Below are 113,748 nucleotides of genomic sequence, written 5' to 3'. Positions count from 1 at the left end.
GGTCAGCCCGGCCCGGTCGTCGGCGGTGACGTCGAGGGAGGCGAACACGGTCGTGCGCCGCGGGGCAGCGATCGCGGACTGCTGGCGGGAGCCGTGGAAGGGCGCGACGGCGGGTATGCCGGTGGTGGCGTCGGCGGCGGTGTCCGCGCCGCCGGGGGCGGCCGCACCTCCGGCGGCCAGCCCCACACCCGCGAGGGCCGCACCGCGCAGGAACCCGCGCCGGCCCACTCCGCCGGTCTTCTCCTTCTCGCTCACGTTGTCGCTCACACCGTCCTCCGTGGATCGCACAGGGTCGCCACCGACGCCAGCCGCTCCACCAGGTCGCCGAGAACCGCGTCGACGTTCTCGCGCTGCCGGTGGCCGATCCGGTCCAGCGGGGTCCAGGCGCCGTCGTGCTCGAAGCCGTCCAAGGTCTTCCCGGCCCGGTCCAGTTCGCTCTCCAGGCCGGACAGGCCGGCGTACCGGGTGGCCAGCAGCGGATGCAGCCGGGACATGACCTCCACCGTGCCGTCCAGGTTGGCGCGGGCGGTGGCGAGGTTGCTGCCGCTGCCGTAGTCGGTGCGGCCGGTCAGTTCGAACTGCACCGTGTTCTCCAGGATCTCGTGCGCCCGCAGCCCCAACTGGGCGGGATCCATCCGGGTCTGCGCCCAGTCGTCGCGCAGCGCGGTGACCGCCTTCAGCAGACCGGCCGCCGGGCCGCGCAGGCCGTCGGCGGACTCGCCGTGCCACAGCCCGTACTCGATACGGTGGAACCCGGTGAAGTCCTTGTCGTGCACCCCGCCGGACAGCCCCGCGTCGGTGCCGTTGATCGTCCCGTCCGCGTCGCCGAAGGCGTCGTACGCCGCGCCCATCCGCTCGTACTGCAGGTGCGCGGGCAGCCAGGCGGTGCGGGCGGCGGCGAGGTCGCCGCGGTCGACCGCGTCCCGCAAAGTCGTCGTCAGCCTCACGACGTCGGACAGACCGCTGCCGATCCACTTCTGGTAGGCGAGCGCCGGCGGGATGAGGTCGTGCTCGGTGACCGGGGCGGCGGCCGGACCGCTGCGCCCCTTGCCGATGCGGACCGTGGGACCGGTGACCGCGTCGGCGTCGTCGGGCACGCACTTGAACGCGAAGGCGCCCTTGCCGAGACGGACCGTCAGCTCCCGGGTGGTACCCGGACCGATGTCCTCCACCTCGCCGTAGACGGCCTGGCTCGTCGGGTCCTCCAGGAGCACCTCGGCGGCGCCGTCGGTCGGGTTGTGCAGGTCGAAGACCTGGACACCGGGCGTCGGCGCGTTCCACCCCCTGCCACAGCGGCTGGGGGACACCTCCACGGTGGTGTGCGGCGGCCCGGCCGACTCGGCGTGTGCGGGGTGTGAGTCATGGGTGAGCGCCAGGACTCCGGCCACCAGGCATACGACGACGACTCCGACGACCGTCCAGGGACGCAACGACCTCCAGTTGAGGCCGGACAACACCATCCCGAGCTCCCGGGTTCGTACCGTTCGTGATCGCCTCATGTTAGGCAGCCCTTCGTTCTCGAACGGCCGTCCAGGGAAACCCATGACCAAGAGTTCCCTGCCGGTTCACCGGACGTGCAGCGGAGGTGACCGGTGATCGCGCGCTGCTGTGAGCGGGCATCCCGCTCGGCCGTGCCGCGCCCGAGGGCCCGTCGCCCCGGTGAGCCGGGCGCGCGACCGGCGTACCGTCGTGTGTGTGGCGCCCGGCAGTCTCCTGTCCCGTGCGGCCCGTGAGCTCGGCTTGCGCGCCCACGAGGTGATCGCCGACGTGGACCGGCGCCTGCGGCGTGAGCTTCCCGAACTGTGGGAGGACCCGAGCGTGGCCCGGCTGGCCTCCGAGAACATCGCCGAGCACGTCGCCGCCGCCCTGTACGGCCTGGAGCACGCCGTGGAGCCGAGCCGCATCGTGCAACCGCCCGCCGACGCGGACCGCGCCCGGCAGCTGGCCCGGCACGGCACGCAGCTCAGCTCGATGCTGCGCGCCTTCCGGCTGGGCGAGGAGATCGTCATCGACTGGCTGCTCGCCGAGCTGCCCCGGCTCAGCGACGATCCCCAGGAGGTCAGCGCGGCGGCCCGCAGGCTGAACGCGGTGTCCACCGTCTACGTGGACCGCACGTCGGAGCGGGGCGTCGCGGCGTTCCAGGAGGAGCGGGACCGGCGGCTGCGCTGGCGGACGGCGATCGTCAACGAGGCGGGCATGCGCATCGGGACCACCCTCGACATCGTCCGAACCACCCAGGAACTGGCCGACCTGGCCACCGAGCGGTTCGCCGACTGTGTCACCGTCGACCTCCTGGACTCCCTGCTCCAGGGCCGGGACGCCACGGGCGAGGGCCCGTTCGTACTCCGCCGGGTCGCCCTGGCGGCGGTGGACGGGACGGGGGCGGGGGCGGTGGGGGAGGCACATACCGGGAGTGGTCCGGGGGCGGCGCAGGAGCTGCGGACGGGAACCGGTCCCGGGGCGGTCGAGGAGCCGCCCACCGAAACCGGTCCCGGGGCGGTCGAGGAGCCGCCCACCGGAAGCGGTCCCGGGGCGGTGGGGGAGCCGCGCACCTGGAGCGGCTCCGGTGCGGCGCCGCAGGACCTTCACACCTGCCCCGACGGATCGTTCCAGGCGCTCGTGCTGGCCAGCGGCCGGCCCGCCCGGCACCACAGCGACGGACCCTCGGACACCGGGGAGGTCCACTCCACCCTGACGGTGCCGTTGCGTGCCCGGGGGACCACGCTCGGCGTCGCCGAGTTCGTGCGGTACCGCAACCCCCTCCGCTTCGACGACGAGGATCTGCTCCTGGCCCAGGAGATCGCGGCCAGGGCGGCCGTCGCTGTGGACAACGCCCGCCGCTACACCCACGCCCGCGCCACCGCCCTCGCCCTGCAGCGCAGCCTCCTCCCGCGGCACGCGCCCCGGCAGTCGGCAGTCGAGGTCGCCTACCGGTATCTGCCGGCCGGCCCCGAGGCCGGGGTGGGCGGCGACTGGTACGACGTGATCCCGCTGTCCGGGGCCCGGGTGGCGCTCGTGGTGGGTGACGTCGTCGGCCACGGCATCCACGCCGCCGCCACCATGGGCCGGCTGCGGACCGCCGTTCGCACCCTGGCCGACATCGACCTGCCGCCCGACGAGCTCCTCACGCATCTGGACGATGTCGTCCTGCGGCTGTCCGCCGAGGCCGCCACCGACCCGGACGCCGAGGCCGACGAGGCGGACTACATCGGCGCCACCTGCCTGTACGCGGTCTACGACCCGGTCTCCCGCTGCTGCACCCTGGCCCGCGCCGGCCATGTGCCGCCCGCCGTGGTGATCCGCGACGGGGCGGCGGACCTCCTGGAGCTGCCGCCCGGCCCGCCCCTCGGCCTCGGCGGCCTGCCCTTCGAGACGGTGGAGGTCGGCCTGCCCGAGGGCAGCCTCGTCGCCCTCTACACGGACGGCCTGATCGAGGCCCGCGACCACGACGTCGACGTGGGCCTCACCACCCTGAGGGAGCTGCTCGCGCAGCCCGCGCCCTCCCTGGACGCGGTCTGCGACACCGTGCTCGACGCACTGCTGACCGGCCATCCCGACGACGACATCGCCCTGCTCCTCGCCCGCACGCACGGCCTCGGGGCCGACCGGGTCGCCACCTGGGAGCTGGAGGCCGACCCCGCCGTCGTCGCCCGGGCCCGCTCGGACGTCTCCCGGCAGCTGAGCGACTGGGGGCTCGCGGACCTGGACTTCACCGCCGAGCTGGTGGTCAGCGAACTGGTCACCAACGCCATCCGCTACGGCACGGCCCCGATCAGCCTCTGTCTCATCCATGACCGCACGCTGCTGTGCGAGGTCTCCGACGCCAGCAGCACCACTCCGCACATGCGCCGGGCGCGGGGGTTCGACGAGGGCGGACGCGGTCTGCTGCTGGTCGCCCAGCTGGCCGACCGGTGGGGCACCCGGCACGCCCGGCACGGCAAGACGGTCTGGGCCGAGCTCGGCGAGTCCGCCGCGGTCCCGGCGGCGGCCTTCGGTTAGCCGGGGCGGGCGCGGCCTCAGTCGGTTCCGGGCTGTACGAGCCTGAAGAAGAGGCGGGCGGCGGCGCGTTGCGCGGACCGGCGCAGGCGTACCGGGAGCGGCCGGGCCGCGGCGGGCGCGGGGGCGCTGCCGGCCAGGCGGGGGAAGAGGGCTTCGGCGTTGCCGCGGTCGATCGCCGCGAGGGTGCCGGGACCGACGCCATGGTCGAGTCCGTCGGCGAAGTACTGGCCCGCGGCGGTGGGCGCGAACGGCCAGTCGCTGCCGAACAGGACGTGTCCGGGGCGGGCGAACGCGAGCAGCGTGGGCAGGGCGGCGGGGCTGGAGGAGAGCGCGGTGTCGAAGTGGAAGCCGCGGAGGTCGTCGAGGATGTCGAGGGGGCTGCGTCCGGTGTCGGCGGCGATGGCGACCGCCATGCGGTGGGAGGCGTACGGGACGAAGCCGCCGGCGTGGCTGAGGACGAACCGGATGTTCGGGTAACGGCGTACGACCCCGTTGCGGACGAGCAGGTAGGCGGCGCGGGTGGTGTCGAGGAGGAAGTCGGCGGCGAAGGGCGGGATGCCTTCGACCGCGGGGCCCGGCAGCTCGGCCGGGTGGACGAAGGCGACGGCGTGGTGCTCGTCCAGGACCCGCCACAGGGCGTCCTGGCCGCCGGTGCCGAGGTAGTCGCCGTCGTTGTTGGCGAGCAGGGTCACGCCGTCGGCGCCCAGCTCGGTAAGGGCCCGCTCCGCCTCGTGGGCGGAGGCGGCGGTGTCGGGCATGGGCAGGGTGGCGAACCAGCCGAAGCGGCCCGGGTGGCGGGCGGGGAGCGCGGCGGCGAAGTCGTTGAGGCGCCGGGCCAGTCCGGCGGCTTCACGGGGGTCGGTGAGGAAGGCGGTGCCGGGGGTGGAGACGGACAGGATCGCGGTCTCGGTGCCCAGCAGGTCCATGAGCTCCAGGGCCGCCTCGGGGCTCCACTCGGGCAGGGCACGGCCGCCCGCTCCGGTGATGCCGGACCTGGCGAGGGCGTCCCGGTAGAGGCCCGGGACGAGGTGCTGGTGGACATCGATCCGGCGGGGTGACGTGGTCATGGGGCTGGCCCTCGGCTTTCTCGGTACCGGCGACCGCCGCGACGGCCCTTGACCGTCCCTTACGGCGTGCTTACCGTAGCATCCACTCCAATTGGAGTGGACGTTACAGTAAAGAGCCGTGACAGGAACGACAGCGAGGTGGCTTGGTGACTGGGATCGGCGCCGAGAACAGGGCCCACGACAACGCCTACGACGTGGCGGTGATCGGCTACGGGCCCACAGGGGTGACCGCGGCGAACCTGCTGGGTGCGACGGGCCTGAGAGTCGTCGTGCTGGAGCGGGACGCCGAGGTCTACTCCCGGGCCCGGGCGATCTCCACGGACGAGGAGGTCATCCGGATCTGGCAGCGCATCGGCCTGGCCGACCGGCTGAAGCAGGACATGCTCGCCGAGCGCCCGCTCGACTTCGTCGACGCCCGGGGCCGTACCTTCCTCAGCGCCTCCCCGGCATCCCGCGGCCATGGTCATCCGCCGCAGATGTTCATCTACCAGCCCGCGCTGGAGAAGGTCCTCCGCGAGGGCGTCGACCGCTACCCGAACGTGGAAGTCCTGCTGCGCCACGAGTGCCTGAGACTCCGTCAGGACGCCGACGGCGTGGAGCTGACGGTGGCCGGGACCGCCGACGACTCGGTACGACGGCTGCGTGCCGCGTACGTCATCGCGGCCGACGGCGGCTCCAGCCTCACCCGCGCCCAGCTCAACGTGGGCTACGAGGGCCGGACGTACGAGGACCGCTGGGTCGTCGTCGACACCGAGATGCTGAAGCCGTGGCCGGACCACGACCGGCTGCGGTTCCGCTGCGACGCCGCCCGCCCGGCCGTGGACTGCCCGACCCCGCTGGGACATCACCGCTGGGAGTTCCCGATCCTGCCCGGCGACGACGAGAAGTACCTGACCACCGACGACGCGATCCACGCGATGGTCTCCCGGTACGGCATCGGCCGGGACCGGATCAGGATCCTGCGCGCCACCGTCTACAGCCACCATGTCCGCTTCGCCGCCCGCTTCCGGGTGGGCCGGGTCTTCCTCTCCGGGGACGCCGCGCACGCGATGCCGCCGTGGATCGGCCAGGGCATGGCCGCCGGCGTGCGGGACGCGGCCAACCTGTGCTGGAAACTCGCCGCCGTGCTGCGCGGCGAACTGCCCGAGTCGGTCCTCGACTCCTACGAGGCCGAACGCAAGCCGCACGTCAAGGAGGTCACCCGGCGGGCCGTGTTCGTCGGCCGGATCATCACCGAACGCCGGCTCCCGGTGGCCCGCGTCCGGGACACCGCGCTCCGCGCGCTCCGTCCGCTCTCGGGTCTCACCTCCAGGCTGTCGGACTCCCACTGGATCCCGGCCGCTTCCTACGCCGAGGGCCTCCAGGCCCACCCCCGCACCAAGGCCTCCGGACACCAGATCCCACAGCCCTGGGTCACCGCACCCGACGGCACCCGGGCCCGCCTGGACGACGTCCTCGCCGGCCGCTGGCTGCTGCTGCACGGCGGCCCGCCCGCCCCGCAGCCCGCGTGGGAGCGAGCCGGAGTCCCGTCGCTCGCCGTCCTGCCCGCGGGCTCGCAACCGGCCGACGGCGCCGTCGTCGACAGCGACGGTGTGCTGCTGGCCTGGCTCGCCGGGCACCGTGCCGCCACCGTCGGTTTGCGCCCGGACGCCTACGTCTACGCGGCCGCGCCCGCCGGCGCCCCGCTCCCGCCGCCCCCGGCCGGGTTCGCCTCCGTACCGACCACCGCCGCCGCACGTTAGGGACCGCCATGACCACGCACACGCCACTTCCGCCGATGCAGGAGTACCTGCTCGACGTCCCGGGCAAGACGATCTTCGTCGCGGAGACCGGCGACGGCCCGCCGGTCCTGCTCCTGCACGGCGGCGGTCCCGGCGCCTCGGGCGTCTCCAACTACAGCCGGAACATAGGCGAGTTGGCCAAGGAGTACCGGGTCATCGTCCCCGACCTGCCCGGCTACGGCCGCAGCACCAAGGGAGTTGACGGCGCCGACCCCTTCGGACACCTCGCCGACGGCATCCGCGGCCTGCTCGACGGACTCGGCCTGGCCAAGGCCCACCTGGTGGGCAACTCCTACGGCGGCGCCTGCGCCCTGCGGCTCGCCCTGGACACCCCCGACCGCGTCGACCGGATGGTCCTGATGGGCCCCGGCGGCATCGGCACCACCCGCGCCCTGCCCACCCCCGGCCTCAACAGCCTCCTCGACTACTACACCGGGGACGGCCCTTCGCGGCCGAAGCTGGAGAAGTTCATCCGCAACCACCTCGTCTTCAACGCGGCCGACGTCCCGGACTCGGTGATCGACGCCCGCTACCGGGCGAGCATCGACCCGGAAGTCGTGGCAGCCCCGCCGCTGCGCCGCCCCTCCGGCCCGAACGCGCTGCGCACCCTGTGGAGGACCGACTTCACCCGCGACGAACGGCTGTCCCGGCTGCCCGTTGCGACCTTGGTGCTCTGGGGCGCCGCCGACAAGGTCAACCGCCCTTCCGGCGGCCGGATGCTGGCCGCCCGGATGCCCGACTGCGATCTGTACGAGGTCGCCAACACCGGGCACTGGGTGCAGTTCGAACGAGCCGAACTCTTCAACCGGGTCTGCGCCGACTTCCTGGCAGGCCGTCGATGAACGCCACCTCCGTATTCGGAGCCGTCCACCTCGGCTACCTCGTCATAGAGACCGAAAGGTTCGCCGACTGGCGCCGGTTCGGCACCGACGCCATCGGCATGCACCACGACGACCTCGACACCGGCCTGATGCGGTTCCGTCTCGACGACCGGGAATGCCGCTTCCTGCTGCGCCGCGGGCCCGCCGAGGACGTCGTCGCGACGGGCTGGCACCTCGACGACCACGCCACCTTCGAGCGGATCGAGGCCCGCGTCCGCGCCCACGGAGTCCCCGTGGCCGAGGGCACCGCCGAGGAGGCGAAGCAGCGCGGCGTCGAACGCCTGCTCCGCTTCCCCGGCCCCAAGGGCATCACCCAGGAGATCTGCACCACCCCGGTGCGCTCGGCCGAACCCCTGGACATGCTCGCCTCCGGCTGGGTCACCGGCGACGCGGGCATGGGACATGTGGCGATCACCTCGACCCGGCCCGCCCTGATGCGCGGCTACTTCGACACCGTCTTCGACGCCCGCCTCACCGACTACATCGACGAGACCATCAGCGGCGTCAAGCTCAAGATCCGCTTCCTGCGCGTCAACGAACGCCACCACTCCCTGGCGATCGCCGCCGTACGCGGGCTGCCGATCGACCCCGTCCGTACCCGCGTCCAGCACCTCAACATCCAGGCCGCCTCCCTGGACGACCTGGCCCGCAGCTACCAGCGCGTGCACGAACTCGGCTTCGACATGGCCCTGTCCGTCGGACAGCACACCAACGACAGGGAACTCTCCTACTACGCCCGTACCCCCTCGGGCTTCGAGTGGGAGGTCGGCTGGAACCCGATCGTCATCGACGAGTCGACCTGGGAACCAGGCACCCACCAGGGCATCAGCGTCTGGGGCCACACCCCGGTCGGCCAGACGATCATCGACAGGCTCGACCGGTTCCGCCTCGGCGTCCGCTCCCTGGCCCGCCCGGAGCGGACCGTCCCCGCGCTCAGCGGAGCCGGCATCCCCGACGACTGAGGGCCGCCCGGCCGCTGACGTGCCGCGCCGGGCGGACCCGGGACGCTCAGCGCAGTACGGCCGCCAGCAGGTCGGGTCCCAGATCCGTCAGATCGGGCAGATTGAGGGTGTAGCGGACGTAACGGCCCTGCCGGCGGGACGTGAGCAGGCCCGCGCGGCGCAGCACGGCGAGGTGGCGGGACACCTCCGGGGGCGAGAGTTCCCAGAAGTGGGCCAGTTCGGCGGTGGTGTGCGGGCCGCGGGCCAGGGTGCGCAGCAGCCGCAGCCGTACCGGATGCGCGAGCGCCTCCAGCCGGAGGGTGACCGTCTCCAGGGAGACCGGCGCCGCCGGACCAGGCTCGGCGACGGGGTACTGCACGACCGGATGCCATCCGGGCGCATGGACCGCGACCAGGTGCGGGCGGCCGAAGACGCTGGGGATGAAGGTGACCCCCGCGCCACGGGCGGCGGTCGCCTTGTCCTGCACCTTGTCCACGATGATGCAGCCGCCGTCCGGTGCCAGGGTGACCGCGCCGGAGACCGAGGCCAGTGCCGCCCCGATGCCCTGGCGCCTGAGCAGTTCGTTCTTCAGCCGCAGATCGGTGGCGAGTCGCACCGCGACGCCCGCCCAGGCGTGGTCGAAGAACGCCTCGGCGCATGCTTCGAGGGTGTGGCGCACCCGCGCCCGCACCGCGGCCGGGTCCGCGAGCAGCCGTTCCGCGAAGGCCTCCTGCAGCGCGCCGCGGGCCTGGGCCAGGTCCAGGGCCTGCTCGCGAGCGGTCGTGTCGGTGAGCGGCGACGCCCCGCGGAAATGGACCCGGTTGCTGCCGCACGTGGTGACGAGCGCGGCGGTCACATAGGTCTCGTCGTCGATCCGGTCCACGTCGTCCAGTTCCTCGGCGAGGGTCGGCCGGGGCCGCGCCGGGATCAGGAAGTCGGCCTGTGAGGAACGCCAGAGGAACTCCGCCTCCCTGAGCCGCTCGGCCGACTCCGGCCGCAGCCCGGCCCAGACGTCCGCGGCCCAGCCGGCGAACTGCGGATGGTGACCGGGTTCGGCCAGCACATGCAGCATCGCGGTCAGCTCGGCCAGCGGGGAGGCGGCGAACCGCACCGGCTCGGACGGCAGACCGCTGATGTCGATCCTGAGCGTCATTCCCCCATCATCACTGCCAGGACACCCCGGTGACGGCGTCGATTGACGAAGGACGTCAATCGACGTGCCCCGCACCGGTTGCCGGACGCACCGTCTGACGCCATGACAACCATCACCGGAATCCGGCCCCGCGCCCTCGTCCGTGCCTCCGGAGGCCCCCGCTACACCGTCGCCCTGGCCGTGGACGCGCTCGGCACCGGCCTGCTGCGGCCGTTTCTGCTGCTCTACGGCATTACGGTGCTGAAACTGTCCGCTCCCGTCACGGGCACCGCCATGACGGCCGGCGTCGTCGCGGGTCTCGTGTGCATGCCCGCGGTGGGCCGCTGGCTGGACCGGGGCGCACGCAGCACGGTCGTGGCGGCGGCGATGCTGGTACGGGTGCTGGGCGTGGTGCTGCTGCTGGCCGCCCCGGCGGGGGACGTCCTGCTCTTCGCGACGGCGGCGCTCTTCCTCGGTATCGGCAACCAGGCCTGGCCGGCCGCCCACGCCGCTCTCGTGGCCACGGTCGCCCACGGCCGGGAACGCGACACCGCGCTCGCGGGAGCCCGCGCCCTGCGCAACGCCGCCCTGGGCGTCGGAGCACTCCTCGCCACCGCATGCCTGGCCGGCGGGACCACCGCGTTGCGGGCGCTGGCGGTCGTCACCGGGCTCGCCTACCTCGCCGCAGCCTCCTTGGCATGGTCGGTCCACGTGCACGCACAGCCGGCGCAGGCCGCACGGGCCGGGGACGGTCACGACGGGCCCGCGCCCCGGATGCGCACGCTGCTCGCCGCCAATGTGGTCTACGTCTTCTGCCTCAACGTCCCCGAGATCGCGCTCCCGTTGGTCCTGGTGACGCAGCTCCACGCGTCCCCGATGTGGTCAGCGGCCGTCTTCGTGGCCAACACGGTGCTGGTGGTCACCCTGCAGGTGCCGGTCACCGTCCTGCTGTCCCGCTACTCCCGGCGGGCCGTGCTGGCTCTCTCCGGCGTGGTGCTGGCCGTGTCCTACCTCGGCTTCCTCGCGGCCGCCTCACTGGGACACGGCTGGGCCGTCCCGGCCGTCGCCGCGGTGTCCGTGGTCTGCACGATCGGCGAGATCGTCTACGCCGGCAGCGCCACCGCGCTCGTCACCGCCCTCGCCCCGGCCCATGTCCTGGGCCGCGCCCTCGCTCGCTTCCAGCTCTCCACGGGCTTCGGCCTCGCCGTCTCCCCGGCGGTCATCACCACGCTCGCACCCCACGGTCCGGCCGCCCTCTGGGGCAGTCTCACCGCCGCGACACTCGTCTCCGCCGCCGTCGTGGCCCGCGGGCAGGAGCAACAGGGAACCCGGGGCGACCGGGAGTGATCACGGCCGCGATCGAGCCCGCGTCGGCAGCCTGGACGAGTCACCGGTTCTCGTATTGCGCCGCCCATGGATGAGGACCGTGCTTCACTCTTTCGCATGGCGACGACTCTCGGCGCACCCCGACCGGACCCTGCCGTCTACATGCTGCGAGGCGCGGCCGGCGCCGGCCGCGCCTACAAGCAGGAGTTGCTGGAACTGCTGGACGTCCGGCCGGGCCAGACCGTGCTCGACGTGGGATGCGGCCCGGGCACGGACCTGCCCGCACTGGCGGAGCGCGTCGGCGTGAGCGGCACGGTGATCGGCGTGGACCGTGACCCGGCGATGCTGGCCGAAGCCCGCCGACGCACCGGCGACCTGCCGGCCGTCGAGATCCGCGAAGCCGACGTCCACGCGCTGCCCGTCGAGCCCGGCACGGTCGACAGGGCCAAGATCGACCGGGTCCTCATGCATGTCGACGAGCCGGCCGAAGTGCTGGCGCAACTCCACGCGGCTACGCGGCAGGGATCCCGGATCGCGCTGGCGGAGCCCGACTGGGACACCCTGATCGTCGATGCGGAGGATCTGGAAACGAGCCGCGCCTTCACGCGGTACACCACCTCGGAGGCGGTCCGGCACGCCACCATCGGCCGCAGCCTCGCCCGTCACGCCCAGCGCGCGGGCTTCGTGGTCGAGACCGTGAAGGCCACCACACCCGTCTTCCTCGACTTCCCGGAAGCGGACCACACCCTGGGACTCGGCCGGAACATGCAGCGGGCCATCCAGGACGGTCACGTGGAAGAGGCCCGCGGCCGCCGGTGGTTCAGCTCGCTCTCCGAAGGGCCCTTCTTCGCCTCCTTCACCCTCGTCACCGTCATCTGCTCCCGCTGACGATCCCTGTCCGCGCCAACTCCGCCTGAACCAAAGGGAGTCGGCAGGGCCGGTGCCCCGCCCGCGGGTGCTGCGTCAGTAGATTAGGCCCATGATCGAGAAGACGACGACGCCGCGGGCGCCGCGGTCGCACGCGAAGCCCGGCAGCGGGGGCGGGCTGGCGCGTTCGTCCGCGCTGATGGCGGCGGGCACGGTGGTCTCGCGCGCCACCGGGCTGATACGGATGGTGTTACAGGCCGCCGCACTGGGGACCGGACTGTTCGCCACCACCTACAACCAGGCAAACACCGTCCCCACCAGCCTGTACTTCCTGCTGATCGGCGGTGCGCTCAACTCCGTCCTGGTGCCCCAACTGGTCCGGGCCCGCACCGAGGACCCCGACGGCGGCGCCGCCTTCGAACAGCGCCTGGTCACGCTGGTGCTGTGCGTCCTCGGCCTCGGGACCGCACTGGCCACCTGGGCCGCGCCCGAGATCATCAGCGTCTACCAGCGGGACACACCGGCCACCCACGACGCGTTCGAGCTGACCGTGGTCTTCGCCCGCTTCCTGCTCCCGCAGATCTTCTTCTACGGCGTCTTCAGCATCTTCGGTCAAGTCCTCAACGCCCGGAACCGGTTCGGCGCCATGATGTGGACACCGGTCCTCAACAACGTCGTCCTGATCACCATGTTCGGGCTCTACCTCGGCCTGCTGACCGTTCCGGAACAGGTCTCGGACATCACCGGCGCCCAGGTCAGGCTGCTCGGGATCGGCACCACCCTCGCCCTGGCCGTCCAGGCGCTCGCGTTGATCCCCTACGCCCTCGCGGCCGGGTTCCGGTTCCGCCCGCGCTTCGACTGGCGTGGCGCCGGCCTGCGCAAGAGCGTCTCCGCGGCCCGCTGGACCCTGCTGTTCGTGCTGGCCAACCTCGTGGCGAGCACGGTCGTCACCAGACTGGCCTCCGCGGCCGACGTGGCCCGGCCGCACGACGGCGTCGGCTTCACCGCGTACAGCTACGCCCAGCAGATCTGGATGCTGCCGCAGTCGATCGTCACCGTCTCCCTGGTGACCGCGCTGCTGCCGAGGATGAGCCGGGCCGTGGCCGAGGACCGGCTCGGCGATCTGCGCACGGACCTGTCCCGCGCGCTGCGGGTCAGCGGTGTCGTCATCGTCCCGGCCGCCTTCTTCTTCCTCGCCTTCGGACCCCAGATCGCCCGGCTGATCTTCGCCCACGGCACCGCCGACGCCGCCGAGACCGTCCCGCTGGGCGAAATGCTGCAGGCCTTCGGCCTCGGACTGATCCCGTTCTCCGCGCAGTACCTGCTGCTGCGCGGCTTCTACGCCTTCGAGGACACCCGCACGCCGTTCCGGATGGCCGTCTGGATCAGCGGTACCGACATCGCGCTCGCCCTGGCCTGCCATCTGCTGCTCTCCCCGCGCTGGGCGGTCACCGGGATGGCCGCCGCCTACTCCCTGTCCTACGGGATCGGCCTGCTGCTGACGGCCGTGCGGCTGCGGCGGCGCACCGAGGGACTGCTCGACGGGCGGCGGATCTGCCGTACGTACACGAAGCTGGTCGCGGCCGCCACCGCCGCCGGTGCCGCGGGCTGGTTCATCACCCGAGCCTGCGACCGGAGTTCGGTTTCGGGCTATCTCTCGCTGGCCGCGGGCGGGCTGACGATGGTGCTGCTGTTCCTGGCCTTCGCCCGGCTCCTGCGCACGACGGAACTGCGCAGCCTGCCGGGGCTGGGGTGAGTCCCGGGCGGGGCGGCGCCACCCCGCCCGGAACCGGAGGGGTCACCGGGTGAGTTCGGCCGGCTTGTCCAGCCGGGTCAGCTTCCGCGGGGCGGCGACCGCGTGGATGCGGGTGACCCGGCCGTCGGCCACCTCCACGCTCACCGCGGCCAGCCGGCCCCCGGCCTCGATCCGGCCCGCGGGTGCGCCGTTGAGCCACACCGGCGACACCGTGCGGTCCTGCTGTGCGAGCAGGCTCGCCACCGGCTCGGCCCCGTGGACCGGTGCGAGCGCGGCGTTCGCGAGTCCGCCGCCGTCGGTGACCAGGACCACGTCGGGTGCCATCACCTCCATCAGCTCCTGCACCTGCCCGGTGCGCAGCGCGGCCAGGAACCGTTCCACGACGGTCCGCTGCTCCGACGGGCTCACCCGGACCCGGGGCCGCCGGGCCGCCACATGCTCACGGGCCCGCCGGGCGATCTGCCGTACCGCGGCCGGAGATCTGTCCACCGCCTCCGCGATCTCGCCGTACGGCACGTCGAAGACCTCGCGGAGCACGAACACCGCCCGCTCGGTCGGCGCGAGCGTCTCGAGGACCGTGAGCATCGCGATCGACACGCTGTCGGCGAGTTCCACGTCCTCGGCGACGTCCGGACTGGTCAGCAGCGGTTCCGGCAGCCACTCGCCGACGTAGTCCTCGCGGCTGCGGGACAGCGTCCGCAGGCGGTTGAGCGCCTGACGGGTGACGATCCGGACGAGATACGCCCGCGGGTCCCGTACCCGCGTCCGGTCGACACCGGCCCACCGCAGCCAGGACTCCTGCAGCACGTCCTCCGCGTCGGCCGCCGACCCGAGCATCTCGTAGGCGACCGTGAACAGCAGACTGCGGTGGGAGACGAAGGGATCCTCTTCGAGCACGTCGGCCATCATGCCGTCGCCGGACGATTCGGGCGCTTCGCCAGCGGGATCTCGCAGGCGTCGGAGAAGCCCTGCGAGGTGACCCCGTTCGCCACATTGGCCCTGGTCGCCAGGTTGACGTAGGCGATCAGCGCGGTGAGCTCGACCATCGCCGGTGCGCCCAGCCGGTCCAAGAGGCCCGCGTACATCTCGTCGGTCACGGTCGGCGGGGTTTCCGTCATGGCCTCGGCGTACGCCATGACATCCCGCTCCAGCGGCGTGAACACCTCCGACTCCCGCCAGCGCGGCACCTGGCTGGCCTTGGTCAGGTCCAGGTTCTCGTTCCGCGCCTGGAAGTAACCGACGTCCAGGCACCAGCTGCAGCCGACCTGCGCCGCCACCGCCATGTGCGCGAACGACTTGAGGCTCGGGTCGGCCGCGTCCCACGCGCCCACCCTGCCGCCGAACTCCAGGCTGTCCTGCGTGACTTGGGGGCTGTGCCAGAGCACCTCGACGTTCTCGGGCACGGCCCCGAGCTGTTCGACCATGTTCTCCTTGAGCTCGGCGGGGAGTTCGGCCTTCGGAAGGCGCAGCGCCATGGTGTGCTCCTTGTGCGTCGCCGACGCGGTGTGCGCCGGCTGTTCGGCATGAAGACACCGCCCGGCACGCGCATGTGACAGGCTCCGGCCGAATTCGACCCGGGCTCCGTCCCCCGCGCGCTCAGGCGGCCACCGTCACCAGGACGCCGAAGCCGATCAGTACGACGCCCGTGGCCCGTCCCAGCGTGCGCCGGACGCCGGGCCGTTCGAGGACGTGCCGGGTCCTGGAGATCAGGAGTACGTAGCAGCCCAGCCAGACCAGCGTGAGACTGACGTGCAGGAGCACCAGGAGGGCCTTGGCCCAGGCGGCGGGCAACCGGGGCGGGGCCAGGGCGGGGAGCAGTCCGGCGTAGAAGACGGCGATCTTCGGGTTGAACAGGTTGCAGAGCAGACCGGTCCGCCAAGCGCTTGCGGCCGTCGGGCCCGGTGGGTCCGCCACCGGGGCCGACGCGCCGGGCCGGTGCTGCCGCAGCGCCTGCGCGCCCAGGAACACCAGGTAGGCCGCGCCCAGGAGCCGGACGGCCAGGTAGGCCGCGGGGGAGGCGGCCAGCACGGCCGAGAGCCCGGCCGCGGTCAGCACGCCCCAGACCAGCAGACCGGTCGTGATCCCGCCGACGGTCCGCAGCGCGTCCCGGGAACCGGCGGCGAGGGTGCGGCGGGTGACCACCACCATGTCCGGGCCGGGTACGACGGTCAGGAGTCCTAGGACGGCGACGGCGGCCGCGAGGTGCGTCAGCATGCGGCCGACCTGGGGAAGGGGGTGGGGTTCACCCCCGCAGACTCCGACGCGCACCCACGGTCGGTCCAGCGAATGTTATCGACCTATAGTCATCGGAAAACCTGATGATTCGCTTGGCTGCTGGGAGGTCGGGCCCGTGATGTTCGATCTGCACCGGCTGCGCCTGCTGCGCGAGCTCAAGCACCGGGGCACGCTCGCCGCCGTCGCCGCGGCCCTGTCGTACGCTCCTTCCTCCGTCTCCCAGCAGCTCTCCCAGCTGGAGGCCGAGGTCGGTGTCCCGCTGCTGGAGCCGGTCGGGCGGCGGGTACGCCTGACCGAGCAGGCCGAGATCCTCGTCGCCCACACCGAAGCCGTCCTCGAGCGCCTGGAACGCGCCGAGGCCGACATCGAGACCTCCCTCACCGACCTGACCGGCACCCTGCGCGTCGCCTCGTTCCAGACGGCCGCCCTGGTCCTGGTCCCCGCCGCGCTCCGGCTGCTGCGCGAGGCCCATCCGCACCTGCGCGTCCACGTCACCCACATGGAGCCGGAAAAGTCCCTCCCGGCACTTCAGGCCCGCGACTTCGACCTCGTCCTCGCCGAGGAGTACCCCGGCAACCCCCACCGTCGGCCCGCCGAACTCGAACAGCAGGACCTGCTCGACGATCCCCTCCACCTCGCCCTGCCGCCCTCGGCGGGCGGCCCGAGGACGGAACTGCGGCAACTCGCCGGCCACCCCTGGGTGATGGAACCCGAAGGAACTCCGGCACGGCACTGGTCCATGGGCGTGTGCCGCGACGCGGGCTTCGAACCGGACGTACGCTTCGAGACCACCGACCTGCTGCTGCACCTCCGCCTCGTGGAGGAGGGACTCGCGGCCGCCTTCCTTCCCGACCTGGTCCGGGACGGACAGCGGGTGACGGCCGAGCTGCGGCAACTCCCCGCCGGGCGCCGTGTCTTCACCGCCGTACGCCGCGGGCGGGGCGGGCACCCCGCCGTCGTGGCCTGCCGGGACGCACTCCGACGGGCCGTCGCGCTGCGGACCGACCGGTCGCGAGAAGATCGTCCGTGACCGACGAGTCCACCCGACCCGGAAGGAACCGACGAGAACATGCGCGTCACCGTGGCCCACGAACCGACGGAGGCGTCCGGATGAGCGACGTCCTGCTGCACACGACCGGCCGGGCCGCACACATCACCCTCGACCGGCCGAAGGCGATCAACGCGCTGTCGCACCCGATGGTGCTGCGGATCGCCGAAGCCCTGACCGCCTGGGAGCACGATCCGGCCGTCGAGACCGTCGTCATCACCGGCGCGGGGGAGCGCGGCCTGTGCGCGGGCGGTGACATCCGTGCCGTCCACGACGACGCCCGCGACGGCGACGGCACCGCCGCGGCCGCCTTCTGGTACGACGAGTACCACCTCAACGCCCGGATCGCCCGCTACCCCAAGCCGTATGTCGCGATCATGGACGGCATCGTCATGGGCGGCGGTGTCGGCGTCTCCGCGCACGGCAGCGTCCGGATCGCCACCGAACGCTCGCGGATCGCCATGCCGGAGACCGGGATCGGCTTCGTCCCCGACGTCGGCGGCACCCGCCTGCTCGCCCTCGCCCCCGGCGAACTGGGCACCCATCTCGCCCTGACCGGCGCACAGATCGGCGCCGCCGACGCCCTGCTGTGCGGACTCGCCGACCACTTCATGCCGTCCGGCTCGATCCGGCCCTTCGTCGACGACCTCGCCGAACGGCCCGTACCGGAAGCGCTTGCTCGGCATGTGCGGTCGGCGCCCGAAGGGGAGTTGGCCGGCCACCGTGCGTGGATCGACGCCTGCTACCGGGCCGACACCGTCGAGGAGATCGTCCAGCGGCTGTCGGCGCACGGCGACCCGGCCGCCAAGCAGGCGGCGGAGACCCTGCTCACCAGGTCGCCGACCTCTCTCAAGGTGACCCTGAAGTCCCTGCGCCGGGCTCGGCGACTCGGCTCGCTGGAGCAGGTGTTGGACCAGGAGTACCGGGTCTCCTGCGCAACTCTCGCCACCCATGACCTGGTCGAGGGCATCCGTGCCCAGGTCGTCGACAAGGACCGCCACCCGCACTGGTCCCCGGCCACCCTCGCCGAGGTCACCGACGCCGACGTCGACCGCTTCTTCGCGCCGCTCGGCGAGCGCGAACTGGGCCTCGCCCCGCCCGGATGAGCCGGGCCGCCGACCGCCCACCAGGCGCGAGACGAAGATCACGACCGGTGACGCGGTCTTGGCCGTACCTTCCACACGCGGTACGGTCTGTCCGATATCGACGACGGCGAGACGGAAGCCGGTGGGAATCCGGCACGGTCGCGCCACTGTATGCAAGAGCCCCCGGGCGCTTGCCAGTCAGACCCGTGGCCGTCGTCATGTGCACCACCGAGTTGGGACGCGAACTCCCAGAGGAGGTCCTGCCATGGCGCAGACCGTCGCTCCGCCGACAGCCAACACCCCCGCCGTTCCCGCCAAGCTGCCGCTGTCCGCGATAGCTCCCTGGGCGGTCTTCTTCGGCATCCTGATGCTCGTCCTGCTCTACTTCGTCGGCGCCGAGCAGGGCGCCACCTCCGTGTTCAACGGCACGGACGTCCACGAGTGGGTGCACGACGCCCGCCATCTGCTCGGTTTCCCCTGCCACTGACGCGAGGGACGCCGTACATCACATGAACTCCGCAACGGTACGGAACCTCCTGGTGCGGGGCATGCTCGCCGGCCTTGCCGCCGGCGTGCTCGCCCTGGTCGCCGCCTACCTGCTGGGTGAGCCGAACGTCGACAAGGCGATCAGCTTCGAGGACGCCCACTCGCACGAGCACGAGATGGAGGTCGTCTCCCGCTCCCTGCAGTCCACCGCGGGCCTGGCCACCGGTGTGCTGGTGTACGGGGTCGCCTTCGGCGGTATCGCCGCACTCGCCTTCTGCTTCGCCCTGGGCCGCGTCGGGCGTTTCTCGCCGCGGGCGACGGCGCTGCTGCTGTCGGGCTGCGCGCTGCTCGCCGTGTACGTGGTGCCGTTCCTGAAGTACCCGGCCAACCCGCCGTCGGTGGGCGACCCGGACACCATCGGGAAACGCACCACCCTCTACTTCCTGATGATGCTGCTCAGCGTGCTGCTGGCGGTCGCCGCGACCATCCTGGGAAAGCGGCTCCAGCCACGGCTGGGCACCTGGTGGGCGACGGTGCTCGCGGTGGTCGCGTTCGCCGTCGTCATCGGGCTGGCCTACCAGTTCCTGCCGGTCGTCAACGAGGTGCCGAAGGACTTCCCGGCCACCCTGCTGTGGCGGTTCCGGCTCTCGGCACTGGCCATCCAGCTGACCCTGTGGGGCGGATTCGGGCTGCTGTTCGGCGAGTTGGCCGAGCGCGTGCTCAACCCGAAGCCGGCGAGGGCTCCGGCCGCCGCACGGAAGATGTCCGCAGCACACTGACGGCGGATGTCCGCAGCTCACCGAACGACACGCGAGGGCCCTCCGGAACCGTCCGGGGGCCCTTTCGTGTGCGCCCGCCGGGCCCGCAGGGGCCCTGCGGCTGCTGTGAACCCGCCGTGAACCCGCCGTGTCTTCGGCGTACGGACGGTGCCGCACTCGCGTCCACCGCCGCTGACAAGGAAAGATGGGCGCCGAGCGATCGATCAACGACTGCGGAGGAAGTGGACTCATGCCGCATGAGCGAGCGGGCCGGCCGGCGGCTCCGGAGGACCTCGTCGACGTGGCCCGGCTGGTCACGGCCTACTACGCGCTGCACCCCGACCCGGCCGACCCTGCCCAGCGGGTCGCGTTCGGCACCTCGGGACACCGCGGATCGTCCCTGACGACCGCGTTCAACGAGGACCACATCGCGGCCACCAGCCAGGCCATCTGCGAGTACCGGAGCGGCCAGGGCACCGACGGCCCCCTGTTCCTGGGCGCCGACACCCATGCCCTGTCCGAGCCCGCCAAGGTCACCGCGCTTGAGGTCTTCGCCGCCAACGGCGTCACCGTCCTCGTCGACAGCGCCGACGGCTACACCCCCACCCCGGCCGTCTCGCACGCCGTCCTCACCCACAACCGGGGTCGTACGGCCGGCCTCGCGGACGGGGTGGTCGTCACCCCCTCGCACAACCCGCCCGCCGACGGCGGTTTCAAGTACAACCCGCCGAGCGGCGGCCCCGCCGCCTCCGACGCCACCTCCTGGATCCAGGACCGCGCCAACCAGATCATCGCGGGCGGGATGAAGGACGTACAGCGCATCCCGTACGAGCGTGCGCTCGCCGCGCCCACCACCGGCCGGTACGACTTCATGGGCGTCTACGTCGACGACCTGCCCAGCGTCCTCGACCTCGACGCGGTCCGGGCCTCCGGGCTGCGCATCGGCGCCGACCCGCTCGGCGGTGCCTCGGTCGCCTACTGGGGGCGGATCGCCGAACGGCACTCGCTCGACCTCACAGTGGTCAACCCCTACACCGACCCCACCTGGCGCTTCATGACGCTGGACTGGGACGGCAAGATCCGCATGGACTGCTCCTCGCCGTACGCCATGGCCTCGCTGATCGAGAAGCGCGACGAGTTCCGGGTCGCCACCGGCAACGACGCCGACGCCGACCGGCACGGCATCGTCACCCGCGACGCCGGCCTGATGAACCCCAACCACTACCTCGCCGTCGCCATCTCCTACCTCTACCGCCACCGCGAGCAGTGGGCGGCGGACGCCGGCATCGGCAAGACCCTGGTCTCCTCCTCGATGATCGACCGGGTCGCCGCCGACCTCGGCCGTCAACTCGTCGAGGTTCCCGTCGGGTTCAAGTGGTTCGTCGACGGACTGGTCAGCGGCGCGATCGGGTTCGGCGGCGAGGAGTCGGCCGGCGCCTCCTTCCTGCGCCGGGACGGCTCGGTCTGGACGACCGACAAGGACGGCATCCTGCTCGCCCTGCTCGCCTCCGAGATCACGGCCGTGACGGACAAGACCCCGTCCGAGCACTACGCCGACCTGACCGCCCGCTTCGGCGAACCCGCCTACGCCCGTATCGACGCCCCGGCCACCCGCGAGGAGAAGGCCCTCCTGGCCAAGCTCTCCCCGGCCCAGGTCACCGCCGAGACCCTGGCGGGCGAGCCGGTCACCGCCGTGCTCACCGAAGCGCCGGGCAACGGCGCGGCGATCGGCGGCATCAAGGTGACCACGGAGAACGCCTGGTTCGCGGCCCGCCCGTCCGGCACCGAGGACGTGTACAAGATCTACGCCGAGTCCTTCCAGGGCCCCGACCACCTGGCCCGGGTGCAGGAGGAGGCGAAGGCCGTGGTCGACGCGGCCCTCGGCGGCTGACACCGCCCGCGTCGCGCCCGCCCGCGCCACCGGGCGCGACGCGCCGCCTCGGACCTGCCGGACCGCCTCGGACCTGCCGGACCGCCTCGTCCGGCATCCGCCTGATGGGGCCGGCGCATTCGCCGGGCCGGGCTCGCGTATCCGCCGGATCGTTACCTCCGGCATCCGCCGGGTCGGGTCCGCGCGTCCGCCCGGTCAGGTCGCGAAGGTGCGCCTGCGCGCCCGGCTCTCGGCCAGCTCCGCGGCGGCCCGGTGGGCGCTCGCGGCGAGATGGGCCGAACCCCAGGCGTGTGCCGTGCGTTCGGCCAGTGCGTAGCCCTCGGCGGCCTCCCGGTCCTCGCCGAGCAGCCGGTGCAGATCGGCGAGGGCGTGCGCGAGCGGTCGGCTCGCATAGGCCGCGCCCGCCGCGCCGGCGAGCTGGTCCCGCACCGGCAGCAGGTGTCCGAGGAGGACGGCCGCGGCCTCGTGATCCCGGTGGAGTACGGCGAGCTGGGCGCGGAAGTCGAGTTCCAGGCCGTACAGATGGTCCCGGAGCGGATCCGGCGAGACGGGCACGGCCCGGGCCTCGTCGAGTCTGCCGAGACGGGCCAGCACCAGCGCATGGGCCACCGCGACCGAGCCGCCCGCCGACTCGTACACGGCACGGACCATTGGCTCGATCTCGGCCGCCCGGTCCTGGGCGAGCCGCATGCTGATCAGCCCGAGCGTGCGCAGCCCGGTGGCGTGGTGGGCGCCCACCCGCTGCAGCAGGGTGTCGGCCTCGGCATAACCGGCCTCCGCCGCCTCGAAACGGCCGGTCACGACGGCCAGCATCGCGGAGGTCGCGGCGCTGAGTCCCTGCGCCCACACCATGCGGTAGCGGCGCGCGAGGACCAGGCCCTGCGCGGTGTGCCGGTGCACCGCGGCGGGGTCGTTGCGGGCGGCGGCGGTCATCGCGTCGAGGTGCTCGCAGACCCAGCGGTAGGCGGGCAGGTCGTGGGTGCGGGCGAGCTCGCGCAACTCGGCGGTCAGGGGCGGTCGCACGGCGGCCCGGGTCTCGTGCGGCAGCAGCCGCGCCGAGGTCATCAACCCGGCGGCCATCAGCCGTGGTTCGCCGTCGGCACGGGCGAGCGCGAGCTGGGCGTCGGCCGCTTCCAGAGCCCGGGGCGCGTCCTCCGCGGCGACCGCGTCGACGAGGACCTGGAGGACGCGGGAGCGGGTCGGGCCGTCCAGCCCGGTATCGGAGGCGAGCCGTTCGAGGCGGGACAGCGCGGTCCGGTCGTACGGTCCTTCGAGCCGGCTGCGCCAGGGCGCGGGCTCGGTCCACGCCCCGTAGACGGCCGCGACCAGGTCGCCGCGGTCGGCCTGTTCGGCGAGTTCCACCGCCCGCTGCCGGGTGCGCCGGGCCGCGTCCGTCGCACCGGTGCGCACCTGCGCGCCCAGCAGCGGCACCAACAGCTCGATCAGCCCGTCGGGTTGGGCATCCTCGCCCATGGCCGCGGTGTGGGTGTCGATCGCCTGCCGGATGAGCGCGACGGCGACGTCATGGGCGTACCGCCGTTCGGCGGCCTCGGCGGCCCGCAGCGCGTAGTCGACGGCGAGCGGGGCGTCGGCGGCGCTGCCTGAGCGGGCGAAGTGGTGGGCCAGGGCCGCGAGTTCGCCCGGTCGGTGGTGGCGCAGCAGCCGGGCGACCCGGGCGTGCAGCCGGGAGCGCCGTACGCCGGACAGGCCGGCGTAGACGGTGTCACGGACCAGGGCGTGCACGAACCGGACGCGGCCGGGCCCGGGTTCGGCGAGCAGGTCGGCGGCCAGCGCCGCGTCCAGGCCCTCCAGCACCTGTTCCTCGTCCAGTTCGGCGGCGTCGACGAGGAGGGACACCTCGGCCTCCAGGCCCAGCACCGCGGTGAGCTGGACGACCCACCGCGCGGCGGCGGGCAGCAGCGCGAGGCGTCGGCGCAGCACGTCACGCACCCCCTGGGGGACCTCGGAGATCGCGACCAGGGCGCCCTCGTCGGCGAGGAGACGGGCGCTCTCCAGGACGTAGAACGGGTTGCCGCCGGTGCGCTCGGCCAGTGCGGTCACGGTCGCCGGATCCACGGGCGCCCCGCAGACGGCGTCGACCAGGGTGGCGGTGTCGTGCGGGGGCAGGCCGCCGAGCGCGATCCGGTGCGGGGCGGCCGGGGCGAGGTGGGCGAGGGTCTTGAGAAGGTGGTCGCCGACCTCGGCGGGGCGGTAACCGGCGACGGTGAGCAGGGGGACCCCGGTGACGGCAGCCGCCGCCTCGACCAGGGCGAGCGTCTCGGCGTCGGCGCGGTGCAGGTCGTCGAGGAGGACGGCGAGGGGCGCCCCGGACGCCGCGGTGCGCAGCCAGGCGGCGAAGGCGCGGTGCATACGGAAGCGGCCCGCGGTGGCCTCGTCGCGGGTCGGGGCGGCCGCGCTCTCCGGCTCCCGCAGCAGCACGGCCAGTTCGTCGGGCCTGTCCGGCGGGACCTCGCGGGCGAGTGAGCCGAGCGCCTCCACCCAGGCCCAGGCGGGCGGTGCGCCCTCGTACTCGGGGCAGCGGCCGATCACCACCCGCCAGCCGGCCTCCCGGAGCCGGACGGCGGCCCGGTCGAGAAACGCGGACTTGCCCGCGCCGGCCTCGCCCGTGACCAGGACGACACCGCCCGCCTGCCGTGCGTCCCGGGCGGCCGCGTCCACGGCACGCAGTTCGGCGTCCCTGCCCACGAACAGACCGCGCCCGGTGCGCGGGGGCAGGACGACGGCGGCGGGCTCGGGAACGGCCGCGCGCAGCACGTCGAGCCGCCCGTCGAGTACGGCGCGCTCCAGGTCCCGCAGCGCGGGCCCGGGATCACAGCCCAGCTCGTCGCGCAGCACGGCGGCGGCGCGGCGCAGCGAGGAGAGGGCGTCGGCCTGCCGGTCGCAGGCCCACTGGGCGAGCGCGAGCAGCCGCCAGCCCTCCTCGCGCAGGGGACCCTCCCGGACCAGCGACTCGGCGTCGGCCGCGGCCTGCGCCGCCCGGCCGGTGCGCAGCTCGGCGGCGACGGCGAGTTCGCGGGCCTCGGCGCGCAGCCCGGTCAGCCGGGCCACCTCGGCGGCGGCCCAGTCCTCGTCCGCGTGCTCGGCGAAGGCCTGCCCCCGCCACCAGCCGAGCGCCTCGGCGAGCAGCCGCCGCGCCTCCTCGGCCGGGGCGTCACGGGCGCGCCCGACCCAGGTCTCGAACCGCCAGGCGTCCACCGCGTCCTGGGCCGGCCTCAGGGCGTATCCCGGTGGCGCGGTGACCAGAACGGTGGCCGGCGCACGCGGCGGCCGCCCTGGTTCGAGCGACCGGCGCAGGTTGGACAGATAGGCGTGCAGCGACACGGTCGCCTTCGCCGGCGGCTCACCCCGCCAGAGCGCGTCCGCCATCCGGTCGACCGGTACCACCCCGCCCCGGGCCGCGATCAGCAGCGCCAGTACGGCACGCTGCCGCGGAGCACCCAACTCGACCGGTGTCCCGGTGACTTCGGCACCCAGCGGACCCAGGACTCGCAAACGCAGCACGCTGCGGGAATCTACCCGAGGACCGCTTCGATCCCGTCAACAGACGATAAACGCAGGCCACTGCGGGACGCCTGGACGGGTGTTGGGGCGAGTGCCGGGACGCGTGCGGGGCGGACGCCAAGTCGAGCGCCAAGCGGACGCCAAGTGGGGTGCGGCACGGTGAATGGTCGACGCAGACAGTCGACGCAGACATCCGATCGTTGGAGCAAGCAAGCGTGTCCCTCAACAGCAGCCATGGCGTCACGGCCACCGCCGAGCGTCCTCATACCCACGAAATGGTCGTGGTCCACCGGGTCTTCCGCCGCGAGTCGGCGCTGCTGCCCCGGCTGGTGCGCGCCGTACCCGAAGGCGACACGGCCCGCGCGGCGCGGATCGTCGGGGCCCTGGGCGACTACACCATGGGCCTGCACCACCATCACCATGCCGAGGACGAGCTGATCTGGCCGCTGCTGCGGTCCCGGGCGGCGCAGGACGAGGCGCTGGTGGGCCGGATGACCGAGCAGCACGAGACCATCGACCGCACCCTGGCGGCCGTGGCGGAGTGGACGCCGGTGTGGGAGCGGTCCGCCGACCGCATCTCCGCCGAGGAACTGGCACTCGCACTGGAGGCACACCGCACCGCGCTCCTGGAGCACCTCGACGAGGAGGAGCGGTCGGTGCTCCCGCTGGTCGCCGAGCATCTGACCGTCGCCGAGTGGGACCTGGTCGGAGAGCGCGGCATGGAAGGGATACCGAAGAACAAGCGGATGCTGGCCCTCGGCGCGATCCTGGAGGAGGCCACGCCCGAGGAGAGCGCCTACTTCCTGGGCAAGGTCCCGCTGATCGGCCGCCTCCTGTGGCAGGCCGTCGGCCGGCGGCAGTACGCGGCCCTCCGCCGGACCATGCGCGCCCCGCTGGACGAGGAGTAGCCCGGTGTCCGTACTCGACTCCGCCCCGCTCGACGTCCTGGACGCCTACCGGACCTGCGAGTTCGTCACCCTGGGCCGCGACGGCTCGCCCGTGGCCTGGCCGACGGCCGTGCGGCGCCGTCCGGACGGGACGCTGCTGCTCAGCACGTCCCTGGCGTTCGCGCAGAAGGCGCTGAACATCCGCCGGGACGGTCGTGTCGCCCTGCTCTTCTCCGACCCCACCGGCAGTGGCCGCACGGATCCCCCGCAGATCTTCGTCGGCGGAGAGGCCGAATGCCCGGACGAGATCATGACCGGACCCGAAGGCGCCGAGGACTACTGGCGGATGCTGTTCGAACGCCAGCCGCACAGCCGGTCGTACCTCACCGCTCCCATGCGGCCGCTGATGGACTGGTACTACCTGCGGCTGCTGATCACCGTGACGCCCCAACAGGCGCTCGTACGACCGCCGTTGCCCGCGTCCGGCACCCTCGCTGCGGCCAGTGACCTGGTGGGCGCCGCGCAACTCGCCCGCTTCCCGACGGCCGTGCTCGCCGCGCGCGACGCCTCCGGGGCGCCGGTGCTGGCCCGGACCCGGCCGGTGCCCACGCCCGAGGGCTTCGCCGTGGAGGTGCCGGCCGACTGCCCGGCCGTACCGGGCCCCGCCTCGCTCCTCGTGCACCGGCACGACGAGCGGTTGAACCACATGCACAACGCGCTCGTGCGCGGCGAACTGCGCGAGAGCGCCGCGGGACGGGTGCTGGTCCCGGCCAAGGTGGTGGAGCCGATGGGCGCGGGCCGGGTGACCGACGCGGTGGGCGTGCTGCGCAGCACGAAGCGGGCCACCGACCGCTATCTGTCCCGGCGCGGCCTGCCCCGGCCACGCGTGCGGTGGCCGGAGTTCAAGGCGCTGGCGCAGGACGCGCGCAGGGCCTGACCCCGGTGCGAACCTCCGGTCCGACTCCAACTGGAGTCGGACCGGAGGCGTCCCTCAGCGCGGGGAGGCGGCGCAGATGACGTCCGCGGCCGGCAACTCCCCGGTCGCGAGGTAGGCGTTGACCGTCGCGTCGACGCAGTCGCTGCCGTAGACACCGAACACGGCCGCCCGGGTCGGCGTAGTCCAACGGTACGGTGACGTCGGCGCATCGGGCCCCGGCCTTTTCGACGTCCTTGCCGGTGTCGTCGTCCGGCCCGAGCACACAGCTCTTCCAGGTGAGGTGCTGGTGGTGGTAGCGGGCCGGCGGGTCCGGGGCTGGTGGTGGCGTAGTGCCATGAACCCTGCGGACGCGGCAGTTCGAGGGCGCGCGCGATCAACTCACCCGGCTCGAAGTGGCGGTGGCGCAGCCGCTCCGGGTGCTCCCATTCGGGCGCGTCGAGATAGTCGGGCAACCCGACGGTGTGGCGCAGGAGTTGCCTCACGGTGATGTGCCGTCCGTCGTAGCCGTGGGCGTCGATCAGCCCGGGCAGGTAATGGTCGACGGAGGCGTCCGGCGAGAGCCGGTGCTCGGCGGCGAGTTGCAGGACGACGGTCGCGGTGAACGTCTTGGTGACGCTGCCGACGCGCAGCCGGTCGGTGGTGTTCATGGGACGGCCGGTGCGCAGATCCGCCGTACCGGCGGTCTCGGCCCAGCGTCCGCACGGGCCGTCGGCGAGCGCCGAGGCTCCGGGGATGCGGTCGTGTGCGGTGAGCGCGGTCAGCGCCGGGCGGACGTCGTCGTGCGTGCCGCAGCGCTCGGACGGTCCTGGAGACGACGGCCGTGCGGTGACGGCGGGCGCGGCCGCCAGCACGATCGCCGCCACCGATAACGCCAGGACGGACTTCGCGGGAGTCGTTGCCATGCGCCAACACGCCAGGGACCGCCCGTTCCGCGATCACTCCAGCGGGCCGCCGTATCCGGGGTGTGGCCAACCCCCGGGCAGCGGTGGAGCGAACCCCCTGGTGCCTACGCGGATCGGCACTCCGCGAGCCGCTTCTCCAGGAACCTGCGCTCCGCCGCGTTCTCCACCAGCGCCAGCGCCTGTTCGTACGACTCGGCCGCCTCCCGCGTACGCCCCACGCGCCGCAGCAGGTCGGCGCGGGTCGCGGGCAGCAGGTGGTAGCCGGCCAGGTCGTCCTCCGCCGCCAGCTCCGCCACCAGGGCGAGGCCCGCCTCCCCGCCCTCGGCCATGCCCACGGCGACCGCGCGGTTCAGCCGGACCACGGGCGAGGGGACGCACCGCAGGAGTTCGCCGTAGAGGCCGGCGATGTCGGCCCAGTCGGTGTCGGCGGCGGTCGCCGCGGTGGTGTGGCAGGCCGCGATGGCCGCCTGGATCTGGTACGGGCCGGGGCGGCCCCGGCGCAGGGCGCCCTCCAGGAGCGCGGCGCCCTCATCGATCTCCCCCTGGTCCCAGGCCGTGCGGTCCTGGTCCTCCAGGGTCACCAGGTCGCCGGCCGCGTCCACCCGGGTGCCCCGGCGGGCGTCGTGGAGCAGCAGCAGCGCCAGCAGGCCTACGACCTCCGGCTCGTCGGGCATCAGCCGGGCCAGCAGCCGGGCCAGCCGGACGGCCTCGGCACACAGGCCGGAGCGCATCAGGTCGGCGCCGGCCGTGGCCGCGTAGCCCTCGTTGAACAGCAGATACAGCACGCCGAGGACGCCCGTGGTGCGCTCGGGCAGCAGATGCGCGGGCGGCACCCGGTACGGGATGCCGGCGTTGCGGATCTTCCGCTTGGCGCGCACCAGCCGCTGCGCCATCGTCGCCTCGGGCACGAGGAACGCGCGCGCGATCTCGGGTGTGGTCAGCCCGGCGAGGGTGCGCAGGGTCAGCGCGACCCGGGCCTCGATCGGCAGCGCCGGGTGGCAGCAGGTGAAGACCAGCCGCAGCCGGTCGTCCCGCACCCCGCTGTCGTCGCCCTCGTGGTCCGGGTCGTACGGGTCGTAGGGTTCCTCGTCCCGCGTCAGCACCGCCGCCTCCCGCAGCTTCGCCGCCCCGACCGCCTCCCGGCGCAGCACGTCCAGGGCGCGGTTGCGGGCGGTCGTGGTGAGCCATGCACCGGGGCGGCGCGGCACTCCGTCGCGCCGCCACCGTTCGAGCGCCTGGGCGAAGGCGTCCTGCGCGCACTCCTCGGCGAGGTCCCAGTCGCCGGTCACCCGGATCAGGGTGGCGACGACCTGGGCCCACTCCTCGCGGAAGGCGGCGGCGACGGCCTTCTCGACGTCGTCCGTGACACTCACGTGGTGTTCACTCCCAGACCGGCCGCACCTCGACCGAGCCGCCGGCCAGCGCCGCCGGGTGCCGGGAGGCGAGCGCGATGGCCTCGTCGAGGTCGGCGACCTCGATGATGTCGAGGCCCGCGACGTACTCCTTGGTCTCGGCGAACGGCCCGTCGCTCAGCAGCACTTCGTCGCCCTGCACCCGGACGGTGGTCGCGTCGGCGGCGGGCCGCAGCCGGGCACCGCCCTTGACGACGTCCCGGGTGCGGACCTCGTGGATGTACGAGGTGAAGCGCGGGTCCTCGGCGATCTCGGCGGGGCTGAGCTCCTCGCCGCCGACGGGCGTGCAGATGAACAGGACGTACTTCATGACGGCTCCTTCCCGGCCGTCGCCTCCAGCGGCACCGAGACATGTTCATGGGCGATGACCCAGCTGAAGCCGGTGTCCCGGTAGCCGGTGGTCACCCGCACCACCCGGTCCAGGGGCTCCCCGGTCACCCGGGTGCCGCGGATCCGGACGAGGGCGTGGCTGAAGGTGCTGCCCTCCCCGGGTCGCACACGCAGTTCGAGCACCTCGCGGTGCACGGGCCCGCTGAGCGTCGCGAACCACCCCTCGACCGCCTTGCGGAGCGCGGCGATCCCGGACTGCGGCTCGGCCGCGGCGGGCCCGAAGGCCTCCACATCGGGCGCATAGCAGGCCGTCATCCGGTCGACGTCCCGCTCGCGGGCGGCCGCGGTCAGCTCGGCGTCGATCCGGCGCACGGCCGTTCCGGCGTCCTCCACCAGCCCCTCGTCCCAGAACGGGCGCACCTCCATGGCCCCGATGGTCGCCACGGGGTGCTGGGCGGCGATCCGTACGGCCTCCTCCAGGCTGTCGCAGTCGACGACGTCGAACCCGGCGACGTACTCCTTGGTCTCCGCGAACGGCCCGTCGGTCCGCAGCACCTCCCCGTCGCGCACCCGCACGGTGACCGCCGTGTCCGGCAGCCGCAGGCGGTGGCCGTACAGCCGGACCCCGCGGCGGACGCCGTGCTCCTCCACCCAGGGCTCCACCGGTGCCATCCCGGAGGCGTCGGCGGTGTCGTCGCCGCAGACCAGCAGCATGTACTTCATGGTTCCTCCCGGTCCTCAAGAGCTTCTTACACCCCACCGACGAACGGAGCCGGGCGGAATCGACACACCGTGGCCCGGCGGGTGTGTGTGGCCCCGGTCACTGCCACATCCCGTGCCCCCGGGCCAGGACGCCGTGCGGGTCGTGGACGGCCTTGGCCTCGGCCAGCGTTCCCCACTGGCTGCCGTAGTGCTCGCGCCAGTCAGCGGGGGACATCGGCAGCGCGTTGGCCGGGTAGGCCACCGCGCCCTCGGCCCGCGCGTACTCGTACGCCCGGCGGTTGGCGGCCACCATCGGGTCGGCCGCGCCCGGGACGGCCGTGCGCAGCAGGGCGAGCAGATGGACGACCTCGCCGCGCGGGCGCCGGAACAGCGGGGCCCGCAGGGTACGGGTGAGGAGGGGGTAGAGCAGCACCAGGCCGTTCTCGCGCAGGTCCGTGAAGGCCGGGTCCGCGAGGATGCCGGTCACGACGGACGCGGCGGTGTCCTCGGGGAGCAGCAGGTTCAGCCAGGGATGCGGGTGCAGCCACTCGCCGCTGGCGCGCAGCGTCTCCTCGTCGACCGCGACCCGGTCCGCGAACTCGGCGTACCCGAGGTCCTCGATCTCGGCCGTGCCGAAGGAGAGGTCCCCGAGGAGGGCTGTGTCGTCGGGCGGGGTTGGGCCCTGATGGGCGGCCACGGCCTCGACCATGAACCGCCAGCCGTCGACGGTGTCCTCGACGGGGCGGGCCTGGCCTTCGAGGTAGCCGAAGCGCCCGTCCGTGGCGAGCAGGCGCTGGTCGGCCAGGTAGGCGTCGAGATCGGGGTAGTACAGGCAGTAGCGGCGCACCAGGGCGGGCGCGGGGGACAGCCGCAGGGTGGCCCGGACGATGACGGCGACCTGCCCCAGTCCGGCCAGGACCGCGTGGAAGAGCGCGCCATGGTGTTCCGGCGAGCAGACCAGGTGCTCGCCGGCCCCGGTCACCACCTCCAGCTCCAGCACCGAGTCCGCGACCAGTCCGTGCCGGTGGCCGGCGCCGCCCAGCCCGCCGACGCTCAGCACTCCGCCGACGCCGGCCCCCAGGTAGTCGGTGAGGACGGGCGGCGCGAGCCCGTACGGGAGGGTCGCCGTCAGCACGTCACGCCACAGCGCACCCGCCTCGACCTCGACCCGGTCGCCGGTCACCGGCCCGACCGCGCTCAGCTCACGCAGGTCGAGGACGATCCCGCCGGGTGCCTGACCCTGGCCGTACATCGAGTGGCCGCCGGCCCGTGCGGCCACCGGGATCCCGCGCGGCCCGGCGTACGCCAGCGCGTCCCTGACCTCGGCCGCGGACCGCGGCCGCAGCACCCCCAGAGGCGGTGCGCACACCAGGTGACCGAAGTCCTCGGCCGCCTCCCGGAGGGTTTCCGGGCGGGTGTCCAGCAGTTCCACGAACGGTGCGGAGACACGGTCCGACGACGTCACGCGGCACACTCCAAAGAGGCATCGGTCGACACGGGCGGAACCATCTTCCTGGCCGGGCACGACGGACGGACACGGTTTCCCGCTTCGGCACCTCACCCCCACGGTGGGTTTACCGCGCCGGAGACCGGGTCACCCTGTCGTGCACACCGCCGGTATGCCGGGTCCTCCGGTTCGTGACGGAGCCCAGGACGGACCGGGCGTTCCGGGCGGGCGAGGCCCGTGCGGTCCAGGACCGTCGGCGAAACGCCGCGCGGGTGCTTTCCGGAAGCCCCTGAAGCCGCGAATATGCCGCACCATGGACATTCTGCTCGTCGCAAGCGCGTTCAACAGCCTGTCCCAGCGGGTGTACGCCGAACTGTCAGACCTCGGCCACCGGGTGGACGTCGTCCTCGCCGGCCACGGCCCCGACGCCGTCCGCGCCGCGGTACAGGACCGGCGCCCGGAGCTGATCGTCGCGCCGATGCTGAAGACGGCACTCCCCGAGGACGTCTGGCGGGAGCACACCTGCCTGATCGTGCACCCGGGACCGCCCGGCGACCGCGGCCCCTCCTCCCTCGACTGGGCCATCGCCGGACAGGGCCCCAGCTGGGGGGTGACCGTGCTCCAGGCCGAGGCGGCCATGGACGCGGGCGCCGTCTGGGCGAGCGAGCCGTTCCCGGTCGAGCCGGTCGGCAAGAGCGACCTCTACCGGGGCGAGGCCGCCGACGCCGCCCTCACCGCCGTCCACGAGGCCGTACGACGGTACGCGGAGGGCTCGTACAAGCCCCGACCGCAGAGCGACCCCGAGATCCATGGCCGGATCGTCTGGCGTGACGTCTTCCGGCAGGTGCGGCGACGGATCGACTGGGCGGCCGACGACACCGAGGCCGTACTGCGCAAGCTGCGCGGCGCCGACTCGCAGCCGGGGGTCCTGGACGAACTCCTCGGCCGGGAGGTGTTCCTGCACGGAGGGCACCCCGAGGACCGACTGACCGGGGAACCCGGTGAGCTGCTCGCGACGCGGGCGGGCGCGGTCTGCCGGGCCACCCGGGACGGCGCCGTGTGGATCCCCGAACTGCGCCCCCGCAAGAACTCCGGCGACCCCGCCCCCTTCCGCCGCCCCGCGGCCGACGTGCTCGCCGCCCCGGACCTTCCGGAGAGCCCCGCCCCGCTCGAACTGCCCCCGGACCGCCGCACCTGGACCGACATCACCTACCGGCAGCACGGCGACGTCGGCTTCGTGAGGTTCTCCTTCCCCGGCGGGGCGATGAGCACCGACCACTGCCGGCGCCTGCTCGCCGCGTACGAGTACGCACTCGCCCGCCCCACCCGGGTAATCGTGCTCGGCGGCCGGCGCGACTTCTTCTCCAACGGCATCCACCTGAACGTCATCGAGGCCGCCCCGGACCCCGCCGAGGAGTCCTGGACCAACCTGAACGCGATGGACGACCTGGTCGAGGCCGTGCTGCGGACCACCGACCGGCTGGTCGTGGCGGCACTCGGCGGCAACGCGGCGGCCGGCGGCGCCATGCTCGCCCTCGCCGCCGACGAGGTCTGGTGCCGCACCGGCGCCGTCCTCAACCCGCACTACCGGCGGATGGGCCTGTACGGCTCCGAGTTCTGGACGTACACGCTGCCCCGCCGCGTCGGCGCCGAGACCGCCCGGCGGCTCATGGACGAGGCACAGCCGGTGAGCGCGGCGACAGCCGCCCGGACCGGGCTCGTCGACCGGCTGGTGCCGGTGCCCGCACAGGACTTCACCGCCGAGGTCGAGCAGCTGGCGGCCGCGCTCGCCGGCACCCCGGACCTTGACCGCCGGATCGCCGCCAAGGCCGCGGCGCGCCGGGCCGACGAGGCCGTACGGCCGCTCGCCGAGTACCGGAGCGACGAACTCGCCCGGATGCACGCCCTGTTCTTCGACCCCGGCGCCGCCTACCACGCGCTGCGCTCGGACTTCGTCCGCAAGGTCCCCGGCGGTGCCCGGTGACACGGCTGCTGGTGGCGGGCGTCGGCAACATCTTCCTCGGGGACGACGCCTTCGGCCCCGAGGTGATCCGCGCCCTGGCGGAGTGCCCCCTGCCGCCCGAGGTGAGGGTCCGGGACTTCGGCATCCGGGGCATGGACCTCGCCTACGAACTGCTGGACGGCTGGACGGTCGCCGTGCTCGTGGACGCGGCCGCCCGCGGCGAACGCCCCGGCACCCTGTCCCTGGTCGCGCCCGAACCGCCCGACGGCCGCTCGGCGGCCCCGCCCGAGGCACACGGCATGGACCCGGCGAAGGTGCTGGCCCTGGCCACCCACCTCGGCGACGAACCCCTGCCCCGCGTCCTCGTCCTCGCCTGCGAGCCCGGCGAGCTGCCGCGCGGCGACGAGGACATCGCCCCCGGCCTGAGCGAGCCCGTCCGGGACGCGGTGGGGCGAGCCGTCGCGGCCCTGCACACCCTGGTCCCGGCGCTGCTGGCGGATCCCCTGGTCACGCCTTCGTTGGCCCGCCCGGAGGAATCCGCGGGCCGCGCCGCGGCCGGGCTCCCGCACACCGCCGCCACCGGCGCGGAGGATCGCTGACGGACCAGTACCCGGACCGGGACCAGCCCGCTCCGAAGGTTCGTCCCGAGCCCAGCGACCCAGAGCGGAGCACCCATGTGTCAGTCGGAGGAGGTCACCCGGGCCGTCCTGGCCAGGAACGACGGCCTGGCCGCGAGCCTGCGCGACGACCTGACCGCGCGCGGGGTGAGCGTGGTGAACCTGCTCTCCAGTCCCGGCAGCGGCAAGACCGAACTGCTCGGCCGGGTGCTCGCCCGGGCACGGGAACGGGACGTGCCCGTCGCCGCCTTCACCGCCGACCTCGCGACCGAGAACGACGCCGTGCGCCTGGCCCGTTCCGGAGCGCCGGTGAAACAGCTGCTGACCGACGGGCTGTGCCATCTGGAGGCCCGGCAGATCCGCGGCCATCTTGAGGGCTGGCTGCCCACCGACACCGCTCTGCTGTTCGTCGAGAACGTCGGCAACCTGGTCTGCCCGGCCTCCTACGACCTCGGCGAACACCTGCGGATCGTGCTGATGGCGGTGACGGAGGGCGAGGACAAGCCCTCGAAGTACCCGACCGCCTTCGGCTCCGCGCACCTGGTCGTCCTCACCAAGACCGACCTCGCCGGACCGGCCGGCTTCGACGCGACCGCCTTCGCCGACCACGTACGGCGGGTCAACCCCGGGGTGGAGATCGTGCGTTCCTGCGCCCGCACCGGCGAGGGCGTCGACACGGTCCTCGACCGGGTGCTCGCCGTCCGGGACGGCGCCCCCGTGCACCGTCCGCCCCTCGCCCCGCACCCGCACGGTCACGTCCACGCCCCGACCGCCTCGTGACCGCCGCGTCCACCACGGCGGCGGCCGTCCGCCGGCGCGTCACCGTGCGCGGGACCGTGCAGGGCGTGGGCTTCCGCCCGTACGTCCACCGGCTGGCCGTCGATCTCGCGCTCGCCGGATTCGTCGGCAACACGGCGAACGGAGTGATCGTCGAGGTCGAGGGCCCGGCGGCCGACGTCGACCGGTTCTGCGAGCGGCTGGCCACCGAGCCGCCGCCGCTGGCCACCGTGACCGCGGTGGGTGTGGAGGAGGTACCCGTCACCGGCGCGGACCCCGGCTTCACGATCCGTGCCTCCGAGCAGTCGGCCCCGGGCCGTACCCTCCTCCCACCCGACACCGCGACCTGCGCCGACTGCCTGCGCGAACTGTCCGATCCGGCCGACCACCGCCACCGGCACCCCTTCATCACCTGCACCCACTGCGGGCCCCGCTTCACCATCGCCACCGGGATGCCGTACGACCGCGCGGTCACCACGATGTCCGGCTTCCCCATGTGCACCGGCTGCGCCCGGGAGTACGGCGCCCCGACCGACCGCCGCTTCCACGCCCAGCCCGTCGCGTGCCCGGACTGCGGGCCCCGGCTGCGGCTGGTGCCCGCCGCCGGCAGCGGAGTGAGAGCCGCTCGCGACGGTGACGCCCTCTCACGGGCGCGAGAGCTGCTCGCCGCCGGGCGGATCGTCGCCGTGAAGGGCATCGGCGGCTACCACCTGGCCTGCGACGCCGCCGACGTCCGGGCCGTCGACACCCTGCGCACCAGAAAGGCACGCGGCGACAAGCCGTTCGCCGTGATGTGCGCGGACCTCGGCGAGGCGGAGCGGATCGCCGAGGTCGGGACGGCCGAACGAGCCGCCCTCATCGGCCCCCGGCGCCCCATCGTCCTCCTCCGCCCCCGTCGCGGGGTGCGGCTGGCACCCGGCCTCTGCCCCGGCAGCCCGCACCTCGGCGTGATGCTGCCCTACACCCCCGTCCACACCCTCCTCTTCGGCCTCCCCGGCGACCCGCCCGGCCCCCGCGTCCTCGTCATGACCAGCGGCAACCGCTCGGGCGAACCGATTGTCACGGACGACGACGAGGCCCTGACCCGGCTCTTCGGACTGGCCGACGCCTGGCTCGCCCACGACCGGCCCATCGCCTCGCCCTGCGACGACTCCCTGCTGAGGGTGCGCGCCGACGGCACCGAGCAGGTGCTGCGCCGCTCCCGCGGGTATGTGCCGCGTCCGCTGCGCCTGCCCGTCCCGGTGCGGCCCGCGCTCGCGGTGGGCGGTGACCTCAAGAACGCGCTCTGCGTCGGCGAGGGCGAACTTGCCTGGTTCGGGCCGCACATCGGCGACATGGGCGACCTGGCCACCCTGGAGGCCGCCACCCGCGCCGAACGGCATCTGCACCGGCTGACCGGAATCCGCCCCGAGCTCGTCGCCGCCGACCGCCACCCCGGTTACCACTCGTCCGCCTGGGCACGTCGGTACGCCCATCAGCTCCCGCCGGCGCACGGCACTCGGTTCCCGCCGGAACACACCGGTCGACTCCCGCTGAGTAAGCCGGTGTTCGTCCAGCACCACCACGCCCACATCGCCGCCGCCATGGCAGAGGCCGGCCTCGACGGCACCACACCCGTCATCGGCGTCGCCTTCGACGGCACCGGCTACGGCGACGACGGCACCGTCTGGGGCGGCGAGGTCCTCGTCGCCGACTACACCGGCTACCGGCGCCTCGCCCACCTCGCCCCGGCCCCACTGCCCGGCGGGGACGCGGGCGTGGCCAACCCGTGCCGGACGGCGCTGGCCCGGCTGTGGGCGGCCGGTGTGCCGTGGGATGCGGACCTGCCCTGTGTCGCCGCCGGCTCCCGCGAGGAACTCACGCTGCTGGCACGGCAGTTGCCGAGTCAGGTCGGCTGCGTGGCCACCTCCAGCATGGGCCGTCTCTTCGACGCCGTGTCCTCCCTCGCAGGGGTCTGCCACCGCGCGGGATACGAGGCCCAGGCCGCCCTGGAGCTGGAGGCACAGGCCTGCCCGGCCTGGGACGAGGACACGGCCGCGTACTCCTTCGGCGACCGCTTCGACCCGGCCCCCGCCCTGCGCGCGATCGTCACCGACCTGCGGTGCGGCACCCCGGCCCCGGTCATCGCGGCCCGCTTCCACCGCGGCGTCGCCCAGGCCGTCCTGGGCCTGTGCCGACGCGCACGCGCGGTCACCGGACTGAGCACCGTCGCCCTCACCGGAGGGGTGTTCGCCAACGCCCTGCTGGAGAGCGCGAGCACCGACCTGCTGCACGGCGCCGGATTCACGGTCCTGCTGCACGGCGAAGTCCCCCCGAACGACGGCGGGTTGGCCCTCGGGCAGCTGATGGTCGCGGCCCATGAACCGGCCGCGGCCCGTGAATCGGCTGCCGCCCGGGCACGGGCTATGGCCGAACCGGCTTCGGCCGAATCGGCTCCGGCCCATGAACGACCTGACGACGACCGACGGAAAGCAGTCAGCGACGAGACGGAGTGACCCATGTGTCTGGCAGTGCCCGGCAGAGTCGTGAGCATCGACGACACCGCCGATCCCCTCACCGGCCTGATCGACTTCGGCGGAGTGCAGAAGCAGGCGTGTCTGGAGTACGTCTCGGACGTGCGGGTGGGCGAGTACGTCATCGTCCATGTGGGCTTCGCCCTGCAGCGACTCGACGAGGAGTCGGCTCTGGCCTCCCTCAAGCTCTTCGAGGAACTGGGGCTTCTCGAGGAGGAGTTCGGCGACGCCTGGCAGCAGGCGGCCCGGCAGGCCGAGGGGAGCGAGTCCCGGTGAAGTACCTCGACGAGTTCAACGACCCCAAGCTGGCCCGCCGCCTGCTGGACGAGATCCGGGCCACCGTGACCCGGCCCTGGGCCCTGATGGAGGTGTGCGGCGGCCAGACCCACTCCATCATTCGGCACGGCATCGACCAACTCCTGCCCGATGAGGTGGAGTTGATCCACGGTCCCGGCTGCCCGGTCTGTGTGACCCCGCTGGAGTGCATCGACAAGGCGCTGGAGATCGCCGCCCGTCCGGACGTGATCTTCTGCTCGTTCGGCGACATGCTCCGCGTCCCCGGCACCGACCGGGACCTGTTCCGGGTCAAGGGCGAGGGAGGCGACGTCCGCGTGGTGTACTCACCGCTCGACGCGCTCCAGCTGGCCCGGCGCCACCCGGACCGTCAGGTGGTGTTCTTCGCCATCGGCTTCGAGACCACCGCCCCCGCCAACGCCATGGCCGTCCACCAGGCCAGGCGCCTCGGCCTGACCAACTTCACCCTCCTGGTCTCCCATGTCCGGGTCCCCCCGGCCATCGAGGCCATCATGACCGCGCCCAGCTGCCGGGTGCAGGGCTTCCTGGCCGCCGGGCACGTGTGCAGCGTGATGGGCATGGCCGAGTACCCGGAGCTGGCCGAACGGCACCGTGTGCCGATCGTGGTCACCGGCTTCGAACCGCTCGACATCCTGGAGGGAATCCGCCGCACCGTCCGCCAACTGGAGCGCGGCGAGCACCGGGTGGAGAACGCCTACGCCCGTGCCGTGCGCACGGACGGCAACCCGGCCGCGATCCGCATGATCGAGGAGGTCTTCGAGGTCACCGACCGCTCCTGGCGCGGCATCGGCCGGATCCCCGCCAGCGGCTGGCGGCTGACCGAGGCCTACCGGGACCACGACGCCGAGCACCGCTTCGACGTCACCGGCATCCGCACCGAGGAACCCGCCGAGTGCCGCGCCGGCGAGATCCTGCAGGGGCTCATCAAGCCCACGGACTGCGCGGCCTTCGGCACCACCTGCACCCCGCGCACCCCGCTCGGCGCCACCATGGTCTCCAGCGAGGGCGCCTGTGCCGCCTACTACCTCTACCGCCGGATGTCCGAACCGGCGCACCCGCGCGAGGAGATGAACCCCGTTGGCTGAGCAGACCCTCGTCGACCCCGCGAACTGGAGCTGCCCGGCGCCGATCCGCGACCAGCCGGTCGTGGTGATGGGCCACGGCGGAGGCGGCGCCCTCTCCGCCGAACTGATCGAGCAGATCTTCGCCCCCGCCTACGGCAACGCCCTGCTCGCCGGGATGACCGACTCCGCGGTCCTCCAGCTCGGCGGCGCCAGGCTGGCCCTCTCCACCGACTCCTACGTGGTACGGCCGCTCTTCTTCCCCGGCGGCTGCCTCGGCGACCTCGCCGTCAACGGCACCGTCAACGACCTCGCGATGAGCGGTGCCCGGCCTGCCTACCTCTCCGCCGCCTTCGTGCTGGAGGAGGGCGTGCAGCTGTCCGTGGTCGAACGCATCGCCCAGGCCATGGGCACGGCGGCCGAGACGGCCGGAGTCACCATCGCCACCGGTGACACCAAGGTGGTCGAGGCCGGGCACGGGGACGGGGTGTACGTCACCACCGCCGGGGTCGGCCTTGTCCCCGAGCGGGTCGACATCCGGCCGCAGCGGGCCCGGCCCGGGGACGCCGTCATCGTCAGCGGGCCGATCGGCCTGCACGGGGTGGCCGTACTCAGCGTGCGCGAGGGGCTGGAGTTCGGCGTCGAGATCGCCAGCGACACCGCGTCCCTCGCCGACCTGGTGGCGACCATGCTGGACGTCACCCCCGACATCCACGTCCTGCGCGACCCGACCCGGGGCGGTCTGGCCGCCTCGCTCAACGAGATCGCCCGCGCCTCGGGAACCGGGGTACGGCTGAACGAGCGGGCCATTCCGGTACCGGACGCGGTCGCGAGCGCCTGCGGTTTCCTCGGGCTCGACCCGCTCTATGTCGCCAACGAGGGCTGCCTGGTGGCTTTCGTCCCGCCGACGGAGGCCGACGCCGTGCTCGACGCGATGCGCGCCCATCCGCAGGGGGCGGGCGCGACCCGGATCGGCGAGTGCGTGACCGAGCACCCCGGCATGGTGGTCGTCGCGACCGGCCTGGGCGGCACCCGGGTCGTCGACCTCCCGCTCGGGGAGCAGCTGCCCCGCATCTGCTGACGACAGGATCTGCTGACGACGGGATCCGCCGATGAGATGAGAAGGCGATGACCCCGCCGGTGCCGTACGGCACCGGCGGGGTCATTCGACCGCGGTGATCTCCAGTTCCCGGCCGCTGCGCAGCTCGGTGGAGGGCCGGTCACAGCGCGGGCACCAGAAGAACGGCGGCATACCCACCGCGAACTCCTCGGCGCACGGACCGCACCAGGCCCGCGCCGTCACCTGCTCGACCACCAGCCGGGCCCCGGCCAGGGCCGTGCCGTCGCGGGCCATCTCGAAGGCGAAGTCCAGGGCGTCGGGGACGACCCCGGACAGTTCGCCGACCCGGACGGTCACCGCGGAGACACTGTCCGCGCCGTCCGCCCGGGCCCACTCGTCGGCCTGCTCCACGATCGCGGTCGCGATCGACAGTTCGTGCACGACCCGCTCACGGATACCGGTGACCGGCGCGCAGCCCGCCCGCGATGCGCCAGATCTTCATCTCGCGCATCAGACTGGGAATGTTGGTGGCGAGCAGCGCCAGGACCAGGGCGCCCACCACGGCGATCTCCGCGGTCAGCACGGTCTGGGCCGCCGTTCCTGTCCTCTTGTGTCGGTCCTTCATGTGGGGAACTCCCTGATCTGTGTCATCCGGGCGGGATGTTCGGCATGACGTCCAGCAGGGCGTCGTGACGTTTCCAGTCGATGTTGGTCGAGCGCCGCGCGTCGGCGGTGCCGTCCTGGTGGTGACCTGCCTGCTTCTTGTAGGGACCCTCGTTGCCCTCGTGTATGCCGGGCACGTGGGACGGTGTGTCGGGCCGCGTCTGGGGGCGGCCGACTCGGATCTCGCCCATGGGGTTTCTCCTTCCTGTGGTGCCGTTCTTCGAGGCCGTCCGGTGTCAGGACCGCTCGGTGAGCTCCTCGAAGAAACGCTCGACGGCCGGCCACATCCGGCCGCCGCCGGACAGGCCGCGCCATTCGCGGCGGATCACGGCGAGCATGCGGAAGCAGTCGTCGATCGGTGTGATCCAGTGGTGGTCCTGACCGTGGACGGTGTTGACCAGCAACGCCTCCACGTCCGGTGTCATACCGGCGAGCGGCGGACAGCCGGCGACCGCCCGCTGCCAGGCCGCCGCGTCCACCTCCCAGCGCATGGCACCCGCCGGGCTCGGCCCCTCCGCGGTGACCGACCCGTCGGCGCGCGGTACGAAGAAGACCAGCCCGACCGGGACCCCGAGGGCCGCCGTGTCGACCTTCGGGAGGCGGACCCGGCGGGTGGGGACCAGCCGGAGCCGGCCCTCACCCTGCAGGGTCTCGGCGAACAGCACCGAGCAGGGCCGGCAGGCACAGCGGACCTCGGCCTGCCCGGTGTCGTACAGATGCGGATGGTCCTCGGCCACCGGGGCGGCGCACAGGTCGCACACCTCCGCCCCGGCCGCTGTCTGCAGGTCGGCCGAGGAACGGATGAGGCGGGCCAGGGCCCCTTCGACGCTCACCGGGCCTCCTGTGACCGGCGCAGGGAGTCCAGGGGGACGAAGGCGGGCGCCGGGGCCTCGGGCACCGGCTGCACGTCGGCGAGCTCGGGAGCCGCGGCGAGCACCGCCTCCCGGACGACGTCGGTCACCTCCGTCGTACCTCCGCCGCACCCGGAACCGCAACCGCCGCCCGTGGCCAGCCGCACCCGGCCCACCTCGCCCTCCACACCGGCCCACTCGACGTCGCCGCCGCGCTCGCGCACGGCGGGGCGCAGCCGCTCGACCGCGCGGGCGGCCCGGCACTCGGGGGAGTCGGGATGGATGTCGTGCAGGACCATGAGGTGGTCGAGGAGCTCGTCGTCGGCGAGCCGCTCGGCCAGCGGCGCGTCGGCGCCGTCGAGGATCCGGGCGAGCGCCTCGCCGTAGACCTCGGCCAGCAGCCGGACCGCCTCGACGGCGGAGCTGCCGAGCGGGCCCGGGGCGGACTCCAGGCTCTCCAGCAGCGAGTCGAGGCGGGCCAGCCGCGCCTCGACCGCCGGGCCGTCGAGCCGCCCGATGCCGGCCGTCACCTCAGCCGTCACACCGGCCGTCACATCAGCCATGACTCGCTCCGTAGGTCGGCGAGTGGGTGACGGTCAGTGTCTTGCCCTTGCTCGTGTACATGTGGACACCGCACGGCAGACAGGGGTCGAAGCTGCGGACCGTGCGCATGATGTCGACGCCCTTGAAGTCGTCGGGGCCGTTCTCCTCGAAGATCGGCTGGTTCATGACGGCGTCCTCGTAGGGGCCGGGGGTGCCGAACTTGTCGCGGGGGCTGGCGTTCCACGGGGTCGGCGGGTACGGGTGGTAGTTGGCGATCTTCTTGTCCTTGATCACCAGGTGGTGGGAGAGGACACCGCGCACGGCCTCGTGGAAGCCGCAGCCGATCGCCTCGTCCGGCACCTCGAAGTCCTCGAACACCTTGGTGTCGCCGGACCGCACAAGACCCATCGCCTCGTCCAGGAACTGCAGGGCCATCGCCGCCGCGTAGGCGACGAAGTACGGCCGGGCGCGGTCCCGTTCGAGGGTGTTGGACCACTTCGGGATCTTCCACTCCAGCGTGGTCTCCGGCAGGCTCTCGCCCTTGGGCAGCGAGATGCGGACGCTGTGGCCGGTGGCCTTGATGTACGGCGTGTCGACGATGCCGCTCAGCGCGGTCGACCAGAGCCGGGCCAGCGGGCCGCCGCCGGTGTCGAGGGCAAGGTGGTCGCCGGTGCGCTGGTCGAACCAGCGCGGGCTCATCACCCAGCTGTAGTTGCCCTCGAAGTCCCGCTTCTGCGGCACCGGGAGAGTGGTCTGGTTCCACGGGTGCCGCATGTCGACGGGGTTGCCCAGCGGGTCGTGGGTGACGAACGGGTCCTCGTTGACCCAGTCCTCGTAGAACGAGCTGCCCAGCATGATCCTGAGGCCGAGGTTGATGTCGACCAGGTTGTTGGTGACCAGTTCGCCGTCGACCACGATGCCCGGGGTGACGTACATCGCCTTGCCCCAGCGGTCCATGTTCTCGTACTTGTAGTCGACGACCTTCGGGTCCTGCCAGGCGCCCCAACAGCCGAGCAGGATACGGCGCTTGCCGACCTCCTCGTAGCCGGGCAGCGCCTCGTAGAAGAAGTCGAAGACGTCGTCGTTCATGGCGACGGCCTTCTTCACGAAGTCGATGACGTGCATCAGCCGGCTGAGGTAGTCGGTGAACGCGGTCGGCGACGGCATGGTGCCGACACCGCCCGGATACAGCGTGGAGGGGTGCACATGGCGGCCCTCCATCAGGCAGAACATCTCGCGGGTGGTGCGGGAGACCTTCAGGGCCTCCTTGTAGACCTCGCCCTCGAAGGGGTTGAAGGCCTTCATGATGTCCGCGATGGTCCGGTAGCCGTGGATGTCACCGCGCGGCGCGGTGGTCTTCTGCGCGCGGGCCAGGACGCTCGGGTTGGTGGCCTTGACCATCTGCTCGCAGAAGTCCACGAAGACCAGGTTGTCCTGGAAGATCGTGTGGTCGAACATGTACTCGGCCGCCTCGCCGAGGTTCACGATGTGCTCGGCCAGCGGCGGCGGCTTCACGCCGTACGCCATCTGCTGGGCGTAGTCGGAGCAGGTGGTGTGGTTGTCACCGCAGATACCGCAGATCCGTGAGGTGATGAAGCCCGCGTCACGCGGGTCCTTCCCCTTCATGAAGACGGAGTAGCCGCGGAACAGGGAGGAGGTGCTGTGGCACTCCACGACCTCCCGGTTGGCGAAGTCGATCTTCGTGTAGATGCCCAGGTTTCCGATGATCCGGGTGATCGGATCCCAGGACATGTCCACGATCTGCGCGGGCTTGCGCCCTTTCTGCCGGGCCTCGGTTGTCATCGGTGTTCGCTGACCTTTGCTGTGGGGGGACTTGGGTGGGGGGCTCCGCGTGGTGTGTCAGGGGCGCCAGCGCGGGGCGTAGCCGCTGGTGAGCCTGCGCTTGTTGTGGCGCCACCTGGGTTCGTGGTTCACCAGCTCGTTGGTGAAGCCGCGCAGCCGGCGGATGACCGCGCCGTACGGCTTGATGGCCAGCGAGGAGAGATTGCCGCCGGGCGGCTCGTCCATGAACGGCATGAACGCGTCGGGGAAGCCGGGCATGGTGCAGCCGATGCAGATGCCGCCGACGTTCGGGCAGCCGCCGACGCCGGCCATCCAGCCCCGCTTGGGCACGTTGCAGTTCACGACCGGGCCCCAGCAACCGGTCTTCACCAGGCACTTGGGCGAGTTGTAGTCGGCCGCGAAGGTCGCCTGCTCGTAGTAGGCGGCGCGGTCGCAGCCCTCGTGCACCGTGCGGCCGAACAGCCACTGCGGGCGCAGCATGTGGTCCAGCGGGGGCGGGGGAGCGGTGCCGGCGGCGTGGTAGAGCACCCATACCAGGGTCTCCATGAAGTTCTCCGGCTGGACCGGGCAGCCGGGGATGTTCACCACGGGCAGTCCGCCCTGTGACTTGTACTCCCAGCCCAGGTAGTCCGCGAGGCCCATGGAGCCGGTCGGGTTGCCGGCCATCGCGTGGATACCGCCGAAGGCGGCGCAGGTGCCGACGGCGACCACGGCCCAGGCCTTGGGTGCCAGCTGGTCGATCCAGTCGTTGATGGTCTGCGGCTGGCCGGTCTCCGGGTCGTTGCCGAAGGACGTCCAGTAGCCGTCGCCCTCGATGATGTTCTGGTTCGGGATCGAGCCCTCGATGACGAGGATGAACGGCTCCAGCTCGCCCCGCGCCGCCTTCCGGTAGGGAGCGAGGAAGTCCTCGCCGCCCAGGCTCGGCGAGAGCACCTTGTTGACCAGGTTGACCTTCGGGACGCCCGGGATCAGACCGAGAACCAGGTCCTCGATGGAGGGCTGGTCGGCGGCCGTCACGGAGACGGTGTCGCCGTCACAGCTCATGCCCTCGGAGATCCAGAGGATGGTGATCTCGTCGAACCCCTGGTGTTCGCCGGCTCGGCCGGGTTCGCCGCCGACGGCGGTGGTGCCGCTTGTGGTGCTCATACGCTAGGCCTCCGATGGAGAGGGCCCCGGGGACGGCGTGGTCGCCGCCTCTGGATCCGGGACGTCGGTGCCCCCGAGCGGCTCGACTTCGTCGGGCCGGAAGTAGTGGAAACGGCCGTACCAGCCGTGCAGTTCGGCCGCCGGGTCGTCGTCGACGGTGACGGCGAGATGAGTGCTGCCGTCCACGTCGTGGAAGACGGCGGCCACGGTCGCGGTCCGTCCGGCCAGGAACATGTCCTGGGCGTCGGCACCCTTGCCACGCGGGCGGAGCCGCACCGGGCACCCGCCGCCGACCCGCACGCCGCCGACCAGAACCGTGTCGGTGGCCGGAGAGATCCCGTCATCGACACCCTCCTGCCACCAGGCGGGACGGCAGCTGCCGGTGCGGTTGTCGGTGGTCCGGGTGCCGCTGTTCCTGTTGGTGCTGGGGTGTTCGTCGGCAGGCCTGAGTGAGCGGATCGCCCCGTGGAGGCGTCCGAACACCTCCGGTGGCATGGTGTCGACGCGGTCGAGGATCTCGGCGGCCCGGGGATCCGTCGCCCGGGCCTCGCGCTTCTCCTCGTCCGTCAGCAGCATCGTGCGCAGCGTGAGGATCTCGTCGATCTCACCGGCGTCGTGCAGGTCCCCCGGGCTCTCCGGCGCCACCTGCGGATGGTCGGGAAGGATGATCGGCGAGGAGAGCAGCAGGGCGGACACCGAGCCGTCCTCGGGGGCGGTCGCGGGCGGTGCGCCGCCCAGCACCGGGAACGTGAAGTCGTTGCGGCAGCTCCGGGCGGCCTCCCGGAGGCCGGTGCCCGGGTCGATCAGGGAGACGAACTCCCCGCCCTCGACGCCGAGGAGGGTGTGGGTGGCGATCAGGGCGTTGCGGAGCGCCCGGTCGCGGAGGGCACCCGGATCCGCCGTCCGCCCCTCGTTGGCAGTGCGCACCCGGAGCCGGAAGAGGTCCTCGCCGAGCCGCTCGGCCACGAGAGTGGTGCTCGCCCGCAGCTTCTCCCGGCGCCGTACGACCCGCCCGGCGCCCGAGGGCAGCGCCTCCGTGTCGACACCGGCCGGTGAGCCCACGGCAACGGTGTGCTCGCCGCGGTCCAGGCGGTCCAGGCGGTCCAGCGGGACCGCGAGGTCGGTCTCCCGTGGCACCGCCTCCTCGAAGGTCAGCTGTACCGTGCCGTCGTCGCAGGTGAGCGAGTCGACAGGCTGCCCCCGGCCGTTCTCGACCTGCTTGTGCTGCAGTTGCAGGTACCGCACCCGCAGCCGCAGGACCGCGTCCGGTCGGCGCACCCGCAGCAGGCACTCCGTCTGCTGGTACCAGGAGTCGGCGGAACCCGACACGCCCGGGCTGACCGGGCCGTCCGCCTCCATCCGGTCCCGGGGGAGGAGGACCCCGAACTGCCAGCGGGCGCGATTCTTGGGCGAGGACCGCCGATAGGGGTAGAGGAGGTAGCCCTCGTAGAGGACGGCATCGGCGACTGCGCTCAGCTGTTCGAAGATCGGTTCGGGGCGGTCGGAGCCGTCCACCGGGGCAGTGCGGGGCGCTCTGCCGTCGACCAGTCCCTCGGCCATGCAGCCTCCTCGGATCCGTAGGCGCGCCCATACCTTCCACCACGGTCACATCGGTCACGCCGACTCGCCTCTTCTGGCTGAGCGGCGTTAGGCCGTACGGGTGGGCTCGGGCGTGCGCCGGATCAGCCCGCGGAGGCGGTCCGCGAGGGGTGGTCCGGGCGGACCGAGAAGGCGATGTCGCCGACCTGCGCCACGATCGCGTCCCGCACGAGGAGCAGGCTCGGCACGGTGCTCTCGGCCGAGGCCCCGGGTGCGGCCACCTTGGCCGTGCTCCACCGCCGGGCGCCGGTCCGCCGGTCCAGGGCGAGCAGCCGGCCGTAACGGTTGACGAAGTACAGCTCGTCGTACGTCGACGAGTACACCGGCGTGGACAGGTTCTCGATCTGGGTCTCCCGCTGCCACACCTGGCCGGCGTCACCCGGCCGGAGCGCGGTGACCGTGCCGTCGGGCCCCACGATGCACACGACGCCGCCGACCAGGGTGACCGTGCCGTGCCGGACGGCCTTGAAGGGGACCTTGACGACGGCGCCGGTGGCCGGGTCCACCCGGATCAGGCCCGTGTACGACAGGTTCTGCAGGTCGGTCGACTCGTAGGTGTCGGCGGGCGGCTTCTGCACGGCGAAGAGCAACTCCCCGTCCACGCTGCCGAGGGGGTGCGACAGTGCGGGCAGGGTGGCGAGTTCACGGGCCGTGCCGTCGGCCGGGTCGAGGCGCAGGACGCTCATCGAACCGTGGGTGGGATCGTCCTCGGCCGAGCACAGGCCGTACGGCACACCGTCCACGACCGCCGGATCGCAGGCGGGGCCGGACGTGGACTTCGCCGGGGTCCGCCACAGGGCCCGGCCCGTGCGGGCGTCGAAGGCGGCCAGGTGCGACCTGTCGTCCGGCACCACGAGCACACCGCCCTTGAAGAGGAGCGCGGGACGGTCCTGACCGGTGTTGACGTCGGTCGACCACAACTGCTTCCGGGTGCCGGGGTCGAGGGCGACCAGTCGCTGGGGGTGGAAGGTGCTCTCCGAGTACTTCTTGTCGTACGTGTAGACGATGCCGTCGCGGGCGCCCGCGGCCAGCGTGGTCTGGAGATCGGTGCCGTACCGCCATACGACGCGTCCGGTGGCGGCGTCGATCCGGGCGGTGGTGAAGCCGGTCCCCGCGCAGTACACCGAGGAGCCGTCCGCTGTGCAGCCGCTCTGCGTGCTGTCCACGAAATTGCCTCCGCCGCCCCGCACGGTCTTGAGCAGGCTCGCCCGCCAGGGCCGGTAGCCGGCGGGCAGCGTGGGGGAGGGCGGGGCGGAACTCCGCTGGGCGGCAGGGGCCTTCGCGGGGGAGTCCGAGTCCGACACCACGGTGTAGACGGTCAGCGACACGGCTGCCACGGCCAGGGCCGCGCCGAGGGCGGCGAGTCGGCGCCGACGCCTGCGGACGGGAACGGCGGTGGTGCCGGTCTCGCGCGAGGGGTCTGGAGCGGTCGGCGGGGGCCCGGCGGCGGAGTCGGGCAGGGTCGCCAACAGCTGCTGCAGTTCGGCCAGTCGGGGCCGGAACTCCGGATCCTTGGTCAGACAGCGCTCCGCGATGTCGCTCAGCGGATACGGGACCCCTTCCAGCGTCGGCGCCTCGTGCATCACCTGATAACCCGTCAGGTACGGGCTGCCGCCGTCGAAGGGACGGTTGCCGGTGGCCGCGTACACCAGGAGCGAGCCCAGCGAGAACACGTCCGAGGCCGCCGTGACGTCACGGGGCGCCGTGAACTGCTCCGGGGACATGAAGGGCGGGGTCCCGATCAACCGGCCGGTCACGGTGAGGAGTTCGTTGTCGGCCGCCCTGGAGATGCCGAAGTCGATGACCCGCGGCCCGTCCTGTGCCATCAGTACGTTGCTCGGCTTCAGATCCCGGTGCACCACCCCGGCCTGGTGGATGTCCCGCAGCGCCTCGACCAGTCCCAGCCCGAGCGTGCGCAGCTCGCGCCCGCTCAACGGCCCGTCCTCCGCGACCACTTCGGCGAGGGTGCGGCCGGGTACGTAGAGCGTCGCCATCCACGGCTGCTCGGCGTCCGGGTCGGCGTCGACCACGGGCGCGGTGAACGCGCCGCTCACCCGCCGGGCCGCGGCGACCTCCTGCCTGAAACGGGTGCGGAACTCGTCGTCGAGTGCGTACTGGGCGTGGACGACCTTGACCGCGACCTGCCGTCCCGAGGGGGAGTGCGCGAGATAGACGACGCCCATCCCGCCGCTGCCCAGCCGGTCGACGAGTGTGTAGCCGCCGATGGAGCCGGCGGCCCCCGATTCCCCGGTGCTCAGCGGCATCCCCGCTCGCCCTTCCCACTACCCCTGCGCCACAAGGCCGTTCAGGAGGCTCAGCCTAGGCCCTGCCGGTGCCGGCCCCCGAATGGCTCCGACACTTCCAGGCGAGGTCAGGGGGCGACGAACAGGCCGGGGAAGCGGGGGCCGAGCCAGGGTTTGCGGCCGAAGGCGAGTACCTGGCCCCGGGCCATGGCGAGCCAGGGGTTGCGCCGGCCGAGGGCGATGAGCAGGAAGGCGACGGGATCGATGGCGATCGTGCAGTCCGGGCGTTCCTGCGGCTCGGGCGCCACATGCACGGTGCCGTCGGTGAGGGTGACCCCGAAGGCGCTCTCGCCACCGCGCAACCGGATCGTGTAGCGGGCGGTCAGTCCGGCGGTGACCGAGCGGTCCGCCACGGCCGGCATCACCGAGAGCATGAACGGCATGCACCACCCGACCCGTTCGGCATCGACCATGTGCGGGCGCCGCAGCGCACGGGCGAGGTCGTAGCCGTGGCCCAGCATGTGCGTGAGCAGGTAGGAGCCGAGCACGGACCGGTCCATCGGGCCGAGCGGGCTGACCGGCGCCGGACCGTCCGCCGTGGCGGCCAGGGCGTCCACGCAACGCTCGGCCTGTGCCGTGATCATCGCCGCGAGCGGCTCGGCCCGGCGCTCCCCGAACACGGCCAGCGACTCGGCGTTGGCCGCCGCCAGGCTCTGCGGGGTGCCGTTCCCGTAAGGGCGTTCCCGGCCCTCCGCGAGGTCGGCCATCAGCTCGTTGGCCAGCGCCAGATGGGCCGCCGCCTCGCCGACCGTCCACTCCGACCCCGGTACGGGGGCACTCGTGTCGACCGCGCCGACCAGTACCGCCGCGATGTCGGCGGCGCTCTGCCGTATCGCCTGCCCGAGCCCATCGCGCAGCGCCCCCTGGACGTTCTGCCGTGCCGCCTGATCCACGCCGGTTGCCCCTTTCTGTCGCGCGGTACCCAATCAGACGTTCGGACGCACGACAAGCCCTCACGGCCGTCCCCGTGCACCGAGGCCGCGCAGAAAGGTGTCGACGACCATGTCGGCGGCCTGCGCGGCGCTGAGCTCGGACTGCTCCAGCGACGCCGGATGCATGAGCGGCGGCGGAAGCGAACTCGCCCGGGCGAGGGAGAGGCCCGCGCGCAGGAGCCCCTCGCCGACGGCGCGCGGCAGGAGGCCGCCGGCCTCTCGTACGAGAGCATCCCCCGGTCCTGAAGGACTGGGGTGTCACCACGGTTCGAGCACGCCGGGAGTCGGGTTGTGTGAGCCATCGCAGGGACGCCACGTCGCCACGCCGGAGGGCTGAGCCATGACCACCCCGATCCCCGTCTACTTCATCCACGGGCTGTGGCTGCACAGCGCCTCCTGGCAGCCGTGGGTCGATCTGTTCCGTCAGGAGGGCTACGAGCCGTCCGCCCCGGGTTGGCCGGGGGACCCCGACACCGTGGCGGAGGCCCGGGCGAACCCGGAGAGCATCGCCGACCACGGCATCGACGACGTCGTGGAGCACTACGCGGCACTGATCGCCGAACTGCCGGCGCCGCCCGTCCTGATCGGCCACTCCTTCGGCGGCATGATCGCGCAGAAGCTGCTCGGCCAGGACCGCGCCGCCGCGGCCGTCGCGATCGACGCCGCGCAGATCAAGGGCGTACTGCCGCTGCCGTTGTCGGCTCTCAGGGCCACCCTCCCGGTGTTCAGGAACCCCGCCAACAAGCGCCGCTCGGTGTCCCTGACCGCGGAGCAGTTCCGGTTCGCCTTCGGCAACGCGATCCCCGAGGAGGAGTCCGCGGAGCTGTACGAACGCTGGACCATCCCCGCCCCCGGCAAGCCGCTCTACGAGGCGGCCTCGGCCAACTTCAACCCGCACTCCCCGGCGAAGGTCGACACCGGGAACTCCGGGCGGGGCCCGCTGCTGCTGATCTCGGGCGGCAAGGACCACACCGTTCCCGAGACCGTCACCCGCGCCACCCTCAAGCAGTACCGGCACTCCGACGCCGTCACCGACATCATCGGCTTCGCCGATCGCGGGCACTCCCTGACCATCGACGGCGGCTGGCGCGAAGTCGCCGAGACGGTCCTGGCCTGGCTGGGCCGGCAGAACCTGGGGACCGCGCGATGACGACGAGCATCTCCGGGCCCGCCGCTTTCGACCTCGGTCTGGCCGGACAGACCGCCGTGGTCACCGGGGCCGGGCGCGGGATCGGCCTGGCGATCGTCGAGGCTCTGCTCGGCGCCGGCGCCCGTGTCGTCGCGGGTTCGCGGAGTCGCAGCGACGGCCTTGACGCCCTGGTCAAGAACGGCGCCGAACTCACCGTCGTGGAGCTGGACCTGACCGAGCCCGACGCCCCGGCCGCGCTGGTGGCGGAGGCGGTCGCCGGGTACGGCGGTGTCGACGTGCTGGTGAACAACGTCGGCGCGGTGCGCCCGCGGGTGGACGGCTTCCAGGCCGTGTCCGACGCCGACTGGGACTGGGCCTTCACGATCAACTTCATGGCCGCCGTGCGGGCGACCCGTGCGGCGCTGCCCCACCTGATAGCGAGCGGCGACGGACGGATCGTCACCGTCTCCTCGGTCAACGGCCGCCTGCCCGATCCGCTGGTCATCGACTACAGCGCCGCCAAAGCGGCGCTGACGAACTTCTGCAAGGCCCTGTCCAAGCAGGTCGGGCCGGAGGGTGTGCGCGTCAACACGGTGAGCCCCGGCCCGGTCGAGACGGCGCTGTGGAAGGGCGCGGGCGGTGTCGCCGACACCGTCGGGCAGTCGCTGGGCGTCGATCCGGGCGAGGTGGCCCGCAACGCGGCCGGGGCGGCGGCCACCGGCCGGTTCAGCACCCCCGCCGAAGTCGCCGACCTCGTGCTCCACCTGGCGAGCCGGCGCTCGGGGAACATCACCGGCGCCGACTTCGTGATCGACGGCGGCATGACCGACGCCCTCTGACCGCCGTACAGCCGCAGGGCCCGCAGCCCGACCTCCCCGCCGCCCGACCCTGCCCAGCCCCGACCGTTGGAGTCACCTTGACCCGATTCTTTCCCACCTTCGAGCCGACGCCGGAGCGTGAACCGTTCTGGTTCCTCGGCGGCCAGGCCAGGATCCTGCTGCCCGGCAGCGCCACCGAGAACAGGCTCAGCCTGATGGAGTTCGCGGACCCGGCCGGGCACGCACCGCCGCACCACGTCCACGAGGACGAGGAGGAGGTCTGGTTCGTCCTGGACGGCGAGGTGACCTTCTTCGTCGGCGACCGACGCCATGACCTGACACCGGGCCAGGTCGCCTACGGACCGCGCGGTGTCCCGCACAGCTACCTGGTGCGTTCGCCCGAGGGCGCGCGCCTGGCCGTCCTGTTCAGCCCGGCCTGGATAGAGGAGTACTTCAAGGCCAACGGCACCCCGGTCGCCGAGGCCGGCGATCTGCCGCCGGCCTTCGACCTGGGCGCGGTGGTCGCCTCGGCCGAGGCGTTCCACCTGCGGGTCACCGGCCCGCCGCCGACGTCGTGAGCGCTGCCCCCTGATCGACGGGCCCGCACAGGGCAGCGGCGGGACCGCGCGCAGGGACACGGTCCCGCGCACCTGCGAGCAGGCGCACCGGCCATGGCCGAACGCCGTGACAACGGGCCCTGACGGGGCATGTCGGCGGCTTGATCCCGGCGATGACGGCCGGCGCGCGGCCGATGGGCTGCTTCCGTAACCCGCCTACGTGACCGGGCCGTTGGGGGACACCGCCGGGCCGCCGGGCGGCTGCTCCCCAGCGGCCGGAGGGAAGGACCGCGCGGACACCGCACGGTCCTGGGCCGAGGCGAAGCGACAGCCCGGCGCATCCTGGTCTCCCGTTCAGTTCGTGGGCCGCGGCGCAGTACCCTGACCTTCCAGACAGGCCGAGTCCGGGGACCCGGCTGATGGGGGGAACGTGGAGCTCATCGGTCGGGACGATCAGCTGGAGCTGTTGCGCCGGCTGCTGGCCGAGCCGCGGAGCCACGGGAGCGCGGTGCTGGTCCGGGGGGCGCCCGGCATCGGGAAGACCGCGTTGCTCGCCGAGACCGCCGCCCTCGCCGAGGGGCTCGGCTACCGGGTCCTGCGCACCAGCGGTGTCGAGGCCGAGAACGACATCCCCTATGCCGGTCTGCAGCTCGTCCTGCGCCCACTGGCCGCAGGAGCCGCCGAGCTCGCCGCTCCGCACCGGCAGGCCCTCGACACCGCTCTCGGTCATGCCGAGGCCGGTGTCCCCGACGTCTTCCTGGTCGGTCTGGCGGTTCTCAACCTCCTGGCCGACGCGGCCGCGGTCGCGCCGGTGCTGGTCCTGGTCGACGACGCCCAGTGGCTCGACGACGCCACCGCCTGCGTCCTGGCCTTCGTGGCGCGCAGGGTCGGCACCGAGCCGGTGGTCATAGTCGGAGCCGCACGCGACGGCTACCGGTCGCGTCTGAACTCCGACGAACTCACCTCGGTGCCCCTCGGCCCGCTCACCGACGGCCAGGCCACGGAACTCCTGGCGGACCGCGCCCCCGATCTGCGGCCGACCGCGCACCGCCGACTGCTGACCGAGGCCGCCGGGAACCCCTTGGCCCTGACCGAGCTCTCCCGCACCCTCGGCGCGTCGGCAGATCCGCACATCTCCCGGCTGCCCCTCACCGAGCGGCTCGAACGGGCCTTCACCGACCGCCTGGAGACCCTGCCCGACATCACCCGCAGCCTGCTGCGGATCGCGGCCCTCGACGACAGCCCGTCGCTCCCCGAGATCTACCGCGCGACCCGGCAGCTCACCGGCATGAAGGCCGGAACCGCGGAACTCGACCCGGCCGTGCGTGCCCGGCTCGTCCAAGTCGTCGGCACCGAGCTGCGGTTCGGGCATCCGCTGATGCGCTCGGCGATCCACCAGACCATGCCCGCCGGCGTCCGCCACGCCGCGCATGCCGCACTCGCCGCCGTGCTCGACGAACAACCGGACCGGCAGCTGCGCCACCAGGCCGCCGCGGCCGACGACCCGCAGGAGCCGGTCGCCGCCGCGCTGGAGGACGCCGCTCACCGGGCCGCACACCGGGGCGGCATCGCGGCGGCCGTCACGGCCCTCGAACAGGCCGCCGCACTCAGCGAGGACGTTCACCGCCGAGCGGAACGGCTGCTGCGCGCCGCGGACTTCGCCGTCGAACTCGGCCGGCCCGAAACCGTGACCCGGCTGCTGGACCAGGCACTCACCGGGCCGCTGTCACGGCGGCAGCACGCCACCGTCGTCTGGCTGCGCGGCAGCTTCGACGAGGGACTGCACAGCCACTCGTCGGGCGCCAACTCCCTTACGGCACTAGCCGAGGAGATGGCCGCGGAGGACCGTGCGCTGGCGCTGCGGATCCTGTGGAGCGCCGCGCAGTTGTGCTTCTGGTCCGACCCCGGCCCCGAGGGGCGCCGCAAGGTCCTGCAGGCCGTGGAGCGGATGGAACTGGACGAACTCGACCCGTGGCGGCTGGCCATCTGCGCCTACGCCGCGCCGATCGACCGCGGCACCTTCGTCCTGGACCGGGCCCGGCACGCCGCCCTGCAGGAGGGCGACGGCGGCCGCGCCTACCGCATGCTCAGCACCGCGTCCCTCCTCGCCGGCGGCTTCGACCTCGCTCGGGAGTTCTCCACGGTCGGCGGCGCACCGCTGCGCGCCCAGGGACGCCTGGGGCTGCTGGCCCGGACGGTCGGCGCGGACGCGTGGAGCGCTCTCGTGGTCGGCGACCTCGGCGCCGCGATCGCCGGGACCGAGGAGTCACGAAGGCTGGCGCGCGAGACCAGCCAGACGATGATGTACGCGCTGATGACGGCCACCGCGGCCAAGCTGGCCGCGCTGCGCGGTGACGCGGACTCCGCCCTGGAACTGGCCGAGGAGGCGGAGGAGATCGGGCTGCCGGCCGGCGCACGGCCGGTGCTGGCCACCGCGTCGATGGCCCGTGGACTGGCCGCGCTCGGCGCGGGGCGGTTCGAGGAGGCCTTCGGCCATTTCCGCCGGCTGCACGATCCGGCGGATCCCGCGTTCCAGGTCGCCCTGCGGCTGACGGCCGTGGCCGACCTCGTGGACGCGGCGACACGCTGCGGGCGGCCCGCAGCCGTACTCCCGATCGTCGCAGAGCTGGAGGAGGTCGCCACGGTGACCTCCGCGCCGGTGCTGCACGCCGATCTGCGGCTGGTCCGGGCCCTGCTGGCCGCCGACGAGGACGCGGACCCGCTCTTCACGGGCGCGTTGAGCGCCGATCTCAGCGCCTGGCCGCTGATCAGGGCCCGGACCCACCTGGCCTACGGCGAATGGCTCCGGCGCCGGCGGCGCAGTGTCGAGTCCCGCGACCACCTCCGTGCCGCCCGCGACATGTTCGACGCGCTCGGCGCGATCCCCTGGGGGGAGCGGGCCCGCCGGGAGCTGCGCGCCGCCGGCGAGACCAGCCGCCGCAGGGACCCGGACGCCAGGGACCAGCTGACCGCCCACGAGCTGCAGATCGTCACGCTCGCCGCCGACGGACTCACCAACCGCGAGATAGGCCAGCGGCTCTATCTGTCGCACCGCACCGTCAGCTCCCATCTCCACCGGATCTTCCCCAAGCTGGGTGTGGTCTCGCGCGCCGAACTGCGGACGGCGGTCAGCGCACTGCGCTGACCACCGTCACATGACGCTCGCTTCCGTCCGTACGGCGCTCCTAGCGTTTCCCAGGTCAGGACATCGACAAGCGGGGGAGCGGTCCCATGGTGTGGAACGGCGTCGAGCGCGCATCCGGGCCGCCGTTGGTCGGCCGCCACGCCGAACGCGAAGCCGTCGCACGGCTGCTCGACGCGGTGCTCGACGGACTCAGCGGAGCACTGGTCCTGACCGGCGAACCCGGGATCGGCAAGACCAGACTCCTGGAGTACGCCGCGGACCGGGCCGCGGAACTCCGCGTGGTCCGGCTGACCGCCGTCGAGTCCGAGACAGGTCTCGGCTACGGCGCGCTGCACCGGCTGCTGCGGCCGTTCCTGAACCGGACGGGCCGGCTGCCCGGGCCGCAACGGGCCGCGCTGGACGCGGCACTGGGCCTGGTGTCGGCGCCACCCGCGGACCGTTATCTGGTCGGGCTGGCGACGCTGACCCTGCTGTCCGAGGCCGCCGCCGACCAGCCCCTGCTGTTCCTGCTGGACGATGCGCAGTGGCTGGACCGGGAGTCCGCCGAGGCGCTCGCGTTCACCGCCCGCCGGCTGCACGCCGACTCCCTGGGCCTGATCATCGCCGTCCGCGACGGGCTCGGTGCCGGCGGTCTGTTCGACGCGCTGGACGTGCACTCCGTGACCGGTCTGCCCGAGCCGGAGGCCAAGGTCCTGCTCTCCTCCGTCCCCCGGCGGGTGGACGAGGACGTGGCCGGCCGGATCGTCGCGGGCACCGGCGGCAACCCGCTCGCGCTGCTGGAACTGGCCGACGCCCTGACCTCCGAGCAACTCTCCGGTATCGCCCCGTTGCCCGATCCGCTGCCGGTGAGCCGGCTGCTGGAGGGCCACTTCCTGCGCCTGGTCCGGGCCCTGCCGCCCGAGACCGCGACCCTGTTGCTGCTGCTCGCGGCGGCCCCCTCGGACGACACGGCGATGATGTGGCGGGCCGCCGGGCGGCTGGGCCTGTCCGCCCGCGCCGTCCAGCCCGCGGTCGCCGCGGGCATCCTCGACCGGGACACACCCACGACCTTCCGGCATCCCCTGATCCGCTCGACGGTCTACGCCGGAGCCGCATCGGGCGAGCGCCGCCGGGTGCACACGGCCCTGGCCGCCGCCTGCGACGCCGTCCGGGACACGGACCGCCGTGCCTGGCACCGGGCCGAGGCCGCCGAAGGCCTGGACGACCGCGTCGCCGACGACCTGGAGGCCGCCTCCGAGCGAGCCCGCTCCCGCGGCGGCTACTCGCAGCAGGCCCTGTTCCTGTCACGCGCCGCCGATTTCACCGGCGACCCGGACAAACGGGCCGAGCGGCTGCTCGACGCGGCGCAGGCCCATCTGATGTCGGGCGACGCGCCGGCGGCACGGACCGCGCTGGACCTGGCCGGCGCCGACATCCGCGGCCCGGTGATGCGCACGCGCGAGCTGCGGATGCGGGCGACCGCGCAGATGTTCCAGATCGTCGTCGCCGACGTCCCCGCGATGCTGATGGACGCCGTGACCAGGCTGGGTCCACAGGACCCACGGCTGACCTGGGAACTGCTCTGCGAGGCGCTGCACGCCGCGCTGGTCGCCCATGACGGCGTGCGGGGCACGTCGCTGACCGAGGTCGCGACGGCCGCGGTCGCCGCGCGGCACGCCCCGGACTCCGCCGTGGGCGGCCGCGACCTGCTGATGGAGGGTCTGGCCCGTCGCGTGGCCGAGGGCTACGAGCATGGCGCGCCCGTACTGCGCACGGCCCTGGACGGGCTGCGGAGCGGCGGCCGGATCGGGGACGCGAACAGTCCGTTCGCGGTGATGCTCTCCATGGCCTGCGACGACCTGTGGGACGTCCAGGCCGCGCGCGACCTCACCGGCCGCCTGGCGGCGGCGGACCGCGACGCCGGTGCGCTGTACGCGTTGAGCATTACGCTGCTCGCCGAGGCGCGCTATGAACTCTGGGACGGGCGGTTCAAGGAAGCCGAGGTCCGCTACGCCGAGTTCGACGACATCGCGGCCGACACCGGCTTCCCGGGCGGCGGAGACATCAACCGGCTCCACCTGTTCGCCCTGACCGGCCGGGAGGCCGAGCTGCGGGCGACCGCGCGGCGCACCGCGGAGATGCGGGGCATCGGCCATGGCCTGCTCCAGCTCCTGGCACAGCACGCGCTGACCCTGTTCGAGCTGGGGCAGGGCCGCTACCGGCAGGCGGGGAAGCACGCCCGGGCGGTTTTCGAGGGAGACCCCCCGGCCTGCGGCAACCTCGTGCTGCCGCTGCTCATCGAGGCCGGGGTGCGTACCGGCGACCGAGCCGGCGTGGGCGAAGCCCTGTCCCGGCTGGAGGAACGCGCCCCGCTCGCCGGTACTCCCTGGGCCCTGGGCGCCCTTGCCCTCGGCCGGGCGCTGACGGCGGACGGCGACGACGCCGAGAAGTCGTACCAGGAGTCGGTCGAGCTACTGGGGCAGGGCCCGCTGGCCCTGGAACAGGCCCGCTCCCGGCTGCTGTTCGGCGAGTGGCTGCGCCGTTGCAAGCGGCGCTCCGACGCCAGGAAGCAGTTGCGCGCGGCCTACGAGAGCTTCGACGCCTTCGGCGCGGTGCCGTACGCCGAGCGGGCCCGGATCGAGCTGCTGGCCACCGGTGAGACGGCCCGCAGGCGGACGGAGGAGACCCGGTTCGATCTCACACCACGGGAACGGCAGGTGGCCTCCATGGCAGCCTCGGGGCTGACCAACGGGGAGATCGCGACCCGGTTGTTCGTCACCGCCTCGACCGTCGAGTTCCATCTGAACAAGGTGTTCCGCAAGCTCGGCATCACCTCCCGGAAGCAGATCCCGCACGCGATCGGCGAACCGGGCCCGGCGATTGAGCACTGACCGTCGACCGCCGGATCCTGCGGGGCCGGCCGCTGCACCGGGGTCCGACCCCGGTGCGAGCCGCGGCCGCGGGTGATGGGCTGGGGCTTCACCAGGTGCGGAGGAGACTGAGATGACCGGCGGCGGAGCGTACGCGATGACCGACCACACGGGTGCCCGGCTGCGCCATGGCCGGCAGACCGTGAACGGCGTCGATCTCCATTACGCGCTGGCCGGCTCGGGCGAACCGGTGGTGCTCCTGCACGGGGTCCCGAAGACGATGTTCTTCTGGCGCCACGTCATTCCGCTGCTCACACCCCACCACACGGTCGTCGCGCTCGACCTCCGCGGCTTCGGAGGGTCCGCCCGCCCGCCGTCCGGCTACGACACCCGGACCCTGGCCGGCGATGTCGCCGCAGTGATGACAGCGCTGGGCTTCGAGAGGTTCCGCGTGGTGGGCGAGGACTGGGGCGCCGCCGTCGCGTACGCCGTAGCGGCCTTCCACCGGACGAGGGTCGTGCAACTCGTGTACCAGGAGACCAGGTTGCCCGGCCTTGACGTTCCGGACCTCTCTCCGCTGCCACCCGAGGACCCCCGAACCGGCTGGCACCGCACGCTGTTCGCCCTGCCGCACTACCCGGAGCTGCTCATCGCGGGCCGGGAACGGGCGTTCTGGACGTACTTCATGCGCCGGATCATGGCGGATCCCAGCGCGTACACCGATGCCGACGCCGACGAATACACGCGCGGCCTCGAACAACCGGGTGGCAACCACGCCGTCTTCGAGCTCTACCGGGCCACCGGGACCGACGCGGAGCAGAACCGCCCCCAGTTCGCCGACCGGCTGACCTGCCCGGTGCTGGCGGTCGGCGGCCGCGCGTACCTGGCCGCCGAGCCGGGTCACCAGATGGCGCAGGTCGCGAGGGACGTACGCAGCACCGTCATCGAGAACGCCGGACACAACATCCCGCTGGAGGCGCCCGAGGAACTCGCCCGTGCCTACCTCGACTTCTTTGCCGGCCGTGACCAGGGGGCGAAGTCAAGTCCCTTACCGGGTAAGGCAGTTACGGTAGATTCGGCCAGGTGAACGATCCCGGTGTCATCATCCGCGCTGCCGTACCCGCCGACTCCGCCGACATCTACCGCCTCCTGACCGGGTTCGCGACGAGTCACCGCCCCGACCGCGCCGTCTTCGACCGCACCACGTTCCCCCGGATCATCGAGGCGGCCGCCGTGGGCGGCGTAGAGTTCCTGGTCGCCGAGCGGAGTGCGCGCGTGGCCGGATACGTCCTCGCCGTACGTATGCCCACCCTCTTCGCGGGCGGCACGGTGCTGGAACTGCTGGAGCTCACCGTGGACGCCCCGTTGCGCGGCCGTGGCACGGGCTCCGCACTGATCCGGGCGGTGCAGGCGCGGGCGAAGGAGGCGAACGACGTGGAGGTGACCGTACCGACACGCCGGGCCGCCGTGTTCTACCGCGCCCTGGGATTCCACGAGACCGCCGCCTACCTCAAATGGCCCACGGCCTGAGGGAAGGAACAAAAGCGCGCGGAGGCGACGGCACCGGCCAGACCTGGTTCTCCGCGGTGAGCGGCCGCGACGGCGAGCGTGGCGCCGTAGCCGGTCGCTCCGGTCTGCTCGCCGTCGACGGACTGCACGCTCACGGTGCGCGGCCCGCGTTCAGCGCACCGGGAAGCCGAACGAATACCCCTGTTCCTTCAGCCACGGCAGCACCTCGCGCAGCGCGGCCACGGTCTCGGAGCGGTCGCCGCCGGCGTCGTGGAAGAGGACGGTCGGGCCGTTCGGAATCTCGCCCTTGACCGTGGCGACGATGGTGGCCGTACCGGGGCGTTCGAAGTCCTTCGAGTCGACGTTCCAGCCGAGCGGCCGCATGCCGTGCGAGGCGGCGAGCTTCCTGCTGTACGGCGTGAAGGCGCCGCCCGGGGCCCGGTAGTAGAGCGGTCGTACGCCCCCGGACGCCTTGGTGATCATGCTCTCGGCGTTGAGGATCTCCTGCGACTGGTAGGCCTCGGACTTGTGGTCCATGGTGGTGTCGTGCGACACCGTGTGGTCGCAGAGCCGGTGCCCCGCCGCCACCACCGCCTTGACCAGGTCCGGGTGCGCCTGCGCCTCCGGGCCGATCATGCAGAACGTGGCCTTCACGCCGTACTCCTTGAGCACCTGGAGGACCTGGGGCGTCCAGACCGGGTCCGGCCCGTCGTCGATGGTGATGTTCACCCCGCGGGCACCCCGGTCCGAGGCGTGCGCGATCTCCACCGACACGGGGGCCGCCTTCGGGACCGTGCGGTGCGCCGAAGTCCTCGGTCCAGCCTGCCCATTGACCGGTCCGGCCTGCGCGGACCACAGCGAGGCGGCCACGGTCACCGCCGTGACCCCGATCGCCGCCCCGATCACCTGGCCGTACCAACCCCGCCCGCCGTGCCGCGCCATGCCCGCCCCGATCCCTGCTTGTTCCGTCGATCCCGTGCATTCGTCAGGACGGAATACGGCGGCCACCGGATCCATCCGTTACCGATCACGGACAATTCCGCGAGAGTACCGCGACACGCGCTCCGCGAATTCCCTAACGCCCGGCGGGGCGAACGGTGTTGGCGGCGATGGAGCACCATACGGAACGACATGGGGCGCAGCGGCCGGTCGACGGCACCGGCGCCTGGTCACACGTGACGGTCGGAGGCCTGGTCCGCAGGCCTCCGACCGTCGGTGAAGCCGAGTGTCAACTCCCGTGCAGAGCAGCCTTGATGGCGCCGATCGCGGTACGGCGTGCGATATCGGTGGCGTGGTAGTCGCGGAGGCTGTCGAGCATCAGGAAGTCATGCACCATGCCCAGTACGCGTACGGCGGTGACGGGGACACCGGCTTCCCGGAGGCGGGCCGCGTAGGCCTCGCCCTCGTCGCGCAGCACGTCCGCCTCGCCGGTGATCACGACGGCGGGCGGCAGGCCCCCGAGCTCGTCGAGGGAGGCACGCAGTGGAGCCGCGTAGCGTTCCTTGCGCTGGGAGTCGTCGCCGGTGTACTGGTCCCAGAACCAGAGCATGCCGTCCCGGGTGGGGTGGTAGCCCTCGGAGAACTGCAGGTAGGACGGTGTGTCGAAGTTCGCGTCGGCGACCGGGTAGAGCAGGATCTGCGCGGCGAGGGAGATGCCACCGCGGTCCTTGGCCATCTGGGCCAGCACGGCCGACATGCAGCCGCCGACGGAGTCGCCGCAGACGACCGCGCGGGACGGGTCGAGACCGTGCTCGGCGCCGTGCGCCACGACCCACTGGGCGACCGCGTAGTTCTGCTCGATCTGGGTCGGGTACTGGGCCTCGGGCGCCAGGTCGTAGACCGGGAAGACGGCCGCCGCCTGCGCGCCGACGGCGAGTTCGCGGACGAGCCGGTCATGGGTGTGCTCGTCGCCGAAGACCCAGCCGGCCCCGTGGATGCAGATGATCACGGGGAGGAGGCCCGCGGCACCCGCGGGCTTGACGATACGGGTGCGGACATTGCCCCATTCCCCGGCGTCGACGTCGGCCCAGCTCTCGTCGATCGCGGGTCTGGGCACGCCCTCCCCGGTCTGCAGGCCGGCCAGGATGTCGCGGCCCTGGGCGGGTGGTACCTCGTAGATCCGGGGGTGGGGCGCGGTGCCGTCGGCGAGTTCCTGGGCCGCCTTCTCCAGGTAGGGGGTGGGCGGCGGGGGCGCCAGCGGGTGAATACGCACTGGTCATCGCCTGCCCCGAGCCGGAACGGCAGGACGATGGGGTCCAGGGGGGACGGTCTCGCCGGGGGCGAGGACGGTGTTCGTACAAGGCGGGGACGGGGTCGGCATTCCGACGCACGTAGCGGTCGAGCGTCCCGGCATGTCCCGCAGACGCGCGTTGGGCCGCCCACAGCGCTGCCTGCACGTCCCCCGCCCTGCGAAGTGATCGGCAGTTGGGCGAGCCAGGAGCCGTTCCCGCACGGAGGGGGACGAGAACGGCGCGGTCTCTAGGGCCGGCCCGGCAAGGATTGGGCGGTGCCGGCCGTGCCGGTCAGACGGCGGGTGAGATCGTCAGTTGGTGTATGCCTGGAACACCTTGAGCGTGTCCTCATAGAGATGGAACTGGACAATCCGGTCGCTCTCGACGCGGAAGTGCATGGCGACAGGCATGTCGTAGGTCCGGCCGGTGCTCTTTGCCACGCGCGTGAACCGCCCCAGCATGACCGCGTGCTCGCCGTCGACCAGCAGCACGTCCACCTGGTCCACGTTCCTCTCCGGGACGATGTTGTTGCCGAGGGTCCTGAGGTATTCGGCCACCTCCTCACTCTTGGAACGATGCCCGGTCCAGGGCAGGGACGGCGAACCGGGGACGTACCAGTCGATGTCGTCCGCGAAGACCGGGACCACGGCGTCCGGATCCCCGGCGCCCAGGAGCCCGAAGAACCGCTCCACCACCTCACGTGTTGTCATGATCGAGAACCTTTCACGAGCGAGGTATGTCGAACTTCCGAGGGTGGCAGCTCAGTTGGTGCCGAGCGCCTTGCGGAGGGTGTGGATGGCCTGCGCGATCGCGGCCGTCGAAGCCTGCGTGGGCCGGACGGGATTGAGCATCATGAAATCGTGGATGATGCCGTTGCAGCGGACGCACGTCGTGGGCACACCGGCCTGGCTCAGGCGACGCGCATAGGCTTCGCCCTCGTCACGCAGGACGTCGTTCTCGTCCACGATGACCAGAGCCGGCGGCAGTCCGGACAACTTCTCCTCGGCGGCCCGCAGGGACAACGCGGTCGCTTCGGCACGCTGCTCGGGGTCGGCCGTGTAGGCGTCCCAGAACCAGGCCATGGCCTTGGCGCTCAGGAACGGACCGTCGGCGAACTGCCGGTAGCTCGCGGTGTCCTGAGCTGTATCCGCGACCGGGTGGTGCAGCGGGTAGTGGGCCTCGGGAGAGCGGTCGTACTCGATGAAGGCAACCGCCGTCCGCGCGCCTACGGCCAGTTCCCGCACCAGCCTGTCGTGCGTTCCCGCGTTGCCCGGAATCCATCCTCCGCCGTGTACATAGAGGCCGTGTACATAGAGGGTGACGGGCAGCGGAGCCGCCGCGTTGCGGGGTTTCACGACACGGACCCCGACGTCACCCACCTCCGCCGCGGAACGGTGATCCACTTTTCCTCGATGTCCGGCAATTCGACGGGTGCTGCCTGGATGTCGTCCAGTACTCTGCGGGCACCTTCCGGTCCCAGTCAGTAGAGGAACGGCGGCTGCGACGATGCGTCCGCCACCGCTTGAGCTGCCGGTTCCAGGACAGGAGCGCTCATGACGATCACTTCCTCCGTGCGGATCACAATGGGCTGCGAATACCGACGTCGGCGGCCATGCGGCCCATTCATTCCAGGCTGCGCCCCGTCCAGGAAGACCGCAGGTGCGGAGGTGGCTCCCGTCGGCGGCCGGGTCTAGTGTGAAATCGAACAATTCGGCCGGCGGAGCAGAGAAGTTGAATTCAGGATTCAGTATTTCTCTCTGGCGTCGCATCCAGATGCACCACCAAGTAGTCTTTCGTCGCTCGGGGTGACTACCGGAGGCCATCGTGCTCCCTACGCATCACCGGACCGCGACCGTCGACGCCCAGCAGGTGTTCTATCGTGAGGCAGGCCCCGAGGAAGCCCCGACAGTTCTGCTTTTGCGTGGATTCCCCAGCAGTTCGCACATGTTTCGACACCTCATTCCCGGCCTCGCCGACCGTTATCACGTGATTGCCGCCGATCATGTCGGATACGGGCAGTCGTCCATGCCTCAGGCCGATGAGTTCACCTACACATTTGATCATCTGGCCGCCATCACTGCGGGATTGTTGGAGAAACTAGGGATCCGCCGTTTCTCGGTCTATGTACATGACTACGGCGCGCCCATCCGCTGGCGCCCTGCCCTGAATCCCGCGTTCGAGGTGACCGTCATCATCTCCCAGGGCGGGCGGCAACGCCTACATGGAGGAGGGCTTCGCCGAACCCCTCTGGGGCGATCTGTTCTCGTACGAGACATCACCCGGTCCCGACACCGAGCCCGGCGCGCGGGCGAAGTTCAGCGCCGAGACCACGTGCTGGCGGTACGAGAACTGGGCCGAGGACCCGAGCCTGGTCAGCCCGGACAACTGGCTGCACGACCAGACCCTGCTGAACAGGCCGGGCAACGACCAGGTGCAGCCGGCGCTCTTCCGGGACTACCCGACGAACATCCAGGGTTACCCGCAGCTCCATGAGCACTTTCGCGCCAGTCAGGTGCCGCTGCTGACCGTCCGGGGTGAGCGCGACGAGATCTTCGGGCCGGACGGTGCCCGGCCTTCTCGCAGGATCTGCCCGATGCTGAAGTCCATCTGCTCCCAGCCGGTCATTTTGCCCTGGAAACGCACCTGGACGCCGTAAGCGGTTACATCCACGGATTCCTCGGCCGTGTGACCGGCTGAGGGTGGACGAGGAGGACGACGAGTGATGGCCACCTTGATCTCGGTCAACGTGGGGATGCCGAAGGACGTCTCCTGGCACGGCAGGACCGTGTACACGGGGGTGCACAAGCAGCCCGTGTCCGGGCCGCGGATGGTGAGGCGGCTGAACATCGACGGAGACGGTCAGGGCGACCTGGGCGGACACGGCGGGGAAATGCGGGCCGTGCTGGTCTATCAACTCGACTCCTACCGCTTCTGGTCCGAGGAACTGGGCCGGGACGACCTGACACCGGGCAGCTTCGGGGAGAACTTCACGGTCGACGGGCTCCTCGACGACGAAGTGTGCATCGGCGACCGGTACCGGGTCGGCGGAGCCCTTCTGGAGGTCTCGCAGCCGCGGGTGACCTGCTACCGGGTCGGCATGCGCCTGGCGGAACCGCGCATGGCGGCGCTGCTGGTAGCCCACCACCGGCCCGGCTTCTACCTGCGTGTCATCGAAGAGGGCGAGGTGGAGGCCGGGCAGCAGATCGTCAAGGTCTCCACCGGCCCGGAGGCCATGACCGTCGAAGAGATCGACTCCGTCCTCTACCTCTCCGGTCACACTCCCGACCAGGTGCGGCGTGCCCTGCGCATACCGGCGCTCAGCCAGGGCTGGCAAGGCTCGATGCGCGACCTGCTGGAACAGGCCGGCAAGGGCGCGGACGTGTCGTCCGGCAGCGCCGGCCTCACCGTCGCGGCCGGCGTCCCGCCCCCGGCATGGCGCGGCTTTCGTCCGCTGACGGTCACGGACGTCCACCCTGAGAGCGAGAACGTGATCTCCCTGAGTCTGGCCGCGGCTGACGGCTCCGCCCTGCCCGCCGCGCTGCCGGGACAGTTCCTGACCGTGAAGATGCGTGCGGCCGAAGACGGGACGTCTCTGATCCGCAGCTACTCGCTGTCGGGCCGGCCCGGCACGGATACGTACCGGATCAGCGTGAAGGTGGAACCGCACGGCCTGGCGAGCACCTACGTACGCGCGCACGTCCGGGCCGGGGACAGCCTCGAGTTCGCCGCGCCGCGCGGCACCTTCTACCTGCCCCGTGGCGACAGGCCGGTCGTGCTGGTGTCCGCCGGCATCGGGGCGACTCCCGTGCTGGCCATGCTGCACTCACTGGCGGACGCCCCCTCCGGCAGACAGGTGTGGTGGCTGCACGCCGCCCGCAACGGCCGTGAGCATCCCTTCGCCCAGGAGGTGCGTGACCTGACGGCACTCCTGGCCAACGCACGGTCTGTCGTCTACTACAGCAGGCCCGACCCCGCCGACGAGCGCGGCAAGGACTACTCGGAAGCAGGCCGCATCTCCAGCGAGCGGATCCTCCGACTGGGCCTGCCCACTGATGCCGACGCCTATGTCTGCGGGCCGGCGGCCTTCATGGACAGCATGACCGACGCGCTGGTCGAGGCCGGCCTGCGGCCGACCTGCGTGCACACCGAGAACTTCAGCGGCGGCCCCTCCCTCACTCCGGGGATCAAAGGCACGCCGGCGGTGAGGGCGCCGCACCGGCCGGAAGGCGCCCCGGGCACCGGTCCCGCCGTCTCCTTCGCCCGCAGTGGACTGACCGTCGCGTGGCACGACGACCAGAACTCCCTGCTGGAACTCGCGGAAGCATGCGATGTCCCGGTCCAGTGGTCGTGCCGTACCGGCGTGTGCCACACCTGTGAGCTTGCCATGATGTCCGGGGCCGTGGACTACTCCCCGGACCCGGTCGAGCCGCCGGGCGAGGGCAACATCCTCATCTGCTGCAGCAGACCCGCTCGGGACGTCGTCCTGGATCTCTGACACCTGCCCGCCCGGCGGGCGGGCCTTCTCGGCCGGAGGACGAACGGAGGGTTCCCATGACAGCAGCGGTGGATCCGGATCGGTCGGAGTGGGACGTGATCGTCCTCGGCGGTGCCGCGGCGGGCGAGAACGCCGCACAGTACGCGAGCCAGTTCTCCGGGCTGTCCTCGGTGCTCGTGGAGGACCGCCTGGTCGGCGGCGAGTGCTCGTACTGGGCGTGCATGCCCAGCAAGGCCCTGCTCCGGCCGGTCGAGGTGGTCGACGCCGCTGCCCATCTGTCCGGCGTGTCGGCACGGCTGGATCCGGCCGGGGTGTTCGCCCGGCGAGACCGCGTGATCAACGGACTGGACGACACGTCCCAGGTGACATGGGCCCTGAACACCGGCATCGACGTGGTGCGCGGCTATGGACGACTGGCCGGTGAGCGCGTGGTCGCGGTGAGCCGGCCCGACGGTTCGACCAGGACGCTGACCGCCCGGCACGCGGTGGTCCTCGACACTGGTTCCTGCCCGGCCGTACCGGATGTGCCGGGGCTGCGCGCCGCGCTTCCGTGGACCTCTCGCGATGTGACCACGATGAGTGAGGTACCGCGCCGGGTGGTCATCCTCGGTGGTGGTGTGGTGGCCTGCGAGGCAGCCACCTGGCTGCACGGCCTGGGGGCCGAGGTCACGGTCGTCCATCGCGGCGAGCGGCTGCTGGCCCGCAGCGAGCCGTTCGCGGGGGCGCTCGTGGCCGAGGAACTGCGGGGCTCGGGGGTCCGCCTGTGCCCCGGGCAGAGCCTGTCCCAGGTGAAGCGGTCGGACACCCGTGACACGGGCGAGGGGCGAGTGCACGGCGGTGAGCTGAGCGTGGCGCTGGACGACGCGACGGTCATCGTGGTGGACGAGCTCGTCGTCGCCGCCGGGCGCACCCCGAACACCGACGACATCGGCCTGGAAACCGTCGGGCTGCTCCCGGGCGGCTTCCTCGACGTCGACGACCAGCAGTGCGTACGAGCGGCGGACGGCAGCTGGCTCTATGCCATCGGGGATGTGTGCGGTCGCATGCTCCTCACGCACATGGGCAAGTACCAGGCGCGGATCGCCGGGGACACCATCGCGGCCCGCGCCGTTGGCCGCGGCGACCTGCCGTCCGCCGCGGCCGGACACGTCGGGGCACCGCAGGTCGTCTTCACCACGCCGGAGGTCGGCAGCGCCGGTGCCACCGAGCAGCAGGCGCGCGAGGCGGGCCTTGACGTGGAGACCGTCGAGTACGACCTCGCCGCGCTGGCGGGCACGTACGTCATGCGCTCGGACTACCGCGGACGGGCCAAGCTCGTCGTCGACCGCAGTGAAGACGTCGTGGTGGGGGCTACGTTCGTCGGCGCGGGCATTGCCGAACTCGTGCATTCGGCAACCACGGCCATCGTGGCCCGCATCCCCGTGCCTACCCTCTGGCACGTCGTGCCGAGCTACCCCACCGCGAGTGAGATCTGGCTCCGCCTCCTGGAGACGTTGCGCGGGCAGCGCCGCACAGCCGGCTCGCACCGGCGCCACAGCCCATAGGACTGCTTCCCCGTCGACGGAACCTCAGAAGATCCTCGGCGGATGCGAGGCCGCCCCCCAACCACCACCAGCGGCTCGCCGAGGGTGACGTCGCCGTCTTGGCGGCCCGCCCCCACGCCCGCCGACCGGCGGGGAAACGGGTGACAGCCGCGTAGAGGTCGTCGACGGTGATGAAGTGCTGGCGCACAGGCCGGGCCGAGCCTGCTGGAGGGCTCCATGGACGGCGCGCGGCGCGAGCTGGAGGTGAACTACCTGGGCACCTGGGCCGTCTCGCGGGCCTTCGCGCCGGTGCTCGCCGCCCACGGTGGCGGAGCCCTGGTGAACATGCTGTCCGTGGCCTCGTGGCGGGCCAACAGCAGGTGGCCCAGCTACGCGGCGTCGAAGTCGGCGCAGTGGTCGCTGACCAACGCGCTGCGGGTCGCCTGCGGGAGCAGGGGACGTTGGTCGTCGGCGTGCACGTCGGCTGTGTGGAGACCGATGCCACCGTGGGGGTCGACGCGCCGAAGACCGAGGCGGCCGAGGTGGCCGCGCAGACCATGGACGCGATCGAGAGCGGTGAGCCCGAGGTACTCGTCGACGACGCGGCCCGCCGGGTGCGCGCCGCGCTGTCCGGTCCGCTGGATCTCCTCCACCCGAGCGTCTGACCGTGCGACGGTGGACGCTGGAGAGCGACTCGACACAACGGTGAGGTGGAGCCATGCAGACCGACTTCGACGTCGTCGTCCTGGGAGCCGGGCCGGGCGGCTATGTGGCCGCGATCCGCGCCGCCCAACTGGGCCTGCGCACCGCCGTCGTGGAGGGGCGCTTCTGGGGCGGCGTCTGCCTGAACATCGGCTGTATCCCCGCGAAGGCGCTGCTGCGCAACGCCGAGGTCGCCCAGCTGATCCAGCACGACGCGGAGAAGTTCGGAGTGAAGATCGGCGGGGAGGTGAGCCTGGACTACCGCGCCGCCTACGAACGCAGCCGCGTGGTGGCCGACGGACGAGTGAAGGGCGTCGGCTACCTCATGCGCAAGAACAAGATCGAGCAGTTCGACGGGCAGGGCACCTTCCTCGACCCGCACACCCTGCAGGTGCGGATGCAGGACGGCGAGACGACACTCTCCTTCCGCTCCTGCGTCATCGCGACCGGCTCGACCGTGAAACTGCTGCCCGGCACGACGCTGGGCCGGCGCGTCGTCACCTACGAGGAGCAGATCCTCTCCGACAGCCTTCCGTCGAGCCTGGTCATCGCGGGCGCCGGGGCCATCGGTGTCGAGTTCGCGTATCTGCTGCGGTCGTACGGCGTCGACGTCACGCTGGTCGAGTTCCTCGACCGGATCGCACCGCTGGAGGACGAGGAGGTCTCGGCCGAGCTCACCCGGCGCTTCAAACGGCAGGGCATCAAGGTCCTTGCCTCGACGGCCGTGCAGTCCATCGAGGAGATGGAGGACCGGGTCTGGGTGACCGTCCGCAAGGGCGACACGGAGCAGGTCCTCGAAGCGGAGAAGGTGCTCCAGGCCACCGGCTTCCAGCCGCGCACCGCCGGCTACGGCCTGAGCAGCACCGGGGTACGGCTCACCGCGCGCGGTGCCATCGACATCGACGGGTACTGCCGCACCAGTCAGCCGCACATCTACGCCATCGGTGACGTCACGGCGAAGCTGATGCTGGCGCACACCGCGGAGGCGATGGGCATCGTCGCCGCCGAGAGCATCGCCGGCGCGGAGACCATGGAGCTGGACTACCGCATGATCCCGCGCGCGACGTTCTGCCAGCCCCAGATCGCCAGCTTCGGCTGGACCGAGGCCGAGGCCCGCGCCGGGGGCTTCGATGTGCGCGTGGCGAAGTTCCCCTTCACGGCCAACGCCAAGGCGCACGGCTTCGGCGACACGGTCGGCTTCGTGAAACTGGTCAGTGACACCCGGTACGGCGAACTGCTCGGCGCCCACATGATCGGCCCGGACGTGACCGAGCTGTTGCCCGAGCTGACGCTGGCCCAGAAGTGGGACCTCACGGTCAACGAACTCGCGAGGAACGTCCACGCCCATCCGACCCTGAGCGAGGCGGTCCAGGACGCCCTGCACGGCCTCGCCGGACACATGATCAACCTCTGACGGCACCGCACGGGCCGCTTCTACGCACCCGCGCGAACGGACTACGCGCGTCACGGGATCCATCGAGATCCCGTCGGACAACACGGCCGCGTTCGTCCACGAGCTGGACGCGGACGGCTTCTCCACCGCGGGCGGCGGCACCGACCACGTGCGCGTCAACGTCACCACCAACGCCGGCGCACTCGACCGCGAGCAGCAGCTCGGCCTGGTCAAGGAGCTCTCCGAACTGGTCGCCTCGGCCGCGGGGGACCCCTCCCTCGCCGAGCGCACCTGGGTCGCCCCTGACCGAGGCGGTTCCCGGCGGCTGGGGCATAGGCGGCCACGCCTACACCAACGACGAGTGGTTCCGGAACCCCAGGACGTCATGCTGGTCCCGCTGGGCACACCGGGGGAGGGGGCGCGCACGGATCCGGTCGCCGTGAGCCTGCAGAAGCCCCACCGCCTGCTTGACCCCCTGCCGGACAGGCGGCCCGCGGCCGGCTGAGCGCGCGCGGACGGTCCCGGCGGGGCGCCGGCCTTCGGGCCGGTCGCGTTTTCGATGGCGGTCGTACTATGACATGTCCGTTCCGAAGCCGCCCCGAGGAGTGACCGTGGCCCGCCCCCGCACCACCGCACGCACGGTGGAGCACCCCGACCTGTCCGAGGTCTCGCTCCAGCAGGTGCTGGAGGCGCTGGTGGACCCGGTACGCCGGCTGGTCGTGTCGCAGCTGGCCGGTGCGGGCGAGGATCTGAGCTGCGGGACGTTCGACGCGCCGGTGTCGCTCTCCACGCTGACGCACCACTTCACCGTGCTCCGCGAGGCCGGTGTGATCCGGCAGTACTACGTCGGCACGGCGAAGATGAACACGCTGCGCACCGACGAGATGGAACAGCGCTTTCCCGGTCTGCTGTCGACCGTGCTGGCCGCCGCGGCCCGGGAGAGCGAGGCCGGTGCGGTCTGAGGCCGTAGGTCAGGAAGCCGCCATCCTGGCGGCGGCGTCGTAGATGAGCCGGGCGTGCAGCTCGAACAGGGAGACCAGGTCGACGGAGTCGCCGTTGACCTCCCGGTGCACGAACAGGCCGTCGGCGCCGGCCACGGCGTAGGTGGTCAGGGTGTCCACGTCGGCCTCGCCCAGGGTCGGGAAGAGGGAGGCGATCACCTCGGCGATCCGCCGCTCGGAGAGCGCGCGGACCTGGAGGAAGACGGTACGGCCGCGGGGCTCGGTGGGGCGGCGTTCCAGCGCCAGCATCAGGCCGAGGCGCAGGAAGTCCGGCGCGGCGACCAGCGACCTGGCCACGTTCGCGGCCATCAGGGTGACCCGTTCCAACGGGGTGCCCACGTCGTCCCCGGGCAGTTCGACGGCCGTCAGCCAGGTCTCGAAGCTGCGCTCGATGACGGCGGCGATCAGGTCGTCCTTGTCCTTGAAGTGCCAGTAGATCGAGCTGGCGGGCAGCCCGCACTTGGCGCTGACGGCCGCGATCGAGGTGCCGTCGTAGCCGCGCTCGCCGGCGATCTCGACGGTGGCGTCGAGGATGCGCTGGCGCGACTCCACCCCGTTCGCACGCTTCCTGCGCGTCGTCTGCGGCACGGTCATCTCTGCGCCCTCCGGAGATCATGGCGGCCGCCGGGGCGGGCCGTAGCTGAAGCATCCACTCTAATTGGAGCAGCCCCTACAGCAGCACCGGCGGGGAAGAGTGAGCGGCGCTCATCCGATGATCGTGTCGACGACGTCGAGATCCGGCAGTTCGAGCGAGCAGATCCGGGCCGCCTCGTCCGCGGGGATGCCGAACTGCCGCATTAGACCGCGCACCACCAGGTCGGCGGAGGTCGCGTCGTCCCGGTCGGGCTGGGCGTGCAGCAGCGCGCCGAGGGCCGGCACGGCACCGGCCGTCACCGCCAGCGCGAGGTCCAGGTCCTCCACCTGGAAGCGGCCCGTGACCATCGCGGCGCGAATGTCATGGGCCGCACGGGGTGCCAACCCCCGCTCCGACTGCACGAGTTCGAGCCCGTGGTGCAGCAGGATCCGGCTCAGCTCCGGGTGCCGCCGGTGCAGTCGGCCTGCCATGCGGAAGCTCTGCGCATAGGCGACCGCGGGATCCTCGACGTCCGCCGCGAGCCGGTCCATCACCGAGCCCCACCACTCCAGCGCCTCCTCGACCGCGATCCGGAAGAGGTCCTCCTCGCTGGCCCGCCCCGGATGCGCTCCCGGGCGTGCGCCCTGATCCGAGTGCAGGTCGTTGTGCGGGGAATCCGCTGATCAAGGTCCATGACATCGCATGGCTGGAGTTCGCCAAGCCGGACCTGGGCCGGGCCGAGGCCTTCGCCCGGGCGTTCGGCTTCGGCACGTCGTACAAGGACACCCGTGAGCTGCATCTGCGCGGGACACAGGCGGGCGCCCCCTGTGTGATCGTCCGCAAGGGCCGGCGCTCCCGGTTCCTCGGCCCGGCCTTCCGCGCCGCCGCCCCCCGGGACCTGCTGCGCCTGGCCGACGCCACGGGCGCCCGGGTGCGGCCGCTGCCGCCATCCCTGGGCGGCACGACGGTCGGCCTGGCCGACCCCGGCGGACTGCGCGTCCGCGTCGTCGCCGACCCCGACGAACTGCCCGCCCTGCTGCCGCAGCAGCCACACCGGCTCAACCTCGGCGGGGACCCGGACCGCATCAACGGCACCCAGCGCCCGCCCCGGGAACCGGCCGGCGTCCGGCGCCTGGGCCATGTCGTCCTCCAGACGACCAGCTACCTGCGCACACTCGACTGGTACCTGGAGCATCTCGGCCTGATCGTCAGCGACTTCCTCTTCTACGAGGGACAGCGCGGACGCGGCCCCACCATGAGCTTCATCCGCTGCGACCGCGGCCCGACCCCGACCGACCACCACACCCTGGCCCTCACCCTGGGCCCCTCCGACCGCTATGTGCACTCGGCGTACGAGGTGACCGACCTCGACGCGCTCGCCGCCGGCGGACAGCACCTGCTCGACCGGGGCTACCACCGCTCCTGGGGCATTGGCCGGCACATCCAGGGCAGCCAGATCTTCGACTACTGGCGCGACCCCGACGGCGTCCTCGTCGAGCACCTCACCGACAGCGACATGTTCGACGCCACGCCGGAGCCCGGCTGGGCGCCCATGACCGCCTCCGGCCTGGCCCAGTGCGGGCCGCCGGCCATCAAGGACTTCCTGGGCATCGCCCCCGGCCGCGAGTCGCTCGCCGAACTCCGCTCGATCATCACCGCCCTCCGCGCCCACGACAACGAATTCGACCTCGAACGCCTGCGCGGCCTGCTGAAAGTGGCAACCTCATGACCGTCTCCGTCCTCCGCACCGCCGACCGGTGGTGGGCCGCCGTCGCGACCTCCCCCACTCTCGGCTTCGTTCGAGCGGGGGGACCCCCATCGCCGTAGGAACTCTCCCGCTTCCAGGCCCTGGCCACCGGCGGCGTGATCCTCACCGGCACCCCCGGCGGCACGGCCCTCAAGGCCCCGCCCGAACCGGTGGAGCTGCTCGCCGCGTTCCTGCCCCCGGCGACGAAGTGGAAGGCCTTCTTCAACTCCCAGGCGAAGAACGGGAAATACCTGCACGACGGTGACGTCCTCGAACTCTCCATCCGCACCCGGGACGGGTCCCTCGACCTCGGCACCCAGCAGAACAAGGTGAGGTTCGCGTGATCGCCGCCGCGGAGGTGTGGCCGCGCTACGAGCGCCGGGTGGCCGACTTCGCGGTCTCCTGCCGGGTCGTGGCGCGGGAGGCCGTGTGATGGGCGAGTCGACATCGGTACTGGTGGTCGGCGCGGGCCCGGTCGGCCTGACGCCGGCCATGGAGCGTCGGCGGGCCGGGCGAGGCCGCCGCCGACCGCGGAGTTCCGCTGACGGTCGTCGACGTGCGCGACAGCCACGCCCGCGTGCGCCGCGAGCGTGACCTCGTCCTGGTCCGGCCCTCAGCCGTGTCCCGCGCGCGCCTCCATGACCTCGACCAGCCGGTGCAGTGCCTCGGTCACCCGTGCGCGGTCCTCGCCCAGACCGGCCAACAGGTCGAACTCGATGGAGAGTTGCCGGGGAAAGAGGTCGTCCACCGCCTTGGCACCGGCCTCGGTGACGGTGACCAGGGCGGCGCGCCGGTCGGCGGGGTTGGGGGTACGGGTGATGAAGCCGCGCTTCTCCAGCTTGCCGAGGGTCTTGCTGACGCCCGCCCGGGACAGTCCCAGCCGCTCGGCGAGGCTCCGGGCGATGAACGGCTCGGTCGCGTGCCGGAGCGGGATCAGCATGTCGACCTCCGGCGCGGTGAGAGCGGCGCCTGCGTAGAGGGGTTCGACGGCGCGGCTGAGCACACCGTTGGCGTGCTTCAGCAGACCGACCAGCTCCATGGGGGAGGTGTCCAGGTCGGGGTTGTGGGCGGCCCACTGGGCGCCGACATCGGCGGCGGACGGGGCGGAGGAGGGGGTGGGCATGCGGCTCGTCATCCCTATTTGTTAGCTAGTGAACTATCAGTTACTTTTAATTTCATGGTAGCTCCGTCATCCTCGCGCAACCGCGCCGACGCCGTCCCCCACACCGCCGGACCTGCGCCTTCGGGTCGTACGGCCACCGCTCTCATAGCCGTGCTCGGCGCCCTGACCGCCGTCGCGCCGCTCGCGACCGACATGTACGTTCCCGGGTTTCCCGCACTGGGAGAGGCGTTCGGGGCGAGCGGTTCGGCCGTGCAGCTGACGATGACCGCCTTCCTGGCCGGGCTCGTCGTCGGCCAGCTGGTCATCGGCCCGCTCAGCGACGGACTCGGCCGGCGCCGACTGCTCATCGCAGGGGCGGCCGGCTTCGTCCTCCTCTCCCTCGCCTGCGCCGCCGCCCCGAACATCGCCGTGCTGACCGGCGCCCGCTTTCTGCAGGGCGTGGCCGGTGCGGCGGGCATGGTGCTGGCCCGGGCCGTCCTCACCGACCGCTTCCACGGCCCCGAACTTCCCAGCTACTTCGCGGTGTTGTCCCAGGTGGTCGGCGTGGCCCCGGTCGCCGCACCGGTGCTCGGCGGGGCCGTGCTCTCCGTGTCCACCTGGCGGACGGTGTTCGGCGTACTGGCCGTGCTCGGCGTGCTGCTCCTGCTCGCCGTTGTGCGGGCGGTCCCCGAGTCGCTGCCGCCCGAGCGGCGGCACGGCGGCGGACTCGCCGGCACCTTCCGGGCCATGGGCGCGCTGCTCGCCGACCGGACGTTCATGGGATACGTCCTGGTCGTCGCCCTCGTCTCGGCCGCGCTGTTCGCCTACATCAGCGGTTCGAGCTTCGTCTTCGAGAACCTCCACGGGGTCTCCTCGACGACGTACTCCCTCATCTTCGCCACCAACGCCGTCGCCATGCTGGCCGGCGGGGCGTCCTTCGCACGCCTGGCCGGGCGTGGCGTGCGGCTCAACTCCATGCTCTCGGCCGGAGTCGGCATCGCCCTGCTGGGCGCGCTGGCGCAGGTCCTGCTGGTGGTGACCGCGGGGGAGACCCTCGCGGGAACCTGGATCACCCTGTTCCTGACCGCCGGCGGCATAGGCCTGGTCTTCCCCAGCGCCATGAGTATCGGCCAGGCGGTGGGTCGTACGGCTCCGGGCGCGGCCTCCGCGCTCCTCGGTGGCCTGCAGTTCCTCTTCGGCGCCCTGGCCTCCCCGTTGGTGGGCGTGTTCGGGGAGGACAGCTCCCGGCCGATGGCGGTCATCATGCTGGTCGCGCTGGGCGCGGCCGGGCTGGCCCTGGTGGGTCTCGCCAGGTCTTGGGAAGGGCGAGGGGAACCGACGGAGACGGCGTAGGGCCTGACGACTCATCCGGACAAGGACCGCTCATTCGGACAAGGACCGCCGTGGATCACGCAGGCGGCCCGGGGGGCGGAGTCGGATCCGTCCGGCCCTCTCAGGTTCGGGGCTCGACGTGATGGTCGTGCTGGACCGAGTCGCCGTGGGCCACGAACACGTCGGCGACCATCGCCGGTGGGAACAGGCCGTGTTCGACGACACCGGGGGTGGCGCCGAGCAGTGCCGCCAGGCCCGCGAGGTCGTCGACGGCACCGTGGTAGTCCGCGATGACGCCGCCGTCGGGGCTGCGTGGTACGTCACGCAGGGAGACCGGGTGGAGCAGCCGCATGGTCGCGGCCAGCCCGAACTCGAGCAACTCGAGCGGGACCGGCGGGTGCAGTGCCGTCACTCGTTTGCTCGAGTCGGCGATCACGACGAAGCGGTCGGCGGCCGCGGCGACGATCTTCTCCCTGGTGTGCGCGGCCCCGCCGCCCTTGACGAGCCAGCCGTCCGGTGCGATCTGGTCCGCACCGTCGATCGCGATGTCGAAGCGGTCGATGCTGCCGAACGGTTCGACCCGCAGACCGAGCGTCAGGGCCGCCTCCTCGGTCCGCGGTGACGTGGCGACACACCGCAGTGACAGACCGCGGCGGGCCAGTGCGGGCAGGAGGTGGGCGACGGTGGAGCCGGTGCCGAGGCCGACGGTCATGCCGTCCTCCACGAGCTCGGCCGCGGCCTCGGCGGCACGCTGCTTCTCATGCTCGACGCTCACGGTCGTTCCTCCTCTCGGGCCTGGACCACGGGTCACAGGACGAACTGCTCGACAGCGTTGGCGAAGCCCTCGTCCTCGTTGCTGGTCGTGACCCGCCTCGCCGCGCGCTGGACCTCGTGACCGGCGTTGCCCATCGCGATGGACAGTCCCGAGTGGGCGAACATCAGTACGTCGTTGGGCATGTCGCCGATCGTAGCGATCTGTTCGGAGGGAATCCGAAGCTTGGCGGACCAGTATGCGACGACACCGCCCTTGTTGGCCTGCGGATGGGTCACATCGAGGTAGTAGGGCTGCGAGCGGGCGGCCGAGACATGGTCGCCGAACCGCGCGCGAGCCGCGACCGCGGCCGCCTCGACGGCCTCGTGGTCGTCGCTGACCCCGACGATCTTGGCGGTGCCCTGCTCCAGCCCCTCGAAGCCGGCGACGAGCGTGGGCGCGAACTGCACCGTCCAGCTCTCGCGATCCACGTGCGGCCCCTTCAGGTCGCGGACGTACCAGTCGGCGCCCCGGTAGATCCAGACGCCGAGGCCGAACGACTCCATCAGCGCGACGACCGGGGCCACCACCTCCGTGGGGATGACCTGCTGCTCGACAACGGTCATGTCCGGGTTGACGATGAGACCACCGTTGAAGGCGGCCAGTTCGGTGCTCAGCGCCAGGGGCTCGATGATCATGGCCATGCCGCGGGGCGGTCTCCCGCTGGTCACCGCGAACACGACGCCGGCGTCGTGGAGCTTGTGGACCGCCTCGACTGCGCGGTCGGTGAGGACCTTGTCGTTCGTGACCAACGTACCGTCGACATCGGCAAGGAACAGGCGGATCGGGCGGGTTGGCATCGCACCTCCGTGAACTCCGGGCGTAGCCGTGTGCCTCTCGAACAGAAGGGAAGGTCAATACCCTTTGGGCATGCAATTCTTTTGTATACCCATTGGGTTTTGATATAACCCGATAAAGGTGATGTGGCGACTGTAATTAATATGCGTTATTCTTAAGGATTGTATGGTGAAACTCTTATAGGGTCTGGCTGTTCAAAATTCACACAACACATCTTGGGCCGGCCCCTGAGGGGAGCGGGCAGTGGTGCAGGAAAGTCTGGACAAGGCGGCCCATGTGCTGGGGGTCGACATCGGCGGGACCGGTATCAAGGGAGCGCCGGTCGACCTCGAGTTCGGCGGACTCACCGGTGAGCGGGTCCGGATCCCGACCCCGCAGCCGGCGACTCCGGGAGCGGTCGCGGACGTGGTCGTGCAGGTGCTCTCTCGGATCGGCGTCCCAGGACCGGTCGGGCTGACGCTCCCGGCCGTCATCCGGGGCGGCAAGGTCCAGACGACGGCCAATATCGATCCGGCCTGGATGGATACGGACGCGGCCCAGCTCTTCGCACAGGCGACCGGCCGCGACGTGCGGGTGGTCAACGACGCCGACGCGGCCGGGATCGCCGAGATGCGCTTCGGCGCCGGCAAGGGACGCAAGGGCGTCGTCGTGATGGTGACGCTCGGCACCGGTATCGGCAGCGCCGTCTTCTCCGACGGGCTCCTGGTGCCCAACAGCGAGCTGGGGCACCTGCCGCTGCACCACGGGGATGCCGAGGACTGGGCCGCGGAATCGGTGCGTGAGCACGACGACCTGTCCTGGGGGAAATGGGCGCACCGTCTGCAGACGTATCTCGAACTCGTCCAGCGGCTGCTGTGGCCCGACCTGATCGTCATCGGCGGCGGCGTCAGCAAGAAGGCGGACAAGTTCCTGCCGCACATCGAGCTGAGGACCGAGATCGTGCCGGCGCAGCTGCTGAACGACGCGGGAATCGTCGGCGCGGCGCTCTTCGCCCCGGCAGGGAAAGCCCAGCCCTAGTCTGCCGCGCCCGACATGGGCGAGCGTGACCGAGCCCGGACTCGGCCACGACTCGCCCATGAACGCGCTGAGTACTACCGCACGCTCAAGGACCAGGAGGCACCAGATGGCGACAGACAAGCCCATGCAGCTCGGGATGATCGGGCTCGGCCGGATGGGGGCGAACCTGGTGCGACGGCTGATGCGCGACGGCCACCACTGCGTGGTGTCCGACGTCAAGGCGTCCGCTGTCGCCGAACTGGCCGGCGAGGGGGCGACGGGCGCGGACTCACTCCAGGATCTCGTTGCGAAACTGGACAAGCCACGGGCCCTGTGGCTCATGCTTCCGGCCGCGATCGTCGACCCCATCCTCGACCAGCTCGAACCGTTGCTGGAACCCGGCGACATCCTCATCGACGGCGGCAACTCCTACTACCGCGACGACATCACACGCGCCGGGCGGCTTGCCGACAAGTCGCTGCACTACGTCGACTGCGGGACCAGCGGTGGCGTCTGGGGGCTGGACCGCGGCTACTGCCTGATGATCGGCGGCGAGGACGAGGTCGTGGCCCATCTCGACCCGATCTTCAGGACGATCGCCCCCGGCGAGGGCAGCGCCGAGCCGACACCGAGCCGGACCCGGACCGACGGCACCGCCCCGTCCGGGTACCTGCACTGCGGGCCCAACGGCGCCGGGCACTTCGTGAAGATGGTCCACAACGGAGTCGAGTACGGGATGATGGCCGCGATCGCCGAGGGACTCGCCGTCATCAGGCACGCGGACGCCGGCCAGGGCCGGCAGGAGGTCGACGCGGAGACGACACCGCTGCGCGATCCGTGGGCCTACCAGTACGACATCGACGTCGGCGAGGTGGCCGAGGTCTGGCGGCGCGGCTCGGTCGTCGGCTCGTGGCTGGTCGACCTGATCGCCGACGCCTTCGCCAGGTCGCCCTCCCTCGACGCCTTCGCCGGGCGGGTCTCCGACTCCGGGGAAGGCCGCTGGACCGTCCTCGCCGCGGTGGACGAGGGCGTCCCGGTACCGGTCATCACCACCTCGCTCTACGAGCGCTTCGAGTCCAGGCAGGCCGGGGAGTTCACCGACAAGATCCTCTCGGCGATGCGCTCCGAGTTCGGCGGGCACGCCGAGAAGAAGGGCTGAGCGCCGTGCATCACGAACTGGAGGTCGTCGCCGACCCCGACGCGGTCGCCGGCACCGCGGCGGCGTTCGTGGCACGGCTGGCCCGGGCCCGCGTGCAGACCCACGGCCGTTTCACGTTCGCCGTCAGCGGCGGGCACACCCCCTGGGCGATGTTCGCGCGGCTCGCACACGAGGACGTCCCCTGGGAGCACGTGGCCGTGTTCCAGGTCGACGAGCGGGTCGCGCCCGCCGGCGACCCGGACCGCAACCTCACCCACCTGCGGGAGAGCCTCGGTGCGGCTCCGGCCGAGGTCTTCGCGATGCCCGTGAACGACCCCGACCTCGACGCGGCGGCCGCCGCCTACGGGCGGTCGCTGCCCGAGCGGTTCGACCTCGTCCACCTGGGCCTCGGTCCGGACGGGCACACCGCCTCGCTGGTGCCACAGGACCCGGTGCTCGACGTCTCGGACCGGCCGGTGGCCCTCACGGCGCCCTACATGGGCCACCAGCGCATGACACTCACCTATCCCGCGCTGGCGCGCGCCCAGCAGGTGCTCTGGCTCATCACCGGAGCGGACAAACGCGAACCGCTCTCCAGGCTCGTCGCGGGAGACCGGTCGATTCCCGCCGGCCGGGTCGAGGCGGCGGCGTCGCTCGTCCTCGCGGACGCGGCGGCGGCCGGCCGGAGCCCCGCCGACGTCGGCGACCGGCCGCCGGCAGAACCATGACACCCGGCCCCTTTGCCGTGCCGGCCCCGTAAGGAGGATGAGGTGGCTTCGAACTCGTCGAACGTTCCCGCCGACGTGCTGGTCATTTTCGGGATCAGTGGCGACCTCGCTCGCAAGATGACGTTCCGCTCGCTCTACCGGCTCGAACGGCGCAAGCTGCTGACCTGCCCGGTCATCGGAGTGGCGCGCGACGGATGGTCCGACGACGCGCTGCGCGACCACGCCCGCGCGGCCGTCGAGGCGGCGGGCGAGCCACTGGACGAGAGCGTCATGGCCCGGCTCGCCGCCCGACTCGGCTATGTACAGGGCGATTACGCCGACCCGGAGACGTACCATCGCCTCGCCCGGGCGGTCGAGGACAAGCGGCACCCCGTCTTCTACCTGGAGATCCCGCCGTCACTGTTCGCCCGGGTGGTCGAGGGGCTGGCGGGCGTCGGGCTGACCAAGGGCGCCCGGGTCGTCGTGGAGAAACCGTTCGGGCACGACCTCGCGTCGGCGCGCGCCCTCAACGCCGAGCTGCGTCAGCTCCTCGACGAGGACCAGTTGCTGAGGATCGACCACTTCCTCGGCAAGGAGCCGGCGATGGACATCCAGTTCCTGCGGTTCGCCAACTCCGTGTTCGAGCCGGTGTGGAACCGCGACCACATCTCCTGCGTGCAGATCACCATGGCCGAGGACTTCGGGGTCGAGGACCGCGGTCACTTCTACGACCCGGTCGGCGCGCTCCGCGACGTCGTGCAGAACCATCTGCTGCAGCTGCTCGCCCTGGTGGCGTCCGAGCCGCCGTCGGCCGCCGACGCGGACGCGCTCCGGGACCGCCGGGTCGATGTGTTCCGGGCGATCCCCGACGCCGACCCGGCCCACTACGTCCGCGGGCAGTACGAGGGGTACCTTCAGGTCCCCGGCGTGCGTCCGCACTCGCGCACCGAGACGTTCGTCGGGCTGCGGCTGGAGATCGAGAACTGGCGCTGGTCCGGGGTGCCGTTCTTCATCCGCGCCGGCAAGTCGCTCCCCGAGCGGGTGACCGAGATCCGGATCGTGTTCAAGCGCCCGCCGCGACTCGCGTTCGCGGAGCGGTTCGCGCCCGAGCCCGGCCAGTGGATCCTGCGGATCGATCCGAGCCCTGGCGTGAACTTCCGCATCCAGGCCAAGCAGCCGGGCAGGCAGGACACGCAGCTGGTAGACCTCGACCTCCTCTTCGAGGCCGCGCTCGGTGAGGCACCCGAGCCCTACGAGCGCCTGCTCAGTGATGCGATGCAGGGCAACGCGAGCCTGTTCACCCGGGAGGACTCGGTGGAGGAGACCTGGCGGATCGTCCAGCCGCTGCTGGAGGCGCCAGGCGACCCCGAGAGCTACCGGCAGGGGACCTGGGGACCGGCGGGAGCGAGCAGGCTCGTCGCCGGTCACCCGGGATGGCACGAACCCTGGCTGCCACCGGGAGCGGGGCGGGCGGCGGCCGGGTGACCGGGGCGAGCGGGACCTACCCGTAGTTGGTGATGAGTGTCTCCGGGAGGGATTTCCGGCCCTCCAGGGGGACCGTCGCGGACCGGTCGCCGTCCTCGCCCGCGAACGCCGCAGAGCGTGCGAGGAACCGTCGCCGGGACTCCCGGGGCGAGACACGGCCGCACTGCACGTCCCAGTAGCCGTCACGCCGGGTGAGGAAGACCGCGCACAGGGGCGGCACGGTGAGATGCCAGAACGTTCTCGCCGGTACGGCCAGAGCGTGGATGAGCACGGCCCGGACCACCGCTGCTTCGACGACGGCCACCACGTGGCCCGTCTCGGGCGCCATGCTGCTCAGCCAGCCCGCCGAGCGGCGGCACAGCTGGCGTACGGACTCCCCCTCGTGGGGAGCGGCATCCGGATCCGTGAGCCAGGCGGAGAACCCGTCGGGGTCGGCTGCGGCGACCTCGCCGACCGTGCGACCGCGCCAGCTGCCCACGTCGATATCGCGCAGCATGGGCTCGGGCGCCGCGACCAGGCCGATGGCGTCGGCAGTCTGCGCGCAACGGATCGAGGGTGCCCGTACGGCCGACACCGGGGGGGAGAACACTGCTCTCGTGGCGCCTGCCAAACGCAGTCCGCGCTCGCTCAGCGGAGCGTCGCCGAGGAGTGGATCGAGCGTGGCGTCACCGCCGGGCGCGCACAGAAACGTCAGATGGATCGACATGGGACCGACCTCCTTCGTGGCCCGGCATGGCTCTGGACGGTGTGAGACCCAGGCGAAGGTCGCTGGATCGGGCCTATCCGGCCGGCGGGCGCACCGGGCAGCGGATGGAACGGCCGGCACCACGTCGTGCCTCACCTGCTCCACAGTCGGCGCAAGCCCCCCGGCCGCACCATCCGCCAGGTGTCCGAAACCACCCGGCCGACCGGCCGATGGTCTGCCTCGCCGGCCCGGCCGGAACCGGCATCCGCCGGGCCGGCCGGCAGTCGTCCCGGCAGCGGTGCTCACCGGTTTTGTTCGACGGGCAGTTCGAGGAGGAGCTCGTAGCCCCCTTGGGCCGTGGGGCCGGAGGTGACGGTGCCGCCGAGCAGTTCCGCTCGCTGGGCCAGGCCGATCAGGCCGTTGTGGGCACTGGGCAGGTCGAACGCGAGCCGGGTGGGGGCGGTGTTCGTGACGGTGGCACGGAGGGCACCGTCCCGGTGTCTGATGCGGATGATCGCGGCGGCGCCGGGGGCGTGTTTGCGGACGTTGGTCAGCGCTTCCTGGACGGTGCGGTAGACGGCGCGCTGGACCGTGGGCGGAAGGTCCTCGGGCAGGTCGGTCTCCAGCTTCGCCTCGATGCCGCTGGCCTCGACCAGGTGCTCCAGGTCGGCGAGCGAAGGCTGCGGGGTGAGCTCCGTGGGCCTGCTGCCTGAGGCCCGCAGCACGCCGACCATGTGCCGCAGTTCTTCCAGGGTCTGCACGCTCAGGCGGCGGATCGTCGCGGCGGCCTGTCTCGTCTCGGCGTCCCGGCCGCCCACCTGGAGAGCACCGGCCTGTACGGCGATGAGACTGACCTGGTGGGAGACCACGTCGTGCATCTCCCGGGCGAGCTGGGCGCGCTCCTTGGCCAGCACGCTCTGTGCGGTCAGCAGCCGTTCCTGCTCGCGGGCCTCGGAGATGTCGGCGAGCCGCAGCGACAGTTCGCGCCGGGCCTGGACGAGCTGGCCCAGGAACACGGGGGCGGCGGCGGTGGCCAGGGTGTAGCTGAGGTGGAACACGTTGTTCGTCTGGGACAACTCGGTGGCGTCCAGGGACGACCACGGCCAGGGCAGGAAGTCGATGATCGCGTAGAGCAGCGCGCAGCCGGCCAGCAGGAAACGGTGGCGGTTCAGGGAGGAGAGCGTGTACAGCGCGGCCATCGGGGCGACCACCGCGTCGGTGACCAGGGCGGTGGGCAGGGTGAGAACGAAGGTCGTCAGAGGCAGTCGGTGACGCAGCATCAGGGCAAGGCCGCCGAGCAACGCGCAGGCAGCCGTCGGCCGGTCCTCGACATCGATATGAGCCCATCCGTCCGCCACCGCGAACGCGACGAGACCGATGTCGAGCAGCACCGTCGGCGGCCGTCGGAGGCTCACCGGGCGTCCTCCTCCTGGGAGGGGGCGAGCAGGCCCGCGCGCTCGGCGATCAGCGCCGCCTGGACACGACTGCTCACCCGCAGTTTGCCGAGCACGCTGGTGACATGGCCTTTGATGGTGCCGGTGCTCAGGTGCAGCCGTTCGCCGATCTCTGCATTGGCGAGCCCTTCGGCCATGAGGACGAGCACGGCACGCTCGCGCTCGGTGAGCCGAGTGGTGAGACGGACGGCGGCGGGCTCACGCACGCTGTTGTCGAGGTAGCCGCCCACCACCAGGCGAGTGACCTTGGACGACAGCACGGTCCCTCCCTCGGCCAGGGTGCGCACCAGGTGCGGAAACTGTTCGGGGTCGGTGTCCTTGAGCAGGAATCCGGCGGCGCCCGACCGCAGAGCCGTCGCCACGTATTCGTCGGTGTCGAACGTGGTGAGCATGGCGACCACCGGAGCCTGCGGCATACGGCGGAGGTCGGCCAGGATCGTGAGCCCGTCCACGTCCGGCATCCGGATGTCGAGCAGGACGACGTCGGGCCGCAGCTCCCGCACGGTCCGCACGGCCTGGCCGCCGGGTACCGCCGCAACGACCTCGATGTCGTCCGCCGTCTCGAGGATGTGCGTGAAACCCGTACGGATCAAGGCTTCGTCGTCGACCACCAGTACCCGGATCACCCGCGCTCCACTCGTCGCATGCCCCGGTCGATGCGTACCCCGCGGGAGCCTTCTCCCGGCGGCCGGCACGGAGAACCCGCCGGTTGGCGGCGCGACCTCAGCCGGTCGGCGGGGGGCGGCGCGCCCGGACCGCCCGTGGCGCAGCCGGGACCTCCGCACTCGCCTCACTACGCTGAGCGACGGGAGACCACACAGTCCAGGACAGATAGGGAGACCATGGCCCTCGACCTCGACATCGACAGCCTCCGCCAACTCATCGGCGATGGTGTCCACGACAAGGTCTACCCCGGCGCCGTCTGGGCCGTCGGTGACCGCACCGGAAACATGGCCATCGGCACCCCGGGTGTCCTGGATCCCGACCGGCCCGACGAACCCATGCGGCACGACACCGTCTTCGACGTGGCCGGCCTCACGGAGGTCCTGGCGGTGTGGGCGTCCATCGGATCCCTCGTCGAGGACGGAAAGCTGCATCTCGACGAGGAGCTGGGGGACTTCTGGTCCGAGGCGGGCGGCCACCCCCTGGGCCGGGTGAGCACACGCCACCTGCTCACCCATACCGCAGGCGTGCCACTCGGCACCGACCTCATGAACCTGTACGGCACCGACCCCCGCGACATCCGCGACGGCGTCCTCCACGAAGCCGTGCGCCGGCCGCCCGGGGAGGCCGTGGAGTATACCGACCGCGCCGCCCTCGTCCTCGGCTACCTCGCCGAAGCGCTGTCCGGGCAGAGCCTCGACGCCCTCGCGGCCACCGGAACGTGGCAGCCCCTCGGCATGACACGCACCTGCTACGGCCCCCTGCCCGGCGAGAGGGCCGTCCGCTGCGCGCCGACCGAACTCGACGACCTCACGGGTGCCCGCCTGCGGGGCACCGCCCAGAGCCCGTCGGCGCGCCTGCTCGGCGGAGGCTGCGGCGTTTCCGGAGTGTTCTCCGTCCTCCCCGACATCGCGGTCTTCCTCCGCCACATGCTGCAGCCGAGGCAGGACGGCGGGCAGCCGGGCTTCGGCCCCGCCTGGACCCAGGAGTCGCTGCGGATCCAGACCGGCGAACTCGCACCCGCCCGCGGACTGTTCTGGCACCCGGCCCCGGGAACCGTCCCCGCGACCGACGACATCTGGGTGCACTACGGCTCCACGGGAACAGGAGCATGGCTTTCCCCGAAGCAGGGCCGCTGGGCGATCCTGCTGACCAACAAGCTCTACTACTCCAGGGACCGCGGGCCCCTCACCCACATCCGCGACGCATTCCGCTCACTCGCCTTCGCCTGACCGCGCACCGCGACCGCGACCGCGGCCGGCGGTCCCGCGTCGGACCGCGCGTCCGCACCTCGAAGAGCAGCCGAGCTCGGTCCGCCCGGCCGGGCGCAGGCCGGATCCCGTGGATCGACCGTTCGGACGAGCCGGTTCGCCCCATCCGGGTCGCGACCGTCGGACCGCGGAAGCTGCCGATGCGACTGCACCGCCGGTAGCGCCCGTGCCTGCTCCCGGCCCTCGGTAGCGTGCGTGCCTACTCCTGACCGCCGGTGGTGGCGAAGCGTCTGCGGTAGTGGGTCGGGGTCGTGCCCAGATGGCGGGCGAAGGCACGACGGAGGGTCTCGTCGGTGCCGAGGCCGCTGTGCTGCGCGGCCGAGGTGACGCTGTGCCCCTCCAGGAGCAGCTGCTGGGCCCGGTCGAGCCGGACCCGCTCGACCCAGCGGGCGGGGGTGGTGCCGAGTTCGGCGGTGAACAGACGGGTCAGATGCCGGGAGCTGACGGCGGCGGACGCGGCCATCGCGGGCAGGCTGTGATCGGAGGTCGGATCGGCCAGTACCGAAGCGACGAGCGTGCGCAGGAGGTCGCTGCGGGCCGGCGGGGTGGTGATGACCCTGGTGCGGGAGGCCACCGAAATGGTGCGCGACGTCGCCACCCCCCTGGTGTTCGACCACTCCCGGCGGGTCTTCCTGTGGGGCTCGCTGCGCGGCCGCGCCCTGGGGCTGGACTTCGACCCCGAACTGCTCTACGTGGGCGCGATGTTCCACGACCTCGGGCTCACCGAGAGCCTGCGCCGCACCGACCAGCGCTTCGAGATCGACGGCGCCGACGAGGCCCGGAAGTTCCTGCACGCCCACGGCATCACCGGCGAGCCCGCCGACCGGGTCTGGACGGGCATCGCCCTGCACACCACCCCCGAGAGCCCCCTGCACATGGCACCCGAGATCGCCCTGGTCACCCGCGGGGTCGAACTGGACGTCCTGGGCATCGGCTACCAGGAGGTCACCGACGAGCAGCGGGCGGCGGTGGTCGCGGCGCATCCGCGGCCCGACTTCAAGAACCAGATCCTCGCCGCCTTCACCGAGGGCATCCAGGACCGCCCCGACACCACCTTCGGCAACGTCAAGGCCGACGTCCTGGCCCACTACGTCCCCGGATTCCGGCGCGGCGACTTCGTGGAGGCGATCAAGAACTCCGCCTGGCCCGAGTGACCGGATCGCGGCGGGAGATCAGCCGGACGGCGGTCCGAGCAGACCGTCCACGATGTCGCGGAGCGGGCCCAGCAGGTCGTCGGGCGTGGCGTCGGCCAAGGGACGCAGGCCCACGGCGGAGCGTACGACGGCGACGCCGACGCCCAGCGCGACCAGGAGCTCCGCCCGCAGCAGAGCGTCGGGTGCCGGGGAGGCACCCGACGCTTCGAGCACCTGCCGGCCGAAGTCCTCCAGCGCCCGCCGGCGCAGCTCCGCCACCTGCGCGTCGCCGGAGTCCCGCAACAGCATCAGTACCGGATGCTCGCCGAACTCCGCCCACGCTCCGGCCGCCAGCTGACGGCTGAGCGCCTCGGCCAGGGCGGCACGGTCGCGCGGGAACTCCGTTTCGCGGCCGAGGAACCGGGGGGTCGACGCCAGCGCCGCCTTGAACAGACCCTCCTTGGAGCCGAAGTACCGCTTGATCAGCGCCAGGTTGACCCCGGCGTCGGAAGCGACGTCCCGCAGCGTCGTGCGGTCGTACCCCAGCCGGGTGAACCGGGCGCGGGCGGCCAGGAGCAAGGCACGGCGGGTCGCCGCGGCGTCCCGGCGCCGCCGTCCGTCGTTTGGACCGTCGGTCTGAGCGGCCATGCCCTCGGGCTGATCGGTCGCGCCGTCGCCGTCGTCCTCGTCGGTCACGTCGTCCGATGACACACCGGCTCCTCTCGTCTGCGCCCCCGTGGACCCTGTGCTGGGTCGAGCGGCTCGCCATCAGGTAATCATGCGTTGACTTCGCTCCGGAGTGGGGTTACGTTCGCAAGTAATCATCTGATGACTAACCGGTCGTGTGGAAGGAACAGTGACGGTGCCTCAGCAAGCCCTTCTCGTCATGGATGTCCAGCAGGTCGTCGCCGACCGCTTCCCCGCCGCCGATTACCTCCCACGACTGAGCAAGGCGATCGACGCCGCCCGTGCGGGCGGCGTCCCGGTGATCTATGTGGTCGTCGGCTTCCGTCCGGGATACCCGGAGGTCAGCGCCCGCAACAAGATGTTCCGCGGCCTCGTGGGTGCCGCGACCAGGCCGGCCGCCGACGACCGGGCCACGCAGGTCCATCCGGAGGTGGCTCCCGCGCCCGGCGAGACCGTCGTCACCAAGCGCCGCGTCAGCGCCTTCGCCGGCAGCGACCTCGACATGGTGCTGCGGGCCGGCGGGATCGATCACCTCGTCCTCACCGGCATCGCCACCAGCGGCGTCGTACTGTCCACCCTGCGTCAGGCCGCCGACCTCGACTTCGAGCTCACCGTCCTGTCCGACGGCTGCCTCGACTCCGACCCGGAGGTGCACCGGGTCCTCACGGAGAAGGTGTTCCCGATGCAGGCGGAGGTCACGACCGTCGACGAGTGGGTGGCGGCACTCTGACGCCCGCCGTCAGGCGAGGGTCACCTCGACCGGCAGCTTCTTGATCCCGTTGACGAAGTTGGACCGCACCCGCGGCACCTCGCCGACCAGGCGGATGTCGGCGAGCCGGGGGATCAGCTCCTCGAACATGATCCGGATCTCGGTGCGCGCCAGCAGGTTGCCCAGGCACAGATGCGGGCTGCCCTTGCCGAAGGTGACATGGTCGTTGTCGGCGCGGGTGACGTCGAAGTCGTACGGGTTCCCGAAGACCTCCTCGTCGCGGTTGCCCGAGGCGTACCACATGACGACCTTGTCGCCCTCCTTGATGTTCTTGCCGCCGAGCTCGACGTCACGGGTCGCGGTACGGCGGAAGTGGTAGACGGGGGACGCCCAGCGCAGGAACTCCTCCACCGCCGTCGGGATCAGCGACGGGTCGTCCCTGAGGCGGGCCAGCTGCTCCGGGTGCTGGAGGAGGGCCAGCATGGAGTGGGTGATGGTGTGCCGGGTGGTCTCGTTGCCGGCGACCACCAGGAGCAGGAAGTAGTTGTCGAAGTCCTGGGCGGAGAGCGGGACCCCGTCGCGCGGGGTGGTGTTGACCAGCTTGGAGATCAGGTCGGTCCCCTCGCCCCCGCGTCGCTGCCGGGCCAACTCCCGCCCGTACTCGAAGACTTCGAGCGAGGCGGGGGAGCGGAACGGCAGATCGCGGTACTTCTCGCTCTCCGCGCTGTGCAGCAGGACGTCCGCGTAGTCGGGGTCGGTGTTCCCGATGATGCGGTTGCCCCAGTCGATCAACTGCTGGTTGTCCTCCGGCGGTACGTCGAGGAGCCGGGCCAGCACGTTGATGGGGAAGTCCGCGGAGACCTCGCGCACGAAGTCGAACCGCCCCTTCGCCAGCGCCGCGTCCAGCGTCTTCGCGGTCAGCCCGCGCAGGAAGTCGGTGTAGCTGTTGATGACACCGGCGCCGAACTGGCGCTGGATCACGCTGCGCAGGGCGCGGTGCCGGACGCCGTCCAGCTCCAGGATCGAGGCGCGCTTCTTGATCTGGTCCTCGTCCACCTCCTCCAGGTTCACGAACCTGGTGGAGGTGAAGGTCTCGGCGTCCCGGTCGACACGCGCGATGTCGGCGTGCCGGGTGAGCGCCCAGAAACCGGAGTTGGGCGCCTCCTCGGGCTGCCAGTGCACCGGGTCCTGGTGGCGCAGGGTGTGGAACATCCGCCAGGGAGTCACCCCGTCGGTGAAGTTGTCGAGATTGGCGAGGTCGACATCGGCGAGGCGCATGGCCTCGACGTCGGTGGCTGTGGTCATCGTCGGTCCTTCACAGGTGGTAGGCGTACTCGGTGAACTCCCAGTCGGTGACATGCCGTTGGAAGCGTTCGACCTCGTTGCGTTTGTAGGAGAGGTAGGAGTCGGTGAAGTCCTTGCCGAGCAGCTCGGCCAGGTCGGTGTCCGCCTCCAGCGCGTCCAGCGCGGCGGACAGCTCCATGGGCAGCACGGCCGCCTTCGCGGTGTCGTAGCCGTAGCCCTCCAGCGGGGCGGGCGGCTCCTCGCCCGCCAGGACGCCGAGCAGGGCGGCGGCCGTGGTCGCGGCGATCGCCAGGTACGGGTTGGCGCTCGCGTCGCCGAGCCGCAGTTCGAGCCGGGCGCCGGTGCCCCGCTCGGGCGGTACGCGGACCATCGCGCTGCGGTTGTCCAGGCCCCAGTCGATCAGCCAGGGGGCCAGGGTGTCCGGGCCGAAGCGCTTGTACGAGTTGACGGTCGGGTTGAGCAGTGCGGCCAGGGCGGGCGCGTGGGCGAGGATGCCGGCGATCGCGTGCCGGGCGGTGGCCGACAGGCCGTACGCGCCGGACGGATCGTCGAAGGTGTTGCGGCCCTCGGGATCGGCGCACGACAGATGCAGATGGAAGCCGGAGCCGCCCGCGTCGTTGAAGGGCTTCGCCATGAAGGTGGCGAGTCGCCCCTCGCGCCGGGCCAGTTCCTTGATCGCGGCCTTGAAGCGGAACGCCCGGTCGGCGGCGGACAGGGCCTCGGAGTGCAGCAGGTTGATCTCGAACTGCCCGCCGTCGAACTCGTGGTTCCCGCTCAGCACCCCGATACCGAGCCCGCGGACCTGGCGCAGGGTGCGCAACAGGTGGTTGTCGGGGTCGGCGCGCAGCCCGGCGGTGTAGACGACCCCGGGGGTGCCGCCGTAGCGGCGCCAGCCACCGCCTGCTTCCTGTTCGCACAGGAAGTACTCCAGTTCGGGCCCGACGACCGGGCTCAGCCCGTGCTCGTGGCACCGCTCCAGGACCGACCGCAGCAGGTCGCGCGGCGACTCGGGGGCCGGTGCCCCGGTCGCCGGATCGACGACGTCGGCCAGACAGGCCGCCACCCCCGGCTCCCAGGGGAGCGCGACCAGGGTGCCGAGGTCCGGCCGTACGCAGATGTCGGGCAGACCCGCGTCCAGGCCGCCGCTGACCGGGACCACATCGCCCTGCGGGCTGGTGTGGTAGACGGCCCGGCAGAAGGCCAGCCCGTGCTCGACCGCCCTGGGCAGCTCCTCCAGGAGCACATCACGTGCCCGGTCCGTGCCGATGAGGTCGGGGTACGTCACCCGGACGACATCGATGCCGTCGGCGGCGAGCCGGTCCATGTGCCGGCGGACTTCTGACAGGTCTTGATCGCTCACCGTTGTCTCCTCGGGCGGACGGACGTCGGGGCACCACCTCCGGGAATCCGGGAATCCGGAGCTCCAGGGATCCCGGGAGGCGGGTGGCGTGGCAGGTGGTGGCCGGGGCGCGATGTCGCGGGCAGCTCCCGGCCTGGTGTTTGAAGCCAAACGGTAGGCAGGGGCCCACCTTGCCGCAAGAGGGCGACGCAAAGAATTTATCCATACGGATAGGTATTGACCAGGGAGTGATGGCTGCCTACCTTGTTTGAAGCCAAACGAGTTCGGGTCGCGGTTCGCCGCAACCCGTTGGCAGGGCCCGGTCGGCACGACCGGCCGGGCCCACTTCTTCCCTTCCCTTCCCCTCCCTTCGCTTCCGCTCCCTCAGGAGGACCGGCCATGAAGGTCGTCGTCGACATGAACAAGTGCCAGGACCACGGCCAGTGCGTCTTCGCGGCCCCCGACGTCTTCTCGCTGGACGACACGGGCCACCTCGTGTACGTCTCCGACGCGGACGACGCGCTGCGCGACGAGGTCGAGGAAGCGGCCGACGTCTGCCCGCTCCAGGCCATCCGGATCGAGGGCTGAGATGAACGCGCGCATCGTGGTGGCCGGCGCCTCCATGGCCGGCCTGCGCGCCGCCGAGCAGCTGCGCGCGGCGGGCTGGACCGGCGTGATCACCCTCGTCGGCGACGAGCCGCACATGCCCTACAACCGGCCGCCCCTCTCCAAGGAGGTCCTGGCCGGCAAGGCCCCCTTCGAGTCCCTCGCCTTCCGCCCGCGCGCGAGTGTGTCGGACGTGGAGTGGCGGCTGGGGCGGCGGGTCGTCTCCGCCGGGCTGGACGAGCGGACGGTCCGGCTCGACGACGGCGGCGTGCTGTCGTACGACGCACTGGTCGTCGCCACCGGGATGCGCCCCCGGCGCCTGAACTGTCCGGGACCGCTCGCCGGCCGGCACACGGTCCGCACCCTCGACGACGCCCAGGGCCTGCGCGAGGAGCTGACCCGGCCCGGTGCCCGGGTCGTCGTGGTCGGAGCCGGCTTCATCGGCTGCGAGGTCGCCGCGACCGCGGTGGGACTCGGTGTCGCCGAGGTGACGGTCGTCGATCCGCTGCCGCTGCCGATGGCCGGGCCGCTCGGAGAGCTGCTGGGCCGGGCACTGCTCGCGCGGCACGAGGACCGTGGAGTGCGCTTCGCGCTGGACGTGGGGGTGGCCGGGTTCACCGGCGAGGACCGGGTCACCGGTGTGATGCTGAGTGACGGTTCCGTGCTCCCCGCGGACGTGGTGGTCGAGTCGGTCGGATCGGTCGCCAACACGGAGTGGCTCGACGGCAACGGCCTCGATCTGCGTGACGGCGTGCTGACCGACGAACTGCTGCGGGCCGGCGGCCGCCCGGAGGTGGTGGCCGTCGGCGACGTGGCCCGGTTCCCCAACGCCCGCTACGACGGTGTACCGCGTCGCGTCGAGCACTGGTCCATCCCGACCGACAGCGCCAAGCACGCGGCCAAGGCGCTGGTGCGTCATCTTTCCGGAGAGCCGGCGGAGTTGACGCCGTTCGCGCCACTGCCCACCTTCTGGAGCGATCAGCACGACTTCCGGCTCCAGTCCTTCGGCGCGCCCGTGCTCGGCAAGGACGACGTCCGGGTCCTCGACGGCGACCCCGACGGGGACGTGCTCGTCGGCTACCACCGCGACGATCGGCTCGTCGGTGTCGTGGCACTCGGCGGCCAGGCCGTCGCCGCGTCCGCCGCCCGCTACCGCACCGAACTGCTCAAGCAGCCCGCCCTCACTGTTTAAGGAGCCCCAAGTGGCCAGTCTCCGTGGTTACTTCCATCCGAAGACGGCGAGCGGTGCCTCGTCGCTGATTCCCTCGCCGCCGTGGCGGTACTCCGGTGACCTGCTCACGGTCGAGTACCGGACCGACCCCGCGCGGGTGCGTGAACTGCTGCCCGAGCCGCTGGAGTTGGCCGACGAGGATCCGGGCGCGGTCGCGCTGATCTGGGCCGACTGGCAGTCCTGCTCCGCGTCGGGGGAGGAACTGCTCGACCCGGTGCTCTCCCAGTACAAGGAGGCGTTCGCGGTCGTGCGCTGCAAGTACCGGGGGCAGACGTACTCGCGGTGCGTCTACATCTGGGTCGACAAGGACTTCGCGATCGCCCGCGGGCTGCACCAGGGGTATCCGAAGAAGCTCGGGTCGATCCACCAGACGCGGCCGCATCCGTACGGGCCCGCTCCGCGGATCGAGGCCGGCGCCCGGTTCGGGGCGACGCTGGCGGCCGCGGACCGGCGGTTGGCCCAGGCGGTGGTGACGCTGCGGGAGCCTTCCGGGACGAACGGGTTCGTCAACGGACACCCGATGGCTCATCACCGGTGGCTGCCGTCGATCGAGAAGGGGAAGGGGCTGGCGCTGGACGAGTTGATCGAGTCCGGGGCGGCGTCCTTCGAGGGCGGTCAGCCGTGGGTCGGTGACGCCGAGTTGGAGCTGTTCGAGGCGCCCACGGAGGAGCTGGCCCGGCTGGAGATCCGGGAGCCGATCGCCGCGTACTACCGGCAGGTCGGGGTGGTTTGGGATGGCGGTCGCCTGCTGGAGAGTGGGATGTCCGGAGCGGCTGCCGGGTGAGGCCGGTGGTGTGGTGCGGGTGCGTTGTGGCTGGTCGCGCCCACGCGGCGGTAGCCGCTAATTCAACACAGCCCCGCGTCCCTGAGCGGGTCCGCTTCCCCTCTTTCGCATAGGAGCTGTTCTCATGACCGACAAGATCATCGTCGCCGGTGTCTCCGTCGACACCCGGCACTGGATCGGCGGTGAACGTGTCGCCTCCGCAGAGACGTTCACCGACCACTCGCCCATCGACGGGCAACCGATCGGCGAGATCGCCCGTGGCGGTCCCGCCGAGGCTCAAGCCGCCGTCGCCGCCGCCAAGGCGGCCTTCCCCGGCTGGGCCGCCACTCCCCGTGCCGAGCGCGCACGCCTCCTCCATGCCATCGCCGACGGTGTCGAGAAGCGGATCGAAGAGCTCGCGATCGTCGAGACCACCGACAACGGTGCGCTCCTGCGCTCCCACCGCCGTGGCGTCATGCCCCGCGTCGCTCACAACTTCCGGTTCTTCGCCGACTGGCTGCTGACGCTGGAGCACGACGACTTCGAGACCCGCGGGCACACCAACCACGTCAGCTGGGATCCCGCCGGGCCGTGTGTGCTGATCACGCCGTGGAACGCGCCGCTGATGCTGGCCACCTGGAAGGTCGCCCCGGCACTGGCCGCCGGGAACACCGTGGTCCTCAAGCCCGCCGAGTGGACCCCGCTGACCGCCTCCCTCCTCGCCGACATCGCCGCCGAGGCCGGGCTGCCGGCCGGTGTCCTGAACGTCGTGCAGGGTTACGGCGCCGAGATCGGCGACGCGCTCACCTCGCACCCGGACGTGCGCCGGATCAGCTTCACCGGGTCCGTGCCCACCGCCCAGCGGATCGCCGCCTCGGCCGCCGGCAACCTGACGCCCTTGAGTCTCGAACTCGGCGGCAAGTCCCCCCTGCTGGTGTTCGCGGACGCCGATCTCGACCTCGCCGTGGACCTCGCGGTGGAGCAGTACGACAACGCCGGGCAGGTCTGTCTGGCGGGCACTCGGCTGCTCGTCGAGGAGTCCGTCGCCGAGGAGTTCACCCGACGGTTCGTGGTGAAGGCGAGCGCCTTGCAGCAGGGTGACCCGCGGGACGAGAGCACCGATGTCGGGCCCAACATCCACCCCCGTCAGCTGGAGAAGATCGACGGGTTCGTGCAGCGGGCGATCGCGGCCGGAGCCCGTGCGGTCATCGGAGGCAGCCGCAACGACGGGCAGTTCTACGCGCCCACCCTGCTCACCGATGTCGCGCAGGACAGCGAGGTCGTCCAGGAGGAGGTCTTCGGGCCGGTCCTGACCCTCCAGACCTTCACCGACGAGGACGAGGCCGTCCGGCTCGCCAACGACACCCGGTTCGGGCTCGCCGCCACCCTCGCCACCGGCGACCCCGAGCGCGCCGAGCGTGTCACCGCGCAGCTGGTCGCGGGCACGGTCTGGGTCAACTGCTTCTTCGTCCGCGACCTCCAGGCACCCTTCGGCGGCTCCCGCCTCTCCGGTGTCGGACGCGAGGGCGGCACCTGGAGCTTCGACTTCTACTGCGACCTGAAGAACACCGTCACCGCACCGAAGGGCTGGAAGGATCATGGGTGAGATCGTCGGGGCGGGGCTCCTCGCCCACGTCCCCACCATCGTGCTGCCGGAGGCCGACCGGCTGGAGCTCAACGAGGGCAAGGAGATCACCCTTGTCACCGGTCTGCGGGAGCTGCGCCGGGAGGTGTTCGAGCGGGACGACTACGACACCGTCGTCGTCCTCGACTCGCACTGGGCCACCACCGTCGAGTTCGTGGTCACCGCCCAGCAGCGGCGGGCCGGGCTGTTCACCTCCGAGGAACTGCCGCGCGGGATGTGCCGGATGCCGTACGACTTCCCCGGCGATCCCGAACTCGCCCGCAACATCGAGAAGTTCGCCGACAAGCACAGCACCTGGATCACCGCGATCGACGACGAGTACCTGCCGATCTACTACGCCACCATCAACCTCTGGAAGTACCTGGGCGAGGGACTGTCCGACAAGCGGTGGGTGACCATCGGGGTCTGCCAGACCGGGGACATGGAGGACCATCTGCGGCTCGGCCGGGCGCTCGCGGACGGGATCGCCGCCACCCCGGGGCGGCGCGTGCTGCTCATCGCCTCCGGCGCCCTCTCCCACACCTTCTGGCCGCTGCGCGAACTGCGCGACCACGAGGCCAGCGACCCGGTGCACATCCGTACGCCCGAGGCACGGGAAGCGGACTACGAACGCATCGGGTGGTTCAAGGAGGGCCGGCACGACAAGGTCCTCGACACCATGGACGCGTTCTGGAAGGTCAAGCCCGAGGCGAAGTTCTTCCACTACCTGATGATGGCCGGCGCCCTCGGCGGACAGGCCTGCGTGGCCAAGGCCCGGCAGTACGGCGAGTACGAGAACTCCGTCGGCACCGGCCAGGTCCACCTGTGGTTCGACCGGCCTGCCGACGGCTGGACCGGCACGGGCGAGCCCATGACGACCACCGCACCCCACCACCCGCACCGCCGCGCCTAGGAGGCCCGCCCATGCCCGAATACCGCCGCATCCTCCTCGACGGCGCCGCCGTCCAGGTCACCGTCGACGGGGACGAACTCGTCGCCGGGGACGGGCGCCGAGTGAAGACCGAGGACGCCCAGCACCTGCCGCCGGTCGTGCCGTCCAAGGTCATCGCCGTCCACCTCAACCACCGAAGCCGCGTCGACGAGTTCCGGATCGAACTGCCCGACACCCCGACCTACTTCCACAAGCCGACGTCCTCCCTCAACTCCCACAAGGGCGCCATCGTCCGGCCCGAGGGCTGCAAGTGGCTCAACTACGAGGGCGAGGTCGCCATCGTGATCGGCAGGACCGCGCGGAACGTCTCGCCGGCCGAGGCGGGGGAGTACATCGCCGGGTACACCGTCGCCAACGACTACGGGCTGCACGACTTCCGCGACACCGACGCCGGGTCCATGCTGAGGGTGAAGGGATCGGACACGCTGTGCCCGCTCGGCCCGGGGCTGGTCACCGACTGGGACTTCCACGGCAAGCGGCTGCGGACGTACGTCAACGGCGAGGTCGTCCAGGACGGATCCACCGACGAGATGAAGTGGGACATGCACTACCTCGTCGCCGACATCGCCCGCACGATCACGCTGTACCCGGGCGATGTGCTTCTCTCCGGCACTCCGGCCAACTCCCGCCCGGTCCAGCCCGGCGACGTCGTCGAGGTGGAGGTCGAAGGCCTCGGGCGGCTGACCAACCACATCGTCACCGGACCCACCCCGATCCGTACCGACGTCGGCGCGCAGCCCACCGAGTCCGAGGAGGTGCTGTCCACCGCGCTCGGCGGCGACTGGGAGTTCCGTGGCATCCGAGCCCCCCGCCGGTAGCCGCCTCGACCTGCGGCGGGGCCCGGCGGGTAGGGTCGCGACCATGACCGAATCCGCCGGGACCCCGCAGCCGTCCGACGCCCGGTCGCGCAAGCGGCTCGGGTACGGGGAGGGGCGCGAGGCGCTGCTCAAGGCCGCGGTCCGGGTCGTCGGACGGCGGGGGCTGCGTCACCTCACCTACCGTGCCGTGGCCGAGGAAGCCGGGGTCACCCATGGTCTGGTCGTCCACCACTTCGGCTCCCGGGACGCGCTGATCGAGGAGTCCCTCGCCTACGCCGTGCGCCTCAGCCTCACCAGCAGCCTGCTGGAGCCCGGCACCGGGAGGCCCGAGGACTTCGTGACCGGGCTGACGGACATGGTGGAGGACGAGGCGGACGTCCAGGCGTACCAGTACGAGCTGCTCCTGGAGGCCCGTCGCCGCCCCGAGCTGCTGCCGCAGGTCCGCGAGCTGTACGGCGAGTACTTCGGCGCCTCCCAGCGCGAGCTGGCCCGCATACTGCCCGACGACGCGAGCCCGGCGTTCAACCGGCTCGTCTTCGCCGCGCTGGACGGCCTGGTGCTGCACCAGCTCACCGGCATCGGCGACCGCGCGGACACCGAGGCCGCCCTCGCCGAGCTGCGTGCGCTGCTGCGCACCCTGGGCGAGCGGCCGCCGGAGAACCGCGACTGAGCGTGCCCGACCCGGAACCCCCCGTCGCGGTCGCGCCGGGGGGTTCGCCATGCCCCGGGAGCGGTGGTTTCCCCGGCGTAAATTCCCTTCCCGACCCCCTTGCCAGATGGATAGCTCCAGCACACCATAAGGCAACTCGTTTGGCTCAAAACGAAAACTCCTCCCTTCCCCTCAGCAGGTGATCCGAGTGGACAGTCAGACGGTCGACGCCTCTCCGCAGACCGGAGAGGGCCGCCCCGCGGCCACCCTCAAACGCAACGCCCTGGGTGTCCTGGGCATCCTCTTCTTCGTCCTGTCCGCGCAGGCGCCGCTCACAGGTATCGCGGGTGCCGTCCCGATCGCCGTCGCCGTCGGCAACGGGGCCGGAGCCCCGGCCGCCTACGCCATCGCCGGAGCGGTGATCCTGCTCTTCTCCGTGGGCTTCGTCGCCATGGGCCGGCACGTCGTGAACGCCGGCGCCTTCTACACGTACATCGGCAAGGGACTCGGGCGGACGACGGGCAGCGGCAGCGCGGCCGTGGCGCTGTTCGCCTACTGCACGGTCCAGGCCGCGATGTACGGCCTGTACGGATTCACCGTCAGCGGGCTGGTCGAGCACTACTCCGGCGCGCACATCGCCTGGTGGGTGTGGGCCCTGGTGACCATGGTCGTCGTCCAGGTGCTGGGCGCGGCAGGCATCGAACTGGGCGCCAAGGTGCTCGCCGTGTTCGTGCTCGCCGAGTTCAGCATCCTGCTCGTCTTCGCGCTGGTCACCTTCGTCAAGGGCGGCGGCCCCGAGGGCCTCGACTTCGGCGGTACGTTCTCGCCGGGCGCCGTGCTCCAGGGTGCGCCCGGCGTGGCCCTGATGTTCGCCGTAGCCTCCATGTTCGGCTTCGAGGCCACCGCCATCTACGGCGAGGAGGCCCGCGAGCCCCACAAGACCGTCCCCCGGGCCACCTATCTGTCGGTCACCGTGGTCACCGGCTTCTTCGCCTTCGTCTCCTGGATGCTGGTCTCGTCCTACGGCCCCTCGAAGGTCACCGCGGCCGCGGGCAAGGCCCTCTCCGGCGGTGACTCCACGGTGTTCGTGTTCGCACCGATCGCCGCCCAGTTCGGCGGCTGGGTCAACGACGTACTGCCGATCCTGCTCGCCACCTCCCTGTTCGCCGGCATCCTCGCCTTCCACAACTCCGCCAACCGCTACCTGTTCTCCCTCAGCCGCGAGGGCCTGCTGCCGGAGCGGCTGCGCACCCTCAACCACCGGCACTCGCCCTGGGTCGCGGGCATCGTCCAGACGGCGATCGCGGTGCTGCTCGTGATGCCCTTCGCCCTCGCCGGCAAGGACCCGGTCCTCACCCTCTTCTCCTGGTTCAGCGGTGTCGGGGTCCTGGCCTGCATGCTCCTGTACTTCCTGACCTCGGTCTCGGTGATCGTCTTCTTCCGCCGCCGCCGCCTCGACACCCGGCCCTGGAACACCCTGATCGCCCCCGCCCTCGGCGCCCTCGGCATCGCCGCCGTTATCTGGCTCGTGCTCACCAACTTCACGACCCTGATCGGCGGCGACGCCACCACGGCCACCTGGCTGGTCCTGGCCGTGCCCGCGGTGCTGCTCCTCGGAGCGGGGACCGCGCGGATCGTCCACGGTCGCTGACCCACCTCCGCCGGGCCCGGCCGCCGAGCGGCCGGGCCCCGACCTCCCGACGGGATCACCATGCTGGATCTGACCCACGACGAACTGCTCGGCCGGGCCAAGACGCTCGACCTGCCCGCACAGCATCACATCGACGGGACCGACGAACCCGGCGGAGGAGCGGCCTTCGAGGTCGTCTCGCCGCGCGACGGGCAGGTCCTCACCCGGGTCGGTGACGCCGGTCAGGCCGAGGTCGACCACGCGGTGGCCGCCGCCCGCCGCGCCTTCGACTCCGGCCCCTGGCCGCGTCTGGCCCCCGCCGAACGCGGCCGGATCCTGCTGCGCATGGCCGAACTCCTCGAAGAACACCGGGAGAAGCTCGCCCTCACCATCACCCTGGAGATGGGCAAGCCGATCACCGAGGCGTACGCCATCGAACTCCGTGCCGCGATCAACACCTTCCGCTGGTACGGGCAGTTGGCCGACAAGCTCACCGACGAGTCCCCGCACACCGCCCCCGACGCCCTCGCCCTGGTCACCCGCGAGCCGACCGGTGTCGTCGGCGCGGTGGTCCCCTGGAACTTCCCTCTCACCCTTGCCAGTTGGAAGGTGGCCCCGGCGCTCGCGGCCGGCTGCACGGTGGTGCTGAAGCCGTCCGAGTCCTCCCCGCTCTCCGCCCTGCTGCTGGGCCGGATCGGCACCGAGGCCGGACTTCCGCCGGGCGTCCTGAACGTCGTCACCGGCGACGGCCCCACCGCCGGGCGGGCCATCGGCCTCCACCCGGACGTCGACGTCCTGGCCTTCACCGGCTCCACCGCCGTCGGCCGCCACTTCCTGCGCTACTCCGCGGACTCCAACCTCAAGCGGGTCTGGCTGGAGCTGGGCGGCAAGTCACCCAACATCATCCTTCCCGACGCCCCCGACCTGGACCGGGCCGCGGCCACCGCCGCCTGGGGCATCTTCTTCAACCAGGGCGAGATGTGCACCGCGCCCTCCCGGCTCCTGGTCCACTCCTCGATCGCCGAGCGGGTGACGGACGCGATCGTGCGCCGGGCCGAGGCGCTGCGGATCGGTGACCCCCTCGACCCGGCGACGGAGATGGGCGCGCTGGTCGGGGAGGCCCACCTGGGGCGGGTGCAGGAGCGCATCGCGACCGGGTGCGAGCAGGGCGCCCGGCTGCGCACGGGTGGCGTACGCACCCTCGCCGAGACCGGCGGCAGCTATCTGCGGCCGACCGTCTTCGACCGCGTCGACCCCGGTATGCGTCTCGCCCGGGAGGAGATCTTCGGCCCCGTCCTGTCCGTCCTCGCCTTCGACGACCTGGACGAGGCGGTCCGGCTCGCCAACGCCACCGAGTACGGGCTCGCGGCCGGTCTGTGGACCTCCGACCTCGCCACCGCGCACCGGGTCTCCCGCGCGCTGAAGGCCGGCACGGTCTGGGTGAACTGCTACGAGGAGGGCGACCTGAGCGTGCCCTTCGGCGGGATGAAGCAGTCCGGAAACGGGCGGGACAAGTCCGCGCACGCGATCGACAAGTACACCGAACTCAAGACGACCTGGATCCAGCTGTGACCCGTCCGCTCATCGCCGTACCCGCCCGCTTCTCCGCCACCACCTCGGCCCTGCGGTTCGCCGCCGAGGTCAACGCCCGGTCCCTGATCGAGGCCGTCTGGCGGGCCGGCGGCGAGCCCGCGAGCATCCACCCCGCCGACACCGGCGTGGCCGACCGGCTGGCCCGCTTCGACGGAGTGCTGCTGCCCGGCGGCGGTGACCTCGCCCCGTACCGCTACGGCGCCGGTGACACCCACGACAGCGTCTACGACGTCGACGACCTCCAGGACACCTTCGACCTCGAAGTCGCCCGCCACGCCGTCGAGTCGGGCCTGCCCCTGCTCGCGATCTGCCGTGGACTCCAGGCCGTGAACGTGGCGTTGGGCGGCACACTGGAACAGGACATGGACACCGGCCATCGCCATCTGGTGCACCCGGTGCGCATCAGTGCCGGCTCTCGGCTCGAACAGGCCACGGGGGCCGAGAAGCTGGACGCCTCCTGCTACCACCATCAGCGCGTGGACCGCCTCGGCACCGGCCTCGCCGTCACCGCGACCGCGGTGGACGGCACGGTCGAGGGAGTCGAACTCGTCGACGGCCGGGGCTGGTTCACCGCCGTGCAGTGGCACCCCGAGGACACCGCGCACGAAGACCCCGTACAGCAGCGGCTGTTCGACGCGTTCGTCCGGGCCGCGGCCGCCTGATCAGCTGCCCTGATCAGCCGCCCGGATCAGGCCTTGGGGCGCCGGCCGCTGCGGCGCGGCGCGGGCTCGGCCCCGTCCAGCAGCTCGCGCCGGCGCTCCTCGCCGTGTTCCTCGACCTGGAGCACGACCCGCCGCAGCCCCTCCGCGAGGCTGCGGCACTCGGCGTCGCTGAGCCCGGAGGTCACGAAGGCCTCCTCCTCGTTGAACGCCGGGAACACCCGCTGCATCAGCTCCTCGCCCTCGTCCGTGAGGCTGAGCAGCACCAGGCGGCCGTCGCTCGGATGCCCGGCCCGGCTCAGCAGCCCCCGCGACTCCAGCGTCCGGGCCACCCCGGTGAGCGTGCCCTTGGAGATCCCGGCCTCCTCCGCCACATGCCGGGTCTCCGACTCGCCCCACACCCAGACGACCCACAGCACCACGAACGCCGTCCAGGTCAGGTCCGAGCCGCGCAGCACCGAGTTCTCCAGGTGCTGGCGTACGGCGGAGGCGGCCCGGTAGATGTTCGCCACGGCGGCCATCTGGTCCCGGCGGATCGGGGTGCCGCCGAGCTTCGCCGAGGCGAGCTTCTCGGCTTCGGTGATGGACCGCTGACCGGGCACGGACGACTCCTTCGCAATCTTCGCCGGGGACCGTGCGGGCCGGGACGGCCACACGGTCGTTCGGCCTCAAATTGTACGGTCGCCGGGCCGCGGTCGGGCCGGACGCTCACCTGGTCCAGTAGCGCAGGTTGCGGAAACGTGCCTCGGCGCGTCCGGAACCGTGGTTGTACACGCCGTTCTTGAAGTAGCGGGTGGCCGGGCCCCGGTCGTCGACCGTCAGGACGAGGGAGTCGTCGAAGTAGACCCTGATGGTGCCGGACCCGGTGCTCGCCTCATGGGCGATCTTCACGTTGAACCAGGTGTCGTACGCGTCGGTTCTGAGCACCGTGCCGTCGTAGCGCCGCACGGTGCCGCCGCCGGTGTCGTACACGTCGAGCATGATGTCCGTGGCCGGGGTCCCCGAGGGGTGGACGCTGCGCAGGATCTGGACGAAGGTCGCGCCGTCGGTGCCGGACGGGAGGTACACGTCCCCGTCCCACATGTGGTCGCCCGTGCTGTAGTCGACCTTCCAGCGCATCTCGGTGCGCGGGTCGGTGTCGCTGCCCTCCTCGAACGGCTCGTCGGTGGCGTACACCCACATCCGGTCGACGCCCCCGGCGGAACTGTGCCGGTCGCTCAGGTCCAGGTTCCAGGGCTTCTGCCAGCTGTAGGCGAACGAGGTCTGTGTCCAGCCACTGGTCGGGTCGGTGGCCGCGACGGCGGCACCGGCGGTGAGGGGGAGCGCGACCAGCGCTCCGGCGCCGGCCCGTAAGACGGATCTCCGGTTCATGGACTGTCCTTTCCTGTGCGCGAGTCGGAGGCGGGACGGAGAAGCGGCAACGCGAACGCAGGCAACCGCAATACATCGGAGGAGTCAAGGATTTGAGCATGGGTTATTCATGTGAACGTGAAGGTCGTGGCGGGTGGACGGCCGGTGCTGGCGAAATCTGATAACTGTTGGGGTTGTTGACAGACTTGTGCGGGGTCCTTAGGTTCCCGGATACACCCGATGTATCGATGATCCGTCAGGTCTGGAGGACGATGATGACCTCACAGCCGGAGGAACGTTCACCGGTGCCCCGCAGAGCCGTACTCGGTACTGCCCTGGGCGGAGCAGCGGCCGTGGCCCTGCCCGCGACCGCCCACGCGGCCCCGGCGGGACCGGCCGACGCCCGGGCCGCACATCCCTGGAAACTCCGCGACACCATGACCACCGACACCGCCTGGGACCGCTTCCTGCGCGGCCAGGATCTGCTGTGGAGCAGGCTGCCGACCCTCTGGTACGAGGGGCCGTTCCTCGGTGACGGGCTGCTCGGCAGCATGGTCTACCAGGAGCCGGGCGCCAACCAGGTCCGTTTCACCGTGCAGCACGGCCGGGTGCAGGACCACCGGCCGGAGTTCGGCAGCGGCTGGGGCACCGCCCGCCTCCCGGTCGGCCACCTCACCCTCGAACCGGCCGGCACCATCACCGCCGTCGACTGGCGGCTCAGCCTCTGGAACGCCGAGCTCACCGGCACCGTCACCACCACCGCCGGCACCCTCACCCTCGCCGCCCTCATCCACGACGAGGTCCTCGCCGTCCGAGCCACCGCCGACGGCGGTGAACAGGTCACCTGGACCTTCCATCCCGAGGAGGCCATCAGCCCCCGCAAGATCCAGGAGTCACCGCCGGCCGGTTACACCGCCAACCCGCCCTGGACCCCCCGGACCACGGCCGACGGCACCGAGCAGGTGCTCCAACCTCTCACCGGCGGCGGGCAGACGGCCACCTCCTACCGCCGTACCGGCGACGACCTGCTGCTGAGCGTCGGCCACAGCTTCCCCTCGGACACCGCCGCCGAGCGCGACTCCCGGCGGAACCTGCACAGTGCCGTGTCGTACAGCGCCCTCAGACGACGGCACACCCGCTGGTGGCACGCCTTCTACCGGAAGAGCTTCGTCTCGTTCCCCGACCAGCGGCTGCAGAGCTTCCACTGGATCCAGCTCTACAAGGTCGCCTCCGCCAGCCGCGTGGACGGCCCGGTCATGGCCACCCCCGGCCCCTGGCTGGAGCCCACCCCCTGGCCCGCCGTCTGGTGGAACCTCAACGTCCAGCTCGAATACTGGCTGATCCACGCCTTCAACCACCCGGAACTGGACTCCCTCGCCACCACCCTGCGTCAGAGTCAGGAACAGCTCACCGCCAACGTGCCCGCCGCCTACCGCACGGACAGCTCCGGCATCGGCCGCAGCTCCGACATGTTCGCCACCCGGGAGGTGGGGCAACCGGGAACCGGCGCCGAGACCGGCGACCTCACCTGGGCGCTGCACAACGTCTGGCTGTCGTACCGCCACTCCATGGACAAGTCCCTCCTGCGCGACACGATCTACCCGCTGCTGCGCCGCACGATCAACTACTACTGGCACTTCCTCACCCCGGGCAGCGACGGCAGGCTGCACCTGCCCAGCACGCTCTCGCCCGAGTATCCGGTCGTCCCGCCGCAGGACACCAACTACGACCTCGCCCTGATCCGCTGGGGCTGCCAGACCCTCCTCGACTCCGCCGAACTGCTCGGCATCGACGACGAGTTGAAGCCCCGATGGCAGGAGACACTGGCCCGGCTCACCCCGTACCCGGTCGACGACAACGGCTTCATGATCGGCGCCGACACTCCGTACGCCCAGTCCCACCGGCACTACTCCCACCTGCTGATGGTGTACCCGCTGTACCTCGTCAACTGGGACCAGCCCGAGAACCGCGACCTGATCAGCAAGTCCGTGGTCCGCTGGCACGCGCTGACCGGCGCCCACCGCGGCTACAGCTACACCGGGGCCGCCTCGATGTACGCCATGACCGGCGACGGCGACACCGCGATCGGCTATCTGCGGAAGTTCTTCGACCCCACGACCCGCTACCCCTGCCGGGCCAACACCCACTACACCGAGGCCGGTCCGGTCATCGAGACCCCGCTGTCCGCCTCGCAGTCCCTGCACGACATGTTCTGCCAGAGCTGGGGCGGGATCGTCCGCGTCTTCCCGGCCGTACCCACCGCCTGGGCGGACCTCACCCTGCACGACTTCCGCACCCAGGGCGCCTTCCTGGTCAGCGCCGTGCGGAAGGCGGGCAGTACCAGCTTCATCCGGATCCGCAGCCTGGCCGGTGAGCCCCTCAAGCTCCGGCACGGCCTGACCGGCCGGCTCACCGTCCTGCTGGACGACGGCACCCCGGCCCGTACCCACGACCTCGGCGACGGCACCCTGGCCATCGACCTGCCCCGCGGCCGTGAGGTCCTCGTGTACTCCGGCTCCCGCCCCGACCTCGTCATCGCACCCGTCGCCGTCAGCGAACCGGGCGCGGCGTGGGGACTGCCGTAACCACCGACCAGAAGGCAGGGTTCTCATGGCTGTTCGTCCCAGAAGAACCGTGGTCGCCGCGCTCTGCGCCGGACTGGCGGCCACCCTCCTGACCGCCGCGCCCGCCGCACGGGCCGAGCAGCGGCAACCGCACGCCTGGACCGTCTCCGAGGCCGCCCACGCACCCCGCGCCCGGATCTCCCTCGACGACACCACAGGCGCCCTGAGCCTCACGGTCTCCCGCGACGGCCGTACGGTCATCGAGCCGTCACCCCTCGGGATCGTGACCGAACAGGCCGATCTGTCCCAGGGGTTGCGCTTCCTGCACCGCAAGGACCGTACGGTCGACGAGCGTTACCGGGCGAAGTCCGGCAAACGCCTGGACCGCAGGGTGCACATGAACGAGACCCGGCTGTCCTTCGCCACCGTAGCCGGCGCCCGCCTCGACCTGGTCGTCCGCGCCTCCGCGGACGGCATCGCCTACCGGTACGTACTCCCCGCCCGACTCGGCGACGTCCTCGGTGAGACCTCCGCCTTCGACCTGCCGTCGGACGCGGGCGCCTGGCTCAGCACCTACCGGGTGGACAACGAGGGCCAGTTCAACCAGTACACCGCCGCGACCGCCCCCACCGGCGCATATTCCGACCAGGCCCTCTTCGTCACCGACGGCGGCTACACCCTGCTCGCCGAGTCCGACCTCACCGGCACCTACTCCGGCGCGCGGCTCGCCCACACCCAGGGCAGCGGCACCTACCGCGTCCAGCTCGCCGACGACCGCGTCCACACCGACGGCCCCCTCACCACCCCCTGGCGGGCCATGATCACCGGCGATCTCGCCACCGTCACCCGGTCCACCTTCACCGACGACCTCGCCCCCGCCTCCAAGGTCGCCGACACCTCCTGGATCCGCCCCGGCACCGTGCTGTGGACCTGGCTGGCCGGCGGCCGCACGGCGGGGCAGAGCCTCGACGCGCAGAAGGCGTACGTCGACTACGCGGCCCAACACCACTGGCCCTACGAAGCCGTCGACTCCGGCTGGTACTTCAAGAAGGACCAGTGGGACGTCACCGACCCCGACTGGCAGACCGACAGCTGGATGCCGGAACTCGTCGACTACGCGCGCGCCAGGGGCGTCGGGATCATCGTCTGGGTCCACCAGCGCGACCTCGACACCCCCGAGGAACGCGCCCAGTGGCTGCCCACGCTGGAGCGCTGGGGCGTCAAGGGCGTCAAGATCGACTTCATGAACTCCGAGGCGCAGTCGATGTTCCAGTGGTACGACACGATCCTCGCGGAGACCGCGGCCCACCACCTCATGGTCGACTTCCACGGCGCCACCCTCCCCAAGGGCATCCAGCGCACCTGGCCCCAGGTGATGACCATGGAGGCCGTCGGCGGAGAGGAGAAGCGCACCAACACCGCCACACACCTCACCACCCTCCCCTTCACCCGCAACGTCATCGGCTCCATGGACTTCACCCCCGGCGGCTTCCAACGCGTCGGCCTGCGCCCGAACTCGGACGCGGCCGAGGCCGGACTCACCGTCGTCTACGAGTCGGGGCTCCAGATGTTCGCGGGCACCCCGGAGTCCTACGACGCCCGGCCACTCGCCCGGGACTTCCTCGACCAGGAGCCCGCGGCCTGGGACGACACCCGCCTGCTGGCCGGCAGCCCCGGCCAGGAAGCAGTCCTCGCCCGCCGCAGCGGGGACCGCTGGTTCCTCGGCGGGGTGTACGCCGGCGCCGCCCGCACCGCCACGGTGCCGCTGACCATCGGCCGCGGACGCTGGCTGGTGGAGACGATCAGGGACGGCGCCGACGGCCTCGTCCAGGACCGTCAAGTCCTCAACGGTGGCGACGAGTTGAGCGTCGACGTCGTCGCCGACGGCGGCTTCGCCGGGATCGCCTGCCGGTGGCACCCCGGCATCACGACCTGCTACCGCTGACCGGCCGCTCGTACGCGGACGCCGTTCCCGGCAACGGCGTCCGCGCCGGGCGGTCCCGGAGAACGTCCAGGATGTTGTCGACGGCCAGGTCCACCATCGCCGCCCGGGTGCGTTCCGTCGCCGATCCGATGTGCGGCAGCGTGACGACGTACGGTTCGGCGGCCAGCGGGGAGAGCTCCGCGCCCATCGGCTCCCGCTCGAACACGTCCAGGCCCGCCGAGTGCAGGGTGCCCGCGCGGATGGCGGTGAGCAGCGCCTCCTCGTCCACCACACCCCCGCGTGAGGTGCTGACGAGCGTCGCCGTCGGCTTCATCGCGGCGAGTTCCCGGTGCGAGACGAGATGCCGGGTCTCCGCCGTGAGCGGCACATGCAGCGAGACGATGTCCGCCTCGGCCAGCAGTGTCTCCAGGTCCACCGGCGTGGAGAGGGCGTCGGCTTCGGCGGCGTACGGATCGTGGTGGAGCACGCGCATGCCGAAGCCCTGCGCGCGCCGGGCCACCGTACGGCCGATCTGGCCGTAACCGACCAGGCCGAGCGTGGCCCCGTGCACGTCCAGGCCCAGGTAGTCGTCCATGCGGAACAGGTCCCAGTCGCCCCGCGCCAGACTCGCGGCGGCGGCGCCGAGCCGTCGGCGGGCCGCGAGGATCAGGGCGAACGTGAGATCGGCGGTGGTCTCCGCGAGGACGCCCGGGGTGTGGGTGACGACGACACCGCGTTCGGCGGCGGCCGTCCGGTCCACGTTGTCGAAGCCCATGCTCGCCAGTGCCACCACCCGCAGGGACGGACCGGCGGCATCCAACAGGGCCGCGTCGACGGGGTCGTTGCCGAGGGCGAGTACGGCGGTACTGCCGGGGGCGAGCGCGGCCAGGTCTTCGGGAGCCGGCCTGCCGGTGCCGTGCCAGGGCACCAGGTCGGCCGCACCGGCCAGCCGGCACAGGCCGGAACCGGGCAGTTCTCCTCGGGTGGTGAGCACGCGAATTGCCATCGATGGCTCCAATACCGGATCCGGCCCGGTGCGCGGGCGATGAATTTTCCGCACACGCTAATAACCGATCGCACCGGCCACAAATAGCGATTCGGTGTGACGCTATTCCTCGTTCTTATCCTCGGCCGGACAGTCGTGAAAGGCCCGCACCAGCTCCAGGAACAGGTCGTGCACCGCCAGCGCCGGTTCGGACAGCGGCTGGTTGTCGGACGTGACCATGGAGAGCTTGACCTGGATCACCGGGCCGGTGATGCGGCGCACGCTCAGGGAACGGACGTCGAGGATCGCACGGGCGGCGGACCAGGGCAGTACGGTCGCGCCCAGGCCCGCGTCCACGGCGTTCACCAGCGTCAGCGCCGACTCGACCTCGCCGACCACGTTCGGTTCCAGGGACGCCTGGTGGAAGGCGGCGTCCACCACCTGCCGGACGGTGTGGATCCGGCTGGGCAGCAGCAACGGGACGTCCTTGAGATCCGGCAGGCGCACCTCGCCCTCGACCGGGGCGCCGGCCTCGATCAGGAACAGGTCCTCCGTGCGCAGATGCTCGAACTGCACACCGCGCAGCGGGCCCGCGCCGTAGATGAACGCCATGTCCATCCGGCCGGTCATGATCGCCTCGCTGATCACCCCGCCGAAGTTCTCGTTGACGTGCAGCAGGATGTCCGGGTACCGCTCCCGCACGCTCTTCAGCAGGGGCAGCGCGAGCGCCGCCCCCAAGCTGTACGGCGCCAGGCCCACCGACACGCTGCCCGCAGGGGCGCGGCCCGAGACGCCCACCGCCGCGTGCGCCAGGTCGACCTGGCGCAGGATCAGCTGCGCGTGCCGGTACAGCGCCCGGCCCGCCTCGGTCGGGGCCACCCCGCGCTTGCTGCGGATCAGCAACTGCTGCCCGAACTGCGCCTCCAGGGCGGAGAGCTGCTGGCTCAGCGCCGGCTGGGCGATGTGCAGGATGTCGGCCGCACGCGTGATGCTCCCCGCGTCGATGATCTTTATGAACGAGTAGAGCCGCCTGGTGTCCATGGGGGAGCCTTCCGGTCGAGCGGAGTCACATCGTAGGAAGCGGCCCGGCGGCGGCACAGGCTTCGGCGGCGCCCAGGCGTGAGCCGCGTCATACCGATCCGCGATAACGCCAAACCGAACCCGTATTGGCGGTCGGGTGAGCGCTGCATTACGTTGACCGGAACATCGATCCCGGTACCGCTCCGCAAAGCCTCTCGCAAGTGCCGCTCCCGAGCGGGTTCCTGCCGACGGGCTCGAAATTCTCCCCGCCGCTCCGTCAATTCTCGTTTCCGTGCCGTGAATTCGCGGTCTCATTCCGAGTGCGTGACGGCGATCGGGTAATTCCATCCCTTTTCTCCCGGAGGACGCCTTGACCCGTACGGTTGATCTCGTCGCCGATCTCGGCGAGGGGTTCGGCGCCTACACGATGGGCGACGACGAAGCCCTCCTGGAGCTGGTCACCTCGGCCAACATCGCCTGCGGCTTCCACGCCGGGGACCCCCGCATCATGGACGCCACCGTCCGCCGGTGCGTGGCACGGGGCGTGGCCGTCGGCGCCCATCCGAGCTTCCCCGACCTGGCAGGCTTCGGCCGGCGCGCCATGGACCTCACGCCCGAGGAGGTCCGTACCGACCTGCTGTACCAGATCGGCGCCCTCCAGGCGTTCGCCACGGCACACGGCACCCGGGTCCGTCATGTCGCCCCGCACGGACGGCTGGGCAACCTGGTCGCCGTCCGCGCCGACTACGCGGAGGCGGTCGTGGCCGCGGTGGCCGCGCTCGACGACTCCCTGATCGTGCTCGCGCAGGACGGCGAACTGGCCGATGCCGCACGGGCGCGCGGCTTGCGGGTCGGGATCGTCGGCATCGCGGACCGGGCCTACCGGGACGACGGCACCCTCGTACCCCGCTCCGAGCCCGGCGCGGTCATCCACGACGCCGACGAGATCGCGCGGCGGACGCTGCGGATGGTGCGGGAGGGGGTGGTGCGGAGCGTCGGCGGCCGGGACGTACCGGTGGAATGCCACACGGTACTGCTGCACGGCGACACCCCCGGCGCCCTTGCCCTGGCCACCCGCATCCGCGCCGAACTCCTCGCCGCGGACGTCGAGATCACCGACCTCGACGAGGTTCTGATGGGCGAGGGCCGCTGACATGACCGGCAACGTCGTGATCACGGACTGCGGTGACTCCGCCCTCATCGCCAGGGCGGTCGGCCTGGGCAGCGAGGAGAGCTGGCGTCTTGTGCACGCCCTCGCGGACGCGCTCGACGCCTTCCATCTGCACGGCGTCCACGGGGCCGTACCCACGTACGACTCGCTGCTCGTGGAGTTCGACTGCACCACCACCGACCACGACACCCTGCGCGGCCTCCTGTGGCGCGAGGCCGCCCGGTTCGTCTCGGCGGCACCTCGCAGCGCCGCACCCCGGCGTTTCGTCGTCCCTGTCGTCTACGGCGGTGAACACGGCCCCGACCTGCCGCTGGTCGCCGCCCAACTCGGCCTGACCGAGCGCGAGGTCGTCGACCTGCACACCGGCACCGACCTCACCGTCCGCTGCCTCGGCGCCCCCGCCGGCGCCCCGATGACGGACGGGCCGCCCTTCCCCGCCCCCGTACCCCGGCTGGCCTCACCCCGGGTCCGCGTCGAGCCCGGCAGCGTGGCCGTCGCCGGCCGGCAGGCGGTCATCTGCCCGATGCCCTCGCCGGGCGGCTGGCCCCTCCTCGGCCGCACCCCGGTACACGTCCTCGACCTGCACGGCGACCCGCTCACCGCCTATCTCCCCGGCGACACCTTCCGGTTCGTCGCCATCGCGGCCGAGGAGTGGGACGACCACGCCGGCCTCTCCCTGGCGGCCTGCCATGGCTGAGACCCTCACCGTCACCACCCCCGGCCTCACCACCGTCCAGGACCTCGGCCGGACCGGCCGCTCCCGCTACGGACTGCCCGCCAACGGAGCCCCCGACCAGCACTCGGCGCGCGTCGCCAACGTGCTGTGCGGAAACGACGAACGCGCCCCCCTGCTGGAGATCACCGCCCTGGACTTCGCCTGCACCCCGTCCACCGACATCCTCATCGCGGTCACCGGCGCCCCCGCCGACCTCACCGTGGCCGGAGCCCGCCGCCCGCAGTGGGAACCCGTCTTCGTCCGGGCCGGCGACACCGTCCGGATCGGCTCCGTCCGGCAGGGGCTGCGCGTCTACCTGGCGGTGCTCGGCTCCTTCGAAGCCGAGTACCTGCAGGGGAGTTGTGCACCGGACACCGTCCTCGGGTTCGGCACCACGCTCGGCACCGGAGACGAACTGGTCCTGCGCAAGGCCTGCCCGCCCCTCGCCCACCCGTACTCCGGCATCCCGCTGTTCCGGCTCGACGCACCCGTCCCGAGCTTTCCCGCCACCTGGACCATCGACGTCACCGACGGCCCCGACCGGGCCGACTTCGGCGACACCGGGGCCCGGGTGTTCACGGCGTCCTTCACCGTCACCCCGCAGAGCAACCACATCGGCCTGCGGCTGCGCGGAGACGTACCCAGACGCCTCACCCGAGGCGAGATCCTCTCCCGCGGGGTCCCCATCGGGGCCGTCGAGGTGCCGGCCGGGGACGAACTCCTCGTGCTGCACCGCGGGCGCGGCGTCACGGCCGGCTACCCCGTCCTCGCCGTGGTCACCGCCACCTCACTGTCCGCCCTCGGCCAGGTCCGGCCCGGCCAGACCATCCGCTTCCGCCACCGCACCACCGCCCAGGCGATCACCGCGTACCGGGCCCAGCGCACCGCCGTCGACGCGCTGCGCACCCGCGTCCACAGCGTGTTCGCCACCCTGCGGATCCCCCTGCCCCTCTGCGACTGACCGCACCGACGACCGACCGCACCGACCCGAACCGACGATCCGACTCGCGTCGTCGCACCACGGCCCAGCCGCCCACAGTCCCGCCGCCCCCGGCCGCCCCGCACGCCGCCACCCGTCCCCGCTCCCACGCCTGCGCCAGACAGGAGACCCCATGAGCACCGTGGCCGCCCAACCGGTCCCCAACACCGTCGATCCCAGAACCGCCCGCAAGGTCACCCTCGCCGGCTGCGTCGGCATCTTCGCCGAGCTCTACGACAACGGCATCTTCGGCTTCATGGCCGGCACCCTCGCCGCCGTCTTCTTCCCCGGCTCCCGCAACGCCGTCCAACTGGTCTTCCTCGGCTACGCCGTCTCCTTCTTCTTCCGCCCGCTCGGCGGCATCATCTGCGGCCACCTCGGCGACCGCATCGGCCGTCAGCGCATGCTGGTCTTCGTCATCATGCTGATCAGCGTCGCCACCGCCGCCATCGGCCTGCTGCCCAGCTACGCGGCCATCGGCGTCGCCGCCCCCGTCCTGCTCATCGCCCTCCGCGTCGCCCAGGGCTTCTCCGTCGGCGGCGAGGCCTCCGGCGCGATGAGCTTCCTCGCCGAACACGCCCCCGAGGGCAGGCGCGGCCAGTACACCAGCTACGCCCAGATCGCCTCCTTCCTCTCCCTGCTCACCGGCACCCTCATCGCCGCCGCCATGACCAGCGGACTCGGCGCCGACCGCATGGAGTCCTGGGGCTGGCGCATCCCCTTCCTGCTCGCCGTCCCGCTCGGCATCACCGGCATCTACATCCGCAGGCGCATCAGCGACACCCCGAACTTCACCCGGCTGCGGGAGGGCGGCGGCCTCGCCAAGAACCCCCTCAAAGAGGCCTTCGCCTCCGCCGAACACCGCCGCGCCATGCTGCTCGCCCTGTTCATCCCGCTGATGAACGGCTCCGGCTACTACGTCCTGTTCAGCTACATGCCCACCTTCATGAACACCGAGCTGCACTTCGGCAAGGTCCAGAGCCTGCTCGTCACCGCCTCCAGCCTGGTCGCCATCTGTATCGCCATCCCGTACATGGGCCGGCTCTCCGACCGCATCGGCCGCAAGAAGGTCATCGCCGGCGCGGCGATCGCCATGGCCGTCGTCGGCATCCCCTGCTACCTGCTGATCGGCACCGGCAACGTGGCCCTCGCCGTGCTCGGCGCCTGCCTGATGGCCGTCGTCTTCGCCGGCCACACCGGCGTCATCCACATCCTCCTCGTCGAACTGTTCCCCACCCGGGTGCGCTACTCCGCCTACGGCCTCGGCTACAACCTCTCCTCGGCCCTCTTCGGCGGCACCGCCCCCCTGCTGATGACCTGGCTCATCGCCGAAACCGGTGACGTCCACATGCCGGCCTACTACGCCGTCCTCACCGCCCTCGGCACCCTCGCCGCGGTGTCCGTCGTCAAGGACCGCGCCCACCTGCCCCTCCGTGACGCCTGACCGACCCCACCGAACAATCCGCGGCGCCTGCCCGGCCCCCCACCGAACAAGGAGTGACCCGCATGCCCCTCTCCGACTACAGGACCGCCCTCGTCACGGGAGCGTCCACCGGTATCGGAGCCGTGGTCGTCGAACGCCTCGCCAAGCGCGGCCTGGAGGTCCACGCGCTGGCCCGCAACGCCGAACGCCTCCAGGCCCTCGCGGACGCCACCGGCTGCGTCCCGCACGCGCTCGACATCACCGAC

The 113,748-nt window shown here is 71.9% G+C and carries 104 protein-coding genes, 4 pseudogenes and 1 riboswitch (2 of these 109 running past the window's edge); of the genes and pseudogenes, 63 read left to right on the top strand and 45 right to left on the bottom strand.

Annotation, left to right across the window (positions count from 1 at the left end; translation table 11 throughout):
• Together efeB and ACIRR9_RS07240 are read right to left on the bottom strand one after the other, a co-directional pair.
• Positions 1-267 carry the 5' end (the start) of an iron uptake transporter deferrochelatase/peroxidase subunit gene (gene efeB / locus ACIRR9_RS07245; protein ID WP_403748491.1) on the bottom strand. It extends 990 nt beyond the left edge of the window, so 267 of the gene's 1,257 nt are visible here — the first part of the coding sequence; it begins with the start codon at positions 265-267; its stop codon lies beyond the left edge, outside the window.
• Positions 264-1,460, bottom strand: coding sequence for an EfeM/EfeO family lipoprotein (locus ACIRR9_RS07240; protein WP_403748488.1), 1,197 nt, complete (start codon positions 1,458-1,460; stop codon positions 264-266). The genes efeB and ACIRR9_RS07240 overlap by 4 nt, the downstream gene beginning before the upstream one ends.
• 235 nt (positions 1,461-1,695) lie before the next feature.
• Between ACIRR9_RS07240 and ACIRR9_RS07235 the strand changes: the two genes are divergently transcribed.
• Positions 1,696-3,999 (top strand): SpoIIE family protein phosphatase, encoded by a 2,304-nt coding sequence (locus ACIRR9_RS07235; protein ID WP_403748486.1) that lies wholly within the window; start codon positions 1,696-1,698, stop codon positions 3,997-3,999.
• A gap of 17 nt (positions 4,000-4,016) precedes the next feature.
• Here ACIRR9_RS07235 and ACIRR9_RS07230 read toward each other — a convergent pair whose 3' ends face one another.
• Positions 4,017-5,066 carry an amidohydrolase family protein gene (locus ACIRR9_RS07230; RefSeq protein ID WP_403748484.1) on the bottom strand — a complete coding sequence of 350 codons (1,050 nt, stop codon included), beginning with the start codon at positions 5,064-5,066 and terminating at the stop codon, positions 4,017-4,019.
• Between the two features lie 146 nt (positions 5,067-5,212).
• Here ACIRR9_RS07230 and ACIRR9_RS07225 point away from each other — a divergent pair, with 146 nt between their 5' ends.
• From ACIRR9_RS07225 to ACIRR9_RS07215, 3 genes are read left to right on the top strand one after another with little or no spacing between them, the layout of a single operon-like run.
• A complete protein-coding gene (locus ACIRR9_RS07225; protein WP_403748483.1) occupies positions 5,213-6,808 on the top strand; it encodes a bifunctional 3-(3-hydroxy-phenyl)propionate/3-hydroxycinnamic acid hydroxylase in 1,596 nt (531 codons plus the stop codon).
• A gap of 8 nt (positions 6,809-6,816) precedes the next feature.
• Complete coding sequence (locus ACIRR9_RS07220) at positions 6,817-7,689, top strand: alpha/beta fold hydrolase (RefSeq protein WP_403748481.1); 873 nt, start codon at positions 6,817-6,819, stop codon at positions 7,687-7,689.
• Positions 7,686-8,690 (top strand): VOC family protein, encoded by a 1,005-nt coding sequence (locus tag ACIRR9_RS07215; protein ID WP_403748480.1) that lies wholly within the window; start codon positions 7,686-7,688, stop codon positions 8,688-8,690. Before ACIRR9_RS07220 ends, ACIRR9_RS07215 begins: the two co-directional genes overlap by 4 nt.
• A 46-nt stretch (positions 8,691-8,736) precedes the next feature.
• Here ACIRR9_RS07215 and ACIRR9_RS07210 read toward each other — a convergent pair whose 3' ends face one another.
• Positions 8,737-9,822: a DUF5937 family protein gene (locus ACIRR9_RS07210; protein WP_403748478.1), complete on the bottom strand. Its 1,086-nt coding sequence runs from the start codon at positions 9,820-9,822 to the stop codon at positions 8,737-8,739.
• A gap of 102 nt (positions 9,823-9,924) precedes the next feature.
• Between ACIRR9_RS07210 and ACIRR9_RS07205 the strand changes: the two genes are divergently transcribed.
• The 3 genes from ACIRR9_RS07205 (at position 9,925) to murJ (ending at position 13,750) form a co-directional block, all read left to right on the top strand.
• Positions 9,925-11,148, top strand: a complete 1,224-nt coding sequence (locus tag ACIRR9_RS07205) for an MFS transporter (RefSeq protein WP_403748476.1) — start codon at positions 9,925-9,927, stop codon at positions 11,146-11,148.
• 96 nt (positions 11,149-11,244) lie between these two features.
• Positions 11,245-12,015, top strand: a complete 771-nt coding sequence (locus tag ACIRR9_RS07200; RefSeq protein WP_403748474.1) for a methyltransferase domain-containing protein — start codon at positions 11,245-11,247, stop codon at positions 12,013-12,015.
• Positions 12,016-12,106: 91 nt separating this feature from the next.
• On the top strand, positions 12,107-13,750 hold the full coding sequence (murJ, locus tag ACIRR9_RS07195; protein WP_403748473.1) for a murein biosynthesis integral membrane protein MurJ: 1,644 nt from the start codon (positions 12,107-12,109) through the stop codon (positions 13,748-13,750).
• Between the two features lie 42 nt (positions 13,751-13,792).
• Here murJ and ACIRR9_RS07190 read toward each other — a convergent pair whose 3' ends face one another.
• The 3 genes from ACIRR9_RS07190 to ACIRR9_RS07180 all read right to left on the bottom strand — a co-directional run bounded on the left by ACIRR9_RS07190 (position 13,793) and on the right by ACIRR9_RS07180 (position 15,964).
• Positions 13,793-14,656, bottom strand: coding sequence for an RNA polymerase sigma-70 factor (locus ACIRR9_RS07190; protein ID WP_403749009.1), 864 nt, complete (start codon positions 14,654-14,656; stop codon positions 13,793-13,795).
• Positions 14,656-15,225: a carboxymuconolactone decarboxylase family protein gene (locus tag ACIRR9_RS07185; RefSeq protein ID WP_384574018.1), complete on the bottom strand. Its 570-nt coding sequence runs from the start codon at positions 15,223-15,225 to the stop codon at positions 14,656-14,658. The genes ACIRR9_RS07190 and ACIRR9_RS07185 overlap by 1 nt, the downstream gene beginning before the upstream one ends.
• A gap of 121 nt (positions 15,226-15,346) precedes the next feature.
• Positions 15,347-15,964 (bottom strand): LysE family translocator, encoded by a 618-nt coding sequence (locus ACIRR9_RS07180; protein ID WP_403748471.1) that lies wholly within the window; start codon positions 15,962-15,964, stop codon positions 15,347-15,349.
• Between the two features lie 139 nt (positions 15,965-16,103).
• On the opposite strand from ACIRR9_RS07180, the gene ACIRR9_RS07175 reads away from it, so the two are divergent.
• From ACIRR9_RS07175 to pgm, 5 genes are all read left to right on the top strand, one after another.
• Positions 16,104-17,015 (top strand): LysR family transcriptional regulator, encoded by a 912-nt coding sequence (locus ACIRR9_RS07175; RefSeq protein ID WP_403748469.1) that lies wholly within the window; start codon positions 16,104-16,106, stop codon positions 17,013-17,015.
• A gap of 80 nt (positions 17,016-17,095) precedes the next feature.
• A complete protein-coding gene (locus ACIRR9_RS07170) occupies positions 17,096-18,139 on the top strand; it encodes an enoyl-CoA hydratase/isomerase family protein (RefSeq protein WP_403748468.1) in 1,044 nt (347 codons plus the stop codon).
• Positions 18,140-18,206: 67 nt separating this feature from the next.
• Positions 18,207-18,347: riboswitch (cobalamin riboswitch) on the top strand.
• 36 nt (positions 18,348-18,383) lie between these two features.
• Entirely contained in the window at positions 18,384-18,605 is a 222-nt protein-coding gene (locus ACIRR9_RS07165; RefSeq protein WP_123979506.1) for a CbtB-domain containing protein, read from the top strand.
• A gap of 22 nt (positions 18,606-18,627) precedes the next feature.
• Entirely contained in the window at positions 18,628-19,383 is a 756-nt protein-coding gene (locus tag ACIRR9_RS07160) for a CbtA family protein (protein WP_403748466.1), read from the top strand.
• Positions 19,384-19,612: 229 nt separating this feature from the next.
• Positions 19,613-21,253 (top strand): phosphoglucomutase (alpha-D-glucose-1,6-bisphosphate-dependent), encoded by a 1,641-nt coding sequence (gene pgm / locus ACIRR9_RS07155; protein ID WP_403748464.1) that lies wholly within the window; start codon positions 19,613-19,615, stop codon positions 21,251-21,253.
• Positions 21,254-21,448: 195 nt separating this feature from the next.
• Here the strand turns inward: pgm and ACIRR9_RS07150 are convergent, their stop codons facing one another.
• Positions 21,449-24,775: a BTAD domain-containing putative transcriptional regulator gene (locus ACIRR9_RS07150; protein WP_403748463.1), complete on the bottom strand. Its 3,327-nt coding sequence runs from the start codon at positions 24,773-24,775 to the stop codon at positions 21,449-21,451.
• Between the two features lie 215 nt (positions 24,776-24,990).
• Here ACIRR9_RS07150 and ACIRR9_RS07145 point away from each other — a divergent pair, with 215 nt between their 5' ends.
• Both ACIRR9_RS07145 and ACIRR9_RS07140 read left to right on the top strand, forming a co-directional pair.
• Positions 24,991-25,683 carry a hemerythrin domain-containing protein gene (locus tag ACIRR9_RS07145; RefSeq protein ID WP_403748461.1) on the top strand — a complete coding sequence of 231 codons (693 nt, stop codon included), beginning with the start codon at positions 24,991-24,993 and terminating at the stop codon, positions 25,681-25,683.
• Positions 25,684-25,687: 4 nt separating this feature from the next.
• Positions 25,688-26,599 carry a pyridoxamine 5'-phosphate oxidase family protein gene (locus ACIRR9_RS07140; RefSeq protein ID WP_403748460.1) on the top strand — a complete coding sequence of 304 codons (912 nt, stop codon included), beginning with the start codon at positions 25,688-25,690 and terminating at the stop codon, positions 26,597-26,599.
• A 54-nt stretch (positions 26,600-26,653) separates the two neighbouring features.
• Here the strand turns inward: ACIRR9_RS07140 and ACIRR9_RS07135 are convergent, their stop codons facing one another.
• From ACIRR9_RS07135 to ACIRR9_RS07110, 6 genes and pseudogenes are all read right to left on the bottom strand, one after another.
• Positions 26,654-26,761: an alpha/beta hydrolase gene (locus ACIRR9_RS07135; protein WP_403748458.1), complete on the bottom strand. Its 108-nt coding sequence runs from the start codon at positions 26,759-26,761 to the stop codon at positions 26,654-26,656.
• Between the two features lie 218 nt (positions 26,762-26,979).
• Positions 26,980-27,501, bottom strand: a pseudogene (locus ACIRR9_RS07130) (serine hydrolase domain-containing protein); the annotation flags it as partial.
• 104 nt (positions 27,502-27,605) lie between these two features.
• The gene (locus ACIRR9_RS07125) at positions 27,606-28,874 is read right to left on the bottom strand and encodes an RNA polymerase sigma factor (protein WP_403748455.1); all 1,269 of its coding nucleotides are present in this window, start codon (positions 28,872-28,874) and stop codon (positions 27,606-27,608) included.
• A 7-nt stretch (positions 28,875-28,881) separates the two neighbouring features.
• Positions 28,882-29,223, bottom strand: a complete 342-nt coding sequence (locus tag ACIRR9_RS07120; protein ID WP_123979518.1) for a YciI family protein — start codon at positions 29,221-29,223, stop codon at positions 28,882-28,884.
• Positions 29,220-29,966: a nuclear transport factor 2 family protein gene (locus ACIRR9_RS07115; protein WP_403748453.1), complete on the bottom strand. Its 747-nt coding sequence runs from the start codon at positions 29,964-29,966 to the stop codon at positions 29,220-29,222. Before ACIRR9_RS07115 ends, ACIRR9_RS07120 begins: the two co-directional genes overlap by 4 nt.
• A 97-nt stretch (positions 29,967-30,063) precedes the next feature.
• Positions 30,064-31,410, bottom strand: a complete 1,347-nt coding sequence (locus ACIRR9_RS07110; RefSeq protein WP_403748450.1) for an FAD-binding protein — start codon at positions 31,408-31,410, stop codon at positions 30,064-30,066.
• Positions 31,411-31,705: 295 nt separating this feature from the next.
• Between ACIRR9_RS07110 and ACIRR9_RS07105 the strand changes: the two genes are divergently transcribed.
• From ACIRR9_RS07105 to hypE, 7 genes are all read left to right on the top strand, one after another.
• On the top strand, positions 31,706-33,376 hold the full coding sequence (locus tag ACIRR9_RS07105) for a hydrogenase maturation protein (RefSeq protein ID WP_403748448.1): 1,671 nt from the start codon (positions 31,706-31,708) through the stop codon (positions 33,374-33,376).
• Positions 33,373-33,954, top strand: a complete 582-nt coding sequence (locus ACIRR9_RS07100) for a hydrogenase maturation protease (RefSeq protein ID WP_403748446.1) — start codon at positions 33,373-33,375, stop codon at positions 33,952-33,954. Before ACIRR9_RS07105 ends, ACIRR9_RS07100 begins: the two co-directional genes overlap by 4 nt.
• Before the next feature lie 75 nt (positions 33,955-34,029).
• A complete protein-coding gene (hypB, locus tag ACIRR9_RS07095; protein ID WP_403748444.1) occupies positions 34,030-34,752 on the top strand; it encodes a hydrogenase nickel incorporation protein HypB in 723 nt (240 codons plus the stop codon).
• Positions 34,749-37,244 (top strand): carbamoyltransferase HypF, encoded by a 2,496-nt coding sequence (gene hypF, locus ACIRR9_RS07090; protein ID WP_403748442.1) that lies wholly within the window; start codon positions 34,749-34,751, stop codon positions 37,242-37,244. Before hypB ends, hypF begins: the two co-directional genes overlap by 4 nt.
• Positions 37,245-37,247: 3 nt before the next feature.
• Positions 37,248-37,538, top strand: coding sequence for a HypC/HybG/HupF family hydrogenase formation chaperone (locus ACIRR9_RS07085; protein WP_403748441.1), 291 nt, complete (start codon positions 37,248-37,250; stop codon positions 37,536-37,538).
• A complete protein-coding gene (gene hypD, locus ACIRR9_RS07080) occupies positions 37,535-38,662 on the top strand; it encodes a hydrogenase formation protein HypD (protein ID WP_403748439.1) in 1,128 nt (375 codons plus the stop codon). The genes ACIRR9_RS07085 and hypD overlap by 4 nt, the downstream gene beginning before the upstream one ends.
• Positions 38,663-38,729: 67 nt before the next feature.
• A complete protein-coding gene (gene hypE / locus ACIRR9_RS07075; RefSeq protein ID WP_403749007.1) occupies positions 38,730-39,719 on the top strand; it encodes a hydrogenase expression/formation protein HypE in 990 nt (329 codons plus the stop codon).
• Positions 39,720-39,800: 81 nt separating this feature from the next.
• On the opposite strand, the gene hypA is transcribed toward hypE, so the two are convergent.
• From hypA to ACIRR9_RS07025, 10 genes are all read right to left on the bottom strand, one after another.
• Positions 39,801-40,139 carry a hydrogenase maturation nickel metallochaperone HypA gene (gene hypA / locus ACIRR9_RS07070; protein WP_403748437.1) on the bottom strand — a complete coding sequence of 113 codons (339 nt, stop codon included), beginning with the start codon at positions 40,137-40,139 and terminating at the stop codon, positions 39,801-39,803.
• 7 nt (positions 40,140-40,146) lie between these two features.
• Complete coding sequence (locus ACIRR9_RS07065; protein WP_403748435.1) at positions 40,147-40,323, bottom strand: hypothetical protein; 177 nt, start codon at positions 40,321-40,323, stop codon at positions 40,147-40,149.
• A 22-nt stretch (positions 40,324-40,345) separates the two neighbouring features.
• Positions 40,346-40,552 carry a hypothetical protein gene (locus ACIRR9_RS07060; RefSeq protein ID WP_403748432.1) on the bottom strand — a complete coding sequence of 69 codons (207 nt, stop codon included), beginning with the start codon at positions 40,550-40,552 and terminating at the stop codon, positions 40,346-40,348.
• A 45-nt stretch (positions 40,553-40,597) separates the two neighbouring features.
• Positions 40,598-41,194, bottom strand: a complete 597-nt coding sequence (locus tag ACIRR9_RS07055; RefSeq protein WP_365336447.1) for a DUF5947 family protein — start codon at positions 41,192-41,194, stop codon at positions 40,598-40,600.
• Positions 41,191-41,775: a NifU family protein gene (locus ACIRR9_RS07050; protein ID WP_403748431.1), complete on the bottom strand. Its 585-nt coding sequence runs from the start codon at positions 41,773-41,775 to the stop codon at positions 41,191-41,193. The genes ACIRR9_RS07055 and ACIRR9_RS07050 overlap by 4 nt, the downstream gene beginning before the upstream one ends.
• On the bottom strand, positions 41,768-43,558 hold the full coding sequence (locus ACIRR9_RS07045) for a nickel-dependent hydrogenase large subunit (RefSeq protein ID WP_403748430.1): 1,791 nt from the start codon (positions 43,556-43,558) through the stop codon (positions 41,768-41,770). The genes ACIRR9_RS07050 and ACIRR9_RS07045 overlap by 8 nt, the downstream gene beginning before the upstream one ends.
• A gap of 57 nt (positions 43,559-43,615) precedes the next feature.
• Positions 43,616-44,704 (bottom strand): hydrogenase expression protein HypE, encoded by a 1,089-nt coding sequence (locus tag ACIRR9_RS07040; protein WP_403748428.1) that lies wholly within the window; start codon positions 44,702-44,704, stop codon positions 43,616-43,618.
• Between the two features lie 3 nt (positions 44,705-44,707).
• A complete protein-coding gene (locus tag ACIRR9_RS07035; protein ID WP_403748426.1) occupies positions 44,708-46,264 on the bottom strand; it encodes a hypothetical protein in 1,557 nt (518 codons plus the stop codon).
• 122 nt (positions 46,265-46,386) lie between these two features.
• Complete coding sequence (locus tag ACIRR9_RS07030) at positions 46,387-48,567, bottom strand: serine/threonine-protein kinase (RefSeq protein WP_403748424.1); 2,181 nt, start codon at positions 48,565-48,567, stop codon at positions 46,387-46,389.
• A gap of 107 nt (positions 48,568-48,674) precedes the next feature.
• Positions 48,675-49,499 (bottom strand): maleylpyruvate isomerase family mycothiol-dependent enzyme, encoded by an 825-nt coding sequence (locus tag ACIRR9_RS07025; RefSeq protein WP_403748422.1) that lies wholly within the window; start codon positions 49,497-49,499, stop codon positions 48,675-48,677.
• Between the two features lie 379 nt (positions 49,500-49,878).
• Here ACIRR9_RS07025 and ACIRR9_RS07020 point away from each other — a divergent pair, with 379 nt between their 5' ends.
• The 7 genes from ACIRR9_RS07020 to ACIRR9_RS06990 all read left to right on the top strand — a co-directional run bounded on the left by ACIRR9_RS07020 (position 49,879) and on the right by ACIRR9_RS06990 (position 59,566).
• The gene (locus ACIRR9_RS07020) at positions 49,879-50,688 is read left to right on the top strand and encodes an alpha/beta hydrolase (protein ID WP_384564937.1); all 810 of its coding nucleotides are present in this window, start codon (positions 49,879-49,881) and stop codon (positions 50,686-50,688) included.
• Positions 50,685-51,506, top strand: a complete 822-nt coding sequence (locus ACIRR9_RS07015; protein ID WP_403748420.1) for an SDR family NAD(P)-dependent oxidoreductase — start codon at positions 50,685-50,687, stop codon at positions 51,504-51,506. Before ACIRR9_RS07020 ends, ACIRR9_RS07015 begins: the two co-directional genes overlap by 4 nt.
• A gap of 77 nt (positions 51,507-51,583) precedes the next feature.
• Positions 51,584-52,063 (top strand): cupin domain-containing protein, encoded by a 480-nt coding sequence (locus ACIRR9_RS07010; RefSeq protein ID WP_403748419.1) that lies wholly within the window; start codon positions 51,584-51,586, stop codon positions 52,061-52,063.
• A gap of 409 nt (positions 52,064-52,472) precedes the next feature.
• The gene (locus tag ACIRR9_RS07005) at positions 52,473-55,187 is read left to right on the top strand and encodes an ATP-binding protein (protein WP_403748418.1); all 2,715 of its coding nucleotides are present in this window, start codon (positions 52,473-52,475) and stop codon (positions 55,185-55,187) included.
• An 86-nt stretch (positions 55,188-55,273) separates the two neighbouring features.
• A complete protein-coding gene (locus ACIRR9_RS07000; RefSeq protein WP_403748415.1) occupies positions 55,274-58,057 on the top strand; it encodes an ATP-binding protein in 2,784 nt (927 codons plus the stop codon).
• 112 nt (positions 58,058-58,169) lie between these two features.
• Positions 58,170-59,123, top strand: coding sequence for an alpha/beta fold hydrolase (locus ACIRR9_RS06995; protein ID WP_403748412.1), 954 nt, complete (start codon positions 58,170-58,172; stop codon positions 59,121-59,123).
• The gene (locus tag ACIRR9_RS06990; protein WP_403748409.1) at positions 59,120-59,566 is read left to right on the top strand and encodes a GNAT family N-acetyltransferase; all 447 of its coding nucleotides are present in this window, start codon (positions 59,120-59,122) and stop codon (positions 59,564-59,566) included. Before ACIRR9_RS06995 ends, ACIRR9_RS06990 begins: the two co-directional genes overlap by 4 nt.
• Positions 59,567-59,716: 150 nt before the next feature.
• Here the strand turns inward: ACIRR9_RS06990 and ACIRR9_RS06985 are convergent, their stop codons facing one another.
• The 4 genes and pseudogenes from ACIRR9_RS06985 to ACIRR9_RS06970 all read right to left on the bottom strand — a co-directional run bounded on the left by ACIRR9_RS06985 (position 59,717) and on the right by ACIRR9_RS06970 (position 63,331).
• Complete coding sequence (locus ACIRR9_RS06985) at positions 59,717-60,487, bottom strand: polysaccharide deacetylase family protein (RefSeq protein ID WP_403748406.1); 771 nt, start codon at positions 60,485-60,487, stop codon at positions 59,717-59,719.
• A gap of 286 nt (positions 60,488-60,773) precedes the next feature.
• Positions 60,774-61,751 (bottom strand): alpha/beta hydrolase, encoded by a 978-nt coding sequence (locus ACIRR9_RS06980; RefSeq protein WP_403749005.1) that lies wholly within the window; start codon positions 61,749-61,751, stop codon positions 60,774-60,776.
• A gap of 336 nt (positions 61,752-62,087) precedes the next feature.
• Entirely contained in the window at positions 62,088-62,486 is a 399-nt protein-coding gene (locus ACIRR9_RS06975) for a nuclear transport factor 2 family protein (RefSeq protein WP_403748403.1), read from the bottom strand.
• 51 nt (positions 62,487-62,537) lie between these two features.
• A pseudogene (locus ACIRR9_RS06970) lies at positions 62,538-63,331 on the bottom strand (alpha/beta hydrolase fold domain-containing protein).
• Between the two features lie 269 nt (positions 63,332-63,600).
• Here ACIRR9_RS06970 and ACIRR9_RS06965 point away from each other — a divergent pair.
• Positions 63,601-64,269, top strand: a complete 669-nt coding sequence (locus tag ACIRR9_RS06965) for an alpha/beta fold hydrolase (protein ID WP_403748401.1) — start codon at positions 63,601-63,603, stop codon at positions 64,267-64,269.
• Between the two features lie 15 nt (positions 64,270-64,284).
• On the opposite strand, the gene ACIRR9_RS06960 is transcribed toward ACIRR9_RS06965, so the two are convergent.
• Entirely contained in the window at positions 64,285-64,446 is a 162-nt protein-coding gene (locus ACIRR9_RS06960; protein ID WP_403748399.1) for a hypothetical protein, read from the bottom strand.
• A 52-nt stretch (positions 64,447-64,498) separates the two neighbouring features.
• Between ACIRR9_RS06960 and ACIRR9_RS06955 the strand changes: the two genes are divergently transcribed.
• From ACIRR9_RS06955 to ACIRR9_RS06925, 7 genes and pseudogenes are all read left to right on the top strand, one after another.
• The gene (locus ACIRR9_RS06955) at positions 64,499-66,271 is read left to right on the top strand and encodes an MOSC domain-containing protein (protein WP_403748396.1); all 1,773 of its coding nucleotides are present in this window, start codon (positions 64,499-64,501) and stop codon (positions 66,269-66,271) included.
• Positions 66,272-66,327: 56 nt separating this feature from the next.
• Positions 66,328-67,815: a dihydrolipoyl dehydrogenase family protein gene (locus ACIRR9_RS06950; RefSeq protein WP_403748394.1), complete on the top strand. Its 1,488-nt coding sequence runs from the start codon at positions 66,328-66,330 to the stop codon at positions 67,813-67,815.
• A 216-nt stretch (positions 67,816-68,031) separates the two neighbouring features.
• Positions 68,032-68,193: pseudogene (locus tag ACIRR9_RS06945) on the top strand (SDR family NAD(P)-dependent oxidoreductase); the annotation flags it as partial.
• A gap of 89 nt (positions 68,194-68,282) precedes the next feature.
• A complete protein-coding gene (locus ACIRR9_RS06940; RefSeq protein ID WP_403748392.1) occupies positions 68,283-68,459 on the top strand; it encodes a hypothetical protein in 177 nt (58 codons plus the stop codon).
• Between the two features lie 53 nt (positions 68,460-68,512).
• A complete protein-coding gene (gene lpdA, locus ACIRR9_RS06935) occupies positions 68,513-69,910 on the top strand; it encodes a dihydrolipoyl dehydrogenase (RefSeq protein ID WP_403748390.1) in 1,398 nt (465 codons plus the stop codon).
• A gap of 148 nt (positions 69,911-70,058) precedes the next feature.
• Positions 70,059-70,394: a 4-oxalocrotonate tautomerase family protein gene (locus tag ACIRR9_RS06930; RefSeq protein ID WP_403748388.1), complete on the top strand. Its 336-nt coding sequence runs from the start codon at positions 70,059-70,061 to the stop codon at positions 70,392-70,394.
• 106 nt (positions 70,395-70,500) lie between these two features.
• Positions 70,501-70,851, top strand: a complete 351-nt coding sequence (locus tag ACIRR9_RS06925; RefSeq protein ID WP_403748386.1) for an ArsR/SmtB family transcription factor — start codon at positions 70,501-70,503, stop codon at positions 70,849-70,851.
• Positions 70,852-70,860: 9 nt separating this feature from the next.
• Here ACIRR9_RS06925 and ACIRR9_RS06920 read toward each other — a convergent pair whose 3' ends face one another.
• Positions 70,861-71,484 (bottom strand): TetR/AcrR family transcriptional regulator, encoded by a 624-nt coding sequence (locus ACIRR9_RS06920; protein ID WP_403748385.1) that lies wholly within the window; start codon positions 71,482-71,484, stop codon positions 70,861-70,863.
• A 111-nt stretch (positions 71,485-71,595) separates the two neighbouring features.
• Positions 71,596-72,015: a hypothetical protein gene (locus ACIRR9_RS06915; RefSeq protein WP_403748383.1), complete on the bottom strand. Its 420-nt coding sequence runs from the start codon at positions 72,013-72,015 to the stop codon at positions 71,596-71,598.
• Between the two features lie 86 nt (positions 72,016-72,101).
• Between ACIRR9_RS06915 and ACIRR9_RS06910 the strand changes: the two genes are divergently transcribed.
• Positions 72,102-73,193, top strand: a complete 1,092-nt coding sequence (locus tag ACIRR9_RS06910) for a VOC family protein (protein ID WP_403748381.1) — start codon at positions 72,102-72,104, stop codon at positions 73,191-73,193.
• Between the two features lie 101 nt (positions 73,194-73,294).
• A pseudogene (locus ACIRR9_RS06905) lies at positions 73,295-73,555 on the top strand (fumarylacetoacetate hydrolase family protein); the annotation flags it as partial.
• Positions 73,556-73,824: 269 nt separating this feature from the next.
• Here the strand turns inward: ACIRR9_RS06905 and ACIRR9_RS06900 are convergent.
• Complete coding sequence (locus ACIRR9_RS06900) at positions 73,825-74,346, bottom strand: MarR family winged helix-turn-helix transcriptional regulator (RefSeq protein ID WP_403748379.1); 522 nt, start codon at positions 74,344-74,346, stop codon at positions 73,825-73,827.
• A gap of 42 nt (positions 74,347-74,388) precedes the next feature.
• Here ACIRR9_RS06900 and ACIRR9_RS06895 point away from each other — a divergent pair, with 42 nt between their 5' ends.
• Complete coding sequence (locus tag ACIRR9_RS06895) at positions 74,389-75,666, top strand: multidrug effflux MFS transporter (protein WP_403748378.1); 1,278 nt, start codon at positions 74,389-74,391, stop codon at positions 75,664-75,666.
• Positions 75,667-75,766: 100 nt separating this feature from the next.
• On the opposite strand, the gene rpiA is transcribed toward ACIRR9_RS06895, so the two are convergent.
• Positions 75,767-76,420, bottom strand: coding sequence for a ribose 5-phosphate isomerase A (gene rpiA, locus ACIRR9_RS06890; RefSeq protein WP_403748375.1), 654 nt, complete (start codon positions 76,418-76,420; stop codon positions 75,767-75,769).
• A 32-nt stretch (positions 76,421-76,452) separates the two neighbouring features.
• Positions 76,453-77,256 carry a Cof-type HAD-IIB family hydrolase gene (locus ACIRR9_RS06885; protein ID WP_403748372.1) on the bottom strand — a complete coding sequence of 268 codons (804 nt, stop codon included), beginning with the start codon at positions 77,254-77,256 and terminating at the stop codon, positions 76,453-76,455.
• A 241-nt stretch (positions 77,257-77,497) separates the two neighbouring features.
• Here ACIRR9_RS06885 and ppgK point away from each other — a divergent pair, with 241 nt between their 5' ends.
• The 4 genes from ppgK to zwf all read left to right on the top strand — a co-directional run bounded on the left by ppgK (position 77,498) and on the right by zwf (position 81,580).
• A complete protein-coding gene (ppgK, locus tag ACIRR9_RS06880; RefSeq protein ID WP_403748369.1) occupies positions 77,498-78,271 on the top strand; it encodes a polyphosphate--glucose phosphotransferase in 774 nt (257 codons plus the stop codon).
• Between the two features lie 106 nt (positions 78,272-78,377).
• Entirely contained in the window at positions 78,378-79,409 is a 1,032-nt protein-coding gene (gene gnd / locus ACIRR9_RS06875; RefSeq protein WP_403748368.1) for a phosphogluconate dehydrogenase (NAD(+)-dependent, decarboxylating), read from the top strand.
• A gap of 5 nt (positions 79,410-79,414) precedes the next feature.
• Positions 79,415-80,116, top strand: a complete 702-nt coding sequence (gene pgl / locus ACIRR9_RS06870; RefSeq protein ID WP_403748365.1) for a 6-phosphogluconolactonase — start codon at positions 79,415-79,417, stop codon at positions 80,114-80,116.
• A 42-nt stretch (positions 80,117-80,158) separates the two neighbouring features.
• Entirely contained in the window at positions 80,159-81,580 is a 1,422-nt protein-coding gene (gene zwf / locus ACIRR9_RS06865) for a glucose-6-phosphate dehydrogenase (protein ID WP_365336405.1), read from the top strand.
• Between the two features lie 16 nt (positions 81,581-81,596).
• Here the strand turns inward: zwf and ACIRR9_RS06860 are convergent, their stop codons facing one another.
• The 3 genes from ACIRR9_RS06860 to ACIRR9_RS06850 form a co-directional block, all read right to left on the bottom strand.
• Positions 81,597-82,286 carry a histidine phosphatase family protein gene (locus tag ACIRR9_RS06860; RefSeq protein ID WP_403748364.1) on the bottom strand — a complete coding sequence of 230 codons (690 nt, stop codon included), beginning with the start codon at positions 82,284-82,286 and terminating at the stop codon, positions 81,597-81,599.
• 281 nt (positions 82,287-82,567) lie between these two features.
• A complete protein-coding gene (locus ACIRR9_RS06855) occupies positions 82,568-83,680 on the bottom strand; it encodes a sensor histidine kinase (RefSeq protein WP_403748361.1) in 1,113 nt (370 codons plus the stop codon).
• Entirely contained in the window at positions 83,677-84,345 is a 669-nt protein-coding gene (locus ACIRR9_RS06850) for a response regulator transcription factor (RefSeq protein WP_123979609.1), read from the bottom strand. The genes ACIRR9_RS06855 and ACIRR9_RS06850 overlap by 4 nt, the downstream gene beginning before the upstream one ends.
• Before the next feature lie 216 nt (positions 84,346-84,561).
• On the opposite strand from ACIRR9_RS06850, the gene ACIRR9_RS06845 reads away from it, so the two are divergent.
• Positions 84,562-85,614: a serine hydrolase domain-containing protein gene (locus ACIRR9_RS06845; protein WP_403748358.1), complete on the top strand. Its 1,053-nt coding sequence runs from the start codon at positions 84,562-84,564 to the stop codon at positions 85,612-85,614.
• Between the two features lie 238 nt (positions 85,615-85,852).
• Here the strand turns inward: ACIRR9_RS06845 and ACIRR9_RS06840 are convergent, their stop codons facing one another.
• Positions 85,853-86,227, bottom strand: a complete 375-nt coding sequence (locus ACIRR9_RS06840; RefSeq protein WP_403748357.1) for a helix-turn-helix domain-containing protein — start codon at positions 86,225-86,227, stop codon at positions 85,853-85,855.
• Positions 86,228-86,231: 4 nt separating this feature from the next.
• On the opposite strand from ACIRR9_RS06840, the gene ACIRR9_RS06835 reads away from it, so the two are divergent.
• Positions 86,232-86,807 (top strand): HD domain-containing protein, encoded by a 576-nt coding sequence (locus ACIRR9_RS06835; protein WP_403748354.1) that lies wholly within the window; start codon positions 86,232-86,234, stop codon positions 86,805-86,807.
• An 18-nt stretch (positions 86,808-86,825) separates the two neighbouring features.
• Here the strand turns inward: ACIRR9_RS06835 and ACIRR9_RS06830 are convergent, their stop codons facing one another.
• On the bottom strand, positions 86,826-87,497 hold the full coding sequence (locus ACIRR9_RS06830) for a TetR/AcrR family transcriptional regulator (RefSeq protein WP_403748352.1): 672 nt from the start codon (positions 87,495-87,497) through the stop codon (positions 86,826-86,828).
• Positions 87,498-87,648: 151 nt separating this feature from the next.
• Here ACIRR9_RS06830 and ACIRR9_RS06825 point away from each other — a divergent pair, with 151 nt between their 5' ends.
• On the top strand, positions 87,649-88,203 hold the full coding sequence (locus ACIRR9_RS06825; protein ID WP_403748350.1) for a cysteine hydrolase family protein: 555 nt from the start codon (positions 87,649-87,651) through the stop codon (positions 88,201-88,203).
• Between the two features lie 9 nt (positions 88,204-88,212).
• Here the strand turns inward: ACIRR9_RS06825 and ACIRR9_RS06820 are convergent, their stop codons facing one another.
• Together ACIRR9_RS06820 and ACIRR9_RS06815 are read right to left on the bottom strand one after the other, a co-directional pair.
• Entirely contained in the window at positions 88,213-89,487 is a 1,275-nt protein-coding gene (locus tag ACIRR9_RS06820; RefSeq protein ID WP_403748349.1) for a cytochrome P450, read from the bottom strand.
• A gap of 10 nt (positions 89,488-89,497) precedes the next feature.
• Complete coding sequence (locus tag ACIRR9_RS06815; RefSeq protein ID WP_365336396.1) at positions 89,498-90,847, bottom strand: glutamine synthetase family protein; 1,350 nt, start codon at positions 90,845-90,847, stop codon at positions 89,498-89,500.
• Positions 90,848-91,225: 378 nt separating this feature from the next.
• On the opposite strand from ACIRR9_RS06815, the gene ACIRR9_RS06810 reads away from it, so the two are divergent.
• The 10 genes from ACIRR9_RS06810 to ACIRR9_RS06765 all read left to right on the top strand — a co-directional run bounded on the left by ACIRR9_RS06810 (position 91,226) and on the right by ACIRR9_RS06765 (position 101,354).
• On the top strand, positions 91,226-91,414 hold the full coding sequence (locus ACIRR9_RS06810) for a ferredoxin (RefSeq protein ID WP_384564809.1): 189 nt from the start codon (positions 91,226-91,228) through the stop codon (positions 91,412-91,414).
• 1 nt (position 91,415) lies between these two features.
• Entirely contained in the window at positions 91,416-92,624 is a 1,209-nt protein-coding gene (locus tag ACIRR9_RS06805; protein ID WP_403748346.1) for an NAD(P)/FAD-dependent oxidoreductase, read from the top strand.
• A 10-nt stretch (positions 92,625-92,634) separates the two neighbouring features.
• Entirely contained in the window at positions 92,635-93,447 is an 813-nt protein-coding gene (locus ACIRR9_RS06800) for an acetoacetate decarboxylase family protein (protein ID WP_403748343.1), read from the top strand.
• Between the two features lie 124 nt (positions 93,448-93,571).
• Positions 93,572-95,032, top strand: a complete 1,461-nt coding sequence (locus ACIRR9_RS06795) for an aldehyde dehydrogenase (RefSeq protein WP_403748341.1) — start codon at positions 93,572-93,574, stop codon at positions 95,030-95,032.
• A complete protein-coding gene (locus tag ACIRR9_RS06790; protein WP_403748339.1) occupies positions 95,025-95,963 on the top strand; it encodes a 3,4-dihydroxyphenylacetate 2,3-dioxygenase in 939 nt (312 codons plus the stop codon). Before ACIRR9_RS06795 ends, ACIRR9_RS06790 begins: the two co-directional genes overlap by 8 nt.
• 11 nt (positions 95,964-95,974) lie before the next feature.
• A complete protein-coding gene (locus tag ACIRR9_RS06785) occupies positions 95,975-96,820 on the top strand; it encodes a fumarylacetoacetate hydrolase family protein (protein ID WP_403748337.1) in 846 nt (281 codons plus the stop codon).
• Between the two features lie 43 nt (positions 96,821-96,863).
• Complete coding sequence (locus ACIRR9_RS06780) at positions 96,864-97,490, top strand: TetR/AcrR family transcriptional regulator (protein WP_403748334.1); 627 nt, start codon at positions 96,864-96,866, stop codon at positions 97,488-97,490.
• A 187-nt stretch (positions 97,491-97,677) separates the two neighbouring features.
• Positions 97,678-99,120, top strand: a complete 1,443-nt coding sequence (locus ACIRR9_RS06775) for an APC family permease (protein WP_403748332.1) — start codon at positions 97,678-97,680, stop codon at positions 99,118-99,120.
• Positions 99,121-99,180: 60 nt separating this feature from the next.
• Positions 99,181-100,671, top strand: coding sequence for an aldehyde dehydrogenase (locus ACIRR9_RS06770; RefSeq protein WP_403748329.1), 1,491 nt, complete (start codon positions 99,181-99,183; stop codon positions 100,669-100,671).
• Positions 100,668-101,354, top strand: a complete 687-nt coding sequence (locus ACIRR9_RS06765; protein WP_403748328.1) for a gamma-glutamyl-gamma-aminobutyrate hydrolase family protein — start codon at positions 100,668-100,670, stop codon at positions 101,352-101,354. Before ACIRR9_RS06770 ends, ACIRR9_RS06765 begins: the two co-directional genes overlap by 4 nt.
• Positions 101,355-101,380: 26 nt before the next feature.
• On the opposite strand, the gene ACIRR9_RS06760 is transcribed toward ACIRR9_RS06765, so the two are convergent.
• Together ACIRR9_RS06760 and ACIRR9_RS06755 are read right to left on the bottom strand one after the other, a co-directional pair.
• The gene (locus tag ACIRR9_RS06760) at positions 101,381-101,953 is read right to left on the bottom strand and encodes a MarR family winged helix-turn-helix transcriptional regulator (RefSeq protein WP_403748327.1); all 573 of its coding nucleotides are present in this window, start codon (positions 101,951-101,953) and stop codon (positions 101,381-101,383) included.
• Positions 101,954-102,059: 106 nt separating this feature from the next.
• On the bottom strand, positions 102,060-102,722 hold the full coding sequence (locus ACIRR9_RS06755) for a polysaccharide lyase family 7 protein (protein WP_403748324.1): 663 nt from the start codon (positions 102,720-102,722) through the stop codon (positions 102,060-102,062).
• A gap of 254 nt (positions 102,723-102,976) precedes the next feature.
• On the opposite strand from ACIRR9_RS06755, the gene ACIRR9_RS06750 reads away from it, so the two are divergent.
• Together ACIRR9_RS06750 and ACIRR9_RS06745 are read left to right on the top strand one after the other, a co-directional pair.
• Positions 102,977-105,286, top strand: coding sequence for a glycosyl hydrolase family 95 catalytic domain-containing protein (locus tag ACIRR9_RS06750; protein WP_403749002.1), 2,310 nt, complete (start codon positions 102,977-102,979; stop codon positions 105,284-105,286).
• Between the two features lie 25 nt (positions 105,287-105,311).
• On the top strand, positions 105,312-107,210 hold the full coding sequence (locus tag ACIRR9_RS06745) for a glycoside hydrolase family 97 catalytic domain-containing protein (RefSeq protein ID WP_403748322.1): 1,899 nt from the start codon (positions 105,312-105,314) through the stop codon (positions 107,208-107,210).
• Here the strand turns inward: ACIRR9_RS06745 and ACIRR9_RS06740 are convergent.
• Together ACIRR9_RS06740 and nac are read right to left on the bottom strand one after the other, a co-directional pair.
• Positions 107,191-108,195: a 2-hydroxyacid dehydrogenase gene (locus ACIRR9_RS06740; RefSeq protein WP_403748319.1), complete on the bottom strand. Its 1,005-nt coding sequence runs from the start codon at positions 108,193-108,195 to the stop codon at positions 107,191-107,193. The genes ACIRR9_RS06745 and ACIRR9_RS06740 overlap by 20 nt on opposite strands.
• A 102-nt stretch (positions 108,196-108,297) precedes the next feature.
• Positions 108,298-109,215, bottom strand: coding sequence for a nitrogen assimilation transcriptional regulator NAC (gene nac, locus ACIRR9_RS06735; protein WP_403748317.1), 918 nt, complete (start codon positions 109,213-109,215; stop codon positions 108,298-108,300).
• A gap of 349 nt (positions 109,216-109,564) precedes the next feature.
• On the opposite strand from nac, the gene ACIRR9_RS06730 reads away from it, so the two are divergent.
• From ACIRR9_RS06730 to ACIRR9_RS06710, 5 genes are all read left to right on the top strand, one after another.
• A complete protein-coding gene (locus ACIRR9_RS06730; RefSeq protein WP_403748315.1) occupies positions 109,565-110,347 on the top strand; it encodes a LamB/YcsF family protein in 783 nt (260 codons plus the stop codon).
• Position 110,348: 1 nt separating this feature from the next.
• Positions 110,349-111,062, top strand: a complete 714-nt coding sequence (locus ACIRR9_RS06725) for an allophanate hydrolase subunit 1 (RefSeq protein WP_403748313.1) — start codon at positions 110,349-110,351, stop codon at positions 111,060-111,062.
• The gene (locus ACIRR9_RS06720; protein ID WP_403748310.1) at positions 111,055-112,041 is read left to right on the top strand and encodes a biotin-dependent carboxyltransferase family protein; all 987 of its coding nucleotides are present in this window, start codon (positions 111,055-111,057) and stop codon (positions 112,039-112,041) included. The genes ACIRR9_RS06725 and ACIRR9_RS06720 overlap by 8 nt, the downstream gene beginning before the upstream one ends.
• A 151-nt stretch (positions 112,042-112,192) precedes the next feature.
• Complete coding sequence (locus tag ACIRR9_RS06715) at positions 112,193-113,503, top strand: MFS transporter (protein WP_403748308.1); 1,311 nt, start codon at positions 112,193-112,195, stop codon at positions 113,501-113,503.
• 62 nt (positions 113,504-113,565) lie between these two features.
• Positions 113,566-113,748 carry the 5' portion of an SDR family oxidoreductase gene (locus ACIRR9_RS06710; RefSeq protein ID WP_403748306.1) on the top strand. It continues 561 nt past the right edge of the window, so 183 of the gene's 744 nt are visible here — the first part of the coding sequence; it begins with the start codon at positions 113,566-113,568; the stop codon falls past the right edge of the window.

This window comes from Streptomyces sp. NPDC101234 (genome assembly GCF_044767525.1).
GTDB classification, from domain to species: domain Bacteria; phylum Actinomycetota; class Actinomycetes; order Streptomycetales; family Streptomycetaceae; genus Streptomyces; species Streptomyces sasae.
This window is presented reverse-complemented; position numbering and strand designations above follow the sequence as displayed.

What these genes read in the sequence shown, in the direction of transcription:
- ACIRR9_RS07240 (WP_403748488.1), bottom strand. Translation starts at nt 1,460, where the DNA reads ATGGTGTTGTCCGGCCTCAACTGGAGGTCGTTGCGTCCCTGGACGGTC.
- ACIRR9_RS07230 (WP_403748484.1), bottom strand. Translation starts at nt 5,066, where the DNA reads ATGACCACGTCACCCCGCCGGATCGATGTCCACCAGCACCTCGTCCCG.
- ACIRR9_RS07220 (WP_403748481.1), top strand. Translation starts at nt 6,817, where the DNA reads ATGACCACGCACACGCCACTTCCGCCGATGCAGGAGTACCTGCTCGAC.
- ACIRR9_RS07215 (WP_403748480.1), top strand. Translation starts at nt 7,686, where the DNA reads ATGAACGCCACCTCCGTATTCGGAGCCGTCCACCTCGGCTACCTCGTC.
- ACIRR9_RS07210 (WP_403748478.1), bottom strand. Translation starts at nt 9,822, where the DNA reads ATGACGCTCAGGATCGACATCAGCGGTCTGCCGTCCGAGCCGGTGCGG.
- ACIRR9_RS07205 (WP_403748476.1), top strand. Translation starts at nt 9,925, where the DNA reads ATGACAACCATCACCGGAATCCGGCCCCGCGCCCTCGTCCGTGCCTCC.
- ACIRR9_RS07200 (WP_403748474.1), top strand. Translation starts at nt 11,245, where the DNA reads ATGGCGACGACTCTCGGCGCACCCCGACCGGACCCTGCCGTCTACATG.
- murJ (WP_403748473.1), top strand. Translation starts at nt 12,107, where the DNA reads ATGATCGAGAAGACGACGACGCCGCGGGCGCCGCGGTCGCACGCGAAG.
- ACIRR9_RS07190 (WP_403749009.1), bottom strand. Translation starts at nt 14,656, where the DNA reads ATGGCCGACGTGCTCGAAGAGGATCCCTTCGTCTCCCACCGCAGTCTG.
- ACIRR9_RS07185 (WP_384574018.1), bottom strand. Translation starts at nt 15,225, where the DNA reads ATGGCGCTGCGCCTTCCGAAGGCCGAACTCCCCGCCGAGCTCAAGGAG.
- ACIRR9_RS07180 (WP_403748471.1), bottom strand. Translation starts at nt 15,964, where the DNA reads ATGCTGACGCACCTCGCGGCCGCCGTCGCCGTCCTAGGACTCCTGACC.
- ACIRR9_RS07175 (WP_403748469.1), top strand. Translation starts at nt 16,104, where the DNA reads ATGTTCGATCTGCACCGGCTGCGCCTGCTGCGCGAGCTCAAGCACCGG.
- ACIRR9_RS07170 (WP_403748468.1), top strand. Translation starts at nt 17,096, where the DNA reads ATGAGCGACGTCCTGCTGCACACGACCGGCCGGGCCGCACACATCACC.
- ACIRR9_RS07165 (WP_123979506.1), top strand. Translation starts at nt 18,384, where the DNA reads ATGGCGCAGACCGTCGCTCCGCCGACAGCCAACACCCCCGCCGTTCCC.
- ACIRR9_RS07160 (WP_403748466.1), top strand. Translation starts at nt 18,628, where the DNA reads ATGAACTCCGCAACGGTACGGAACCTCCTGGTGCGGGGCATGCTCGCC.
- pgm (WP_403748464.1), top strand. Translation starts at nt 19,613, where the DNA reads ATGCCGCATGAGCGAGCGGGCCGGCCGGCGGCTCCGGAGGACCTCGTC.
- ACIRR9_RS07120 (WP_123979518.1), bottom strand. Translation starts at nt 29,223, where the DNA reads ATGAAGTACGTCCTGTTCATCTGCACGCCCGTCGGCGGCGAGGAGCTC.
- ACIRR9_RS07115 (WP_403748453.1), bottom strand. Translation starts at nt 29,966, where the DNA reads ATGAAGTACATGCTGCTGGTCTGCGGCGACGACACCGCCGACGCCTCC.
- ACIRR9_RS07105 (WP_403748448.1), top strand. Translation starts at nt 31,706, where the DNA reads ATGGACATTCTGCTCGTCGCAAGCGCGTTCAACAGCCTGTCCCAGCGG.
- hypB (WP_403748444.1), top strand. Translation starts at nt 34,030, where the DNA reads ATGTGTCAGTCGGAGGAGGTCACCCGGGCCGTCCTGGCCAGGAACGAC.
- ACIRR9_RS07085 (WP_403748441.1), top strand. Translation starts at nt 37,248, where the DNA reads ATGTGTCTGGCAGTGCCCGGCAGAGTCGTGAGCATCGACGACACCGCC.
- hypE (WP_403749007.1), top strand. Translation starts at nt 38,730, where the DNA reads ATGGGCCACGGCGGAGGCGGCGCCCTCTCCGCCGAACTGATCGAGCAG.
- ACIRR9_RS07065 (WP_403748435.1), bottom strand. Translation starts at nt 40,323, where the DNA reads ATGAAGGACCGACACAAGAGGACAGGAACGGCGGCCCAGACCGTGCTG.
- ACIRR9_RS07060 (WP_403748432.1), bottom strand. Translation starts at nt 40,552, where the DNA reads ATGGGCGAGATCCGAGTCGGCCGCCCCCAGACGCGGCCCGACACACCG.
- ACIRR9_RS07050 (WP_403748431.1), bottom strand. Translation starts at nt 41,775, where the DNA reads ATGGCTGATGTGACGGCCGGTGTGACGGCTGAGGTGACGGCCGGCATC.
- ACIRR9_RS07045 (WP_403748430.1), bottom strand. Translation starts at nt 43,558, where the DNA reads ATGACAACCGAGGCCCGGCAGAAAGGGCGCAAGCCCGCGCAGATCGTG.
- ACIRR9_RS07040 (WP_403748428.1), bottom strand. Translation starts at nt 44,704, where the DNA reads ATGAGCACCACAAGCGGCACCACCGCCGTCGGCGGCGAACCCGGCCGA.
- ACIRR9_RS07035 (WP_403748426.1), bottom strand. Translation starts at nt 46,264, where the DNA reads ATGGCCGAGGGACTGGTCGACGGCAGAGCGCCCCGCACTGCCCCGGTG.
- ACIRR9_RS07030 (WP_403748424.1), bottom strand. Translation starts at nt 48,567, where the DNA reads ATGCCGCTGAGCACCGGGGAATCGGGGGCCGCCGGCTCCATCGGCGGC.
- ACIRR9_RS07020 (WP_384564937.1), top strand. Translation starts at nt 49,879, where the DNA reads ATGACCACCCCGATCCCCGTCTACTTCATCCACGGGCTGTGGCTGCAC.
- ACIRR9_RS07015 (WP_403748420.1), top strand. Translation starts at nt 50,685, where the DNA reads ATGACGACGAGCATCTCCGGGCCCGCCGCTTTCGACCTCGGTCTGGCC.
- ACIRR9_RS07000 (WP_403748415.1), top strand. Translation starts at nt 55,274, where the DNA reads ATGGTGTGGAACGGCGTCGAGCGCGCATCCGGGCCGCCGTTGGTCGGC.
- ACIRR9_RS06995 (WP_403748412.1), top strand. Translation starts at nt 58,170, where the DNA reads ATGACCGGCGGCGGAGCGTACGCGATGACCGACCACACGGGTGCCCGG.
- ACIRR9_RS06985 (WP_403748406.1), bottom strand. Translation starts at nt 60,487, where the DNA reads ATGGCGCGGCACGGCGGGCGGGGTTGGTACGGCCAGGTGATCGGGGCG.
- ACIRR9_RS06975 (WP_403748403.1), bottom strand. Translation starts at nt 62,486, where the DNA reads ATGACAACACGTGAGGTGGTGGAGCGGTTCTTCGGGCTCCTGGGCGCC.
- ACIRR9_RS06955 (WP_403748396.1), top strand. Translation starts at nt 64,499, where the DNA reads ATGGCCACCTTGATCTCGGTCAACGTGGGGATGCCGAAGGACGTCTCC.
- ACIRR9_RS06950 (WP_403748394.1), top strand. Translation starts at nt 66,328, where the DNA reads ATGACAGCAGCGGTGGATCCGGATCGGTCGGAGTGGGACGTGATCGTC.
- lpdA (WP_403748390.1), top strand. Translation starts at nt 68,513, where the DNA reads ATGCAGACCGACTTCGACGTCGTCGTCCTGGGAGCCGGGCCGGGCGGC.
- ACIRR9_RS06920 (WP_403748385.1), bottom strand. Translation starts at nt 71,484, where the DNA reads ATGACCGTGCCGCAGACGACGCGCAGGAAGCGTGCGAACGGGGTGGAG.
- ACIRR9_RS06915 (WP_403748383.1), bottom strand. Translation starts at nt 72,015, where the DNA reads ATGGACCGGCTCGCGGCGGACGTCGAGGATCCCGCGGTCGCCTATGCG.
- ACIRR9_RS06900 (WP_403748379.1), bottom strand. Translation starts at nt 74,346, where the DNA reads ATGACGAGCCGCATGCCCACCCCCTCCTCCGCCCCGTCCGCCGCCGAT.
- ACIRR9_RS06895 (WP_403748378.1), top strand. Translation starts at nt 74,389, where the DNA reads ATGGTAGCTCCGTCATCCTCGCGCAACCGCGCCGACGCCGTCCCCCAC.
- ACIRR9_RS06885 (WP_403748372.1), bottom strand. Translation starts at nt 77,256, where the DNA reads ATGCCAACCCGCCCGATCCGCCTGTTCCTTGCCGATGTCGACGGTACG.
- gnd (WP_403748368.1), top strand. Translation starts at nt 78,378, where the DNA reads ATGGCGACAGACAAGCCCATGCAGCTCGGGATGATCGGGCTCGGCCGG.
- ACIRR9_RS06860 (WP_403748364.1), bottom strand. Translation starts at nt 82,286, where the DNA reads ATGTCGATCCATCTGACGTTTCTGTGCGCGCCCGGCGGTGACGCCACG.
- ACIRR9_RS06845 (WP_403748358.1), top strand. Translation starts at nt 84,562, where the DNA reads ATGGCCCTCGACCTCGACATCGACAGCCTCCGCCAACTCATCGGCGAT.
- ACIRR9_RS06835 (WP_403748354.1), top strand. Translation starts at nt 86,232, where the DNA reads ATGGTGCGCGACGTCGCCACCCCCCTGGTGTTCGACCACTCCCGGCGG.
- ACIRR9_RS06820 (WP_403748349.1), bottom strand. Translation starts at nt 89,487, where the DNA reads ATGACCACAGCCACCGACGTCGAGGCCATGCGCCTCGCCGATGTCGAC.
- ACIRR9_RS06810 (WP_384564809.1), top strand. Translation starts at nt 91,226, where the DNA reads ATGAAGGTCGTCGTCGACATGAACAAGTGCCAGGACCACGGCCAGTGC.
- ACIRR9_RS06805 (WP_403748346.1), top strand. Translation starts at nt 91,416, where the DNA reads ATGAACGCGCGCATCGTGGTGGCCGGCGCCTCCATGGCCGGCCTGCGC.
- ACIRR9_RS06795 (WP_403748341.1), top strand. Translation starts at nt 93,572, where the DNA reads ATGACCGACAAGATCATCGTCGCCGGTGTCTCCGTCGACACCCGGCAC.
- ACIRR9_RS06790 (WP_403748339.1), top strand. Translation starts at nt 95,025, where the DNA reads ATGGGTGAGATCGTCGGGGCGGGGCTCCTCGCCCACGTCCCCACCATC.
- ACIRR9_RS06785 (WP_403748337.1), top strand. Translation starts at nt 95,975, where the DNA reads ATGCCCGAATACCGCCGCATCCTCCTCGACGGCGCCGCCGTCCAGGTC.
- ACIRR9_RS06780 (WP_403748334.1), top strand. Translation starts at nt 96,864, where the DNA reads ATGACCGAATCCGCCGGGACCCCGCAGCCGTCCGACGCCCGGTCGCGC.
- ACIRR9_RS06770 (WP_403748329.1), top strand. Translation starts at nt 99,181, where the DNA reads ATGCTGGATCTGACCCACGACGAACTGCTCGGCCGGGCCAAGACGCTC.
- ACIRR9_RS06755 (WP_403748324.1), bottom strand. Translation starts at nt 102,722, where the DNA reads ATGAACCGGAGATCCGTCTTACGGGCCGGCGCCGGAGCGCTGGTCGCG.
- ACIRR9_RS06750 (WP_403749002.1), top strand. Translation starts at nt 102,977, where the DNA reads ATGACCTCACAGCCGGAGGAACGTTCACCGGTGCCCCGCAGAGCCGTA.
- ACIRR9_RS06745 (WP_403748322.1), top strand. Translation starts at nt 105,312, where the DNA reads ATGGCTGTTCGTCCCAGAAGAACCGTGGTCGCCGCGCTCTGCGCCGGA.
- ACIRR9_RS06740 (WP_403748319.1), bottom strand. Translation starts at nt 108,195, where the DNA reads ATGGCAATTCGCGTGCTCACCACCCGAGGAGAACTGCCCGGTTCCGGC.
- nac (WP_403748317.1), bottom strand. Translation starts at nt 109,215, where the DNA reads ATGGACACCAGGCGGCTCTACTCGTTCATAAAGATCATCGACGCGGGG.
- ACIRR9_RS06725 (WP_403748313.1), top strand. Translation starts at nt 110,349, where the DNA reads ATGACCGGCAACGTCGTGATCACGGACTGCGGTGACTCCGCCCTCATC.
- ACIRR9_RS06720 (WP_403748310.1), top strand. Translation starts at nt 111,055, where the DNA reads ATGGCTGAGACCCTCACCGTCACCACCCCCGGCCTCACCACCGTCCAG.
- ACIRR9_RS06715 (WP_403748308.1), top strand. Translation starts at nt 112,193, where the DNA reads ATGAGCACCGTGGCCGCCCAACCGGTCCCCAACACCGTCGATCCCAGA.